This window comes from Pseudomonas sp. CFBP13528 (assembly GCF_005233615.1).
Classification (GTDB): Bacteria; Pseudomonadota; Gammaproteobacteria; order Pseudomonadales; family Pseudomonadaceae; genus Aquipseudomonas; species Aquipseudomonas fluorescens_AM.
Map to the genome: position 1 here is coordinate 1 of NZ_QGAJ01000011.1, position 112366 is coordinate 112366.

The window sequence follows — 112366 nt, forward strand, 5'->3', positions numbered from 1 at the left end:
CCGCCGACATCGCCCTGTGGAAAAACCCCGAAGGCCTGACCGACGACGAACGTCGCATCGTCATGCGCAACCTCGGCTTCTTCTCCACCGCCGACTCCCTGGTCGCCAACAACCTGGTGCTGGCCGTGTACCGCCTGATCACCAACCCCGAGTGCCGCCAGTACATCCTGCGCCAGGCCTTCGAAGAAGCGATCCACACCCACGCCTACCAGTACTGCATCGAATCGTTGGCCATGGATGAAGGCGAGATCTTCAACATGTACCACGAGATTCCATCGGTCGCCAAAAAGGCCGCCTGGGGTTTGAAGTACACCCGTTCGATCTCCGATCCGAAGTTCGAAACCGGCACGGTCGACACCGACAAAGAATTGCTGCGCAACCTGGTCGCCTACTACTGCGTCCTGGAAGGCATCTTCTTCTACTGCGGCTTCACCCAGATCCTGTCCATGGGCCGCCGCAACAAAATGACCGGCGTGGCGGAACAGTTCCAGTACATCCTGCGCGATGAGTCGATGCACCTGAACTTCGGTATCGATGTGATCAACCAGATCAAAATCGAAAACCCGCACTTGTGGGATGCCGAGATGAAGGAAGAAGCGACCCAGATGATCCTGCAGGGGACGCAGCTGGAAATTGAATATGCGCGCGACACCATGCCTCGCGGTGTTCTCGGCATGAATGCGGCGATGATGGAGGACTATCTGAAGTTCATCGCTAACCGTCGCCTGTCGCAGATTGGTCTTAAAGAAGAGTATCCAGGGACGACCAATCCGTTTCCTTGGATGAGCGAGATTATGGACTTGAAGAAAGAGAAGAACTTTTTTGAGACTCGGGTTATTGAGTATCAGACTGGTGGGGCGTTGAGCTGGGACTAGTGCGCCTCATGTAAAAAACGCCGTTTATTCTATAGAATAAACGGCATTTTTTTTCAGATCTATATTCACCCCAAGCACTTGCTACACGCAACCATTTAATTCAACTGCCCCCAACACAACCACTCACTGAAATTCAATACCTAAGTTACCACCTTTCAGAAAAATCGGCGCTCCAAAAAGATCTCTTTCTAACAAAGAAATTTCTTTCTGAAAAAAAATTATATCCGCTAAAGAAAAATATACCTTCCCAAACGCTTTTTTTTGTAAGACAAACAATTCATCCGGAGAAAATCTTTCAAATTCCGACTTTAAATAAGCCACCGCCCTAGGAAGTAGCACCTCTACCCGCTTATCAAAAATAAGTTTAAGCACACGCAAAAAAGCCCCTTGCCTATTAGGGTTTTCAACAAGAATCACATCTAACTCTTTTCTTGTAAGAGACTCAATATAATCATCTCGAGAAATCAACGCTCCATCCTTGAAAGAATAAGCTATAGCATCCCAGTTCGTTATCGTGGTTAAAAGCAAGCTACGCCTATCTACATACGGTACATACCCACTAGCAAACGCCCAGGTTTTTTTTATTGGCCAAACATCTATCGACCATCCTCCCACCTTTACTCTATACCCTCCAAAATTATTTTTCCTACCAAGCTGAGACATAGCTTCAAAAAAATCAAACAAAACAGCCGGAGAGCAATCAACAACTAAATCTATATCCGAATTAAAACTATCACCACCATACAGTGCAATATCCCTTAGCAGCCCTCCAAAAACCAAAACCTCTCCCTTACAAGATAGAACCCTGATAAAGTTTCGCACTTCTACTCTCTTAGGGGACTCAAAAAACCTAAGCACCCTTTTTTTAAGAGTCGTTAAATTATTTGCAGTGGCTATCATATAAAGGCTTCAACTCTGAATGCAGAGCGATGAGGTAACTATCTGTCATCCCAGATACCGCGTCGGCCAGAAGCTGAGCTTCCTTGTAACCAACGGGCAAATCGTTACTTTCATCCTCAAAAATTCGTCTGTAGCTTTCCGAGATACGAGAGTACGCATACTTCCCAAAAGGAGTGCTTGATTGCTGCCGCTGTGCAAGACGGCCATGCACTCCGACCCATAACATATCCATGACTTCAGTGATATACGTATTACCCTTTAACTCGAGCTCAAGAACACTTTTGTGTTTAAACCCATACTCAAAATCAAATCTTTTAAGAGCCTTACAGAGTTTTTTTGACTTCGACTCACTAATCAGCCCATTGTAAATCTGTGTACCTTTTAATAGACAATCAACCTTTTCCGAAAACGTATCCACCACAGATCCAACCATTTCTGTGATTGAATAAACTCTAAACATTTGCATAGAGCACTCGTTTAGTTCTTGAGGGCTCAACCCTTGACCTTCAAAACTTGAACTGCTTTCCTCAGATTTTTTAATAACTCTCGCGGCAACTTCATCACTACCACACTCACGTTTCAAAAACCTAAGCAAATCATAGTAAGAAGCAAAACTTTTTTTCACTGTGTCTTCAGCATCCAAAACCGAGTATGCAATATCATCACACGCCTCCATGACATAGGTGAGAGGATGCCTAATTCCTTGTTCAAGCCCAGTCTCCCTCCAAATATCATCTACTACATCTTGCTCCGACTTAAAATACCCTTGCTTTTTCCATTGCTTTTCATCAACGCCGCTGACTGGCACGGGATATTTAATCAACGCCGCCAGTGTTCCGTACGTCAAGTTCAAACCAAACCTGTCATTTAATATCTGCAGCTTTGTTACCAACCTGACAGTCTGAGCATTACCATCAAACCCAAAAAAATCTCTAGCATCGTCGAAACTCATTCCACGTAAAATAACCTCACAGTTACCTTTAAACCAATTTTGAATGGCGACCTCTCCTTGATGACCAAAAGGGGGATTTCCCAAATCATGGACCAGACCAATCGCAGCCAACATCGCTGGGACGCTCCGATGAAGAAATTGCCCGGGCTCAGCGCCGGCAAAGATATCTTCTTTCTCATAAACTAACCTCAAGCCAATGCTTCTAGCAAGAGTAGAAACTTCGTGTGAATGAGTAAGCCTAGTACGAACGCTATCATTCCTATCAAGTGGAAAAACTTGAGTTTTATCGGCTAACCGCCTAGTAGGCGCGGCAAATAAAATACGATCATAGTCTCGTTCAAACTGATATCTTCCACTTTCAACACCCGGCACTGCCACCTGCCCCTTACTTTTGCGCCGCGAATCATTTAATAAACCCTTCCAATTAAGCACTTTAATTCCTTTTTTTTAAAAATTATTTAGACAGCACCATCCAAGCAGCGCAAATATTACAAGATTTTTTGGCTTTTGATTTTATTTTCCCTCACAAGTCGACCCCGAATTGCCGGTCTTGCCTTTTTTGACTAGGAGCAATAGTCTTCGAGCCTGGTGCCTAAGAAACACCTCACACAGCGGACTGACCGCACCCGACAGTAGCGGCTTTTTTGTGCCTACGGTATCCCCGTGGGTATCGAAAATCTCTGTTATGCCGGGAGTGGGCTAATACAAGACCCGAAAGGGGAATATGTCCGGCCCTCTGTGTGGGGTTTCTTAACTCCCGGCACCCAGCCCTAAGAAAGCTGACATCACACAGAGGTAATGGAAATGCCTAGAATTTTCACCTTCCTCGCGAAGGCTACCCACCGCGTAAGAACCGTCCTCCAAGCACTTCTAGTCACGGAGGTGCGTCATGCATGATCCCCTCGCTCCCACCGTCTTCACCCGTCAAAGCCTTCCTCTGCACGCTGTCCTTCTGGAAAACCAACCATGGTTTTGCGCTCGCGATCTCGGGCGCTTGATGGGCTGGTATCTAGATGAACGAACAACTCGAAAGCTCGATGAAGACCAGCGAAGAACGGTAACGCTGCTGTTCCACGGTCAGCCGGAAGAAATGCTGATGATCAGCGAATCCGGTGCCTACGCGCTGCTGGTCTATCACTACACACCGGGGAATCGCCTGTTACGCAGCTGGCTCACTCACGAAGTGGTTCCAACATTGCGAGATGAGCGTCAGCCACGAACGGTAGAGAGACCGCTGTTGAGCATGCTGGATTGGCCGGAGATGTCTTTGAACTTGCTGCATTGGCAAGACGAAGGCTGGATTAGGCTGCGGGATATGCCTTACCTGTTGGTGAACCGGACCCATCGGCTACAGCTCTCAAAAACTCCGTGGTGGCGCAAGCTCATGCAGCCTTTCCGAATCAAGCAGCGAATTTGCTGACGAACACGACCGTCAACTCCGACCAATCCGTAGGAAATTTCGTAGACGTAATAATGGCTACTCAGTATCGTCCGAGGGTTTTCTACCCTCGGCGGCTGCATGGATATTACGAAAGACAAAACGGACTGGACCGACGCGGAACTGGCAGCGGCAGTCGAGGCTTACCTAAAGATGCTGGCCTGGGAAAAGAGCGGCCAACCTTTCAACAAAGCCCTCGAAAATCGACTTCTGCGCGAAGGCCCGGTGGCAGGCCGAGCGAAGGGCTCCATTGAGTTCCGCATGCAAAATATCTCCACCGTGCTAGACCGTATGGGCCTGGACCGCATCGAAGGCTATAAGCCTGCGAAGAACGTGGGCACAGGCGTAGAACAACGCATCCGCCAAGCGCTCGCCGCGCAGGGTGTGTTCGAATCCGAGGACGCAGCCCAAACAGCAGACGAGCAAACGCTTATCCGCCGCGCGTCCAAGCTGCAGCAACAAGCCTCCCTAAAAAGACCGGACGGCATTGTCCAACCACAGAAAGTACCCACCGTCAGCGCAGCCTTCGTTCGTGATCCAAAGGTACGCGCCTGGGTGTTGAAAGAAGCCAACGGCATCTGCGAAGGCTGCGGTTCTAACGCGCCGTTCGAGGTCGACGGTCTGCCATTTCTTGAAGTACATCACGTCAAGCACCTCGCCCAGAAGGGTTCGGATCGCATCAGCAATGCTGTAGCCTTGTGTCCCAATTGCCATCAGCGTTGTCACCGGTCGAGCGATCGGGAGGCTTTCACCGAAGGGCTTTACGCCAAGATCGGAAGATTGGCACGGGAGTAGACTCCTGCTGTCACACCTGATGCACATTCAAAAAATACTAGATAGGACCGAGGCCAACCCGTGAACCCAGACATGCTCGAAGCCGGCCCCGCTGACGCCAAAGTACTCTCCGTCTTTGACTTCGACGGCACCCTGACCCACCACGACAGTTTCGTGCCCTTCCTCAAGTTTGCCTTTGGCACTGGCGCGTTTTATGGCCGGATGGTGAAGCTGGCCGTGCCTGGGCTGCGCTTTTTGGTGCGGCAGATCAGCCGGGATGAGTTGAAGGCGCAGTTGATCCGCACCTTTATGACCGGTGTGGAAAAGACCTGGGTGCAGCAGAAGGCCGAGGAGTATTGCCAGCGCAATTGGGCGCGGTTGATGCGCCCGGCGGGGGTGTTGTCGGTGGAGCAGGAGTTGGGCTCGGGGGCGGTGGTGACGCTGTGTTCGGCGTCGCCGGCGTTGGTGTTGCAGCCGTTTGCCGATCGGCTCGGGATCCGCTTGATCGGGACTGAGCTTGAGGTGGTGGACGGGGTGCTGACCGGTAAGCTCACGGGGAACAATTGCCGCTGTGAGAACAAGGTGCTGCGGCTTGAGGCGGTGTATGGGGACCTGGGGGAGTATCGGCTCAGGGCCTGGGGCGATACGCGTGGGGATCGGGAGTTGCTGGCGGCGGCGCAGGATGCGCATTTTCGGCATTTTCATGCGAAGAAGAAAAGGCGGGCTCGGTTGCAGCGGTGATGCGGGTAATTGGGATCGGCTGGAGAACCGAGTCGATCCCATCGCTGCCTCGCTGGGGCTCGACACCTACCACATTTGATCTTTGACGGGGCTTAGAGGGGCGTCTTCAGGTCCACGCCCAGCGCCATGGCGAAGGCTTTGACCATCGGGCTTCTTGGCGCGTTGTGACGCAGGATCAGGTTGAACGCGGTGCTCAGGTGAACCTGCTCCCGGCACAGTGCACGCAGGCGCCCTTCCCTTACCAGCGGCGCGGCGTAGTGTTCCGGCAGAAAGCCCAGGAAGCGGCCGGTGAGGATCAGGATGGCGACGGCTTCCACTTGGGAGGCCGAGGCGGACTGGCTGTCGTGGTTGACGAAGTTGGGCTTGTCGCGGTGGATCGCGTAGCGGTGGTTGACCACTTCGTATTGGCGCAGTACCTCGGGCGGGATGTCGTTCGCGGTGAACAGCGGATGTCCTACGGCGCAGTAGGCGTGGGCCTTTTCTTCGTAGAGCGGGAAGTAATCGAATTCTTCGCGGCGTTGGTACACCGGGACGATGCCGGCGACCAGGCGTCCTTCCACTACGCCGCGTTCAACTTCATCCAATTGCGAAGCATGCAGGCGCAATCTGATCTTTGGCGATTCGCTGTGCAAAGTGCGCAAGGCGGCAATAAGCGGGGAGTTAACATCGGAGACGGTGTTATCAATAACGCCCACACTAAGGTCGCCAATCAGTTCGTTTTGCGCCGAACTAAGCTTGTCGCGAAAACTGTCCACCGAGGTAAATAACTCAATGGACGCTTGATACACCAACTTGCCTTCTTCGGTCAGCCCGAAGCCTTCCCGGCCCCGTGTGCACAGGCGCATGCCGATGCGAATCTCGAGGTCGGAAATCTGTTTGCTGATGGCCGCCAGGCCCACATTCAGCTCGTTTTGCGCGGCACTGAAACCACCGGCCTCGACCACGGCCATAAATACCCGCAGCAATTTGAAGTCCAGTCCGCTCAGTTGCAGCGGCGGTCTTGTGCCGGGTTTGGGGGGCAGGTTTCCAGAAGTGGAAAGTGGGGTTTCCATAATGCGCGTTGACCTCGAGTGCCATATTCAACAGGCTTGAACCCAATCCTTGAACATAGCCAGGCGGCGATAATGAACATAAACATCCGCCCTTGGCAACCTTGAATACGACGCGTCAGACGCCGGTTCTACCCCGTTGAAATCTTATTTTCACTGCCTCCGACTCTTCTAAAAACAAGCGTGAGGAATACCCATGTCCCAGCCCACCGACCGCCTTTGGGGCGCTCGTTTCAAGACCGGTCCGTCTGCAGCCTTGGCCGCGTTGTCGCGCTGCCCCGAGCGCTATTTTCGCCTCACGCCTTACGATCTGGCCGGCTCCCGTGCCCATGCTCGTGAGTTGCAGCGCGCCGGGTTGCTGGATGAGTCAGAGACCCTACGCACGCTGGAAGCCCTGGACCGTATCGGCGATGACTTCGCCGCCGGCCGCCTGCATCCGACCCTGGATGACGAAGACGTTCACACCTTTATCGAACGCGTATTGACCGAGCGCCTCGGCGCCCTGGGCGGCAAGCTGCGCGCCGGGCGTTCGCGCAATGACCAGACGGCCAACGACCTGCGCCTGTTCCTGCGTGACCATGCGCGCACCATCGCCACCGAGGTGCTGGGTTTGCAGCAGGCATTGGTCGAGCAGGCCGAGCAGCATGTTGAGAGCATCTGCCCCGGCTTCACCCATCTGCAGCAGGCGCAGCCGATTGTGTTCGCCCACCACTTGCTGGCCCATGCGCAGTCGATGCTGCGCGATGTGCAGCGCTTGGTGGATTGGGATGCGCGTACGGCGTTGTCGCCCCTCGGCGCGGCGGCGATGGCGGGTTCGGCGATTGCACGCCAGCCACAGTATTCGGCCAAGGAAATGGGTTACACCGGGCCGTGCGAAAACTCTATCGATGCCGTAGCCAGCCGTGACCATGTGGCGGAGTTTCTGTTTGTGGCGGGCATGCTCGGGGTGAATATTTCGCGACTGTCGGAGGAGTTCTGCCTGTGGTCGTCGCGTCAGTTTCGTTGGGTGGTGCTGGACGATGCCTACGCGACCGGCAGTTCGATAATGCCGCAGAAGAAGAACCCGGACATTGCCGAACTGGCGCGGGGCAAGGCCGGGCGTTTGATCGGCAACCTGACCGGGTTGATGTCGACGCTCAAGTCGTTGCCGCTGTCGTACAACCGTGACTTGAGCGAAGACAAGCACAGCGTGTTGGACAGTGTGGACACCCTGCTGCTGGTGTTGCCGGCGATGGCCGGGATGGTCGCGACCATGAAGGTGCAGGTCGACGAGCTACGGCGGCAGGCACCGATGGGTTTTACCCTGGCCACCGAGGTGGCGGATTGGTTGGCCACCCGGGGCGTGCCGTTCAAGGAAGCGCATGAGATTACCGGCGCGTTGGTGCAGGCCTGTGAGAAACATGAGATTGAGCTGTGGGAAGCCTCGCCGGCCATGTTGGCGCAGGTGGATGCTCGACTCACACCCGAGGTGCGCGACTGCCTGACCCTGGAAGCGGCGATTGCGGCGCGCAGTGGTTGGGGGGGGACCGCGCCGGAGCGGGTGAAGGAGCAGATGGCGCGGTTGAAGGTGGCGTTGGCTGAGCAGCGCAAGTGGGTCGAGGGTTATCAGGGGTTTCGGATTTAAGCCTGGGAATTTTCTGCTGTGTGGACGGGCGCTATCGCAGGCAAGCCCGTTCCCACAGTTGACCGTGCTTCAATAGATGGACCGAGTGCAACAGTAGTCGTTTTTTGGAGAATCACCATGAACCAGACCCCGGCCGAGCGCTTGGAGATAGAGCGCAAGTTGTCCGAAAACCAGTTCGATATCACCCAGTACGAGCACGTGCCGCGGCGTTATTACGGGCGGATGTTTTTTGCCACGTTGATCGTGATTGCGTTGGCGGCGCTGTTGCGTGCGTTTGCCAATGGTCAGATCGAATGGTCCTACATCGGGCAGTTCCTGACGTCCGAAGCCATTTTTTGGGGCCTGGCCAATACCATCATCATGTCGATCCTGGCGATGGCGCTGGGCGTGGTGATCGGGGTAATCACGGCGATCATGCGCATGTCGGCCAACCCGATCCTGCGCTACGTCGCGATTACGTACACCTGGTTATTTCGCGGTACGCCGTTGATTCTGCAACTGCTGTTGTGGTTCAACCTGGCGCTGATCTTCCCGGTGATCGCGATTCCGGGCCTGTTCAGCATCGACACCGTCGACCTGATGACCCCATTCGTCGCCGCCCTGCTCGGCTTGAGCATCAACCAGGGCGCGTACACCGCCGAAGTAGTGCGCGCCGGGCTGTTGTCGGTGGACACCGGCCAGTACGAAGCCGCCAAGTCGATCGGCATGCCGAGCCTGCAGGCGCTGCGCAGGATCATTCTGCCGCAGGCCATGCGCGTGATTATTCCGCCGGTAGGCAACGAGTTCATCAGCATGGTGAAAATGACCAGCCTGGCCAGTGTGATCCAGTACTCGGAGCTGCTGCACAACGCGCAAAACATCTACTACGCCAACGCGCGGGTCATGGAGCTGCTGATAGTGGCCGGCATCTGGTACCTGGCGGTGGTGACGGTTCTTTCATTTGGTCAAAGCCGCCTCGAGCGTCGTTTTGCCCGCGGCGCCGGCAAGCGTTCGTAAGTCTGGGTTGAGGAGATTTTCCCCATGAGAAGCATCGTCAAGGCCGTCAACCTGAACAAGTATTACGACCAGTATCACGCGCTGCGCGACATCAATATCGAGGTCGAGCAAGGCGAAGTGATGTGCATCATCGGCCCGTCCGGCTCGGGTAAAAGCACCCTGCTGCGTTGCGTCAACCAGTTGGAAAAAATCGACAAGGGCGGCCTGTGGGTCGACGGCGAACTGGTCGGTTACCGGGTGGTCGGCAACAAGCTGCACGAGATGAACGAAGTGCAGATCGCCCGGCAGCGCCTGGCCACCGGCATGGTGTTCCAGCGTTTCAATTTGTTCCCGCACATGACCGTGCTGCAAAACATCATCGAAGGCCCGTGCCAAGTGCTCAAGCGCTCGCCCAAGGAGGCCACCGAGGATGCGCTGGAGTTGCTGGCCCGCGTAGGCCTGGCGGACAAGCGCAATGCCTACCCGGTGGAGTTGTCCGGCGGCCAGCAGCAGCGTGTGGCGATTGCCCGCGCGTTGGCGATGCGCCCCAAGCTGATGTTATTCGACGAACCCACGTCAGCCCTCGACCCGGAGCTGGTAGGCGAAGTGCTGTCGGTGATGCGCGATTTGGCCACCACCGGCATGACCATGATCGTGGTCACCCATGAGTTGGGCTTTGCCCGCGAAGTCTCCAACCGCATGGTGTTTATGGATGCTGGCCAGATTGTGGAAGCCGGCAGCCCCGAAGACATTCTAATAAGCCCACAAAACCCGCGTACCCAAAGCTTCATTTCTGCCGTTCGCACTTAACTAAAAAACTAACGAGAACGCCCCCATGAAAAAGATGTTCATTCCTTCGTTGCTCGCCGGCCTGATGGCTTCCAGCGCGGTGTTCGCGGCCTTGCCCGCAGCCATCAAGGACAAGGGTGAGATCAGCGCGGCCATCGTGCCGAACTACCCGCCGATGGATTTCAAGGACCCGGCCACCAACAAGCTCACCGGCTTTGACTTCGACCTGGGCAACGCCCTGGCCGAACGTCTGGGCGTGAAGATCAAATGGCAGGAAACCGGCTTCGAGCAGATGCTCAGCGGCCTGACCACCAAGCGCGTCGACATCGTGCTGTCGGGCATGAGCGACACCGCCGAGCGTCAGAAATCGGTGACCTTTATCGACTACTTCACCAGCGGCCCGCAGCTGTACACCCTGGCCAAGCGTGAGGAGATCAAGGAATTGACTGACCTGTGCGGTAAAAAAGTCGGCACCAGCCGCCGTACCACCTGGCCGTCGGAAATTGCCGCGTGGAGTAAGGAACACTGCGAAGCGGCGGGTAAGCCGGCGATCGTGGTGATCGGTACCGAAGGCTCGGCCGATGCGCGCGCGCAGTTGCAGCAGAACCGCCTGGATGCGGCGATGCAGGGCAGCGAGACGATTCCTTATCTGATGTCGCTGGACAAGGGCAAGTACAAGCCCGTGGGGCTGGCGATTTCCAAGCAGTTCACCGGGTTGGGGATCGAGAAGAGCAATACCGAGTTGGTCGCCGCGATCAGTGAAGCGTTGCAGGGCATGATTGATGACGGGACATACGGCAAGATTTTGAAGAAGTGGGATCTGGAGCAAGGTGCGGTCGAGAAGATCAGCATCAATGCCGGCCAGTAGAAACAAGGTCTGAAAAGGTGGGAGGGGGCTTGCCCCCGATTGTGGTGGGTCAGCTCTACATCCGTTTAATGACACGCCCTCATCGGGGGCAAGCCCCCTCCCACATTGGATCTGTGTGTTCATAAGCAATAACAAGGATGCTCTCCCCAGCCGTGGCCACCTACTCCCTGGTAATTCGCCGCCTGTTGATTTGCTCGGTGACCATCGTGGTCAGCCGTTCCATGACCAGCCCACTGCTGGCCCTCTGGCTGAGTACCCGCCTGGGCCTCAACCAGCAGGACATCGGCCTGCTGATGGGCGTTGCCGTGTTTATCGCCACGTTGCTCGGTCTGTACGGCGGCTACATCATCGACCGCCTGGAAAAGCGCAAGCTGCTGATCCTGGCCATGCTCTCCAGCTCCATCGGTTTTCTGTTGCTGACGTTTGCCAGCAACCTCTACCTCACCACCCTGACCCTGATGATCACCGAAGCCGCGTCGGCACTGTTCCTGATCGGCTCCAAGGCGATCATCAGCGAAAACCTGGCGGTGGGCGAGCGTGCCAAAGTGTTTTCCCTGCGCTACACCCTGACCAACGTTGGCTATGCCACCGGCCCCATGGTCGGCGTGTTGATCGCCGGCCAACTGCCCTGGGCGCCGTTCCTGATCGCCAGCGCGATTGCTTTTGGCAGCCTGTTCCTGATGGTCGGCATTGCCCCGACCGCACGCACTACCCGTCATAAACCGCAAAGCTTTCTGGGCACCCTCAAGACCTTGCGCAGCGACCGCACGCTGATCCTCTTCACCAGCGGCAGTTTGTTGAGCACCATTGTCCACGGACGCTACACCCTGTACCTGTCGCAGTTTCTACTGGTTGCCTACAAGCCCGCAGCCGCCTTGAAGATTCTGTCCGCAGTGCTGGCCTGCAACGCCATCACGGTGATTTTGCTGCAGTACCAGATTGGCCGTTTTCTCAAGCGCGAGCAGTTACGCCACTGGATTGTGCTGGGCACCCTGCTGTTTATTCTCGGGTTGATGGGGTTCAGCCTGGCCGACAGTCTGGTCAGTTGGTGCCTGGCGATGTTCGTATTCACCTTGGGCGAGATGATTATCTACCCCGCAGAATTCCTGTTCATCGACACCATCGCTCCCGATCCACTGCGGGGCAGTTACTACGGCGCGCAGAACCTGGCGGCGTTTGGCGGAGCGATGAGCCCGCTGATGTGTGGGTATCTGCTGATCAATGCGGCGCCGGCCAGCATGTTTTATGCCCTGGCGGCCTTGACCGCAGCCGGGGGAACACTGTGCTTTGTAAGTGGGCGACGGGTTGCAAGTTCTTGCTGATATTTGCGCAGGTTCTCGCTATTAATAGCCAAACCTCTCACGGACCCGAGCCCCATGAAATTCGACACGGCCTACAGCCTGAGTCTCGATGACAAGCTGTCGATCTATGACGTACGAGACCTGAATTTCGACGAAACCGCCGATTTCGATTCCGACACGGACAACTTTCTCTGCCCCAACGATGTATGCCGCGCGACGTTCGATACCGGCAATACACTGAGTACGTTCAACGCAAAGAACGTCAACTACCGACGCACACCGCATTTCAAGAACAAGACCGCTACCCGGCATATCGAGGGTTGCCGCTACGCCAGCGCCCACAGGAACGCGGCCGGAGAAAGCGATGACGATCGCGAGGAACATTTCCCGTCGGAGTTTGTGCTCACACGGCGTCAGTACGAACGTAAGAATCCCCTGACAGGTACCGAGAACGTCGTCCTGCAAGAACCAACAAAGGCCCCTTCAAATCGCGTCGTCACATCCCATGGCAAGAACGACACCCCCCCAGACAAAACCAGCGTATTCGCCCACCCGGTGGAGTGTTACGTGTCGAATATCGATGACAAGGACAGGCTCAAATCAATGCCGTTGAAAATCGGCGAGCACACGGCGACGTACTGGACGTTCTTCAAAAAAATCGAATACCTGCAGGACAACACGGGCCTGATCTACTGGGGCAGGATCAAGGCGATCAAGGACTACACCAGCAGCTTTCGCATCGACTTCGAAAAGAAGGTATGGCTCGACAAAAAGCCCTACGCCGTCAACGTCTACCTGAGCAAAAAGCTCATCGAGAACTACCGCAAGCGCACGGCATTCCTGGAGCAGATCAAGGCCGCAGCAGCCAGCGAACGAGCGTTGTATTGCTTTTTCTATGGCGTCACGCCGCAGCTCAAGCAAGTGCCGAGCAAGAAGACCCCCGAGCAGACGTTCGCGGTATTCAGCGCCAATATTGAAAACCTGGATCATCTGATCATTCGCCAAGTGCCGGGAGTGGAATAGGCGCAAGCGGAAACGCCAGCCTTTGCCCTGAGTTGATGAGCGGTAGGAACAACTGTATAAAAACACAGTATAGTTGTGCCTCCCCTGTCGAACCTGGAGAAATCCCAATGTCCTCTCTGGCAATGAGCTCTTTCGTAGAACAGCAGATCGTCCTTCATCAATTCACCGCCAAACACAGCGCCCAGGCCCGCCTCATGTTGGGTTGGAGCCGCGAAGAACTGGCCCGTCAGGCTGGCGTGACGGTGCAGGCCGTTCAACAACTGGAGAGCCACGGCGACGTCGAGGATGAAACTCGACTGGCCCTGGCATTTTGTCTGGAGGCCCAAGGGTTGGTGTTTTTCCCTGGGTTTGCACCGGGATGGGGAATGAGCAAACGCCGGTTCGACACCGTAGCGGCCGACCCCGCGGCACCCGGCATCATCTCTCGGTTGCTGGGTTCACCCGCTGCATCAATTGACTCGTCAACGCCTCAACCGAATGGTGCGTAGAGTCCAGCCGGATTACCGGGCAACTCAATGGCTTCAACCAGCTTTCATGCCGACGCAAACTGCGCAGGCTGCGGTTGCCGTCGTCGTAACGCGCGGCACAGGCAAGAAATGTGGCGCTGTTTACATGGCGGCTGCCGCCTTCGAGTATCTGGTCGCCGTAGCGCTGTTGTTCTCGCACGCGCAGGCGGTGCAGGCGGACGTCGGGGTCCAGGCGCAGAAAGACCACATGGGTGAACAGCGGGATCAGGGTATCCCCCCATCCGCAGAGTGAGCCGGACAACACCCAACCTTCATGGCTTGCGGTGTGTTCCTGCAGCAGGCGGATGCGCTCATCTTTGGGTCGGGCAGCAGAGAACGGTTCCGGGGTTTGCTGCCAGTAATAGAAGTCCGAGTCGAAAAAGGCCACATTCAGGCAGTCGGCCAACGCCTTGCCCAGGGTGGACGTCCCGACGCCTGCAGCGCCAAGGATGTGAATTCTACAGGCCATGGTTTTCTCTCCATGACATTGAGTTCAAGCCACGCCGACATCGGGCCAGCAGTGGCGCAGCTCTACGCATTATTTGTCGGTTGGCCGCACAGGGACAACCTCTACCCTGCGCCGTTGAGCAGAGGTTGGATCACCTTCAGACGTTGCCTGCAGGTGCCTCGGCCGCGTTATCTGCCGTTACGGGTGCTGGCGTAAACGGAGTGCCCGGGAGGAATGCCGGCTCTTTGATCGCCTGTGTGGCCTGCTCATAAACATAGGCAGCGGACAGTAAGGTGGCCTCGCTGTTAGCCGCCCCGTAAAGGTAAAGTGCAGTTGGCATACCTTCATCATCCATGCCCGAGGGAACGGACATTGCGGGGTAACCTGCCGCAGCACTGAAGAAATAATTGTTTGAGAGGAAATTCGACACCATGGCGTCGAGCTTGTGCTCTTTCATCGGATCATCGATGGTCTTTTGAAAAACAGGGAGGACGGCGTCCCACAGCTTATCGCGCTGGTCCTGAGTCGTTTCCAGGCCATTGATAAGCTCAAGCAGCTTGTGATCAGGCTCACCAGGTTGCTGGTTACGCTTATTGAATGCGATCAGCTCGGTGAGCGATTTGACAGGCAAGCCTTCGCGTCCGGCAAGATACTCTTCCAAGTGATGCTTGACGTCTGAAAACAACGCTTCGTTGTAATCGGTGTAGGTTTGCTCCTCGACGCCATCCTCGAGGGTGCCAACGGGCACCAGGATCGCACCTTGAGCCCGCAACACCTCAAGCGCCTGTGCGTAATGCTTGCTGTCGGCCCGCTTCGCGGGGTCCCTGGCCTCCTCTGCAGACAATTCAGGCACAGGCGTGTAGCCAATGCGCTTGCCTTTCAACGCGTCGGGCCGCAATCCTTCGGTATAGACACGGGTTTCGGCCATGGCGTTGAGCGCTTCTGCCGCATCACAGACATTACGGGTGAATGTGCCAATCGTATCCATGCGTGAGCTGGTCATGACCCCCTCGTTGCTCAGCAAGCCTACGGAGGTTTTCAAGCCAAAAACGCCGTTATAAGCCGCTGGAGTAATGACCGACCCGCTGGTTTCCAGCCCCAACGCCAGCGGCACATGCCCCTGGGCAACTGCCACTGCTGAGCCTGAACTCGACCCTGCCACCGCCCCTCCGAGGCGATGTGGGTTCAGCGTTTGGCCGCCTCGCGAACTCCAGCCATCCACGGGCAGTTTGGAGCGGAAGTTAGACAGTTCGCTCATGTTGGTTTTACCAACCACCACTACCCCTGCCCCCAGCAAGTTGTCCACAACCCTGGCATTTTTAGTCGCGCTCTCTCCCACCAACGCCTTGGAACCAGCGCTTGTCTGCATACGGTCCCCGGTTTCGAACACATCCTTGAGTGCAATGGGAACGCCATGCAAATACCCGCGCAAATGGCCCTTTTTACGTTCCAGATCGCGAGCCCTGGCGTCCTTGAGGGCATCCGGGTTGGTTTCTACAAACGCGTTACCGCCCTGCAGTCCACGATCAACATTAGCGATTTGTCTGAGGGAGTCCTTCACCAGCGACTCTGAGGTGACCGCACCACGGCTGGACATCTCCCCTGCCATTTGACAGGCGCCCTTGAAGCCCTGCGGCGGATTTGAAAGTTCTTGCACCAGGCCTGACGCCCACCCACCTGCCGAAACGGGTCCGATCATAAAATACCCCTTTAAGTGACTGAATGAGGGCTATCGTCCGATAACCCGACAGCAGTCTAAGAGGTTGTTCCGGCAGCTCTATGCAGAGCTAATCCCACTGCCCGGTATGATCATTCCATAACTGCTGTAGGTACGCTGGATGCTATCAGTTGAGCATAAATTCGCAGCAGAACCTTCACCCGCTCACCCGCCCAGCGGGCCCCATAAAACCAGAGCCTGGCCCCCTCTTCCAGTGCCTGGCAGCCACTGGGGTAGCCGCTTCTGCAAGCGGCATGAAACGCCTGGCTTTGCTCGTCTGACATCAAGGCATCCAAACGATGACGGGTCACAAGCCCATCAATGGCAGTGCCGGATTCAAGCGGGTCGCTCGTACACTGCGCGTCCACTGCTACTAACTGCACGCCCGCCTGGCGCAGGATGACGAGCGCGCGCTGCAGGGTCGCACTGTGATCGGCGGGTTCGATCTGACCATCGCGTACATATCGGCTGGCATAACCGATACGCCATCCCTCCAGCACCAGGGATGCATCCGAAGCGCTGCTGTTTTGCACCAGGGGGACTTCAACCATCACGGGCTCAGTGGGGTCGACACCACTGATTGCGATCAGTGATAAAGCCGGGTCTCGCGTGGGCCTGATCATTGGCGCCAAAGCATTGTAGCCGGGTATGAGCACCGCTCCCTCAGCGCGCGTAGCACCGAAGACGATAGCACCGGAGTTGGCGTTGTCGGTTCGCGCCTGGATGGGGCTGGAAGAACCAGGATCAGCGCTCTCATGCGCAACGGCGTGCGTGCACGCCGGTAAGCAGGGTATGCCCAATCGCCACACTTTCTTGCAGTTATCGTTCATGACAACGTCTCCCCCTACATTAAATTTCCGAGGGATCATCGCACTCCCGTCCGACGTTTGTCGCAGCGTTGAAACACCCTGAAAACACCTTTTTCCCCACGCTCGTTAATCAGCCTGCAGCGTGTCCTTTTGCATCTTGAGTCTCTACTTCCAGCCACCACGCATGCCCTCGCTCGGGCTGGTTGAGCCTGAACGCCTGCCCCATGGCCGGTGTAGTGATCGACACATTGCGCTCCCAGGCCAGTGCCATGATGCGGTCGAACGGCTCGTGCCAGGCGTGGAACGCCAGGTCGAACGTGCCGTTGTGAATCGGTAGCAGCCAACGGCCCCTGAGGTCGATATGCGCCTGCAATGTTTGCTCCGGCTGCATATGCACGTGAGGCCAGTCGACGTTGTAGGCCCCGGTTTCCATGAGGGTCAGGTCAAACGGTCCGTATTGCTCGCCGATCCGCTTGAAGCCGTCGAAATACCCCGTATCGCCGCTGAAAAATATCCGCCGCGCGTCATCGATCATCACCCAGGAACACCATAGGGTCTGATTGCCGTCAAACAGGCCACGCCCGGAAAAATGCTGCGCCGGCGTGGCAACAAAACGGACGCCATCGACCTCGGTGCCCTGCCACCAGTCCAGTTGCCGCACTTTGCCGGCATCCACACCCCATTTGACCAGCGTGTCTCCCACCCCCAGAGGCGCCAGAAAGTAGCGCGTCTTGTCGGCTAATTGGACGACCGCCGCGCGGTCGAGGTGGTCGTAGTGATTGTGGGACAGGATCACCGCCTCCAAGGGCGGCAATGCTTCAAGGGTGATAGGCGGTGGGTGGAAACGCTTGGGGCCGGCCCAACTGAACGGCGAGGCGCGCTCGGCGAACACCGGGTCGGTGATCCAGAACTTGTCGCGCATTTTCAGCAGCACGGTTGAATGGCCCAGGCGGAACACACTGTGATTGGGGGCTGCCTCCAGGTGTTCACGGGTCAGGCTCTGTACCGGGATGTTGCCCACAGGCCTTGTAGTAAGCGGTTTGTTAAACAACATGTTCCAAAAGATGCGCAAGGTCTTGCCAAAGCCACCGTGCGGCACCGGCGCATCGTTATGGAAGTGGCCCTGCTCCCGCTCGGCAGGCTTGAGCGCAGTGGGTGCGGGATCGAGACGGGTTGAAAGGGTGCCCATTACACAGTGACTCCTACGTCTGCTCATGAATTACACTGCACAGTGTAGTTTCTACATTGCAACAAAATCCTGAACAAGTAAACTGCCGAGTGTAATTTCATTTTTGAGCCGAACGTCCTCCATGAATGCCTCCCCACGCCTCACCGACCGTAAACGCGAAGCTATCGTGACGGCGGCCATCGCCGAATTTCGCAAGAATGGCTTCGAGGTCACCAGCATGGACAGGATCGCCGCCACTGCCGGCGTTTCCAAGCGTACGGTCTATAACCACTTCCCCAGTAAAGAAGAGCTATTCGCCGAAATTCTCCATCAGTTGTGGGCCAGCAGTGCCGCGCAGCTGGATGTGGCATACAGCAGCGACCAACCGTTGCGCGATCAACTGCGCAAGTTGCTGGAAGCGAAAATGAAGATGATGTCGGACGCCAACTTCCTCGACCTGGCGCGCGTGGCCATTGCGGCCACCATTCATTCGCCGGAACGCGCCCAGGACATGGTCAGCCGCCTGAGCGCGCGTGAAGAAGGCTTTACCTTGTGGGTACGCGCCGCCCAGGAAGACGGACGACTGAGTGGCGACGATCCGGCGTTCGCCGCTCACCAGATACAAAGCCTGCTCAAGGCCTTTGCTTTCTGGCCGCAGATTACCCTTGGCCAACCCACCCTCGACGCAGCGTCCCAGGCCCATGTGATCGAATCGGCGATCGATCTGTTCCTCGCAGGTTATGAGGTCAATACCCTCCGTCGCCGGTAAGACGTCGGCCTGAGTCGTCTTACAACTCTTCGTCTGAATCTTCCTCCGAAAGCCTGCCGAGATAGCATACTGCCACCACTGGTCACCTAGTCAGAAAAAAGCTTCCCAGGAGGCGAACTTCCTGGCTGGCCAATCACTCTGAACCCGTTGTTCCACCCCCTCTGTCAGCACAAGGAAGCTGGCAATGAGCAAGTCAACCGTGAGGCCCAGATGCCCTACGGGGTCAGGCGCATCTACATGGAATCCTCATACGCATGCCTGCTCGAGCTCCCGAACATGCTATTCAACGCTTACAAAAAAACCATCACTGCCTTGCAACACACCACTGCGCAACAAGCCAGCCTGCTGGACGCGATCGAGCGTTCCATGGCGGTTATCGAATTCGACCTGCAGGGCACGGTGCTGCGCGCCAATGACAATTTCTTCAAGACCATGGGCTACCGCGCCGAACAGATCCTGGGCCAACCCCACCGCATGTTCTGCACACCGACGTTCGCCCGCAGCGCCGAGTACAACCAGCTGTGGACGCAGTTGCGTAACGGCCAATTCCAGTCAGGCACCTTTGAACGGGTAGGCGCCGATGGCCAATCGGTATGGCTGGAAGCCAGTTACAACCCGGTCAAGGATGAAGCCGGCCGCGTGATCAAAGTGGTGAAGTACGCGATGGACGTCACCCCACGCCTGCAGGCCGAAAGTGAAGCCAACGCCAAGCTGCAAGCCATCGACCGCGCCATGGCGATGATCGAGTTCAACCTCGATGGCACCATCATCACCGCCAATGCGAACTTCCTGCAGCGCACGGGCTACAGCCTGGCGCAGATCCAGGGCAAGCATCACCGTCTGTTCTGCACCCCGGCGCTTGCCGGCAGCGCTGCCTACAGCGAATTCTGGAAGCGTCTGAACCAGGGTGAACTGTTCAACGGCCAGTTCGAGCGCGTGGACAAGCACGGCAACGCGCTGTGGCTCGAAGCCAACTACAACCCGGTGTACGACGCCAGCGGGCGTCTGTGCAAAGTGGTGAAGTTTGCCTCGGATGTCACCGCCCGTGTGCAACAGCATGCCGCTGACGCGCAAAGCGCTGCGCAGGCGTATCACCTGTCGCTCAATACCCAGGACATGGCCGAAAAGGGCGCCGACGTGATTCAGAAAACCGCCACCGGCATGCGCGAAATCGCCGTCGATATTGACGCCTCCTCGCAACTGATCGCCAAGTTGGGTGAGCGGTCGCAGCAGATCACCACCATCGTCAACACCATTCGCGGTATCGCCGACCAGACCAACCTGCTGGCCCTCAACGCCGCCATCGAAGCGGCCCGCGCGGGGGAGCAAGGCCGTGGCTTTGCCGTGGTCGCCGATGAAGTCCGCCAATTGGCGGCGCGTACCAGCGGCTCCACGGCGGAAATTTCCGGCATGATCGCCATGATCCAGGACGAAACCCGCCAGGCCATCGACAGCATGGACGCCACCCGCGACCGCGCGGCTCAGGGCGTGGAGCTGGCCAACCAGGCCGGTACGGTGATCCTGCAGATTCGTGAAGGCACCAGCGAGGCGGTGCAGGCGGTGAGCGCGTTCGCCAATGAGCGGGGCAATCGCTGACGGCTTCTTCATGTGCCTGGCCGGGGCTCGGTCTATAGTGCGTAAGCCTTACGCCATCGACTCGAGCCTGCCATGACTTCAGATAAACCTGACCCAATCCCTGTCGACCACCTGCGTTTCCATCGCCACCACGCTCACCTGGCGCCGACCTTTGGCAACGACACCTTTGCCCTCAAGGCCGAAGCCTTCGCGCGCTTCTTTGGCACCCCAACGTTCCTTGGCGCGCAAACCGCCATTGTGGTGCTGTGGGTGGTGCTGAACATGACCGGCATCACCCACTTCGACGTCTACCCCTTCATCTTGCTCAACCTGGCCTTCAGTCTGCAATCGGCCTATGCCGCGCCGCTGATCCTGCTGGCCCAGACGCGCCAGGCGGCGCGCGACAAAGCCCAGTCCGACGCCGACGCACAACACCGCGAAGCCCTGGCCACCGCCAATACCGCACGCCAGGCCCAGGCGGAACAGACCACCCAACAGCTGCTGGAACTGTTGGAGCAGAACACGCGGCTGACGGAAATGACCAAACAGCTGACCGAGCGTATCGAAACCCTGACCTGTGAAATGCATCAGCACTTTGTGCGCAAAACCTAATGGCGCAGCCAGCGCACGTGTCGCCCCAGCTCATCAAACAGCGTCACCACCGAACGCAACGCCCGGCAATCAGGGCGCGTCAACAGCCACAGCGCCGTCTCATGCCCTGCCAACGCGGGTCCCAGGGGCTGCAGGCCATCGTTTATCAGGAAATCCGGCAACGCGGCCACCCCAAGCCCGGCGCGTACCAATTCCGTCACCGACTGCATGCTGTTGCAGCGATAACCGGGACGCACGCCCGGCAGATGCTCACGGCGCCAGGCCACGGTGGGGTGGTCGGGCAAAAAGTCGTCCGGCGCGATCCAGGCCAGGTCGGCCAGTTCCTGGCCTGCATGCCGACGGGCATAGTCGGCACTGGCGCACACCTGATAGGTCACCGTGCCCAGGCAACGTCCGACAAGATGCTCCGGCGGCTTGCGGGTCAGACGCAGCGCGATATCCGCATCGCGGCGGCTGAGGTTGGCGAAATCGTTGGAGGTGCTCAGTTCCAGGATCAACGCCGGATAGTCCGCCATGAACCTGGCCAGGGCGGGTAGCAGCAGACCTTGCAGCACCGAGTCGGTACAGGTCAGGCGCACCGTGCCGCTGATCACTTCACCGCCCTGCTCCACACCGATACGCGCAGCCTCCAGGGCAAGCTCCGCGCGCTCGGCCTGCTGCGCCAAGTGGTTGGCTAAACTGGTAGGCAGATAGCCAGCGCGGCTTTTTTCAAACAACGTCTGGCCCAGGGCTGCTTCCAGGCGCCGCACTGCCCGGAACACTGTGGACACATCCACCCGCAGCAACCCCGCCGCCCGCGCCAGCGTGCCGCCACGGACCAGAGCGAGGACCAGCGACAGGTCGGTGTAGTCGACCTGATAGTGCGCGGCTGCATTGACCATGTGGGAAAACGCCAATATCGATTGCGTGAGCGCCAATCTATAGTGCCCTTCAGGTCACCACAAGCCATGGGATGCACACGATGAACGACACCCCGCTTCACCTCGCTCTGATCGGCGATTACAACCCCGACGTGATTGCGCACCAAGCCATCCCGGTAGCGCTGCAACAAGCGGCCCAAGCCCTGAAGCTGAGCGTGAACCTGCACTGGCTCGGCACCGACACCCTCACCTCGACGGCCTCGCTGCACGGGTTCGACGGCTTTTGGTGCGTGCCTGCCAGCCCTTACCGCGATACCGAAGGCGCGCTGCGAGCCATCCGCTTTGCCCGCGAACAGCGGCGGCCGTTCCTCGGCACCTGCGGCGGTTTTCAGCACGCTGTGCTCGAATATGCCCGCAACGTGCTGGGATGGGCGGATGCCGAACACGGCGAGTTGGTACCGGGCGCCAGGCGCGCAGTCATTACGCCATTGAGCTGTGCGCTGGTGGAAGCAAGCGACACCGTGCGCCTGCTACCCAACACGCGTATCGCCCAAGCCTACGGCAGCCTGGATATCCACGAAGGTTATCGTTGCAGCTTCGGTATCAATCCAGAGTTCGCTCATGCACTGCTCGAGGGGGAGATGATTCCCGGCGGGCATGATGCTGCCGGCGAACTTCGTGCGATGGAACTGCTGAACCATCCTTTTTTCGTCGCCACGCTGTTCCAACCCGAACGTGCCGCCCTCAAAGGCACCACCCCACCGCTGGCAATTGCCCTGCTCAAGGCGTGCCGGGAGGCCTCGGCATGATCGCCAAGACACCGACACCCCCCTACTACGCGGTGATCTTCAGCTCACTGCGCACCGAGGGCGACCAGGGCTACGCTCAGGCCGCCACGCGCATGGTGGAGCTGGCGCGTGCACAGCCGGGATTTCTCGGCGTGGAGTCGGCGCGGGAAGAGGGATTGGGGATCACCGTGTCTTACTGGAGCAGCGAAGCGGCGATCCTGGCCTGGAAACAGCAGGCCGAACATCGACAGGTGCGAGAGCAAGGGCGTTCCCTCTGGTACACAGCGTTTCAAACCCGCGTATGCAAAGTAGAGCGGGACTACAGATTCCCGACGTGAACCTTCGGCCCGCCCCCACAGGTTGACCTTCACACAGGTGCAGGCCTAGCTGACCAGGCTACGCAACGCACTGATCTGCGGGATCTCGGCCCGGCGCATGTACACCCGCAACGGTTCGCTGATGTTGAGCCGATCGTCGATATTCTGCTCCAGCAGTAATTGAATGCGTGCGCGCGACAGGATCATGGTGTGGTCGGCAGCCGGTACCCAGACGAACTCGGCGGTGGGAATGATGCCGTCATCGGCCACGTCCATGCCGAAGGCATCTTCGCTGAAACGCACGATGTACTGACCCGTCTTGCGATTCAGGCCGACAAAACCGTGGAGTTGGTCGGCGGCCTGGCAGATAAGCTCGGAAGTGATGCGCATGGTAAACCTCACTGAAAAGTCCCACAGGGACTGGAAAGATGGTTTACACGCGTGGCAAAAAATACCGCCCTCTGACGGGGCAGCTGTGGCTAAGAGTACTGCAATACATCGCAGAAAAACCCACAAAATTGGCGCGTGCGCACGTTAATGTCAGTTTGGTGATAGCGCCTTTCGCAATCAATTGTTAAAAAGGACACCTTCTCAAAGCTACCTCCACGAAAGGACTTCGCATATGCCTGTCACGTTAACCAACGGCCCGGTGCGCACCACGATAGGGAGTGCCGTGCTGCTGGCGCTGATGCTCGGCCTTGCTCCCGCACAGGCTGCCGACCCGATCAGCCCGGCTGAACTGGCAACAAACGAAGGCATCCCCTACCCTGCCGTGATCGCCCACCGCGGCGCGTCCTATGACGCCCCCGAGTCCACCGCCGCCGCCTACAAGGTCGCGCGCGACCTGGGCGCCGACTACCTGGAACTGGACCTGCAGCGCAGCAAGGACGGCGTATTGTTCGCCCTGCACGACAACAACCTGCAACGCACCACCGACGTGGCGACCAAGTTCCCCGAGCGTAAAGACGCGCCAGCCAACGAATTCACCTGGAAAGAACTGCAAAGCCTGGACGCCGGCAGCTGGTTCAACGCCGCCTACCCGGACCGTGCACGCCCAGGTTTCGTCGGCCTGAAAATCCAGAGCCTGGATGACATCATCAAGATCGCCGAAGGCAATCCGCAACATAAGCCCGGCCTGTACATCGAGACCAAGGAGCCCAAGCAATTCCCGGGCATCGAGGCCGACCTGAAAAACAAGTTGCTGGACAAGGGCTGGTTGAGCTCTGCCGGCTCCAAGCTGGGCAAGAGCAACACCGGTGTCGGCCAGGGCAAGGGCCGTGTGGTGCTGCAAACCTTCGAGGTGGCCAGCCTGAAAGAACTGCAGAAAGAAATGCCCAACACGCCGAAGATCCTGCTGTTGTGGGTCGGTGAAGGCAGCATTGAACCCAAATCCAAAGTGACCTTCGCCGAGTCCGGCGAAGCGACCAAAGCTGCCTATTACGCCAAGCAGGAACCGAAAGACGCGGCCGAGTTCGAAAAATGGGTCGACCAGGCCAAAAGCCTCGGCGCCATCGGCACCGGCCCGTCGGCTGAACTGACCGACCATGGCGACCAGAGCTACACCGACCTGGTCAAGCCTGAGATGAACAAGCTGACCCACGACAGGGGCCTGTTGGTGCATGTGTACACCGTGGATGAGCCGGTTGATTTCGACAAAGTGATGAAGGCCGGTGTCGATGGCATCTTCACCAACCGTGCCGCCGAACTGTTGAAGTTCTACAAGCGCTGGCCGTCGTCCAGCGTGCAGGACCTGCTGAGCGATCATAAATACTGAGGCGTTGGTGTCAGTGAGCCATTAAGGATGAGTTAAGTTGCGCCGGTTAATCTGGCGCCACTTAAACAACTCAACCAGAAGGACACACACCATGAAAACCTTGACCGCTCTGTTCGCCGCCACCGCCCTGACGCTGACTGCCGGCCTGGCCCAGGCGGATGTTCGTCCGGATCAGATTGAAGGCCTGCTCAAGTCCGGTGCCGTGATGCCATTCGAAAAACTCAACGCTGCGGCCGTCGCCAAACATGCTGGCGCAACGATCAACGACACCGAGTTGGACCACAACAACAGCGGCGTACTCGTTTATGAAGTTGACCTGACCGACACCGCCGGCAAGAAATACGAAGTCAAGCTCGACGCCAAAACCGGCGCTGTGCTGGAAGACAAACTCGACACTTGAGTTACGCTTAAAGATAAAACGCCAACTGGTTGGCGTTTTATTCATTTAAGAAGCCACTCAATTGAAACCTTCACTTAATAAAAGTACAAGCGATCACACCCAATACTCACCCACGTCAGGGAAACCATCACTTCGGCACTCAGGTGTGAGTTCAATTGCTTTGCCCGCCCTCGTTGAGCACATACACTATATTGGATTGATCGCCGCCAAGCGGGCCAGATACTTCATATCGGATAGCTTGCCAACAGCACCGCACGGCAAATGGCGGGATATCAATTGAAATACAGGTTGGATTGCTGGCGTCCACAATACTCCCCGCTACTGGCGTCCCATCAACGTAGACCGTGATGGTAATGTACCCCCATGGAGGAAGGTTTGTTATTGGGGGCACTTCCACTGTCAAAGGGTCAAAGTGGCCGACATTTACAGTCACGCCAAATTCATTTGCACGGCTGCCAGGAATCTCAAGGTCTGGAAGTGTAGAGGCTATCATTGTAGTTGTCCTGTTGAGTGATAAAGTTAGTACTACAACCCCATTCAACATGAAGTTTTTATAATCATCTACTGTCAGAAACAACAGGTATAGACCAGTCATTCGCAACAGTCAGATTCACAACAGCGGACATTTGCCCTTCACGAAACTGCAATATAATTTCCCTCACAATGCTGGCAGTCTCCACCGCGCGAGCTCTCATGAACCATAGTATCGACCACGCCCATCAGGACCCCGACCTGTTTGGCCTGCTTTACGGTTTCCGCTTTCTCCCCGGCGAAAAAGGCCAGCAGATTGACTCCGCTGCCGCGCTGCAGTGGCTGCAACAACCCGGTGACCCGCAGGCATTTCTCTGGCTGCACCTGAACCTGGCCCATGCCGCCTGTGAGCGCTGGATGCAAGCGCACCTGGAACTGCCCGAGGAGTTCTTCGAAGCGCTGCACGAGGGCTCGCGCTCCACGCGCATCGAGCATGTCGATTCGGCCCTGCTGGCGGTGGTCAACGACGTGGTATTCAATTTCAGCAGCATGGTCTCCTCGGATATATCCACCTTGTGGGTGTGCGCGCGCAGTCGCTTGCTGATCAGTGCGCGCCTGCAACCGCTGCACTCGGTGGATAAGTTGCGCTCGTCGGTGAAGGCCGGTGAACGTTTTCGCTCGCCGCTGGAGTTGCTGGTGCATTTGCTGCGCGACCAGGGCGAAGTGCTGACGCAGATCGTGCGCAAGACCAGCCTCAGCGTCGATCATATCGAAGACCAGTTGCTGTCCTCGCGCCTGTCCACCAACCGCGCCGAACTCGGTGCCGCGCGCCGCGTGCTGGTGCGTTTGCAACGCCTGCTGGCACTGGAACCGGGCTCGCTGTTACGCCTGCTCAACCGGCCGCCGCACTGGCTGCAAAAGGAAGACGTGAAGGAGCTGCGCAAATCCACTGAAGAGTTCGCGCTGATCATCAACGACCTGACGGCCCTGGGCGAGCGCATCAAGCTGTTGCAGGAAGAGATCGCCGCCAACCTCAACGAGCAAAGCAACCGCACGCTGTTCACCCTCACGGTGGTGACAGTGCTGGCGCTGCCGATCAACATCATCGCCGGATTTTTCGGCATGAATGTGGGTGGGGTGCCGCTGTCACAGGACCCGGAAGGCTTTTGGATATTGGTCGCGCTGGTGGCGACCTTCACCCTGATTGCCGGGCGCTGGGCATTCAGAAAGCGTAAGGATTTAATGAACTGACAGGCACTCCCCACCTAAACACTGACCTGTCGCAGCATCTCTGTAACAATTTGCAATGATCATGAACGCCATCCTCCTCACACTGGATGCTCCGGCATGGCCACCCCTTCCCTGACTGCCTCACCCTCTGCCCCAACACCGCGCCTGGACACCAAGCCCGGCCTGGTCACGGTGATCATGTTCTTCGCCGTGCTCGCCATGGGCCTGCTGTTCACCGCCTACAGCCTGATGCATGACATGCACGAAATGGGCGCTCAGCTCACCACCTGGACCCCATTCCTGCTGCTCGGCGTGGCGCTGCTGATCGCCCTGGGCTTTGAGTTCGTCAATGGCTTTCACGACACCGCCAATGCGGTGGCCACGGTGATCTATACCAACTCGCTGCCGCCGCATTTTGCGGTGGTGTGGTCGGGCTTTTTCAATTTTCTCGGCGTGCTGCTATCCAGCGGCGCGGTGGCGTTCGGCATCATCGCCCTGCTGCCGGTGGAGCTGATCCTGCAGGTGGGCTCATCGGCCGGCTTCGCGATGATTTTCGCCCTGCTGATCGCCGCGATCCTGTGGAACCTCGGCACCTGGTGGCTGGGTTTGCCGGCGTCGTCGTCCCACACACTGATCGGCTCGATCATTGGCGTCGGCGTGGCGAATGCGTTGATGCATGGTCGCGATGGCACCAGTGGAGTGGATTGGAGCCAGGCGGCCAAGATCGGTTACGCGCTGCTGTTGTCGCCGCTGATCGGCTTTGCGTTTGCCGCCTTGCTGTTGCTGGCGCTGCGCGCCTTTGTGAAGAATCGCTCGCTGTACAAAGCGCCCAAGGGCGACACCCCGCCGCCGTGGTGGATTCGCGGCATGCTGATCGTCACCTGCACCGGTGTGTCGTTCGCCCACGGCTCCAACGATGGGCAAAAAGGCATGGGCCTGATCATGCTGATCCTGGTGGGCACCCTGCCGATGGCCTACGCCCTGAACCGCACCATGCCCGCCGACCAGTCGCTGCAATTCGCGGCGGTCGCCGAAGTTACCCAGGCTGCGTTGGTAAAAACAACACCGCAGCCGGCACCCGCCGATTCCCGTGCAACCTTGTCGACCTATGTGCGCACCCAGCAGGCCACGCCGGAACTGGTGCCCGCGCTCGCCGCCATCACCGGGCACATCGGCGCCGAAGTCAAAGGCTATGGCTCCCTGGCCGCAGTACCGGCTGAAGCGGTGGGCAACGTGCGTAACGACATGTACCTGACCAGCGAAACCATCCGCCTGATGGACAAGGGCAAGGTCGGCGATTTCGACGCCGACACCCAGGGCAAACTGCAGCTGTTCAAGCAACAGATCGACAGCGCCACGCGCTTTATCCCGCTGTGGGTCAAGATCGCAGTGGCCATCGCCCTGGGGCTCGGCACCATGGTCGGCTGGAAGCGCATCGTGGTGACGGTGGGCGAGAAGATCGGCAAGACCCACCTGACGTACGCCCAGGGCGCCTCGGCCGAGACCGTGGCGATGCTGACCATTGGCGCGGCGGACATGTTCGGTCTGCCGGTATCGACCACTCATGTGTTGTCATCGGGTGTGGCCGGGACCATGGTGGCCAACGGTGGCGGCTTGCAGATGCGCACCATCCGCAATTTGTTGATGGCCTGGGTCTTGACGTTGCCGGCGGCGATTGTGTTGTCGGGCAGCCTTTACTGGCTGTTCACCCAACTGTTCTGACCCTCCCTCAATCGAATGTAGGAGCGAGCTTGCTCGCGAAAAACGTCAACGATAACGCGTGCTTTCTGAATGAGCGCGGTGCCTGTGAGTTTTTCGCGAGCAAGAGCTAGGCGCCCCCCTCGCTCCTGCAAAAAGCGTTATTAGTGGTTGGCGGCGCAAGTCAAAGATGGGCTTGCAGGGTGGCGGCCAACCATTCCATGAACACCCGCACGCGCAACGGCAAATGCCGCTGGCCGGCGTAGAGCAACGACACGTCCAGCGGCGGCGCCGGGTAATCAGCCAGCACCGCGACCAATTCACCACTGGCCAGCAAGTCGCGAATGCCGAGCCGTGGCACTTGAATAATGCCAAAGCCGCCCAGGCACGCCGCCTGGTACGCATCGGTGCTGTTGACGGTCACCCGCCCGGCCATCGGCAACCGCTGCACCTTGTTGCCTTGCAGGTACTCGAACCCCGTTGACCGTGCGCCCAGCGGCCGTACGTAATGCACCAGCCGATGATGTTGCAGGTCAGCCAGGGTGTGCGGAATGCCGTAGCGCTGCACATACCCTGCGCTCACGCAGTTGACCATCGCCATGCTGCACACCCGCCGCGCCACCACGCTCTGGTCGGGCTGGGCCCCCACGCGCACCACGCAATCGAAGCCTTCGGCGATCAGGTCCACCTGGCGGTCCGAGCTGCCGATTTGCATCTCGATCAGGGGGTGGCGTTCCATGAACGGCGGCAGGTTGGGCACGATCAGCGTGCGCGCTATCACGTTGGGCATGTCCACCCGTATGCGCCCGGCCAACTGGGTTTCGTCCTGTCGAAACAGGCCCTCCAGTTCCTCCATGTGCGCCAGCAAATCCTTGCTGCGCTCATACAACACCTGGCCGTCCTGGGTGGCCTGCACCTTGCGCGTGGTGCGTTGCAACAGGCGTGCACCGAGCAGTTCTTCCAGGGCGCGTACCTGTTCGGACACGGTGGAGCGCGGCAGGCCGAGGCTTTCACCGGCCTGGGTAAAGCTCGACAGTTCGGTCACGCGCACAAAAGTGCGCAGCAGCTCAAGTTTATTCACGGGATTGTTCGCCATGTCCGACCAGTGATTCCGGTACAGCGTTGTTTATCACGTTATGGGCGGACAAATACACTCAGTCCCATCATCACTCAAGAGGACTGCACCATGACCCCACGTAAAATCGCACTGATCACCGGCGCCAGCCGCGGCTTGGGCAAAAGCGCTGCACTGCACCTTGCCGCCCAGGGCGTCGATATCCTCGGCACTTACCACAGCAAGGCCGATGAGGCGCAGGCGTTAGTGGCGCAAATCGAACAACTGGGCGGCCGTGCGGCGATGTTGCAACTGGATGTCAGCCAGAGCGCGACGTTCGAAGGTTTCGCCGATCAAGTAACTGACGCGCTCAAGGATGTGTTCGCACAGGATCACTTTGATTTTCTGGTCAACAACGCCGGTATCGGCATTCACGCAAGCTTTGCCGAAACCACCGAAGCCCAGTTCGACCAACTGGTCGCGATCCAATTCAAAGGGCCCTTTTTTCTGACACAGAAGCTGTTGCCGTTGATTCGCGACGGTGGTCGCATTCTCAATGTGTCCAGCGGCCTGGCGCGCTTCAGCCTGCCGGGCTACGCGGCCTACGCGGCGATGAAAGGCGCGATGGAAGTGCTGACCCGCTACCAGGCCAAGGAGCTCGGCGCGCGTGGCATCAGCGTAAATATCCTCGCCCCTGGCGCGATTGAAACCGACTTCGGCGGCGGTGCGGTACGCGATAACGCCAACCTCAATGCCATGGTCGCCAACAACACCGCCCTGGGCCGCGCCGGTCTGCCCGACGATATTGGCGGGGCCATCGCGCTGCTGCTGGCCGATGGCGGCCAATGGATCACCGGCCAGCGGATTGAGGCCTCGGGCGGCATGTTTCTGTAAGCGGCTGACGGCTACAGGGCGATGGGTGTTTTGCGGGTGACTCGTTCCCGAATCACGTCATACGCCCAGTGGTACACATAGGTGTACGGCAGGAAGAACAGCAGTACGCCGATGTCGAGCATGAACGCCTGCAGCAGGCTGATATTCAGCCATCCGGCTACCAACGGCACCACCACAATAATCAACCCGCCCTCGAACAGCAGCGCATGCACTATGCGGGTCCGGCCGTTGTTGCTCAGTTGCAGGCGCGCCTTGAGGCGGTCGAACAGGCTGTTGAAGAGGATGTTCCACGTCAGCGCGATCAGGCTGATCGCCAGGGCGACCATGCCCATCTCCAGCGCAGGCTTGTCCATGATCCACGCCAGCAACGGCGTGCAGATCAACAACGCCAGCGCTTCGAAACCGATGGCCTGGCAAACACGTTCAGTAATCGACTTGGTAGGGTTCATGACCCGGCTCCTTGAGTGACGATGGTTGCCATGATCACGCGTGGAGCCGATACTTCATAACCAATAACCATCGATCAAGGCGATAGTCATGGCCTCCCATGAAGTGCTCCAGGCGTTTGTCCAGGCCGCCACCCAGGGTTCGTTTTCCGCCGCCGCACGCAAGTTGGGCAAGAGCCAGTCGACCATCAGCGCAGCGGTGGCAAGCCTGGAAATCGATCTGGATGTGATGTTGTTCGATCGCAGCAGCCGCAAGCCGGCGCTGACCCCCGCCGGCCAGGTGCTGTTGCAGCGCGCCGAACAGGTGCTGGAGGCCAGCAGCCGACTGGACCTGGCGGCCAGTCAATTGGCCCAGGGGCTGGAGCCGAAGCTGAGTATCGCCATGTCCGATACCTACCAGTCCGACCGTTTCGAAGTCGCCCTCAGCGCCTTTGAACAACGCTACCCGGACCTTGAGTTGGAATGCCTGATCGCCGAGTGCGAAGACCTGATCGCCCTGGTGCAAAGCGGCCGGGCGCACATCGCGTTTATCGAGCAGCAGGAGGTTTATCCCCCTGACCTCAGTTGCTCGCCGGTTGAAGAACGCACCGAAATCGCCTTGTTCGTCTCGCCCAAACACCCGCTGGCGAGCCTGCCCGGTCTTGATCCGCACACCCTGCAACAGCATCGGGAGCTGCGCCTGGCAAGCATCATCAACCCTGACGAAAACCGTGGCGCCCAACGCGTGTGGTCGGCGCCGAGCTACCTGATGCTGATGGAGATGGCGCAACTGGGCTTTGGCTGGGCCCCCATACCGCGCTGGTTGGTGGAGCGCTTCGGCGGCAACCAGTTGGTCGAGCTCAAGGTGCGCGGTTGGCCGCGCTCGGTGGCGGTGGACGCGATGTGGTCGCGGCAGCAACCGCCGGGCCCGGCGGGGAGTTGGTTGTTGGCAAAGATGCTTGAGTAAGCAATCAAGACCGACGTATGCAAGAGGCAAAAGCGCCGTAAGCGAATGAGGTAGAATTCCCGCCCCTTCGTAGGATTTCAGCATATGCCGCTCATGCAAACCCGCCTCGCCCCCTACGAAACGCTGAACGTTGTGCAAAAACAGCAACTGGACGGCCTGACCGTGCATCCCGAGCAACTGGCTTACTCCGGTGATATCTACTGCGCGCTGAACAGCCTGCTGGTCAATCCCAACCCCGACAGCATCAAAGGCTTCGCCCTCCTCGCCGGCGACGTGCCGGTCGCCTTCCTGCTGCTCAAACGCCCACCGTGCCTGCCCCATTGGGCCCACGAGGACAGCGCCACATTGCACGCATTGCAGGTAGACAGGCGCCAGCAAGGGCACGGCTTCGGCAAGGCCTGTCTGCAGGCACTGCCCGAAGCCGCGCTACAGGCGTGGCCGCAGATCAAGGCGCTGGAATTGTCGGTGGATGCGGACAATGAGGCGGCGATGAGGCTGTATCTGGCTGCAGGTTGGGTGGACAGCGGTGAGGCGTACAAAGGGCGGATCGGGTATGAGCGCAGATTGAGTCTGCCGCTCATACGCCACTGACATCCGCTTCAGCCCTTCTCGCCCACCGGTAGCCAAATCTCCACCGTCCCGGTGCCCTTCCTTCCATCAAAATCCGCACTGTAGCGCTCGAAATCCGCCCCCATCACCTTGTAGCCCGAGTGCGGCAGCCACTCGAACATGATGCGCTCGTAGGTTTGCTCAAGCGCTTGCACCGGCCCGTGATGAGGGAAGACGGCATAGTTCAGTGGTGGAATTTCAATGCTCTGGAAATTGCTCGGCACATCGCTTTTGCTCGGGACTTCAACACCGGCCATGTAGTCGAATTCGCCATGCCTGGGATTATGGCAAACCCCATACGTCACGCCGCCGACGCGCTTCTTGATGTCCTTGACGCAGTCATCGAACAATTCCCATAGCCGTGGAATATCCCCCACGGTGGCCTTCGAATAACGCCCTTGGACGCCTGCGATCACCAGGGCCTTGCCGGCTTCCATGCGTGGCTCCAACGGTTGTCTTGTCTGCTGATCCATACGAACAGTCTCCTTCTTATGAGGGAACAAACCCGTAACGAGTATAGGGGCATATCCGCGCGGTACTCCATGTAGAAATTTTTCCAGCGCATCTGGACAACTTGCCATCATCGACCGTATTGTCTGCCCCGCAGGCCACCGCAGTGGCCGACGTCGCTCGGACGGTTCCGGGCGCTTACGTACTTCGAGGCCACAATGGCAAACCCAGGTTCGCCGCGCCGCTTTGCGCGCATAGATCGACTCCCCCCCTATGTTTTCAATATCACTGCCGAGCTGAAGATGGCTGCGCGTCGGCGCGGCGAAGACATCATCGACTTGAGCATGGGTAACCCCGACGGCGCCACGCCACCGCACATCGTGGAGAAAATGGTCACCGTCGCCCAGCGCGAGGACACCCACGGCTACTCCACCTCCAAAGGCATTCCGCGCCTGCGCCGCGCTATTTCGCGCTGGTACAAGGACCGTTATGAAGTGGACATCGACCCCGAAACCGAGGCCATCGTCACCATCGGTTCCAAGGAAGGCCTGGCGCACTTGATGCTGGCCACCCTGGACCAGGGCGACACGGTTCTGGTGCCGAACCCGAGCTATCCAATTCACATCTACGGTGCCGTGATTGCCGGCGCCCAGGTGCGGTCGGTACCGCTGGTGCCCGGCGTGGACTTCTTCGACGAACTGGAACGGGCGATTCGCGGCTCGATCCCCAAGCCAAAGATGATGATCCTCGGCTTTCCCTCCAACCCCACTGCACAGTGCGTGGAGCTGGATTTCTTCGAACGCGTGATCGCGCTGGCCAAGCAATACGATGTGCTGGTGGTGCACGACCTGGCCTACGCCGACATCGTCTATGACGGCTGGAAAGCGCCGTCGATCATGCAGGTGCCCGGCGCCAAGGACATCGCGGTGGAGTTTTTCACCCTGTCCAAGAGCTACAACATGGCCGGCTGGCGCATCGGCTTCATGGTGGGCAACCCGGAACTGGTCAACGCCCTGGCGCGCATCAAGAGCTACCACGACTACGGCACCTTCACCCCGTTGCAGGTGGCGGCGATTGCTGCGCTGGAAGGCGATCAACAGTGCGTCAAAGACATCGCCGAGCAGTATCGCCAGCGCCGTAACGTGTTGGTCAAAGGCCTGCATGAGCTGGGCTGGAAGGTGGAAAATCCGAAGGCGTCGATGTACGTCTGGGCCAAGATTCCCGAGCAGTATGCCGCCATGGGCTCGCTGGAGTTTGCCAAGAAACTGCTGCTGGAGGCCAAGGTGTGTGTATCGCCGGGGATCGGCTTTGGCGAGTATGGCGATGATCATGTGCGCTTTGCGCTGATCGAGAACCAGGACCGGATTCGCCAGGCGGTGCGCGGGATTCGCGGGATGTTCAGGGCCGATGGTCTAGCACCGAAAGCCAGCGTCTGACTCGGTCAAAATGTGGGAGGGGGCTTGCCCCCGATGGCGGTGTATCAGTCACCAAACACAGTGACTGACACTCTGCCATCGGGGGCAAGCCCCCTCCCACATTTGTCTTGCGGTGTGTCTGTCAGACCACCAACGACAGCAGCATGATGAAGATCAACGCCACCACCGACAGAATGGTCTCCATCGCCGTCCACGTCTTGAACGTCTCGGCCACGGTCATATTGAAGTACTGCTTGACCAGCCAGAACCCCGCATCGTTGACGTGAGACAGAATCAACGACCCCGCCCCCGTCGCCAGCACCAGCAGTTCACGGTTAACCCCGGGGATCATCCCCACCACCGGCACCACGATGCCCGCGCCGGTAATGGTCGCCACGGTGGCGGAACCTGTGGCCACACGAATCACCGCCGCCACCAGCCACGCCAGCAGGATCGGGTTGATCTGTGCGTTCACCGCCATGTGGCCGATCACGTCACCCACGCCGCTGGTCACCAGCATCTGCTTGAAGCCGCCACCGGCACCGATGATCAGGATGATCGCGGCGGTCGGCGCAAGGCTGGCGTCGAGCAGTTTGAGGATCTGCTTGGAATGGATGCCCTGGCGATGGCCGAAGGTGTACAGCGACAGCAGCAACGCCAGCAGCAGCGCGGTGATCGGGTGACCGATCATGTCCATCCAGTTGCGCACCACGTTGCCTTCGGCAAAGGCGATGTCGGCAAAGGTTTTGAGCAGCATCAGGAACACCGGCAGCAGCACGGTGACCAGAGTAATGGCGAAGCTGGGCAGCGCCTTGTTATCGGTCTCGCGGGCCAGTTGGTCGACCAGTTCCTGGGACGGGTTGCCCGGGATGTACTTGGCGATGAAGGTACCGAAGATCGGGCCGGCAATGATGGCGGTCGGCAAGGCGACGATCAGGCCGTACAGAATGGTCTTGCCGATGTCCGCGCCAAACACGCCGATGGCCAGCAGCGGGCCCGGGTGCGGTGGTACCAGGCCGTGTACGGCCGACAGGCCGGCGAGCAACGGGATGCCGATCTTGATCAGCGACACGCCGGTACGCCGCGCCACGATGAACACCAGCGGGATCAGCAGCACAAAGCCGATCTCGAAGAACAGCGGGATGCCCACCAGGAACGCGGCGAACATCATGGCCCACTGGACCTTTTCCTTGCCGAAGGCGCGGATCAGGGTCTGGGCGATCTGATCGGCACCGCCGGACTCGGCCATCATCTTGCCGAGCATGGTCCCCAGCGCGAGGATGATGCCGACAAAGCCGAGCACGCCGCCGAAGCCGTCCTGGAACGCCTTGATGATCTTCTCCACGGGCATGCCCGAGGTCAGGCCGAGAAAGCCCGCCGCGATGATCAGTGCGATGAACGGGTGCACCTTGAACTTGGTGATCAAAACGATCAAGCCGATGATAGTGACGACTGCATCCAGCAGCAGGTATGACTCGTGGGACATGCCAAACATGGGGGTCTCTCCTGTTTGTTGTTGTTATTAAAGCGGGTGTTGAACTTCCTGCCGGGGATAGCGCTATCTTTCCGGCAAAAAATCAATGAGTGGGTTCAAAGCCGTGCTCGCGCCACCAGGCATTGGTCTGCTCGGCCAATTGCTCGACGCTGTCTTCGCTGGCGTTGAGGGCCAGGGTCAGCGGCTCGCCCTTGGGCGACTCGAGGGTGGCGAACTGGCTGTCGATCAGGCTTGCCGGCATGAAATGGCCGGGGCGATGGGACACGCGGTCGGCGGCCACTTCACGGGTCAGCTCCAGGAATACAAAGCCCAGGCCCGGCGCGGCTTCGCGCAGGTGGTCACGGTATTTCCTTTTCAGGGCCGAACAGGTGAGCACCGGATGTTCACCGGCCTTGAGCGAGCGGCGCAATTCATCGCAGAGGATGTCGAGCCAGCCGGCACGGTCGTCGTCGTTGAGGGGGTGGCCGGCGCTCATCTTTTCAATGTTCGCGGCGGGGTGAAAGCTGTCGCCTTCAATGGCGGTGGCACCGTTCAGACGGCACAGGGCCTCGCTGACGCTGGTTTTGCCACAGCCGGCAACACCCATGATGACCAGGGCGGTAACAGGTTGACTCATAAACACCTCAGGACGCAGATAGCGCTACCTTTGCACAGCATAAGGCTAGTGCAAAAACAGGCTTTTCCCGCGCCGTCTTGTCTTTTTTTATGGAGTGACGCGTGCATCCGCTCCAATCATTTGAACGGGATCAGGCAACCCAACGTTCAAGCATTTGCAGCCGTTTGGAGACAGCGCTACCTTAGTGCCTCGATTTTTGTTTGGCAAGCCGCCTGATGACCTCCAAGAACGATAAAAATACCCGCACGACCGGTCGCCCTACATTGAATGAAGTTGCCCGTCTGGCCGGCGTCAGCCCGATTACCGCCTCCCGCGCCCTGCGTGGCATCAGCACGGTCGCCACCGAACTGGTGGAGAAAGTGCAGCAGGCCGCCGCCGAACTCAGCTACGTGGTCAACCCCGCCGCCCGCGCCCTGGCGTCGGCCCAGAGCCATTCGGTGGTGGTATTGGTGCCGTCATTGTCCAACCTGCTGTTTATCGAAACCCTCGAAGCCATCCACCAGGTGCTGCGGCCCAAGGGCTTTGAAGTGCTGATCGGCAACTTCCACTATTGCCGCGACGAAGAAGAAAACCTGCTGCGCAACTACATGGCTTACCAGCCTCGGGGCTTGCTGCTGACCGGGTTCGACCGCACCGAAAGCGCGCGACGGATGGTCGAGACCAGTAATGTGCCCTGCGTGTACATGATGGACCTGGACCCCAACGCCGGCGTCAACTGCGTGGGCTTTTCGCAACTGGCCGCGGGTGAAACGGCGGCGGCGCATCTGCTCGCGCGCGGGCGCAAGCGCCTGGCCTATATCGGCGCGCAATTGGACCAGCGCACCTTGCTGCGTGGCGAAGGCTTCCGCCGCGCTTTGCAGCAAGCGGGCCTGTACGACCCGGCGCTGGAATTGCTGACGCCCCGCCCTTCTTCCGTGGGCCTGGGTGGCGAACTGTTCCTGCAATTGCTGGCGACGCATCCGCACGTGGATGCCATTTTCTTCGGCAACGACGACCTGGCCCAGGGCGCCTTGCTGGAAGCCCTGCGCCACGGCATCAAAGTGCCGGAGCGCGTGGCCGTGCTGGGTTTCAACGACCTGCCCGCCTCGTCGTTCATGGTGCCGCGCCTGAGCAGCATCAGCACACCACGCGAAGCCATTGGCCGGCGTGCGGCGGAGCATTTGCTGACGATCATGGCGGGTAACAGGATCGCCAAGCCGGTGGTGGATATGGGGTTTGAGTTGCAGGTGCGGGAGAGTACGTAGGACAGCTGTAGGAAGTGGCTGACATTACGGCAAGCGCCTTGCTCCGTTACCTACGCTTACGTCAGAATCCGCCGGCTTGTGCGCCTGGGTGGCGGTCTTTAAGGTTTGCCGGTCACTGAATGTCTCGGTGATCGGGTTTAGTAGCCTGAGTTTGGTCACTCCAAGTGCATAAGTCTGCCCGCGTTAATGGCGGCTGTGCGTAGGGCACTTTCGAGTGCGCCGGCTTTGAGTGTCCACCGGTCTACTAACCTGCGTACAGTTGCCACCCTCGTTTAGTAGCGATACGGCGGCAGCCCATTCCAGGATGCTCTCATGATCAAAAAAATCGATACGCCGCCAACCACCCTCTTCACCCTCGTCCCCGATGTTTCCACCGAAACCCTGCTGATCAACAGCTACGAAACCGTATGCTCCGTCAGTACCTTGCTGCTCGACCTGTCCGACGACCTCACCGGCAAACACCGCGACGTGGCCCTGGCCATTCACCAACTGAGCGAGCTGAGCGTCTTGCTGGTGGGCAAAGCCATGGACCAACACACACCACGCGCTTAAGTCCCTACTCGATCAAAATGTGGGAGGGGGCAAGCCCCCTCCCACATTTTTTAACCGTGCCCACTTGGCCCCTGCTAGATTAACCACTCTCCAAGCCAGGGAAGCACCATGGGACACTCACTGAAAATCTTGGGTCGCGCATCTTCCATCAACGTGCGCAAAGTACTCTGGACCTGCCAGGAACTGGGCATCGACTATGTGCGCGAGGACTGGGGCATCGGCTTCAAGCCCACCCAATCTGACGAGTTTCTGGCCCTGAACCCCAACGCCCAGGTGCCGGTGCTGATCGACGACCACGGCGTGCTGTGGGAGTCCAATACCATCTGCCGCTACCTCGTCGGCCTGTATCAACGCACTGACCTGCTGCCCTTCGAGCCCGCGCCCCGCGCCCGCGTCGAGCAATGGATCGACTGGCAAGCCATCGAGCTCAACCGCGCCTGGGGCGACGCATTCACCGCGCTGGTGCGTAACAATCCCGATGGGCTGGACGCAACGCAAATTGCCGCCGCCGTGCAGGCGTGGAACGACAAGATGGGCATTCTCGAACAGCAGTTGGCCAGGACCGGCGCTTATGTGGCCGGCGATGAGTTCACCCTCGCCGATATCCTCATCGGCCTCTCGGTGCACCGCTGGCAGGCGACGCCCATGGCGCGTCCGCCCTACCCGGCCATTGCCGCCTACTACCAGCGGCTCAGCCAGCACGCCGGTTTCAGGACCTTCGCCCTCGACGGCCACAACTAAGCAAGGCACAACCTCTTGAACGGACTCAACGTACTCCTCACCGGCGCCTGCGGCAGAATCGGCAAGGCATTTTTCCAGGCGTCGAAAGATCGCTACCGTTTCACCCTCACTGACCGCATCGCGCCGGACTTCGACGTGGGCGGGCACCGCTTCGTACACGCCGATCTCAGTGCTAAATCCAGCCTCGCAACCCTGCTCGAAGGCATTGATGTGATCGTGCACCTGTCGGGCATCCCCCATGCCAGCGCCTCGTTCGACGAACTGTTGCCCAATAATATCCTCGCCACCACCTACCTGTTCGAAGCCGCCGTGAACGCCGGCGTGCAGCGCCTGGTATTCGCCAGCAGTGCGCAAACCATCGAAGGCTACCCGGTGGATCGCCAGATAACTCCGGGTATGCCGGTGATGCCCGCCAACCTGTATGGCGTGAGCAAATGCTACGGCGAGGCGCTGTGTGGCTACTATGCAGCCAAGACGCCACTGTCGACCATCGCCCTGCGCATCGGCGCGTTTGAATTCCCCGAAAGCCACGACCTGAACAACGCCCGCGACCTCAGCGCGTGGCTCAGCCCCCGCGATGCCGTGCAATTGCTGCAGCGTTCGGTAGAGGCGCAGGGCGTGAAACACTTGATCGCCCATGGCATTTCCAATAACCGCTTCAAGCGCCTGGACCTGAGCGAAACCACGCGGGTGCTGGGTTACGAGCCGGTGGATGATGCGTTCCAGATAGTTGAAATCCCGATCACTTACTGAGTTCTGTCACCATGCCTGCACCTACCGCCATCGATGGCATCGACCCGACCCGCGCTGCCCACATCAGTGCACGCATCGACCGTCTGCCCGCGGTCGCCAGCATCTGGCGCCTGGTGGCATTGCTGTCGATCGGCGGTTTTTTCGAGCTGTATGACCTGTTCCAGACGGCCTATATCAGCCCCGGCCTGATCAGCGACGGGCTCTTCCACACCGGCAGCGAAGGGGTGTTTGGCTTCTCCGACCAGGCTGCGTTCGCCTCCGCCACGTTCTTCGGCCTGTTCCTCGGCGCCAGCCTGCTCAGCCCCGTCGCCGACCGTTTCGGACGCCGGGCGATCTTCACCTTTGCCTTGATCTGGTACACCGTCGCCACGGTGTTGATGGGCCTCCAGACATCGGCGCTGGGCATTATCGGCATGCGCTTTCTGGTGGGTATTGGCCTGGGCATCGAGTTGGTGACCATCGACGCCTATCTGTCGGAACTGGTGCCCAAGCGCATGCGCAGTTCGGCGTTTGCCTTTGCGTTTTTCATCCAGTTCCTGTCGGTGCCGGCGGTGGCGCTGATGTCGTGGTGGCTGGTGCCCCAGGCGCCGTTCGGTATCTCCGGCTGGCGCTGGGTAGTGCTCAGCAGTGCGGTGTTTGCGCTGTTCATCTGGCAACTGCGCAAGCGCCTGCCGGAGTCACCGCGCTGGCTGGCGCAGAAAGGTCGTTTCGAGGAAGCCGGCGCGATCATGGACAACCTGGAGGCACGCTGCCTGAAGGATCACGGCCAGCCTCTGGATACACCGGAACCGGAGACTGTCAGCGTGCAGGGCAGCGGCCGTTTCGCCGATATCTGGCAGCCGCCCTACCGTCGCCGCGCTTTGATGCTGATTGTGTTTCACGTGTTCCAGGCCATCGGTTTCTTCGGCTTTGGCAACTGGTTGCCGGCCTTGCTGTCGGGCCAGGGCGTCAGTGTGACCCACAGCCTGCTCTACGCCTTCATCATCACCCTCGCCTACCCGCTGGGCCCGTTGCTGTTCGTCAAGGTCGCCAACCGTTTTGAAAACAAATGGCAGATCGTCGGCTCGGCCATGGGCGCGGTGATCTTCGGCAGCCTGTTCGCCCTGCAAACCACGGCGGTGGGGCTGATTTTCTGCGGGGTGATGATCACCTTCTGCAATGCCTGGCTGAGCTTCAGCTATCACTCGTATCAGAGCGAGTTGTTCCCCACCAATATCCGAGCGCGGGCGGTGGGGTTCTGTTACTCGTTCAGCCGCTTGTCCACGGTATTCAGCAGCCTGCTGATCGGCTTTATCCTTGAACACCTGGGCACGCCGGGCGTGCTGGCGTTTATTGCCAGCAGCATGTTGATCGTGATGATTACCATCAGTTGGTTCGGGCCGCGTACGCGTAACCTGGCGTTGGAGCATATCGCCCACTGACGGCAACGCTTGGCCGTCGATGGGACAGTGTTTGCCGCGACGGCGGCTTCTACCCCAGTAAAAGCACGTACACACTGCCCGGCATGCTAATTGCTCCAGCTGTCACACCGCATATTTGCACAGGTGACCGATCATGCTGGTTAACACCACCACCCAAGCCGTTTCGACGGTTCAACAGATCAAACGACCCGACATGGACCCGGCCAACGCGGCCGCCAGCGCGTTGTACAGCGGCGCCCTGCAGGGTGCGCAGCAAGGCGTGACGATGCCGGCCGCGCAGAAGGAGCTGGACAAGGCGAGCGATCGCATCGATGAGGCCTTCGCCAAGACTCGCGTGCAGTTGCAGGCCACCGCGTCGACCTCGGGGGCACGGGCTGAATTCACCGAGTACATGAGTAAAACCCCGGCCGAACGCATCCGCGAACAGTTGCTCAAGGAGCAGGGGATGACCGAGGAACAAGTGCAGGCCCTGCCGCAGGAAAGGCAAGACGCCATTGCCAGCCAGGTGGCTGAGCGTCTGAAGGAGCAGCAACAGCAGCAGGTAGCGGCGAAGACGGCTGCTCCACAAACCCAGGCACTGAAAGACACCTTGGCAGCTATCTAAGCTACACCGCAGAACAACTCACCCTGGGGTTATGGGCCTTTGAACACCACCTGCTGCACATCGATCTTTTTCGGGATCAGGCCATTGGCGAAAAACAGGTCGGCGGTGCCTTGCTGAGTGGCGATGTCGCCCCCCTGCAGCGGCCGGATCGGCGCCGGCGAGCGGTGCTCGAAGTAGCTTTTGACCACGGCCGGTTGCAGGCCCAGGGTCTTGGCCATCAGCGCGATGCTGGCCTCGGGCTGGTCCAGCGACAGACGCTGCGCCTTACCGAGGGTCTGGAGGATGGTGGCTATGGCCTGGGGGTTTTGCCGGGCAAACGCGCCGCTGGTCACGAAGAAACTGCCGGCAGGGTTCAGACCTTCGCCGGTGCCCAACACACGGGCGGCACCGTCGACCACGGCGGCCGAGTAATACGGGTCCCACACGACCCAGGCGTCCACCTTGCCTTGCTCGAATGCGGCACGCCCGTCGGACGGTGACAGGTACACCACGTTCACATCCTTCCACTGCAAGCCTTCGCGCAGCAGGCTCTTGAGGAACAGGTTGTGCGCGCTGGAACCCTTGAGCAGTGCCACGCGCTTGCCCTTGAGTTCGGCCACGCGTTGAATCGTACTGGCTTTGGGCACGAGCACGGCTTCGGTCTTGCCGTCATTGGGTTCGACGGCGATGTACTGCAACTCGATACCGGCGGCCTGGGCGAAAATGGGCGGGATGTCGCCGATATTGCCGATGTCCAGGCTGCCGGCGTTCAGCGCCTCGATCAGCGGTGGGCCACCGAGGAACTCGGTCCACTGCACCTGGGTGCCGGGCAGTGCGGCTTCGAAGAGCTTGTGCTCACGGGCGAGCACCATGCTCACCGAGCTTTTCTGATAGCCAATGCGCAGAGTGGACGGATCGGCGGCCAGCACGTTGGCAGCGACCAGCGAAAGAATGGCGACAACAATTATTTTCAGCATAAGAGCGCTTCCTTGGCCTTGGCGGGGGGTGCGGGTTGGGAGCGATCCTAACAAGCCCTCTTATTCTTTAATAATATTTAAAAGTCATTTTCTTATAACTTTATAAAAGGAAAGGGTAGCCGTTGTTTGCGCTTTGCCGGCACCGGTTACAATGCGCGCCTTGCCCTCTCCATTTGGTTTGACCATGCATATCGAACGGCTGGCAGCGCCGCTATGGCCGTTGCTGAACAAGTTTTACCGCAACCATAACTCGTCGATGAAGGCGCTCAAGGGCGGGCAGTTATGGGTGGCGAGAGACGGTGAGATCGTGGCCGGGTTGTGCCTGACACCCGTGGTCGGTGGGCAATGGCTGACGGGGGTGTTCGTTGACCCGGCCTATCGCGGCCAGGGGCTGGCGGCGCGATTGATCCACCAGGCGGTGGCGGGTGTGGACGGCACGGTCTGGCTGTTGTGCCATCCGGACCTTGAAGGGTTGTACCAGCGTATGGGGTTTTCACAGGACACCGTGTTGCCGCAATCGCTCAGCGAACGGCTGGTGCGCTACAAGCGGAATAAGCCGATGATCGCGATGGGACGTCAATGAACTGGATGGCGTGCGCCCGATAGCGGTGGGTAGGAGCGAGCTTGCTCGCGAAAAACTCACAGGCACCGCGTTCATTCAGCAAGCACGCGTTATCGTTGACGTTTTTCGCGAGCAAGCTCGCTCCTGCAGAGGGCCTGCAGGTCATTCGTCGGCGGTTGGGTCCATTTCCGGGAACATCACCTCGATAAACCCGAATTTGCTGAAGTCGGTAATCCGCGACGGGTACAAGCGACCGATCAGGTGGTCACATTCATGCTGCACCACCCGGGCATGGAAGCCCTCGGCGAAGCGTACGATCGGCTCGCCCTTGGGGTCGAAACCTTCATAGCGGATCTGCTGGTAACGGTCCACGGCGCCGCGCAGGCCGGGAACCGACAGGCAACCCTCATAACCCTCTTCCAGCACCGGGCTGAGCGGCGTGATCAGCGGGTTGATCAGGATAGTCTGCGGTACCGGTGGCGCCTCCGGGTAGCGTTCGCTGGCCTCGAAACCGAAGATCACCAGTTGCAGGTCCACGCCGATCTGCGGCGCAGCCAGGCCGACGCCGCCCACATGTTCCATGGTCTGGAACATGTCATCGATCAGTTGCCACAACTCGGGGCTGTCGAACATTTCCGGTGGTACGGGCGGGGCGATGCGCAGCAGGCGTTCATCGCCCATTTTGAGGATTTCACGGATCATTGATCAGGCTCGGCGAGGGGCTTGGAGTGGTCCCGGCCTAGGCCTGAGACATGCTGTTTTTCAGAGGTATGACCCGGTTCGTCGATTTCCTTCTCGCCGGGGTCCTTGCCCTCGGCGGACATGTGTTCGATCACGGCGTTCATCTCCGCACCGAGCAACAGCACGGCGGCGGAAATATAGAAGTACAGCAGCAGGACGATGATCGCACCGATACTGCCATACATGGCGTTGTAGTCGGCGAAGGTCTTGACGTAGTAGCCAAAGCCAAGGGAAGCGACGATCCACACCACCACCGCCAGTACGGAACCCGGTGTGATAAAGCGAAACTCCTGTTCGACGTCCGGCATCACGTAATACATGAGGGCCACGGCGAACATCAGCAGGATCACGATCAGCGGCCAGCGCAGGATGGTCCACAGCGTGACGACGAACTCCTGCATGCCGATCTGCCCCGCCAGCCACTCCATCACTTGCGGGCCGAGCACCATCAGCGCAGCGGCGGCCAGGAGCATGCCGGCGATGCCGACGGTGTAGAAAATCGACAGCGGAAAACGCTTCCAGATCGGGCGCCCTTCCACCACGTCATACGCCGCGTTCATCGCACTCATCATCAGGCGCACGCCGGCAGAGGCGGTCCACAGAGCGATCACGATACCCACCGACAGCAGCCCGCCCTTGGATTGCTGCAGTTGGTCGATCACCGGGTTGACCTGCTCCAGGGCCTGGGGCGGCAATACCAGCTCCGACTGCAGGCGCAGCCAGGTGAAAAAGTCCGGCAGATGCAGGAAACCGATCAGCGCAATCAGGAACAGCAGGAAGGGGAACAGCGAGAACAGCATCTGGTACGCCAGTGCCGAGGCATAGGTGGGCATCTCGTCGTCGACGAATTCGGTGACGGTGCGCACCAGCACCTTGTGCAGCTTGAGACCATCGAGTACCGGAAAAATCATTAGCGTCTCCTTTCGCCGCAAAGAGTTGAAGTCGTGGGCGACTCAGGGGCCGTTTTCTACATCAAAGTAGCCCATTTGGCGACTTTGAAACAATTTCTAAAGTTTAGTTGCGCCAGTACCCACAAAAACGGCCATCCGTGGATGGCCGTCGGGCTGCTGGAGGAGCCAGCCAAGCCGCTTTACTCGGTAGCTTTTTTCACCGCATCCTTGGTCTTGCCGACTGCCTGCTGTGCTTCGCCTTTCTTTTCCTGGACCACGCCTTCAGCACGCAGTTTGTCGTTATCCGTAGCCTTGCCGACGCCTTGCTTGACGTTACCGACGGCTTCGTTAGCCATGCCTTTTACCTTATCGGAAGTGCTGCCCATGGTATTACTCCTGATAACAATCAAATGGTTTTTGGTCACTACGCTGCGGTTGACTCAAAGCCAAGCGCCAGAGTTTCAATTATTTTCAGCGGCCATTTCATCGAAAGGGGCAGGTTTGCCTTTATGTTTTGCGGCCAACCCACGAGAATGCCCGGCACATTCAGGCTCACACGCTGAATAACAGATCCCCGTAGGAAGGTTATGAAACTCGATAAAGCACAGGCCATCGCCCGCAGAAACCAGGAACTGGGGGGTGCCGTACTCGGCGTCAACAATTGCCATTTCACCGACCTGGACCGCAAACGCAACATCTGGTGGTTCGACCTGCCAGTGGCGCGGATCGCCGTGGGCCAGTACGAGTGGATCCACCTGTTGATGCACAACGCCGAAACCGACCAGTTGCTGCACCTGAAGGTGCCGACTGTGTTCCTGCGCGAAAACCTCGAAGGGCTGGTGGTGCGCAATGCCGGCAAACGCAAGCCGGAGATCACCCTTGAACTGAGCGCCGACAAGGACTCGTTCCTCAAGGACGTGCGGCCGGCCGGTGCGGGAATCAGCTTCGCCCAGTTCGCTCTGTAAGAACGCGTGCAAAAAATGTGGGAGGGGCGGTGCGACGATTCGACTTGCCCCCCTCCCACCTTTGAATTGCGTTACTTTTTAAGACCGAGCTTCTTCAGTTCTTCATCGCGCAATTCACGCCGCAGGATCTTGCCCACGTTGGTGGTCGGCAATGCATCACGGAACTCAACGGCCCTGGGCACTTTGTAGCCGGTGACGTTGGCGCGCATGTGCTCCATCACCTGCTCCTTGGTCAGGGTGGCCCCTGGCTTGACCACGATGAACAGCTTGATGTGCTCCCCGGACTTTTCGTCCGGTACGCCGATGGCCGCGCATTGCAACACACCCGGCAGGCCTGCCAGCACGTCTTCCAGCTCGTTGGGATACACGTTGAAGCCCGAGACCAGGATCATGTCCTTCTTGCGGTCGACAATTCGCATGTAGCCATCGGGCTGGATGATCGCGATGTCACCGGTCTTCAGCCAGCCTTCGCTGTCGAGCATCTCGGCGGTGGCGTCTTCACGCTGCCAGTAGCCCTTCATCACTTGTGGGCCTTTGACGCACAGCTCGCCGGTTTCACCCAGCGCCAGCTCGGTGCCATCGTCAGCAATAACCTTGCACACGGTGGACGGCACCGGAATGCCAATGGTACCGATCTGGATATGCTGGATCGGGTTCACAGTGGCCACCGGGCTGGTTTCGGTCATGCCGTAGCCCTCGCAGATGGCACAACCGGTCACGGCCTTCCAGCGTTCGGCCGCCGCCAGTTGCAGCGCCATGCCGCCGGACAGGGTGACCTTCAGCGCGGAGAAATCCAGCTTGCGGAAACCTTCGTTATTGCACAGCGCCACAAACAGGGTATTAAGGCCGACAAAGCCGCTGAACTTCCACTTCGACAGTTCCTTGACCATCGCCGGCAGGTCGCGCGGGTTGCTGATCAGGATGTTGTGGTTGCCGATCAGCATCATCGCCATGCAGTGAAAGGTGAACGCATAGATGTGATAAAGCGGCAGCGGCGTGATCAGGATTTCGCACCCTTCATTGAGGTTGGAACCCATCAGCGCCTTGCATTGCAGCATGTTGGCGACCAGGTTGCGATGGGTGAGCATCGCGCCTTTGGCCACGCCGGTGGTGCCGCCGGTGTATTGCAGCACCGCCACATCGCCGCTGGCCGGGTTGGCATCGCTGACCGGTTGGCCGTGCCCCTTGGCCAGCACGTCATTGAACTTGATCGCTTGCGGCAAGTGGTACGCCGGGACCATTTTCTTCACGTACTTGATCACGCTGTTGATCAACAGGCGTTTGAACGGCGACAGCAGGTCGGCCACTTCGGTAACGATCACGTGTTTGACGGCGGTCTTGGGCACGACTTTTTCGGCCAGGTGCGCCATGTTGGCCAGGCAAACCAGGGCCTTGGCACCGGAGTCGTTGAATTGGTGTTCCATTTCCCGCGCGGTGTACAGCGGGTTGGTGTTGACCACGATCAGCCCGGCACGGATGGCGCCGAATACGGCGACCGGGTACTGCAGGACGTTGGGCAGTTGCACGGCGATTCGATCGCCGGGCTTCAAGTCGGTATGCTGTTGCAGGTAGGCGGCAAATGCGCCGGACAATTGGTACAACTCACCGTAGGTGATGGTCTTGCCCAGGTTGCTGAAAGCCGGTTTGTTGGCGAAGCGTTGGCAGGACTGCTTCAGTACCGCCTGAATATTCGGATACTCGTCTGGATTGATTTGTGCAGCAATCCCGGCGGGGTACTTATCCTTCCAAAAGTCTTCGTTCATGGAAGCCCACTCCTCAGCGACGCGAATTCATCATCGCATTTGATGCGATTATTATTGGTGTGTGTTTTAAGGTGAATCTGGCGCTTTCAAGCAGGCCTAGACGTCACAAAGCGCGCCGAGAGTAGCAGCTTTGCCAAGGCCCGCCTAGAGCCAAAAGAGGGCCCTACAGTCATAAACATGACTCAAGAATATCCAATGGTCATTTTTAGAGCAAAGATTCTATATCGCTGGAATCCGCTCTGGAATGGGCTTACTGGGCAACAAATACCCAATGTGGGAGGGGGCTTGCCCCCGATAGCGGTGTATCAGTCTCCCCATATGTCGACTGAACCACTGCTATCGGGGGCAAGCCCCCTCCCACATGTTGAGCCTGTTTCACATCAGGCGATGTCGCGTAGCTCCCGCCGCAGAATCTTGCCCACCGGCGTCATCGGCAGCGAATCCCTGAGCACAATATGCTTGGGCACCTTGTACCCGGTGAAATTGGTCTTGCAGTACGCCTTCAACTCCTCAAGGCTCACCCCCTGGGCACGCGCCACCACAAACAGTTTCACCGCCTCCCCGGTACGCTCGTCCGGCACGCCGATCACCGCACAGTTGGCCACGGCGGGATGCGCCATCACCACGTCCTCGATTTCGTTGGGGTACACATTGAAGCCCGACACGATAATCAGGTCTTTCTTGCGGTCCACAATACGGATAAAGCCATCGGCATCGATCACGGCGATATCGCCGGTCTTGAGCCAGCCTTCGGCGTCCAGCGCTTCGGCGGTGGCCTGCGGTTGCTGCCAATAGCCCTTCATCACCTGCGGGCCCTTGATGCACAGCTCACCGCGCTCGCCCAACGGCAGCTCGGCGCCCTCGTCATCGATCACTTTCATGGCCGTGGCCGGCACCGGAATACCGACGGTACCCAGTCGTGACTTATGGCCATACGGGTTGGTGCTGGCCACCGGCGAGGTTTCGGTCAGGCCGTAGCCCTCGCCGATCGCACAACCGGTGATGTGCTGCCAGCGCTCGGCGGTGGCCTTGATCAACGCCGTGCCGCCGGAGTTGGTCAGCTTGAGATGGGAAAAGTCCAGGTTCTTGAAGTCCGGATGGTCCATCAGCGCCACAAACAAGGTGTTGAGCCCCAGCAACCCGGTGAAACGCCACTTCTTCAGCTCCTTGATGAACCCGCCAATGTCCCGCGGGTTGGTGATCAGCACGTTGTGGTTGCCGGACACCATCATGCACATGCAGTTCGCGGTGAACGCATAGATGTGGTACAGCGGCAGCGGCGCAATCATCACCTCCTGCCCTTCCTTGATCAACGGGTGACCATCGTCGCCGGTCTGGGACATGCACGCCCGCACCTGCTGCATATTCGCCACCAGGTTGCCGTGGGTGAGCATCGCGCCCTTGGCCAGGCCCGTGGTGCCACCGGTGTATTGCAGCACAGCGATGTCGTCGAGCGTCACCGGATGGCGGGTCACGCCCAGGCCGGCGCCCATGCGCAGGGCGCGCTTGAACAACACCGCACGCGGCAGGTGATAGGCCGGGACCATCTTCTTCACTTTGTCGACCAGTGTGTTGACCAGCCAGCCCTTCGCGGCGGGCATGAAGTCGCCCATTCTGGCTTCGATCAGGTAGTCGATCTCGGTGTCGGCACACACCTCCTGAACCCGCGCACCGAACAGATTGAGGTAGACCAGCGCGCGCACGCCGGCATCCTTGAACTGGTGGCGCATTTCACGCGGGGTGTACAAGGGGTTGGTATTGACCACGATCAGCCCGGCGCGCAGTGCGCCAAAAACGGCAATCGGATAATGCAACACATTGGGCATCTGCACCGCGATGCGCTCGCCGGGCTTGAGGTCGGTGTGCTGTTGCAGGTAACCGGCGAACGCCGCGCTGTGGCGCTCAAGCTCGGCGTAGGTGAGGGTAATGCCCATGTTGCTGAACGCCGGACGGTCGGCAAAGGTCTTGCAGGAGCGCTCGAAGACTTCGATCACCGACGTGTAACTGGTGAGATCAATGTCATTGGGAACGCCCGCGGCGCGTTTGTCATTCCAGAAATCAGGTTGCATTATTCTTGTCCTCTTTACCTGAACAGGTCCGGCCGCTTTTCTATGCAGCTATAAAGAGCGGAGCTTTGAGGACGTTAGCAGTAATGGCCAAACAGGCAAATACGCTGAACTGTGTCATTGATTGTATGAATCTTGTTGCTGAGGCGTAGGCAGATACCCCGCCCTCGGGCAGATGAGCTATACACTGCAACGACCCTGAGCAAAGGAACCGCCATGAACCACAGCACTTTCTGGCTGACCGCGAACGACCACAGCCGCCTGTACGTCAATCAATGGATGCCTGACGTTCCGCCCAAGGCCCTGGTGATGCTGTCCCACGGCATGGCCGAGCACAGCGGCCGCTATGCGCGTCTGGCCCAGGCAGTGTGCGGCGCCGGCTACGGTGTATATGCGCTGGACCAACGCGGGCATGGCCGCACCGCCGACGAGGGCACCCTGGGGCTTTATGCCGATAACGATGGCTGGAACAAGGTCGTGGGCGACCTGGCCAGCCTCAACCAGCACATCGGCCAGCAGCATCCGGGGCTGTCGATCATCTTGCTGGGCCACAGCATGGGCAGCTATATCGCCCAGGCGTACATGCTGCATCACAGCGCCAGCTTGCACGGCGCGATTCTGAGCGGTTCGAATTTCCAGCCGGTGGCGCTGTATCGCGCAGCGCGGCTGATTGCACGCATCGAACGCGCACGCCAGGGCCTGCGTGGGCGCAGTGCGTTGATTGACTTCCTCTCGTTCGGTTCATTCAACAAAGCGTTCAAACCCAATCGCACCGCCTTCGACTGGCTCAGCCGCGACCCGGTTGAAGTCGACACGTACATCCATGACCCGCTCTGCGGTTTTCGCTGCACCAATCAACTGTGGGTCGACCTGCTCGGCGGCTTGCAGCACATCGGCAAAGCGTCCAACCTCGCGCAGATCGACCCGGGCCTGCCGATTCTGATAATCGGCGGTGAATGTGATCCGGTGAGTGAAGGCAAGCGTCTCAAGAGCCTGGCCCACGCCCTGCGTGAGGCCGGCTGCCAGCACCTGCAATTGACGATCTATCCGCAGGCGCGTCATGAAGTGTTCAACGAAACCAACCGCGACGACGTCACCGCGGATGTACTGACGTGGCTCGAGTACGCCCTGACATTGCGCAGGCCCACCCGCTGCGAATGACTTTGCGTTTAAAATCAGCCGATTAAATTCCCGATTAGCCACAGGATGCACGTTTAGATGACCCAGGTAACCAACACCCCCTATGAGGCCCTTGAAGTCGGCCAGACCGCCAGCTTCAGCAAGACTGTCGAAGAGCGCGATATCCAGTTGTTCGCCGCCATGTCCGGCGATCACAACCCGGTGCACCTGGACGCCGACTATGCCAAGGCAACCATGTTCAAGGAGCGTATCGCCCACGGCATGTTCAGCGGTGCGCTGATCAGTGCGGCCGTTGCCTGCGAACTGCCTGGGCCGGGCACGATTTATATCGGCCAGCAGATGAGCTTTCAGAAGCCGGTCAAAATCGGCGACACCCTGACGGTGCGCCTGGAAATCCTGGAGAAGCTGCCGAAGTTTCGCGTACGCATTGCCACTCGCGTGTTCAACCAGCGTGATGAACTGGTAGTGGATGGCGAAGCGGAGATCCTTGCGCCGCGTAAGCAGCAGGTTGTGACGCTGACCGAACTGCCGCCGATCAGCATTGGCTGAACCATGGCATCGGGTAAGGGACGGCCTTCCATTGGCCGTCCTGATCGATAACCCCGGACTTCACGTCCGGCACCTGCTTTACACCCGTCTTATTCATACCGTGCAACTAACCTAGTACACATACACTTGCCCGCGGGTAACTCCCACGCAACGACCCTCAGTGAACAGGGCGTTGTCCCACGTCCAGCGCCCGCAATACGGACTGGCCCGGTTCTGTACGTTCGATAAAAATCAACAGGCTTTCAATATGTATTGCCGGTTGCCTATTCAGTCGCCGTCTCCACTGTACGACTGACAACGTATCTAGAACACGCCAGGAAACTATACAATGAAGAACCCACTCGACAATGTGGTTTATGAAAACAACACGTTCAAGGAATCGGGAACTTGGTTCAGCGGTACACACCTGCCGGACAGGTCGTCGGCCAGTATCAGCGCGGTGGTCTTCAAAGGCGACCTGTATGTATTTATTCAACATTACGGCAGTATCGACAACGGCAAAGTGGATTACCTGATCTTCCAGCGTATGCCCTCGGGCCAACTGAAAAACACTGCCAAACACACCATCCCCCATATCTATGTCACCGGTACGCCTGCAGTAGCGGTGTACGACAATAAAATCTACTGCGCATTTCGGCCCGGTGGCGACTCGCAAAAGTTAACGTACACGACCTTTGACGGAGACACCTGGTCAAACGTCATTACCACGAAGAAAGGCATCTTGACCTCCCCCTCCCTGGCGGTTTATCAGGATAAATTATATTGCTTCCATCAAGGCTGGGAGGAAGACCGTGGCACCCTGTGGTATTCGACATTCAATGGCACCGACTGGGACCAGGATCAGCATATCCGCAACCTTGAGATAACTGAATCACCCACCCTTGCCGTGTACAAGGGCGAACTCTACTGCGCCTATCACAAGGCAAGTACCAAAACTGCCTGGTGCATTAAATTTGACGGTATACAGTGGTCTCACGAAATGAGCCTGTCTGCCAATGTTTCGGAAAGCCCTTCCCTTTATGTTTACAACGACAGCCTCTTCAGCGCACGTACCGTAAAGTCCGAACACACCAGTCTCTGTGTCAACTATCTGGACAATGGAACGTGGTGCCCTGACAAGATTATCGTGAAGGACGGCATCTCAAACAGTCCGTGCCTGGTAGAATACGAAGGGCTGCTTTATTGCTTCTATCGAAATAATGACCACTCCCTGTCGTACGCCTTCCAGCATTATCAAATTATTAACCGAACCGTGCCTCTACTCGATGTCTGGGGAGAAGGACGCATCCACGCAGGTACCTTGATATCCGGTTTCGACGCGGCCGTTAATCTGAATTTATACCGTCAGCCCGTTTCCAATGGCGTCAACCGCCACAGTGCAATCCCGAACATCATGCCGGTCGCTACTTACGATGATCCTGATTTTCCCATCGCCTGCGAGCAAGTTAAAATCATTACCTTGATGGGGGCGCCTATTACCGAACGCGTTGCGGATGAAATAGGCCGAGTACTCGACATTGAGGGCATGGTGTTTTTATTTGCACCGGATGATAAGGAGAGGGAAATGTTTCAAATCAGGAACAAGTTTCGGCTCAAACCCATCAGCACCGCCACGCTTCCCTCGCCAATCGACCAGATCTCCAAAGACTTCCATCCCGTGTACGCCTATAAAAAACACAGGAGCTGAGCTGCAAGCGCCGAGGTCACGCTTATCAAAACCTGACAACGTGGTATCTCTTGAGCCTTGAAGGCTGGCGGCGCTGCGTGCAGGCGAAAAAAAATCCGAGGCCCAAAGGGACCTCGGATTTTTCTACGCGTTAGCTATCAGTCAACGCGCATGCAACCGTACAGCGCTCAAATCAAGACTGAGCACGTGCCTGGTTACGCAGGGCTTTCACCTGATCGTGGTTACGCTGCACGCCGTGATACTGACGTTCAACCAGATCACGAATACCCAGCAGGTTGTGCTTGTTGATCTTCTCGATCGCTTCACGGTAAGCCTTCAGAGCGTGATCTTCACCGCGCTCGGCTTCGTTGAGCACGGACTCTTCGTCCTTGCCGGTCACCATAGACTTCACGTCAACCCAACCGCGATGCAGGGCACCGGCCATGCTGCCGGAATCTTCCGGATCGCCACCCAGGGCACGTACTGCAGTTTTCAGCTCGGCAGCAGCAGTAGCGCAGTCGGCGGAGCGCTTGGTGAACAGTGCTTTGAGTTCAGGATGCTTGATGTCTTCTGCGCACTCTTGGAAACCTTTCTGGCCATCGATGCTGGTTTCGATCAGGTCGTTGAGTACAGAGATCGATTCTTTGTTGATGTCAGTCATTTTTCAATTCCTTGTGTGGATTGAGGAAGGTTGCCTTAATGATTGCAGCCGCCGTGCCAGGTTTTAAAAAATTACTTTTGTCTTATAATTCAATACTTTAAGAATAATTGAACCATCTGTATGTATGTTATTTGCATGATCTGTCATTTGGCCTTCATGCAGAATGCCTGTATTTTCGAAGACCCCGCCTTCACGGCTCAACACCATGAACCCCGAAAAACTCGAATTGCTGATTACCCGCCAAATGCCTTTTGGCAAATACAAAGGCCGGATCATCGCCGACCTGCCCGGCCCTTATCTGAACTGGTTCGCTCGCGAGGGATTTCCCCACGGGGAACTGGGCGGCTTGCTGGCACTGATGCAGGAAATCGACCACAACGGCCTGGCCGAATTGCTCGAACCGTTGCGCGTCAAACACGGTAAACCCGCCCCTCGCCACTAATTTAACCGAGAGCCACGCCATGCCAAGGAATGCGAACAACGAACCTCACTGGCAGGCCATCGCCCAGCGCTACGAACTGGAGCCGGGCCCGATCAATCTGGAAAACGGCTACTTTGGGCGCATGAGCCGTGCAGTCCAGGCGCAGTACCTGGAACACGTGGCGTTTATCAACCGGAGCAACTCGGTGTATGTGCGTCAGCGCTTCGAACAAGGGGAAAATATCGAGATTCGCCGCCAACTGGCCGCGTTGATCAATGCAGACCCCGACTCGGTGGCCTTCACCCGCAACGCCACCGAAGCCTTGCAGTCGCTGATCCGCAACTACAACCGCCTGCAACCGGGCGATCAGGTGCTGATCAGTGATCTGGAGTACGACACGGTCAAAGGTGCGATGCGCTGGCTGGCCGGTGTGCGCGGTGTCGAAGTGATCGAAATCTCCCATACACACCCGGCCAGTTTCGACAGCCTGTTGCAGACTTATCGCGATACCTTCAATCAATACCCGCGCCTGAAGTTGATGGCGCTGACCCATGTCACCCACCGTACCGGCCTGGTCATGCCGGTGGCGGCGATTGCCAGGGCCGCGCGCGAACAAGGGGTCGACGTGATCCTCGACGGCGCCCACGCCCTGGGCCAGATCGATTTCAACCTTGCCGAGCTGGGCATTCAGTTCGCCGGTTTCAACCTGCACAAATGGATCGGCGCGCCGCTGACCCTGGGCTTTCTCTACATTGCCCCCGAACGCCTGCCGGATATCGACCCGGACATGGGCGAATTCCACTACCCCGCCACGGATGTGCGGGCACGTACGTCCTACAGCACACCGAACTTTCCGGCGTTGATGAGCTTGCCAATGGTGCTTGAAGAGCATCGGCAACTGGGTGGTGCGGCGGCCAAAGGCGCACGGGTCAACTATCTGCGGGACCTGTGGGTGAGCCAGGTGCGCGCGTTGCCGGGGATTGAGGTGCTGACGCCGGATGACCCGAGGCTGTATTGCGCGATTACTGCGTTCAAGTTCATTGGGCGCGATCAGCAGGTGATGGTCGACAGATTGCTCAAGGAGTATGACGTGTTCACCACGACCCGCTCAGGGGCGGCGTTTGGCACCTGTATTCGTGTGACGCCGGGGTTGGTGACTACCGCTGCGGACATCGATAGGTTGGTCCACGCAATTACCCGACTAAACGCAGATTAAAATGTGGGAGGGGGCTTGCCCCCGATAGCAGTGGTTCAGTCAATACACTGGGTGACTGATACACCGCCATCGGGGGCAAGCCCCCTCCCACATTGTTTTTGTGGTGATCTTGATTTCTACAGGCAAAAAAAAGCGGTACACCGACCAAGTGCACCGCAAAAATGCCGTTAAGCACAGCAACAACGATTCGATAAATCAGATCAATCCAGCAGCGCCAGCGCCTCAGCGGTGACTTCCTGGATGCGTGCCCAGTCGCCGTTCCTGACCCACTCGGGATCAAGCATCCAGCTACCGCCCACGCACATCACGTTTTTCAACGCCATGTAGCTTTTGATGTTAGCCGGGCCGACGCCACCGGTCGGGCAGAATTTCACTTCACCGAACGGGCCACCCAAGGCCTTGATCGCAGCCACACCGCCGCTGACCTCGGCTGGGAACAACTTGAAGCGGCGATAACCCAGGCCATAGCCTTCCATGATGCCGGAGGCATTGCTGATGCCGGGCAGCAGCGGGATCGGGCTGTGCACCGAGGCTTCCAGCAAGTCGCGGGTGATGCCGGGGGTGACGATAAATTGCGAGCCGGCCACTTCGGCCGCTTCGAGCATATGACGGTCCAGCACAGTGCCGGCACCGGTGCACAGTTCAGGGCGCTGCTCGCGCAGCACCTGAATGGCCTTGAGGCCGAACTCGGAACGCAGGGTCACTTCCAATGCGGTCAGGCCACCGGCTGCCAGGGCATCGGCCAGCGGCAGGATGTCCTGTTCGCGGGCGATGGTGATCACCGGCAGGATCCGCGCCTTGGCGCAGAGGCTGTCGATCAGGGCAACTTTATCCGCCATGGACACGGTCGGTTGAGGGCTTTTCATAGCGGCTGATCCTTGGCTCATGGGCACCAGTAAATCTCTAATGTAGGTTGCAAAAACGCGCGAATCGGCATGGCGGCGACGTCGTCACCCGCCAGCGCGGCGCTCAAGGTGGTCAATTTCGAGCTGCCGGAAATCGACAGCACGGTGTACTGGGCCGTCGCCAGCAATGCGCGACTCAGGGTCAGGCGCTGGTGCGGCACGGTCGGCGCCAGCATCGGCCAGCAACGGCGGGTACCGTCGGCCTGCAACGCTTGGGCAAGGTTCGGGCTGTTGGGAAACAGCGATGCGGTATGGCCGTCATCGCCCATGCCCAGCACCAGCACATCGATGGCCGGCAACTCGGCCAGCAGGCGATCGGCCTGCTCGGCGGCGTCTTCGAGGTTGGCGGCAGCGCTGTACAGGCTGAGAAACCTGGCCTCGGCCGCCGGGCCTTGCAACAGGTGCTGCTTGAGCAAGCCGGCATTGCTGTCGGCGTGCTCCACTGGCACCCAGCGCTCATCGGCCAGGGTGATGGTGACCTTGGACCAGTCCAGGACCTGCCTGGCCAGGTTCTGGAAGAACGCCACGGGGCTGCGGCCACCGGACACGACCAACGTCGCCTCACCACGGGCGCTGATGGCCGTGCGCAATTGTTCGGCCACGTCATTGGCCAGACCGTCCGCCAACAGCACGGGCGTGCGGTACTCATGGGCAGTGACGCCCTGAGGCAGTTTCAATTCAGATATCGCCATACCACGACCTCCCATCCCGCGTGATCAGTGCAATCGAGCTCATCGGCCCCCAGGAACCCGCCGCGTACGGCTTGGGCGCATCGCCGGATTTCTTCCACCCGGCGATCAACTGGTCACACCACTTCCACGCGGCTTCGATTTCATCTTTGCGAACAAACAGGTTCTGATTGCCGCGCATCACTTCCAACAGCAAGCGCTCGTAGGCATCGGGGATGCGTGCGCTGCGATAAGTGTCGGAAAAATTCAGTTGCAGCGGACCGCTGCGCAGTTGCATGCCCTTGTCCAGGCCCTGCTCCTTGGTCATCACGCGCAAGGAAATACCTTCGTCCGGCTGCAGGCGGATGATCAGCTTGTTGCTGATCTGCAAGCGCTGCTCGGGGGCGAAAATATAGTGGGACGGTTCCTTGAAGTGGATGACAATCTGCGACAGCTTTTGCGGCATGCGCTTGCCGGTACGCAGATAGAACGGCACCCCGGCCCAACGCCAGTTACGGATATCGGCGCGCAGGGCAACAAAGGTCTCGGTGTCGCTCTGGGTGTTGGAGTTCTCTTCTTCCAGGTAGCCCGGCACGGCTTTACCGGCGCTGTAGCCGGCGATGTACTGGCCGCGCACCACCTGGGTGGTCAGGCCTTCCGGGCTGATCGGCGCCAGGGCCTTGAGCACCTTGACCTTCTCGTCACGGATGCTGTCGGCGGACAGGTCGGCCGGCGGGTCCATGGCGATCAGGCACAGCAACTGCAGCAGGTGGTTCTGGATCATGTCGCGCAGTTGGCCGGCCTTGTCGAAGTAGCCCCAACGGCCTTCGATGCCGACCTGCTCGGCCACGGTGATTTCCACGTGGGAAATGTAGTTCTGGTTCCACTGGGTTTCGAACAGGCTGTTGGCGAAACGCAGGGCGATCAGGTTCTGCACCGTCTCTTTGCCCAGGTAGTGGTCAATGCGATAGGTGCGATTTTCCGGGAAAAACTGCGCCACGGCGTCGTTGACCTTGCGCGAGGATTCCAGGTCCGAACCAATCGGTTTTTCCAGCACCACGCGGGTGTTTTCCGCCAGGCCGACCTTGGACAGGTTCTCACAGATCGCGCCATACACGGCGGCCGGAGTGGCGAAGTAGGCGATCAGACGCTGTTCGCCACCGACCTTCTCGGCAAGGCCGACGTAGTCGTCGGCCTTCATGAAGTCGACATGCACATAAGCCAGGCGCGCCAGGAAACGCTGGGCCACGGCTTCGTCGAGTTCCTTGCCGACGTATTTGCGCAGTTCTTTTTCGATATGGGCCAGGTGCTGCTGCTCGGACCCGGCTTCGCGGGCCAAGGCCAGGATACGTGTGTCATCGTGCAGCAGGCCGGCACCATCGAGTTGATAGAGGGCAGGAAATAACTTGCGCAGCGCCAGATCACCCAAGGCGCCAAACAGGGCAAAGGTGCAGGGTTCTACGGTTATCGAAGGCATGATGTTTGTTCTTTTATCAAGTTAAGCTACAAATACCTTTTTTCAAGGCATCACTCAAGGAAAAATGTAGTAATAACCACAACATTTTCCGCCAATACGCATTGCGAGTGGTGGTGTTCGGCTACCCTCAGTAGGATAGGCCACCGCGAAATGCCACTCATCGATTGGTTACCGCCTTTTTATTTGCATCGTCGCCCGAAGGAAAGACTGAATGGACCGCGTGCGAAATCTTCTGGAACAGATCCGGAACCGCCTCGAAGAATTGAACAAGGCCGAGAAAAAAGTCGCCGAGGTCATCCTGCTCAACCCGCAGCAGGCCACCCGCTTCTCGATCGCCGCCCTTGCCCAGGCCGCCTCGGTCAGTGAACCGACGGTCAACCGTTTCTGCCGTTCGTTCGGTGTCAGCGGCTACCCTGAACTTAAATTGCAGCTGGCGCAAAGTCTGGCCAGTGGCGCAGCGTATGTCAGCCGCGCCGTGGAAGCCGATGATAACCCCGAGGCCTACACCCAGAAGATCTTTGGCAGCGCCATTGCATCCCTGGACAGCGCCTGCCAGGCCCTGGACCCGGCCCTGATCAGCAAGGCCGTGGATTTGTTGATCCAGGCGCGGCAGATCCACTTTTTCGGCCTGGGCGCCTCGGCGCCGGTGGCGATGGACGCGCTGCACAAATTCTTCCGTTTCAACCTGGCGGTGACCGCCCACGCCGACGTGCTGATGCAACGCATGATCGCCTCGGTCGCCCACACCGGTGAGTTGTTCGTGATCATTTCCTACACCGGGCGTACCCGTGAGTTGGTGGAAGTGGCGCGTATCGCGCGGGAAAACGGCGCGTCGGTGCTGGGGGTGACGGCCGAGAACTCACCGCTGGCCAAGGCCAGTACCGTGAGCCTGAACATTCCGCTGCCGGAAGACACCGATATCTACATGCCGATGACGTCGCGGATCATTCAGCTGACGGTCCTGGATGTGCTGGCGACCGGCATGACGTTGCGCCGTGGCGTGGATTTCCAGCCACACTTGCGCAAGATCAAAGAGAGCTTGAATGACAGCCGGTATCCGGTGGGGGATGAGTTCAACTAAGCCGGTAGGTGTGTGGGCTTCAACGGCCTCATCGGGGGCAAGCCCCCTCCCACGTTTTGATTTGTGAACCCATTCAAAAGTGGGAGGGGGCTTGCCCCCGATGAGGCCATCAGCCACACAGCTAGGCCCCAGCCCTGGCCTGCAAGCTCAAATGCGCCCGCTCCCCCGGCGCCAGGCTCGCACCGGCCATCGCCGACTCCACACACACAAACCCCGATGCCTCATTGAAACTGACACCCAGCAACGGCCGGCTGCCCGGATGCCACACCACCGTGTCGGCGCTGTCGCCGGTATCGATGCACAGTTCACGCTGCCAGGCATGGTCCTTGAGCTGCAATTCGCCCTCATGCTGGAACACCCGCTGGCATCCACCATCGACCCGCAACTCGCCTTCCTGCTGGCAAACCTGACGATTGAGCTGGTCATAACCCTGCGCGCCGTCAAGCCCAGACAGCGCTACCTCGTCAACGTGACCGATACGCCAATAAGCGTGCAACGCATGGCTCAACTGGCACGGCAGCTCGTCCTGATGCTCAGTGCTCAGGCGCAGTTCCAGGGTGTCGCCCAACTGCGCGTGCAGGTCCACCTGCCAGTCACACAACTGCAACTGCCAATGCAGACGCACGCCCTCGTCATCGGTACTGCTGTCGAGCAGTTTCCAGTCGATCAAGCGCGCCCAGCCGTGGGACGGCCACGCGTTTTCGCTGGGGTGACGGCCATACCAGGGCCAGCATACCGGCACGCCGCCGCGGATCGCGCCGACTTGCGGCCATTTGGCCGCACACCACAGCCAGGGTTTCTGGCCGGTGGGCTGAAAGTGCAGCAATTGCGCGCCTTGGCGACTGAATACCGCCTGGCACAGCGGGTGGTCGATCACCAACACATCGCGCATCTGAAAGCGCTCCCAGGCGAACACCGGACGCTCGCGCAGGGACTTGAAAAAGCGTTGCAGCGGTTGCTCATGCATGTGCACAGGTCCTGAATATCACGGTGCCACTCAAAAAAAAGCGGATAGCCATGGCTACCCGCAAAATGCGCACAGAGAGAAGGAGCTTATCGCAACAGCGTTAGAACGTAGACTGAATCTTCAGGCCCGCTACCAGCGCGTTGTCGACTTTGTCCACGCCACCTGGCTGGACAACGTATTGCAGGTTAGGACGCACGGTCAGCCAGTTGGTGACGTGGAAACCGTAGTTCAGTTCGACGTTGTACTCGGTCTCGCGAATCGGCGTGTACAGCGGATTGTCGTAGTCGCTGATGCCATTGGCGGCATTGAGCAGCTGCGAGTTCTTCTTCACGTCATCGTTGACGTGCAGGCGAGCGACGCCAATCCCGACGTCATCTTTTGGACGCGCGTCGAACGGGCCCTTGTACACCAGCATCAACGACTGGTAGTTGTCGACCAGGTTGGTTTCCTTGTCGTGGAAGGTCGCGTTGGCCGCGATGTTCAAGCCGCGCGAAGCGTCGCCGTTGTGGGTGGTGAGTTGCTGTTGGGCAACGAACCAGTAGCCTTTTTTGCTGCTGCGGGTACGCAAGTTTGCGCCAGTGAGGACCGCATCGTTGCCGTTGACGTCTTCACGTACATCCGGAGCATCGGCCGCGCTTTTGTAGTAACCCACGCGGTATTCGCCAGGCAGGTTGTTGACCTTCGGCGACCAGACCAATTCCACCGGAATCACGGTGCCTTTGGTACCACTGCCGCTGAGTTTGAAGCCGTTGCCGTGCTCCAGTTGCGACGGGTTCTGGTTATAGGCGCCGATTTGCGCATACAGCTCAGGCGTGATGTTGTACTTCACGCGGATGGCGGCCTGGGCGACCGGCCAGTTGTACCAGGTGTTTACGTAGTTACCGACCTGGGAGCCACAGAACGACAGGTTCTGGAAGTCGCACGGGAAGGTGTTGAAGTCTTCGCCTTCACCGAAGTAGCCGAGTTTCACGTCGAGTTTGTTGTCGAACATCTGGTGCTGAACCCAGAACTGGGTCAGGCGCACCATGTGGCCACGGCCATACACTTCCTGCGACGAGCTCAAGGTGCCGGCACGCGGGTCGCCAATACGGTCATTGGAGATGTTCTGGCCATTACGGTTGGTAAACTGGATCTTGGCCTGGGTGTTATCCCAGCCCCACAGCTTTTGCAGGTCCAGTGCCACACCCAGACCGAACTGGTCGGAGTAACGACCGGTCTTGTCGTCGTTGTAGCCACCGTGGGCGTTGTAGCCCATTTCCCCTACGTAATCGGCCTTGATGTCGATACCTTGCTCGATCAGCTTGGTACGCTCGCCGCCCCAATCGCCGGTCATCCACTTGGAATCGGCGCTGAACGCATCGGCCGCCATCGCATTGGCGGACAATACAAGGGCTGCTGCTGCTGACAGTTGGCAGAACAGCCGAGTGTTGTTGTGTTGCTTTTTCATCCCTACATCCTCGTCTTTATTGTTATTAAACTGTTTTTATCTAACGCGGGTTACATTTTTTAATTAAAACAATCAGTTATGTTGCTTAACGGCCCTTGAAGCGGGTTACGTTGCCGGCATGCCCCTGTGCCGGCGATGCAGCGGCGGTGCCCAATCGCTCACCGGTCTTGGCGTCGAACAGCAACACCTTGGCCGGGTCGAATTGCAGGGTCAGGGTCTCGCCTACCTGCGGTGCCACGTCCGGCGCCAAACGGCAGCAGACCTTGGTGTCGTTGAGCTGCACGAACACCAGGGTGTCCGGGCCGGTCGGCTCGGTCACCTGGACTTCGGCACGAATGCTCGACGCGCCGTTGCCCTCGCCCGCCGCCAGCACGATCTGCTCCGGCCGCAGGCCCAGGATCACGTCGCGGTCTTCCAGACCTGCGTCGTTCATGCCCAGCGCCAACTCGCAACGGGCCTGGCCGCTGTCGAGCACTGCCACCAGACCACCGTCCTGGCGTTTTAGGCGCATGGGAACGAAGTTCATCGGTGGTGAACCGATAAAGCTTGCCACAAATAGGTTGGCAGGGTCGTTGTAAATTTCTTTCGGCGTGCCGAATTGCTGGATGATCCCGTCCTTCATCACCGCCACTTTGTCGCCCAGGGTCATTGCTTCGATCTGGTCGTGGGTCACGTAGACGGTGGTGGTTTTCAGGCGCTGGTGCATCAGCTTCATTTCGGTGCGCATCTCGACGCGCAGCTTGGCGTCGAGGTTCGACAGCGGCTCGTCGAACAGGTAGATCTTCGGCCGACGCGCCAGCGCCCGGCCCATGGCCACGCGCTGTTGCTGGCCGCCGGACAGCTGGCCAGGCTTGCGGTTGAGCAGGTGCTCGATCTGCAGCAGCTTGGCCACGCGCGCCACTTCGGCGTCGATATCAGCCTGGGGCATCTTGCGAATCTTCAGGCCGAACTCGATGTTCTCGCGCACGCTCATGGTCGGGTACAGCGCGTAGGACTGGAACACCATGGCGATGTCACGGTCCTTGGGGCTCATGCCGCTCACATCCTGATCACCGATCATGATCGCGCCGCCGGAGATGGTCTCAAGGCCGGCGATGCAGTTCATCAAGGTGGACTTGCCGCAACCCGAAGGGCCGACCAGGATCAGGAACTCGCCTTCCTTGATCGACAGTTCGATGTTCTTCAAGGTGTCGGGCAGGCCGGCGCCATAGGTCTTGTTTACATTGCGAAGTTCAAGCGTAGCCATGATTACCCCTTGACCGCGCCGGCCGTGAGGCCGCGCACGAAATACTTGCCTGCGATCACATAGACCAGCAGGGTCGGCAGGCCGGCGATCATCGCCGCCGCCATATCCACGTTATATTCCTTGGCCCCGGTGCTGGTGTTGACCAGGTTGTTCAGCGCCACCGTGATGGGCTGGGAGTCGCCGCTGGAGAACACCACACCGAACAGGAAGTCGTTCCAGATCTGGGTGAACTGCCAGATCAGGCAGACCATGATGATCGGCGTCGACATCGGCAGAATGATCTGACGGAAGATGGTGAAGAACCCGGCGCCGTCCAGGCGGGCCGCCTTGATCAGCGCATCCGGAATGCTCACGTAGTAGTTACGGAAGAACAGTGTGGTGAACGCCAGGCCGTAGACCACATGCACAAATACGAGGCCGGTGGTGGTACTGGCCAGGCCCATCTTGCCGAGGGTAAACGAGGCCGGCAGCAGCACCGTCTGGAACGGCAGGAAGCAGCCGAACAGCAGCAGGCCGAAGAACAGCTGCGAACCACGGAAGCGCCAGAACGACAGCACGTAGCCGTTCAACGCGCCGATGGCCGTGGAGATCAGTACAGCCGGCACGGTGATCTTGATCGAGTTCCAGAAGTAGCCGTCCACGGTGTCCCAGGCCTTGACCCAGCCGATGCCGCTGACCACGGTCGGCCAGCTCAGCAGGTTGCCGGTGCTGATGTCTTCCGGGGTTTTGAAACTGGTGAGCAGCATCACCACCAGCGGCACCAGGTACAGCAGCACCGCGAGGATCAGCACCGCGTAGATCGCGATACGACTCAGGCTGATGGCAGGTTTAGCGGCGAGACTAGTCATTACGCTTGGTCCTCAGCTCGGAATACAGGTACGGCACAATGATCGCGAGGATCGCACCGAGCATCAGGATTGCACTGGCCGAGCCCATGCCCATCTGGCCGCGACTGAAGGTGAACGAGTACATGAACATTGCGGGCAGGTCGGACGAATAGCCCGGGCCGCCGGCCGTCATCGCCGCCACCAGGTCGAAGCTCTTGATCGCAATGTGCGCCAGGATCATCACCGCACTGAAGAACACCGGGCGCAGGCTTGGCAGCACCACGCTCCAGTAGATGCGCGGCAGGCTCGCGCCGTCGATCTGTGCGGCGCGGATGATCGACTGATCAACACCGCGCAAGCCGGCGAGGAACATCGCCATGATAAAGCCCGAGGCTTGCCACACAGCGGCGATTACCAGGCAGTACACCACGCGGTCGGGGTCGATCAGCCAGTCGAGACGGAAGCCTTCCCAGCCCCAGTCGCGCAATAATTTGTCCAGGCCCATGCCCGGGTTGAGCAGCCATTTCCACGCGGTACCGGTGACGATCATCGAGAGCGCCATCGGGTACAGGTAGATCGTGCGAATGAAACCTTCGCGGCGGATTTTCTGGTCGAGGAAAATCGCCAGCGTCACGCCGATCACCAAGGTGATACCGATGAACATGCCGCCGAACATTGCCAGGTTCTTGCTCGCCACCCACCAACGGTCGTTGTCGAACAACCGTTCGTATTGAGCCAGGCCCGCCCACTTGTAGCTGGGCAGGAACGTGGAGGTGGTGAACGACAGCACGAACGTCCACAGGATGTAGCCGTAAAAGCCCACCAGCACGATGAACATGCTCGGCGCCAGCACCAGTTTGGGGAGCCAGCGCTGCAGTGCATCGAACGGCGAGGCCTTGCTGAACACAGCAACAGAACTCATGGGAAAATCCAATAAAAGACTGAGGGCAGCTGCAAGCTGCAAGCGTCAAGACAACCGCGCCCGCTTGCAGCTTGCAGCTTGTAGCTTGCAGCTTGCAGCTTATTTGGCCGATTTGATCGCAGCGCCCAACTTCTTGGCGGTGTCGGCCGGGTCGGCTTTCGGGTCGTTGATGTAGTTGGTCACCACGTCAAAGAACGCACCTTGCACCGCCAGGGTGGTGGCCATGTTGTGCGCCATGCTTGGCTGCAGGCCACCGGTCTTGGCGTCGGCCAGGAAGTCCTTGGCGGCGGTCTGGGCGCAGGAGTCGAAGCCGAGCTTGTCCATTTCATTGAGCATGTCGGTACGAACCGGGATCGAGCCCTTGTTGATGCTGAAGACTTTCTGGAAGTTTTCACCCAGCACGACCTTGGCAATGTCCTGCTGACCGGCAGCGGTGCCTTTGTCTTTCTGCTTGAACACCGCCAGGGAGTCGATGTTGTAGGTGAAGGCCTTGTCGGTGCCCGGGAAGGCTACGCATTCGTAGTCCTTGCCAGCGACTTTCTTGGCGGCGGTCCATTCGGACTTGGCCCAGTCACCCATGATCTGCATGCCGGCCTTGCCGTTGATGACTTTACCGGCCTCCAGGTTCCAGTCCTGACCTTTGCCGTCAACGTCCATATAGGTCGCGACCTTTTTCAGCTCAGTCAGCGACTTGACCATTTCCGGGCCGGTCAGCGCAGCGTTATCCAGGTCGACCAGGGCTTTCTTGTAGCCATCGGCCCCCATCACCGAAAGCACCACCGCTTCGAACACGGTGCTGTCCTGCCAAGGCTGGCCGCCGTGAGCGAGCGCGATGAAACCCGCCGCTTTCAGCTTGTCGCCGGCGGCATAGAATTCTTCGAGGGTGGTCGGGTTCTTGGTGATGCCGGCTTTCTTGAAGACTTCCGGGTTGATCCACAGCCAGTTCACGCGATGGATGTTGACCGGAACGGCCACGTAGTCACCGTCGTACTTCACGGTGTCGGAGACTTTCTTGTCGAGCAGGGAGTCCCATTTTTCTTCTTTGGCGACGTCTTTGAGCACGTCGGTGTCGAGCAGGCCGGTGGACGCCCATTCCTGGATGTCGGGGCCTTTGATCTGGGCAACACCTGGCGGATTGCCGGCAACCGCGCGGCTTTTCAGTACGGTCATGGCAGTGGCGCCACCGCCACCTGCGACCGCACCGTCTTTCCAGGTGAAGCCGTCTTTCTCAACTTGGGCCTTCAGCACATCCACAGCCGCTTTTTCACCGCCCGAGGTCCACCAATGCACCACTTCAACCGTACCTTTGGAGTCGGCGGCAAATGCACTGAGGGGAAACAACGAGGCAATGGAAATAGCAACGGCGAGGCGATTAATCGCGTTCATCTGAGTACCTTTTCTTGTTGTTATGCATGCAAGTCTAGAGCTTGCGCTGCACGGAGTTTAAACAGGGATTTTCCCGACGCAGGTAACAAAGGGACGCACAAATGTCACCAGCTGGTGACATAACGTCCGCTGCCCAATGCGCTGGCCAGGCTGGGTGCCAAGGGTAACGCAGGCAGCAACACGGCTTGCCACGCATGGTACAGGTCCGGCTTGCCACCCCAGATCCTGTTGCTGGGTTGGTTATGCGGGCTGAGTTCGTGGTGCCAACTGCCGTGGCGTCGGTCGATGAAGTGGGTTTCGCAGAACTCCCAGAACCGCCGATACCAGGTTTCGTAATGCAACTGGCCGGTGCGCTTGAGCAGCGCCTGGGCAGCGGCGCTGGCTTCGGCATGGGTCCAGTGCAGGCGTTCGCGGACAACCGGGCGCTGGTTCCAGTCCAGGGTGTAGACAATGCCCAGCGCGCCATCCACGGCCCAGGCATAGTCACAGGCACTGGCAAACAGCCCTTGGGCATCGGTCACCAACCAGTCCGGTGTGACCAACCCGGCCTGCTCGCGCGCCGCTTCCAGGTGCAGTACCAGCCGTGCCCATTCGAAGCCATGGCCGGGGGTGATGCCATAGGGACGGAAACCGTCGGCCGGGTTGTCTTCGTTGTAACCGAGCAACGGATTCCACTGGGCGTCGAAGTGCTCGATCACCATGAAGCGGTTACCCGCGGCGTGGGCATGGATGACACGTTCGACGATACGCAATGCGCGATCCAGCCAGCGTGTGTCGCCCGTGACATCGGCGAGGGCGAGGAACGCTTCGGTGGCGTGCATGTTGCTGTTGGCACCGCGATAGGCTTCGACGCCGCTCCAGTCCCGGGCGAAGGATTCGAGCATCGCGCCCTCCTCCTCACTCCAGAAGAACTGGTCGATGATATGCACCGCATCGTTCAACAGGCTTTGCGCGCCGGGTACACCAGCCACCACGGCAGAGCTCGCGGCCAGGGCCACGAAGGCGTGCAGGTAAGCGGCCTTGCCGGTATTGCCATCGAGGGCATCAGGCGCGGCGAACCAGCCACCGTGTTCGCTATCGTGCAACGGGCCGCTCAGGGCCGCCACACCGTGCGCCACCCAATCAGCGTAGCCAGGCAAACCCATGGCGTGGGCCATGGCGAAGCTGTGAGTCATGCGGGCGGTGTTCATGGTTTCGGCGCGCGCGTCGGCCGGCAATTGGCCCTTGTCATCCAGATTGCCGAAGCCGTCCGGCAAGCGCGAAGCCTTGGCAAAGGTCAAAAGGCGCTGGCCTTCGGCCGCGAGCCAGGCGTGATGGGCAGGTGCGTTCAGCCAGCTGCTGGCAGGCAGCGGTTGCGTGGTCATGGGGGGCCCTTGTTGTTTTTTGTGGGGTGACCGGAGTCTAAACAAGGGCGTGGGAGTGGCAAGTAACGAAGGGGACAAGAAATGTCACCGGGCGGTGACAAAGCTGCGAGCAACCGCGATTTCCCTGACTGATACAGGTTCAAATGTGGGAGGGGGGCTTGCCCCCGATTGCGGTGTTTCAGTCACCACAATATTGACTGACTTACCGCTATCGGGGGCAAGCCCCCTCCCACATTTGGATCTCGTTCACAGCCCATAGCTCAGATCATTGACCCAGCGGTGTAGCCGTCGCCGGCGCATTGAGGCGCTGGTTCAGATTCTGCACCTGGCTCTGCAACGTCGTGATATTGCGCGTGGTCTGGATGCGGAATACGTCGAACTCCTTATTGGTCGGCGCATCCGTGGTGGCGGGCTGGTTTTCCTGCGCACTCTTGAGCACCAGCAGGTCCTGCTCGAGTCGGGCGATGGCGGCAGTCGGATTGCCCTGTTTCTTCAAGGCCGCCACATCAGCGGCCAGGTCCTTGATCTCGCCCTGTGCCGCCTTGAGCGTGGCGACGGCATCGGTCAGGGCCTGGACCTGGCCCTGTAAGCTGGCATTCGCACTCGTCAGTTCGGTGGTGCTGGCGCTCATCTGTGCCAGACGCTGGTCCAGCTCGGTGGCCTGGCCGGCTACGCCCACTTGTTGCTTGCCCTGCTCAAGCAACTGGGTTTCCAGCTGCTTGATCTGCACTTTCAGGGCTTCGCTGCCGTTGTTCACATTAGCCTCGCTGGCCACGACCTTGCCGGAAATATCCTGCAGGCGCCCCGCCGCTTCTTCGCTGATACGCGCAAAGCTTTCCTGGGTGGCGACCAATTGCTGGCCCATCAGGGAAATCTGCTGGAAGCTCCACCAGGCAAGGCCGGCAAAGGCGATCAGCAACGCGCCGACCATCGCCCACAACGGGCCGGTACTGGCCCTTTTAACCTGGACCACGGGCGTGGTGCGCGAGCGCACCGAAGTGGCGGCAGTCGGCACGAAATCATCATCGTCCCCCGGGTCTGCCCGCAGGCTCGGAACGTTGTCGAAATCGTCTTTAGCATCGTTACGCATGAATCTACCCTGAATCAATAAGATGGCTAGCTGGGAAGCCGAGCGGCGGGAGTATAAACCGTGCTCCCGGCGCATGGGTCGACATGAGGTCCGCCATTCGGTTCCCGATGTGTTGCGGGTTGTGAGCTTATGGGTGGCCCGGCGCCTGGGCCTTCCACCACAGGCAGAACTCGTCGAGGGCGCTCCACAGGCTGACCTTGGGCTCGTAATCGAGATAATGCCGCGCCCGGCTGATGTCGAGGGTGAAATCCTTGTTCATCACCTGCATGCCCAGGCGCGTCAACGACGGCTCCGGCCGCCCCGGCCAGAGCGCACAAAACGCTTCGTTCAATGCCGCCGCACTGTAGGACAAGCCATAGGAGCGATAGCGAGTCACCTGCGGCAGGTCCATTTGTCGCATCACATAGTTGACCACGTCCCACACCGGCACTGGCGTGCCGTTGCTGATGTTGTAGGCCCTGCCCAGTGCAGAACCGGGAGCCAGCAAGCTGCTGAGCAACGCCTCGTTGAGGTTGTGCACGCTGGTGAAGTCGACCTTGTTAAGGCCGTCACCCACGATGGCCAGGCGATTCTTGCGCTGCATCTTCAACAGGCGCGGGAAGATGCTCATGTCACCGGCGCCGGTGACGAAACGCGGGCGCAGGGCAAGTACTTGCAGACCGAATTCCTGGGCGCCGAACACCTTCTGCTCCGCCAGGTATTTGGTCGCGGCATAGGGATGCTTGAAGCGCTTGGGCACCTGCTCTTCGGTCAGCCCCAGGTGATCGCGCCCATCGAAATAGATGGAAGGCGACGACAGATGCACCAACCGCCCGACCCGCTGCTTGAGGCACGCTTCGACGACGTTCTCGGTGACCAGCACATTGCCTTGATGGAAATCCTGATACTTGCCCCACAGCCCGACCGCACCGGCACAGTGCACCACGGCCTCGACGTCACGGCACAGGTTGCGCACCAGGTCGGCATCGTTCAGATCACCCTGGATAAACTCGGCACCACGTCGTACCAGATGTTCGACACCCTCGGCCCGTCGTCCGTTGACCCGCACGTCCAGGCCCTGCTCCAGGGCGAAACGCGCAAAGCGCCCGCCGATGAAGCCGCTTGCGCCGGTGACCAGAATTTTCATGGTGTCTCCTACAGATACAGCTGCAAGCCTCAAGCTATAAGCTGCAAGTTAAATACGGGCGCAAGCTGTTCTCTTGCCGCTTGCAGCTTGACGCTTGTCACTGCTGATAGGGCACCAACCATTGCCCACAGACCCGGGCCAGATGCTCGGTCAACAGGCCCAACAGGCGCCCGCCACTGCGCCAATGATGCCAGTACAGCGGCACATCGATGGGCTTATCTGGCAGTAATTCGACCAGCAGGCCTTTTTCCAGCGGGTCGCGCACCTGCAATTCAGGCACCAGGCCCCAGCCGAGGCCGGCTTCCATCAGGCGGATGAAGCCTTCGGATGACGGGCATAAATGATGCTCGAAACCGCCGGTTACCCCGAGAGAAGCCAGGTAACGGTGTTGCAGGAAATCATCCGGCCCGAACACCAGCGCCGGCGTACCGGCCAATTGGTCGGCCTGTACCCCGGCCGGGAAGTGCCGCGCGATAAACGCGGGGCTGGCGAATGCGCGGTAACGCATGGCGCCAAGTGCCAGGCTGCGGGCGCCGGCAACCGGACGCTCGCTGGCGCAGATACAGGCTGCCACTTCACCGGCACGCATGCGTTTGAGGCCCACGGTCTGGTCTTCCACCACCAGGTCCAGCAGCAGGTGCTGTTCGCCGCAGAAATCGCTGACCGCCAACGCCCACCAGGTGGCGAGGCTGTCGGCATTCAGCGCAATGCGCAAGCGCTCGGGCATGCCCTCTTCGTCCAACGCCGGCACCTGGCTTTGCAGGTCGCGCTCCAGCAGACGCACCTGTTGCACATGGTTGAGCAAGCGTCGGCCAATATCGGTGGGGGTCGGCGGCGTCGCCCGTACCAATACCGGCTGGCCGACGCGTGCCTCCAGCAACTTGATGCGCTGGGACACAGCCGACTGCGACAGCCCGAGCACCTGTGCGCCGCGTTCGAAGCCGGCCTGCTCCACCACGACGGCCAACGCGGAAAGCAATTTATAGTCGAACATCAGTTTTCCTAATGAGCGATCAGCAATATTGGTTTTTCTTATACAGCCTGCACCCTGAGAATAGCCAGCATCGCAACTCTTTATAAAGGAACCTCCCATGGCTGGCGAAACCGCCCTGGCAACCCTGCTGCGCAGCATGAGCCCCCACCTCAATGAGGGTGACTACGTATTCTGCACCCTGCCCGATCATCGTATCCCTGCCGGTTGCGAAGTGATCGCCAGCGTGCGCGAGCAGGAAGGCCTGACCCTGATACTCGAACGCCAGCAGGCGCAACAGGCCGGGCTGGCCTTTGACTACGTCGCCGCGTGGATCACCTTGAATGTGCACTCGGCGCTCGAAGCCGTGGGCCTGACCGCCGCCTTCGCCAGTGCGCTGGGCCAGGCCGGTATCAGTTGCAACGTGATTGCCGGCTATTACCACGATCACCTGTTCGTCGGCCGTGCCGATGCCCAGCGTGCCATGCAGGTGTTGCAACAACTGGCAGCGAACGCGGAGTAACCCCTATGTGGCAAAGTTATGTGAACGGGCTGTTGGTAGCCCTCGGCCTGATCATGGCCATCGGTAGCCAGAATGCCTTTGTCCTGGCACAAAGCCTGCGCCGTGAACACCATCTGCCCGTGGCGGCGCTGTGTGTCGTGTGCGATGCCCTGCTGGTGGCTGCCGGGGTGTTCGGCCTGGCGACGGTGCTGGCGCAAAGCCCGGTGCTGCTGGCGGTTGCACGCTGGGGTGGAGCGGCTTTCCTGATCTGGTACGGGGCGTGCGCGCTGCGCCGGGCCTGTTCGACACAGAGCCTGGACCAGGCAGACAACCTCAAGGTGCGCTCACTGCGCGCGGTGCTGCTGAGCGCCTTGGCCGTCACACTGCTCAACCCTCACGTGTACCTGGACACTGTGTTGCTGATTGGCTCACTCGGTGCCCAGCAAACCGAGCCAGGTGCCTATGTGGCCGGTGCCGCCAGCGCATCGCTGCTGTGGTTCGCCACCCTGGCGCTCGGCGCGGCGTGGCTGGCACCCTGGCTGGCGCGCCCGGCCACCTGGCGCCTGCTGGACCTGTTGGTGGCCGTGATGATGTTCAGCGTGGCCTACCAATTGATCAGCGCGCCATGAACTTATTCCAAAAGGCTCTGGAACCTCTATCCCACACAGTTGTTGCGTGGTTTTGCCGCACCCCCGGTGCTATGATCCCGAACTTGCGCCGCAAAGAGTACAGACTCGCCGGCGCTTGTTTGGCCGCCCGTGATCGGCCTTGCGCTCACCGCAACTGACCTGATTAGGAGAATCATCATGGCTTTCGAATTGCCGCCGCTGCCCTACGCACACGATGCCCTGCAGCCGCACATCTCCAAGGAAACCCTGGAGTATCACCACGACAAGCACCACAACACCTATGTCGTGAACCTGAACAACCTGGTGCCAGGCACCGAGTTCGAAGGCAAGACCCTGGAAGAAATCGTCAAGTCTTCGTCGGGTGGCATCTTCAACAACGCCGCTCAGGTCTGGAACCACACCTTCTACTGGAACTGCCTGGCGCCAAACGCCGGCGGCCAACCCACCGGTGCATTGGCTGAAGCCATCAACGCTGCATTCGGTTCGTTCGACAAGTTCAAGGAAGAATTCAGCAAGACGTCCATCGGCACCTTCGGTTCCGGTTGGGGCTGGCTGGTGAAGAAGGCTGACGGTTCCCTGGCCCTGGCCAGTACCATCGGCGCCGGCAACCCGCTGACCAACGGCGACACCCCGCTGCTGACCTGCGATGTCTGGGAACACGCCTACTACATCGACTACCGCAACGTGCGCCCCAAGTATGTGGAAGCGTTCTGGAACCTGGTCAACTGGAAGTTCGTGGCTGAGCAGTTCGAAGGTAAAACCTTCACTGCCTAAGCAATGCTTGCAGTAGAAAAAGCCCGGCGATTGCCGGGCTTTTTCATGGGCGCTCACAAGCAGCACGCTAGCTGGAACCGTGGAACTCGCAGAAAGGAATGTGCCACGCAGTGAGTGAGAGGAATAACCCTTTCGCGCTCTTCTGGAGAAAAAAGATGGAAGCAATCGGACAAGCAGGTGGGCAGATGGCGATGCAACTCATCAGCGGCCTTATGAAAGGTCTCGCCGGTGGTGGGGGTGGCGGCGGTGGCGATGAGGGGGGCGCCGCAAGTGCGCCAAGCCGCCCCGGTGAGGACAACATGCCGCCACCGCCGCCAAAGGTTGATTTTTCAGTCAGCTGACCAATGCACTGATGCCAGACAACCGTTGGCATTCAGCACAATAATCGAACAGCCAGACGGCGGAGCGCATCCGCCGTCTTTATGTTTTTTGCTTCTGGCCAGGCTCGAAGACGCCCGCCGCTCCAATGTTCCTTTGACTGCCCTCCCCAGATTGCCAATACTCATGGCATATTGAAGGCCACCCGCATGAGACAAGGAATGCCCCTTTGAAGCTGGAACTCAAAAACAGCTTGTCGGTGAAGTTGCTACGGGTTGCCTTGCTCTCGGCATTGATCGTGGGCGTGGCACTGAGCGTGGCGCAGATCGTTTTCGATGCCTACAAGACGCGCCAGGCCGTAGCCGGTGACGCCCAACGTATCCTCGACATGTTTCGCGACCCTTCGACCCAGGCTGTCTACAGCCTGGACCGCGAAATGGGCATGCAGGTGATCGAAGGCCTGTTTCAGGATGACGCCGTACGCGTCGCCTCCATCGGTCACCCCAACGAAACCATGCTCGCGGAAAAAAGCCGCGCCTTGCAGCCGTCCGCCAGCCGCTGGTTGACCGACCTGATTCTTGGGCAGGAACGCACCTTTACCACCGCACTGGTGGGCAAGGGCCCCTACAGCGAGTATTACGGCGACCTGAGTATCACCCTCGACACCGCCACCTACGGCGAAGGCTTTCTGGTCAGTTCAGTGATCATCTTTATTTCCGGGGTGCTGCGCGCCCTGGCCATGGGGCTGGTGCTGTACCTGGTGTATCACTGGCTGCTGACCAAACCGCTGTCGCGCATTATCGAGCACCTGACCTCGATCAACCCGGACCGGCCCAGCGAGCACAAGATCCCGCAGCTCAAGGGTCATGAGCGCAACGAGTTGGGGCTGTGGATAAATACCGCCAACCAGTTGCTCGAATCCATCGAACGCAACACCCACCTGCGCCACGAGGCCGAGTCCAGCCTGTTGCGCATGGCCCAGTACGATTTTCTTACCGGCCTGCCGAACCGCCAGAAGTTGCAGGAGCAATTGGACAGGATCCTGACCGATGCCGGCCGGCGCCAGCGTCGCGTGGCGGTGTTGTGCGTGGGGCTGGACGACTTCAAGAGCGTCAACGAGCAGTTCACCTATCAGAATGGCGACAAACTGCTGCTGGCCCTGGCCGATCGTTTGCGCGCCCACAGCGGTCGCCTGGGCGCGCTCGCCCGCCTGGGTGGCGACCAGTTCGCCCTGGTGCAAGCCGATATCGAACAGCCCTACGAAGCCGCCGAGTTGGCGCAAAGTATCCTGGATGACCTGGAAGCGGAGTTTGCCCTCGATCAGGACCAGATTCGCCTGCGCGCCACCATCGGCATCACCCTGTTCCCGGAAGACGGCGACAGCACGGAGAAACTGCTGCAAAAAGCCGAACAGACCATGACCCTGGCCAAAAGCCGCTCGCGCAATCGCTATCAGTTCTACATCGCCAGCGTCGACAGCGAAATGCGTCGGCGCCGCGAGCTGGAGAAAGACCTGCGCGAGGCGTTGAGCCGCGACCAGTTTCACCTGGTGTATCAACCCCAGATCAGTTATCGCGACCACCGCGTGGTCGGTGTAGAAGCATTGATTCGCTGGCAGCACCCGGAACACGGCCTGGTGCCACCGGACCTGTTCATCCCGTTGGCGGAACAGAACGGCACCATCATTCCCATCGGCGAATGGGTACTGGATCAGGCGTGCCGCCAATTGCGCGAATGGCATGACCTGGGCTTCACCGAATTGCGCATGGCGGTCAACCTGTCCACGGTGCAACTGCACCACACCGAGTTGCCGCGGGTGGTCAACAACCTGATGCAGATCTACCGCCTGCCGCCGCGCAGCCTGGAACTGGAAGTCACCGAAACGGGCCTGATGGAAGACATCAGCACCGCCGCCCAGCACCTGTTGAGCCTGCGCCGCTCGGGCGCGCTGATCGCCATCGATGACTTCGGCACCGGTTACTCATCCCTCAGCTACCTTAAAAGCCTGCCGCTGGACAAGATCAAGATCGACAAGAGCTTCGTCCAGGATCTGCTGGACGACGACGACGATGCGACCATCGTCCGCGCGATTATCCAACTGGGCAAAAGCCTGGGCATGCAGGTGATTGCCGAGGGCGTGGAGACCGCCGAGCAAGAGGCCTACATCATCTCCGAGGGTTGCCATGAAGGCCAGGGTTACCACTACAGCAAACCGCTGCAGGCCCGGGAGTTGGCGGCTTACTTGAAGCAATCGGAACGCGATAACGCGGCGATTCTTTGAGCGGGCAGAACGATACCAAATATTTCCCGCGTATAAGCCTTTACACAAAATGCAAATCTTTCGCATTATGTCGCAGCTTTTGCGCCCCCGCGCGCGCCCTATCAACAACCGAAGCAGGATGTTCGCCATGATTCGTATGCCCCTGGCCACCGCCAGTCTGCTGGCCATTGCTATTTCTCTCGCCGGTTGCGGCGAAGGTAAAGACAAGGCCGCCGCGCCTCAGGCGCCTGCCGCTGCCAGCACTACCGCTCCAGCGGCTGCCGCGCCTGCAGGCCAGGTCGACGAGGCGGCCGCCAAGGCCGTGGTCGCGCATTACGCCGACATGGTGTTTGCGGTGTACAGCGACGCCGAGTCCACCGCAAAAACCCTGCAGACCGCTATCGACACCTTTTTGGCCAACCCGAACGACGACACGCTCAAGGCCGCCCGTACCGCCTGGATCGCCGCGCGCGTACCTTACCTGCAGAGTGAAGTGTTCCGCTTCGGCAACACCATCATCGACGATTGGGAAGGTCAGGTGAACGCCTGGCCCCTGGACGAGGGGCTGATCGACTACGTCGACAAATCCTATGAACACGCACTGGGCAATCCGGGCGCCAACGCCAATATCATCGCCAACAACGAAATCCAGGTCGGCGAAGATAAGGTCGACGTCAAGGAGATCACCCCGGAAAAACTCGCCAGCCTCAATGAGCTGGGCGGCTCCGAAGCGAACGTCGCCACCGGCTATCACGCCATCGAATTCCTGCTCTGGGGCCAGGACCTCAACGGCACCGGCCCAGGCGCGGGCAACCGTCCGGCCTCGGACTACATGACCGGTGACGGTGCAACCGGCGGCCATAACGAGCGTCGTCGTACCTACCTGCGCGCCGTGACCCAACTGCTGGTCAGCGACCTGCAGGAAATGGTCGGCAACTGGAAGCCCAACGTCGAAGACAACTACCGCGCCACCCTGGAGTCGGAGCCGGCTACCGACGGCCTGCGCAAGATGCTGTTCGGCATGGGCAGCCTGTCGCTTGGCGAGCTGGCCGGCGAACGCATGAAGGTGTCCCTGGAAGCCAACTCGCCGGAAGACGAGCAGGACTGCTTCAGCGACAACACCCACTACTCGCATTTCTATGACGCCAAAGGCATCCGCAACGTCTACCTGGGCGAGTACACCCGCGTCGACGGCAACAAGCTGACCGGCCCGAGCCTCTCGTCCCTGGTCGCCAAAGCCGACCCGGCAGCCGATGCAGCCCTCAAGGCTGACCTGGCGGCGACCGAAGCGAAGATCCAGGTGATGGTCGACCACGCCAATAAGGGCGAGCACTATGACCAGTTGATCGCAGCCGGTAACGATGCGGGTAACCAGATCGTACGTGACGCCATCGCTGCGCTGGTCAAGCAGACCGGTTCGATCGAAGCCGCGGCGGGCAAACTGGGCATCAGCGACCTGAACCCGGACAGCGCCGATCACGAGTTCTGATCCGTACTGTGCTGAAAAAGGCGACCTTCGGGTCGCCTTTTTCATACCTGCTTCAAGCACCGCAGACCCCCTGTGGGAGGGGGCTTGCCCCCGATAGCGGTGTATCAGATACGAATTGACCGACTGACACTCTGCTATCGGGGGGCAAGCCCCCTCCCACAGTTGATCGGCATCGTCTGGAGCTGCCAGGTTTACATGCCCTGCACCCCAGGTAGAATGGCGCCTCTGCCCAAATCACCCGAGCGAACTTCATGGCGTTGCCGACCCTACGCATCATCGGTTTCATCATCGGCATCTTCCTGATCACGCTTGCGATCGCCATGGTCGTGCCCATGGCCACCCTGGTGATCTTCGAACGCACCAGCGACCTGCCCTCCTTCCTGTGGGCCAGCATGATCACCTTTATCGCCGGCCTGGCCCTGGTCATTCCCGGGCGCCCGGAACACGTGCACCTGCGCCCCCGGGATATGTACCTGTTGACCGTCACCAGCTGGGTGGTGGTGTGCGTCTTCGCGGCGCTGCCGTTCTTGCTGACTCAGCACATCAGCTACACCGACTCGTTTTTTGAAAGCATGTCCGGCATCACGGCCACCGGGTCCACGGTGTTGAGTGGGCTGGACAGCATGTCGCCGGGCATCCTGATGTGGCGCTCGCTGTTGCACTGGCTCGGCGGTATCGGTTTTATCGGCATGGCGGTGGCGATCCTGCCGCTGCTGCGCATCGGTGGCATGCGCCTGTTCCAGACCGAGTCGTCGGATCGTTCGGAAAAAGTCATGCCGCGCTCCCATATGGTCGCGCGGCTGATCGTGGCGGCGTATGTGGGCATTACCATCCTCGGCAGCCTGGCATTCTGGTGGGCCGGGATGGGGCTGTTCGACGCGATCAACCACGCCATGTCGGCGATTTCCACCGGCGGGTTTTCCACCTCCGATGAATCCCTGGCGCACTGGAAGCAACCGGCGGTGCATTGGGTGGCGGTGGTGGTGATGATCCTGGGCAGCCTGCCGTTTACCCTGTACGTGGCGACCTTGCGCGGCAACCGCCGCGCGCTGATCAAGGACCAGCAGGTGCAGGGTTTGCTCGGCCTGCTGGTGGTGACCTGGCTGGTGCTCGGCACCTGGTATTGGTGGACCACCAACCTGCACTGGCTGGACGCCCTGCGCCACGTGGCGCTTAACGTCACGTCGGTGGTGACCACCACCGGTTTTGCGCTGGGCGACTACAGCCTCTGGGGCAACTTCTCACTGATGCTGTTCTTCTACCTGGGCTTCATCGGCGGCTGTTCGGGCTCTACCGCCGGCGGGATCAAGATCTTCCGCTTCCAGGTCGCCTATATCCTGCTCAAGGCCAACCTGAACCAGTTGATTCACCCGCGCGCGGTGATCAAACAGAAATACAACGGTCATCGTCTCGACGAGGAAATCGTGCGCTCGATCCTGACCTTTTCGTTTTTCTTCGCCATCACCATTTGCGCCATCGCGCTGGCCCTGTCACTGCTGGGTCTGGACTGGATGACCGCATTGACCGGCGCGGCCAGCACCGTATCCGGCGTCGGCCCGGGCCTGGGTGAAACCATTGGCCCGGCCGGCAACTTCGCCAGCCTGCCGGATGCGGCCAAGTGGATTCTGTCGCTGGGCATGCTGTTGGGGCGGCTGGAAATTATTACGGTGTTTGTGCTCTGTATTCCGGCATTCTGGCGTCACTGACGGTCGACGTCTGCTGCAATCGCGCCCGGTATTCGCCGGGCGTGGCGTCGAACCAGCGGCGAAACGCGCGAAAGAAGTTGCTGGGGTCGGCGAACCCCAACAGGTAGGCGATTTCCAGCAAGGTCATGCTCGGCTGCGCCAGGTATTGCTCGGCCAGCTCACGGCGGGTGTCGTCGAGCAGGGTCTGGAAGCTGGTGCCTTCCTCCTGCAAACGCCGCTGCAAGGTACGCTGGGACAGATGCAACGTCTGCGCCACCACTTCGCGCTTGGGTTCGCCCTGGGGCAGCAGGCGGCACAGCACCTGCCGTGCCTTGTGGGTCACACGGCTTTCGGAAAAGCGCGCCAGGTACTCACCGGCAAAACGATCGTGCAGCTGCGCCATGGCCTCGTTGGCCGTGGGCAATGGCGCCTCCATGTCGGCCTGCTCGAAAATCAGCGCGTCATACGGCGCATTGAATTCCAGCGGCGCATGGAACACTTCGTTGTAGGGCGCCAGATCGGCCGGTTGATCGCCCTGCAGCAACACCTTATGCGGTTGCAGGGTACGCCCTGTGAGCCAGCCGCACAGCGCCAACGCGCTGGCCAACGAGGCCTCGGCGCTTTGCCGGGTGGGCGGCAGGTGATCGCCGTGCACGGTCAGGATCAACGCGTAGCCTTCGGGTAACAGGCGGAAACTCAAGTCGGCACTTTCGGCGATGATGCGCTGGTAACGCACCAGGCGCCTGAAACCTTCGGCCAGGGTGTTGCTGGACATCAAGGCATAACCGGCGACATGAAACGATGCGGGACGCACCACTTTGCCCATGTTCAGGCCAATGGCCGGGTTGCCCGATAACTCCACTGCGCGCTGCCATAAACGGGTCATGGCATCCTGCGCAAAACGCGCGTCGGGGTCACTGAGATCGGCATAGTCCAACCCCAGTTGTTTGAACAGGGCCCGGCAATCCAGGCCGTCCATTTCCAGGGCCTTGACTATCCCCATCGCCCAGCTTGCTGACGTTGTTCGTTCGCTCATGGCATCTTCTTGATAATGCAGGCTTGAACGGCAGCCAGGAGGCCAAGGATACTAAAGTGGCATCTATTGTCACTGGCTGTTACCACTGATCACTCTAGACTCAAATAAGCTCCCCGCCGAACACCTGTTGGGCGGCACTACAATCAGAGGGCTTGCCACCGTGGAAAACGTCAAGCGATTCAACAGCTTCGCCGAGTTTTACCCGTATTACCTGGCTGAGCACGGCAACAGCACCTGCCGGCGCCTGCATTTTATCGGCACCACGCTGGTGATCGGCATTCTGGCCTACGCCATCGGCCGAGGCTCGCTGGGCCTGTTGCTGGCCGTGCCGATCGCCGGCTACAGCTTTGCCTGGATCGGTCATTTCTTCTTCGAGAAGAACCGCCCGGCCACCTTTGAGCACCCGTTTTACAGCCTGCTCGGTGATTTTGTGATGTACCGCGACATGATTCTGGGCAAGGTGCCGTTCTAGTCGCGATCGATATAAAAGTCTATTTGTCATTTACAGTGCTGTATCCTGCCAAGGCTTTTTGAGAGCGCGCAATCACCTGCGATTGAAAACAGACCTTGCGAGGAGCGACGACGATGCACGAGATACCTAATCTCCCCTTCCCAAGCCTGCACCCTACAGAGCAGCCAGCACCGCAGCAGGCCAGCGACACGCGGCCCGAGGCCAAAGACGCACAACCAGTCGACAGCGAAAGCCAGGACTGACGCCGTACCAGACCGTGTGGAAAGCGCAGCTTTGAGCGCTTTCCACACTGCCTGAATCATCCGAGACCCCTGCAAAAATGACCGATACCCCTGATACCGCCGTACTCGACGCCGCCCTGCAGATGGTCGAGGTCTGGAACCGCCTCAGCGCGGACAAACAAGCCGTGTTGCTCAAGCGCTTCGGCACCCAGGAAAACGCCCTGGCCGCCCTGGTCACCACCCAATTGCTGGCCCCCGCGCAAGCCTGAAGTGTTCCTGAGCTGAGGTTTTTGCGCTTTAACGCCCTGCACGAACCAAACCACCGGTATCATTAGCAGCCTATCTTTACCTGCTGCGACAGTGGACCTCTCCCCATGCCAGATACCCAGCGCCCCATGGCGGTCACGCTGCAAGTTGTTTCCATCGTGCTGTTCACCTTTATCGGCTACCTGAATATCGGCATCCCCCTGGCCGTATTGCCAGGCTATGTCCACAGCGAACTGGGCTATGGCGCGGTGGTTGCCGGTCTGGTGATCAGCGTGCAGTACCTGGCCACCCTGCTGAGTCGCCCATACGCGGGCAAAGTCATCGATAACCTGGGCAGCAAGCGTGCGGTGCTGATCGGCTTGGCGGGGTGTGGCTTGAGCGGTGTGTTCATGCTGCTGGCGGCGTGGTTTTCAAGCCTGCCGGCCGTGAGCCTGGGCAGCCTGCTGATCGGTCGCCTGGTATTGGGCAGCGCTGAAAGCCTGGTGGGCTCGGGCGCCATTGGTTGGGGCATTGGCCGGGTCGGTGCGGCGAATACCGCCAAGGTCATCTCCTGGAATGGCATCGCCAGCTACGGCGCCCTGGCGATCGGTGCGCCGCTGGGCGTAGTACTGGTCAGACATTTCGGACTGTGGAGCATGGGGGTCAGCATTGTTCTGCTGGCGGCAGTCGGCCTGTTGCTGGCCTGGAACAAGGTCGCCGCGCCAATCGTCAGCGGCGTGCGTCTGCCGTTCATGAATGTGCTGGGCCGGGTATTGCCCCATGGCTGCGCGCTGGCGTTGGGTTCCATCGGCTTTGGCACCATCGCGACCTTTATCACGCTGTATTACACCACCCAGCACTGGGACAACGCGGTGTGGGCCTTGAGCTTGTTTGGTGCCAGCTTTATCGGTGCGCGCCTGCTGTTCGGCAACCTGATCAACCGTATCGGCGGGTTTCGCGTGGCGATTGCCTGCCTGTCGGTGGAGATCCTCGGGCTGCTGTTGCTGTGGCTTGCGCCGGACGCCAACCTGGCCCTGGCGGGCGCGGCGTTGAGCGGGTTTGGCTTTTCCCTGGTATTTCCGGCGCTGGGGGTGGAAGCGGTCAACCTGGTGCCTGCCTCCAGCCGCGGTGCGGCGGTGGGGGCCTATTCGCTGTTTATCGATTTATCCCTGGGTATCACCGGACCATTGGCCGGGGCCGTGGCGGCAGGCTTCGGCTTTGGTTCGATCTTCCTGTTCGCCGCCCTCGCCGCCCTGGGTGGTTTGCTGCTCAGTGTGTACCTGTATCGCCAGGCGCCCAAGGCCCGCGAAGCACGCCAGGACTAAAAGTCGACCTTGCCGCGCCCGGCCTTGATGCTGCCACGCTTGGTCTTGGATTCGAGACGACGCTTTTTCGAGCCCAGGGTCGGCTTGGTCGGCCGGCGCTTCTTCTCCACCTTGGTGGCGCTGAGGATCAACTCCACCAGGCGCTCGAGCGCATCGGCGCGATTCTGTTCCTGGGTGCGATATTGCTGGGCCTTGAGCACCAGTACGCCATCACTGGTGATACGGCTGTCGCGTAATGCCAACAGCCGCTCCTTGTAGAATGGCGGCAATGACGACGCCGGAATATCAAATCGCAGGTGCACCGCACTCGATACCTTGTTGACGTTCTGCCCACCGGCGCCCTGGGCGCGAATGGCGGTCAGCTCGATTTCAGCATCGGGCAAGTGGACGTTGTTGGAAATCACCAGCATGGAGAACGGGGGCCTTGGCAGAGTGGGCGTTCAAGGATACGCGCCTTTAAGTCGAACGCGTTCCAATTGTGGGAGTAAGCCCGCTCCCACAACTTGGCACTGGATGCGGCTTTTACTTTGCCGTCAAGGCCGCCGTCGTCAAGCAATGCTGCGCCTTGCGCTTGTTCTTGATCCAGTAGCACACCGCCATGAACGCTACCCACACCGGAATCGCATACACCGACAGCTGAATTCCCGGAATCATCAGCATGATCACCAGGATAAACACCACGAACGCCAGGCAGATGCAGTTCCCATAGGGGTACCACAACGCCTTGAACAGCGGCACCTGGCCGGTACGGTTCATGTGCTGGCGAAACTTGAAGTGGGAGAAGCTGATCATCGCCCAGTTGATCACCAGCGTGGCCACCACCAGCGACATCAGCAATTGCAGCGCATGCTGCGGGATGAAGTAGTTCATCAACACCGCTACCAGCGTGACCACCGCCGACGCCAGGATCGCACGCACCGGTACACCGCGCTTGTCGATGCTGGCCAGCGCCTTCGGTGCATCGCCCTGTTCGGCCATGCCCAACAGCATGCGGCTGTTGCAGTAGGTGCCGCTGTTGTACACCGACAGCGCCGCCGTCAACACCACGAAATTGAGGATATGCGCGGCGGTGTTGCTGCCCAGCATCGAGAACACCTGCACGAACGGGCTGCCGCTGTAGGCATCGCCGGAGGCGTTCAGGGTGGCCAGCAAGCTGTCCCACGGCGTCAACGACAACAGCACCACCAACGCGCCGATGTAGAAAATCAGGATGCGGTAGATCACCTGATTGATCGCCTTGGGGATCACGGTGCGGGGCTGATCGGCTTCGGCAGCGGTAAATCCGAGCATTTCCAGGCCGCCGAAGGAGAACATGATGATCGCCATGGCCATCACCAACCCACCCACGCCATGGGGGAAGAAGCCGCCGTGCTCCCACAGGTTGCTCACCGAAGCCTGCGGCCCGCCGCTGCCGCTGACCAGCAGATAGCTGCCCAGGGCGATCATGCCGACGATTGCCACCACCTTGATGATTGCGAACCAGAACTCGGCCTCACCAAAGACTTTGACGTTGGCCAGGTTGATCAGGTTGATCAGCACGAAGAACGCCGCCGCCGAGACCCAGGTCGGAATCTCCGGCCACCAGTAATGCACGTATTTACCAACGGCCGTCAGCTCCGACATGCCCACCAGGATGTACAGAATCCAGCAGTTCCAGCCCGACAGGAAACCGGCGAAACCGCCCCAGTACTTGTGGGCAAAATGGCTGAAGGAGCCGGCAACCGGTTCTTCGACGATCATTTCGCCGAGCTGGCGCATGATCATGAAGGCGATAAAGCCGCAGATGGCATAGCCCAGGATCATCGACGGGCCGGCGGATTTGAGTACCCCGGCCGAACCGAGGAACAGACCGGTGCCGATGGCGCCACCCAGGGCGATCAACTGGATATGCCGATTTTTCAGGCCGCGTTTCAGCTCGCCTGAAGAGCAATGGGGTTCACTCATGAAAAGGGTCTCACGCAAGGTTTGAAGAGGTTGAATGCAGGTTGCTGCCTTGAATTACCGACTCAAGCAGCGCCGCTCAAACCCCAGCGCAGGCACCAGGAGTACAGCGTCTTTCTAGCGGTCATGCGTCACCTGTTTGTTTTTATCTGTGACGAAATCGAACCCGTCCGGCTCGTGACCGGGCGGAGTGATCAGGGCGATTGAACCCCTGAGGTCTTGGCCTTTGCGTGGATACGCAAGGGGGTCACAGTAAAACGCGGCGCATTGTACACCGCTCGACGGGTTCGGCACGCACCACGAGCGCGCACTCGACAATCTGTCAGGTATTCCTTACAGCGATTTTCCGACCCGATTTACCCGGTCAACTGCGTAAACCTAGCGTTACACACCGGAAAACTGGCTTTACGGTCAGGCTAAAATGAGGGTCTACGTAAAATTGTCAGTCAGACCTGACCGAACCATCGGTTCAGCCAATCAACTGTTTTCTCTCAATAAAAAATAACCTCGAAAAAACCGAAGAAAAAATCCAAATGAAACCGTGTCAATAAATATTTTGCATTTTGAAACACTCTCTCCTAGGTTCTCTGCACTTGCCTGCGAAGCCCGTTGGCAAGCCGTTCTCAAACAACGTCCTCTAGGAGATACACCATGCAAGCACTGGAAAAAGACCTGGAAACCGAACTGCAACTCGACGATTGGTTTGAAGCGCCGACCCATGAGGCCGCCGTTGAAATGATGCAAGCCGATGCCGTTGTGCCATTTGGCACCGCGATGTGGCCGTTCTAACACCCGGCAGGCATCCGGCAGGTGCCGTGCACGGCACCTGCCCCCTTACCCAAGGCATCGAAGGACACCCGTCATGGACAAGGCCCGCGCCGTTGAACACTTTCTCTATTACCTTGCTCACCACCCGGCCCTCCAGGGTCTGAGCCGCCCTACCGTGCTGCTGGGCCATACCGAGCGCTACGACGCCATCGCCCAGGCAATTACCCAAGGCAGCGCCGCCCGTTTCAATTTCCAGGTGCAGCGCCTGGACCTGAGCGCCAGCCAATCCCTGGCCCAGGCCATCGAAGCCTGCGACCTGTACCTGTTTCTCTACGACTCCTCGACCCTGCCCAACCCACGTGCCGAAGGCCCGGATTTTATCCGCGCGCTGCAGGGCGTGATGGCCGAACATTGGAAGAAGTCGCTGTTGTTCAAGGATTATGGCGACTACTTCTACGACACTTTCAGCGTCGAACCGCAGCGCATTGCCGACCTCAACGCCACCTTGATCCGGCGCATGACCGAGGCCACCGTGCTGAGCTTCACCGACAAGCACGGCTCGCGCCTCGAAGCTCCGATGAGCAGCATCAAGAAGTGGACCAATATCAACGGCGTCGGCAACCACGACCTGGCGCCTGGCGAGATCGCCACCCACAGCGAAGCCATCAACGGGCAAGTCAGGTTTGTCGGCACCTTCCTCAGCACCATCCCCTTTGCGCGTAAATACGGCGTGCTGGAGTCCCCCCTGGAACTGTGGATCGAGAACTCCACCATTTGCAGCGTGGCCAGCGACGTACCGGGGCTGGTGGATGACTTCAACAAGTACCTGAATGCCAACCCGTCGAACCGCCGCGTGGAAGAGCTGGGGATTGGCACCAATGAAGGGGTGAAGGATTTGTATGCGCGCAATGCGGGCTTTGAAGAGCGCCATTGCGGGTTGCATCTGGGCTTGGGTGGCGGGCAGAAAGGCAGTCATCACCTGGACCTGATCTTTGCCAGCGGGGTGTTGGCGCTGGATGACAAGCCGGTGTTTGATGGGACGTTTGCGTTCTGAGCAAAGGACTCGAAAACACTGGAGATCCAACTGTGGGAGGGGGCTTGCCCCCGATAGCGGTGAATCAGTGACAGATACTGAGGCTGACACACTGCAATCGGGGGCAAGCCCCCTCCCACAGTTGATTGCATTTCAAATTCAGAGAAAAAAAAGCCAACCCTGGGGTTGGCTTTTTTATGCAGCGGCTACGGCATCACTGCGGCTTCTTGCGACCAAAACCCGGACGCTGACCGGAGCCGGCCGGGGCGCCACGGCGCTTGCCCGACGGCTCGTCAGCTACCAGTTTCGGGCCAGGGCGCTTGTTCGCCGAAGGCTTGGCCGGACGCTTGGTGCTGGCGTTGTCGGCCGGACGATCCGCTTCACCACGGTTGCTGCGACCACCCGACGGGGCCGGACGCGGTGCGCGTGGAGCACGCTCGCCTTCCTGGCGCGATGGCGAGGTGGGACGGCGCTCACCTTCGATCTGCGGCTCACGGGAGATACGGCCGCCGGTGGCCGGTGCATTCAACGCCGGGCGCAGGGTGCGGGCAACGCGCTCGGTACGCGGCACGGGACGCGACGATTTACGCTGCATACGCTCAAGCTTGTCTTTGCTCTTGGCGTTCATCTGCGGCATCGCGACCGGCGTCAGGCCGACTTCGGCGCTGAGGATGTCGACTTCGTACTGGCTCATTTCGCGCCAGCGACCCATCGGCAAGTCGGAGTTGAGGAACACCGGGCCGAAACGCACACGCTTCAGGCGGCTGACCACCAGGCCCTGGGACTCCCACAGGCGACGGACTTCACGGTTACGGCCTTCCATCACCACGCAGTGGTACCAGTGGTTGAAGCCTTCACCACCCGGCGCCTGCTTGATGTCGGTGAACTTGGCCGGGCCGTCTTCAAGGACCACACCGGCTTTCAAGCGCTCGATCATCTCGTCATCGACTTCGCCACGCACACGCACGGCGTATTCGCGGTCCATCTCGTAGGAGGGGTGCATCAGGCGGTTGGCCAGCTCACCGTCGGTGGTGAACATCAGCAAGCCGGTGGTATTGATGTCCAGACGACCGATGTTGATCCAGCGGCCTTCTTTCGGCTTGGGCATCTTGTCGAACACGGTCGGACGGCCTTCCGGGTCGTCACGGGTGCAGATCTCGCCGTCGGGCTTGTTGTACATGATCACGCGGCGGACCGATTCAGCGGCCTCTTCGCGCTTGATGACCTTGCCATCGATGGTGATTGCATCGTGCAGGTCGACGCGCTGGCCGAGGGTGGCCTCGACGCCGTTGACCTTGATGCGCTTCTGGGTGATCCAGGCTTCGACGTCGCGGCGCGAACCCACGCCGATACGCGCCAGCACCTTTTGCAGTTTTTCGCCTGCTGGGCCGATTTCCTGGCTGTCGTTCTGGTCTTTGTCGTTCATCTTAAGCACCTCCCGGTGGGTCGATTCAGGCGTGGCCTGAAGAGTGTTGAAAGCGGGGCTTTGACCGAATAGGTCGGCAAAGGGTCGCGAATCATACGCGCATGGCGCGTGTTGCGCATCAGAGAGTAGTCGATAACACCCAAGTCATTTGCTTTTCCGCCGACCGGTGGCGCCGAGGGCCAGCAAGCGCAGTTCGGCTTCGGCCAGCACCGTGCGCTTATCGACTTTGTCGAGCTTCTTCCAGGCGCGGATTTCGCGCTTGCTGCGCCCGCAGCCGACACAGATGTCGTCGCTGAACTTGCAGATGCTGATGCAGGGGTCTTTGGTCGAAGTCATATTTGCTCTCGGACAACGGCGATCAAAATGTGGGAGGGGGCTTGCCCCCGATTGCGGTGTATCAGTGATGGTTGTGCTGACTGACACACTGCTATCGGGGGCAAGCCCCTTCACATATTGGACGGTGTCAGTCTTCGAGTTGGCGGCGTTCGTTTTCGATCGCCTCGGCCAACGCCCGGGCTTCATCTTCTTCATCGCTCAGCGGTGGCTGTTCGAGGGCGGCGACGGCGGCCAGCAGTTTTTCGCGGGCATCGGCCACGCCCAGCACGTCTTCTTCGACGTCGGGCTCGGGCTCAACGTTCACCTGGGTTTGCGGCTGCGACACGCCATCACGCAGCAAATCATCAAAGTCGGTCTTGATCCCCTGCTCCATGTCATCCAGTTCCAGCAACAAGGTATGGAAACTGGTTTCGTCCTTGGGTTCCTCCGGCTCGGCACTGGCATCGGCCAGTTCCTGCAGGCTCTGCGGCACCGGCGCATCGTCGAAATCCAGCACCGGCTCGGCTTCCATCTCGCGCAGCTCGGCCAACGGCGGCAGGTCGTCGAGGTTTTTCAGGTTGAAGTGGTCGAGGAACACTTTGGTGGTGGCGAACATCGCCGGTTTGCCGGGCACGTCACGGTAGCCGACGATGCGGATCCACTCGCGTTCCAGCAGCGTCTTGACGATATGACTGTTGACCGCCACACCACGCACATCTTCGATCTCGCCCCGGGTGATCGGCTGGCGATAGGCAATCAACGCCATGGTCTCCAGCATCGCCCGCGAATAACGCTGCGGGCGTTCCTCCCACAAGCGTCCCACCCACGGGGAAAATTTCTCGCGGATCTGCAGGCGATAACCCGACGCCACTTCACGCAACTCAAAGGCGCGACCGTCGCAGGACTTGCGCAGGATCTCCAGCGCCTTCTTGAACACAGGCGGTTCGGGGCGTTCGGCCTCTTCAAAGAGTTCGAACAGGCGCTCCAGGGATTGCGGCTTGCCCGAGGCCAGGAGGAAAGCTTCCAGCAAGGGCGCCAGTTCGCGGGGTTCAGTCAGATTCATCGATTCAGCTCGTTATTCGGCTCGCGCCCGCACATGGATAGCCGCAAACGGCTCATTCTGGACCAGTTCGACCAAGGACTCCTTGACCAGCTCCAGGATCGCCATGAAGGTCACCACCACACCCAGGCGCCCTTCTTCTGCGGTGAACAGCTCGACAAACGGCACAAACCCGCCGCCCTTGAGGCGCTCCAGCACATCGCTCATACGCTCGCGGGTGGACAGGGCTTCGCGACTGACCTGGTGGCTTTCGAACATGTCGCCACGGCGCAGCACCTCGGCCATGGACATCAGCAGCTCCTCCAGGCTGACGTCAGGCAGCAGCTTGCGCGCGCGCGCTTCGGGCGCGTCCAGCTTGGGCACCACCACATCGCGGCCGACACGACTCAAACCGTCGATACCTTCGGCAGCTGCCTTGAAGCGTTCGTATTCCTGCAAGCGGCGGATCAGTTCGGCGCGCGGGTCATCTTCTTCAGCCTCGACCGTCTCCGAGCGCGGCAGCAACATGCGCGACTTGATCTCGGCGAGCATCGCGGCCATCACCAGGTACTCGGCGGCCAGTTCCAGGCGCACCGACTGCATCAGTTCGACATAGCCCATGTACTGCCGGGTGATTTCCGCCACGGGAATATCGAGGATGTTGATGTTCTGTTTGCGAATCAGGTACAGCAGCAAGTCCAGCGGGCCTTCGAAGGCCTCAAGGAAGACTTCCAGGGCGTCGGGCGGGATGTACAGGTCCAGCGGCATTTCCATGACCGCCTGGCCATACACCATGGCAAATGGCAGTTCCTGCTGGGCGCCCGCCTGGGGATCGACGGTTTCCACGACCGACATTCAGGCCTCGACCATAAACGGCGTAGGGTCGCCGCATCCCACACGGATCACTTCAGGTTCGCCGTCGGCCAGGTTGATCACGGTGGACGCCTTGCCGCCGCCGAAGCCGCCGTCGATGATCAGATCGACTTGCTTCTCCAGCAACTGGCGCATTTCGTACGGGTCTTCCAGCGGTTCGGTATCGCCCGGCATGATCAACGACACGCTCATCAGCGGCTCACCCAGCTCGGCCAGCAGCGCCAGGGCAATCGGGTGTTCCGGCACGCGCAGGCCGATGGTGCGCTTCTTCGGGTGCAGCAACAGACGCGGCACTTCGCGGGTGGCGTTGAGAATGAAGGTATACGGCCCTGGGGTGTGCGCCTTGAGCAAGCGGAAGGTGCCCGTGTCGACCTTGGCGAACAGCCCCAGCTGCGACAAGTCGCTGCAGATCAGCGCAAAGTTATGATTTTTGTCCAGGTCACGCAGGCGTCTGACCCGCTCGACCGCGCCTTTGTCGCCGATCTGGCAACCGATGGCGTAGGACGAATCTGTTGGATAGATCACCACGCCGCCGGCGCGAATGATCTCGACGGCCTGTTTGATCAGGCGCGCCTGGGGGTTTTCCGGATGAATCTGGAAGAATTGACTCACGTGTTCTACCTGTTCAGACGGTGGCAATAATGGGGTCATGCTTGAATCGTCCCCACAACAGCGGCAGATCATCCGGTACCTGGCGATACTCGCCGATCTCGGACCAGCCGCCCGGGCCATGAAAATCACTGCCGGCACTGACCAGCAGACCAAATTCGCGGGCCAGGATCGCCAGGCTGCCGACCTGCTCGGCAGGTTGATGCCCGTTGACCACTTCGATCGCGTGGCCGCCCGCTCCAATATAGTCGCCTATCAGCTTGCGGCGCTTGCTGCGGGTGAAATCGTAATGCCAGGGGTGCGCCAGGCTGACCCAGGCCCCGGAGGCCCGCAGGGTGCCGACGGTGTCTTCCAGGGTTGGCCAGTGTTGCTTCACATCACCCAGCTTGCCCGCGCCCAACCATTTACGGAAAGCTTCGGCGCGGTCCTTGACGAAACCTTCACGCACCATCCAGTCGGCAAAGTGCGGACGGGCCGGTGCATTGCCGCTGTCGCCCAGCTCCTGCTGGATGGCGCGGGCGCCGTCCAGGGCGCCAGGCATGCCTTTGAGGCTGAGCTTGCGGCTTATTTCTTCGGACCGCAGCCAGCGGCCATCGTGCAATTGGGCGATGGCCGCCACCAGGGCCGGGGCGTTTTGCTCGAAACCGTAGCCGAGCACATGAATGGTGGCGCCGCCCCAGGTGCAGGACAATTCCACGCCGTTGACCAGTTGCATACCCAATGCGTTAGCCGCCGCGCGGGCCTCATCGAGGCCTTCGAGGGTGTCGTGGTCGGTCAGCGACAGGACTCGCACGCCTTTTTCAAACGCACGCGCAACCAGTACCGCAGGCGCCAGGGCGCCGTCGGAGGCCGTGCTGTGGCAGTGCAAATCAACATTCACGGGAGTGTGTAACCTCAAGTCAGCTGGCGCTATCGCAACCAAGGATGTTTGTTATTATGCCGCCACATCCAGCTTCTGGCTCTTACTGTGAAACAATTCATCGACTTCATCCCGCTGTTGCTGTTTTTCATCGTTACCAAACTCGACCCCAGGGTCATCGATATCGTCGGTCACGAACTGTCGTTCGGCGGCATCTACAGCGCCACCGCCGTGCTGATCATCAGCTCCATCGTGGTGTACGGCGCCATCTTCATCTCCCAGCGCAAGCTGGAAAAAAGCCAGTGGCTGACCCTCATCGCCTGCCTGGTGTTCGGCGGCCTTACCCTGGCCTTCCACAGCGAAACCTTCCTCAAGTGGAAGGCCCCGGTGGTCAACTGGCTGTTCGCCCTGGTCTTCATCGGCAGCCACTTCATTGGTGATCGCCTGCTGATCAAGCGGATCATGGGCCACGCGCTGACTTTGCCGGAGCCGATCTGGGTACGCTTGAACGTGGCCTGGATCGTGTTTTTCATCTTCTGCGGTGCCGCCAACCTGTTCGTGGCGTTTACCTTTCAAGACTACTGGGTCGACTTCAAGGTATTCGGCAGCCTGGCCATGACCCTGCTGTTCCTGGTCGGCCAGGGTATCTACCTGTCGCGCCACCTGCATGACACTGCCACCACGCCGAAAACCGAGGACTGACATGCTCTACGCCATCATTGCCACCGATGTTGCCAATTCGCTGGAAAAACGCCTGAGCGTGCGCCCGGCCCATGTCGAACGCCTCAAGCAGCTGCAAACCGAAGGCCGCATCGTACTCGCTGGCCCGCACCCGGCCGTCGACAGCAACGACCCGGGCGACGCGGGTTTCACCGGCAGCCTGATCGTTGCCGAGTTCGCGTCCCTGGCCGATGCCCAGGCGTGGGCCAAGGCTGATCCTTATGTGGCGGCGGGCGTCTACGCTGATGTCGTGATCAAGCCGTTCAAGCAAGTCCTGCCTTGAGCCCGGTGGCGCCGAACCAAAACGCTTGGGCGCCAGCCTGATGGCTCATTATTCCCGCTAACCTGCCGACAACGTTCTGAATATTCGTGTGGAATCAGGAGTTCCGATGCGCTTACGTCAGTTGTGTCTGTTGGCAATGTTAATGATCGGGGCGACGGCCCATGCTGAAGAACTTTCGAATGGTGGCAGCTCCACGCCGCTGTCCTTGAGTGCCGGCAGCCAGATCACCGAATTGCAGCAACGCTTGAAAGAAAGCGAAGGGCTACGCGAAGCGCTGAGCAAGCAACTGCAAGGCGCGCAATCGAACCCGGAAAGCGCGCAACTGAGTCGTTTGCGCCAGGAGAACCAACGCCTGGTCCAGCAACTCAAAGAAACACAGGCCGGTGCCTTGACTCGATGGCTGACCGAGCAGCAGCAATGGTTTGTCATCGGCGCGGGCGTCGCACTGATCGCCTTGCTGTGCGGTATCTTTGCCAGCGGTGGGCACCGTCGTCGTCGACAATGGCTAAATTGAGTGAGTCATGAGCGAGCTGTTACTGATAGATGATGACCAGGAGCTCTGTGAGCTGCTGACCAGTTGGCTGAGCCAGGAAGGTTTCCAGGTGCGCGCCTGCCATGACGGCTCCAGCGCCCGCAAGGCCTTGGCCGAAGCCGCTCCAGCAGCGGTGGTGCTCGACGTGATGCTGCCCGACGGCAGTGGCCTGGAGTTGCTCAAGCAATTGCGCAACGACCACCCGGAGTTGCCGGTGCTGATGCTCTCGGCCCGCGGCGAACCCCTGGACCGCATCCTCGGCCTGGAACTGGGCGCCGACGATTACCTGGCCAAGCCCTGCGACCCGCGCGAACTCACCGCGCGCTTGCGCGCCGTGCTGCGCCGCAGTCATCCGGCTGCCGTGTCGTCCCAACTGGAGTTGGGCGACCTGTGCTTCAGCCCGGTGCGCGGGGTGGTCAGCATCGACGAACAGGAATTTACCCTGACGGTCTCCGAAAGCCGCCTGCTCGAAGCCTTGCTGCGCCAACCCGGCGAACCCCTGGATAAACAGGAACTGGCGCAGATCGCCCTGGGCCGCAAGTTGACCCTCTACGATCGCAGCCTGGACATGCACGTGAGCAACCTGCGCAAGAAGATCGGCCCGCACCCGGACGGCCGGCCACGGATCGTGGCGCTGCGTAGTCGTGGTTACTATTATAGTTTTTAGGGGGCAGCTATAAGCTGCAAGCTACAAGCTGCAAGTAAGAGCTGTTCACTTGTAGCTTGTAGCTTGCAGCTTGCCCCTTACAGCTTGCAGCTTGTAGCTTGCAGCTTGCAGCTTGCAGTTTGCCCCTTACCAAACCTTTACGCTCCGCTGACGGCGGCTGACCTTGCTCTGGGTAACCTACTCACATCCGGACTCACCGGAACAGAGACAGGAGAATCACCATGCGCAAGACCCTTATCGCTTTGATGTTCGCCGCTGCACTGCCTACCGTCGCCATGGCCGCCATGCCGGAAGGCCCCGGCCCGATGGGCGGCCCGGAAGGCCACATGATGGGTGGCCCGGGTCACGGTGAACACGGTCCGCGTGGTAAAGGCGGCCCGTTCAGCCAGCTGGATTTGAGCAAGGAACAACGCGAGCAGATCCGCAAGCTGATGGGTGACCAATGGCACGCTCGCAAAGAGCTGACCCAGAAGTACCTGGACAAACTGCCGGCCGCTGACCAGAAAGCCATGCAGGACGAAATCGCCGCCGGCAAGCAGAAAACCCAGGCCGGTATCCGCGCCATCCTCAAGCCCGATCAGCAGAAGCAGTTCGACGAGATCGTCAAGCAACAAGAGCAGCGTCGTGCCGAATGGAAGGAATTCCAGGCCTGGAAAGCGCAACAGCCGCAAAAAGCGCAATAATGCCCTAGCGTTAATGCTCCCAGCCCAGTGGCCCCCCGCCACTGGGCTTTTCCTGTTTGAGGGTTTCCCGTGCGTTCATTGTTCTGGCGCATCCTGGCGAGTTTCTGGTTGGCCATCGCCCTGGTTGCCGGGTTGTCGATCCTGCTTGGGCATATGCTGAACCAGGACGCCTGGATTCTCAGCCGCCATCCCGGCCTCAACAATCTGGCGCAAGAGTGGACGCAACTCTACGAAGCCCAGGGCGAAGAGGCTGCGCAGGAGTTGCTGCAGCAGCGCAAGCGCCAGTACCACATTGACGTGCAAGTGCTCAACGAGGGCGGCGAGCCGGTGGTACGCGGCACCTTCCCGCGCCGTGCCGCCGCCTTCGAAGCCCGGCAGAATGACAGCCAGGACGGCCATCTGCCCTGGCGGCGCCTGACCGCCGAATACACCAGCGAAAAAACCGGCGACACCTACCTGCTGATCTATCGCATTCCTCATCCGGAGCTGGATGCCTGGCACCGCAGCAGCCTGTTATGGCCGTTCAGCGCCCTGGCCATTGCCCTGGTGGTGCTGACGCTGTTCAGCCTGTTGGTGACCCTGTCCATCACCCGACCGCTCAGCCGACTGCGCGGCGCGGTGCACGACCTGGGCCAAGCCACATACCAGCAGAACAGCCTGGCGCAATTGGCCAATCGCCGCGATGAATTTGGCGTACTGGCCACCGACTTCAACCGCATGGGCGCCCGCCTGCAAAGCCTGATCGGCAGCCAGCGCCAACTGTTGCGCGACGTCTCCCACGAACTGCGCTCGCCCCTGGCCCGCTTGCGTATCGCCCTGGCCCTGGCCGAGCGCGCCAGCCCCGAAGAACGGGAAAAACTCTGGCCGCGCCTGACACGCGAATGCGACCGCCTGGAAGCCCTGATCAGTGAAATTCTGGTACTGGCCCGGGTAGATGCCGACAACGCCAGCGCCGAAGAGATCGACCTCAACCCGCTGCTCAAGACGCTACAAAAGGACGCCCAGCTCGGCGCGCCGGAGCAAGAGGTGCAACTGACGACTGAACCCGACCTGCGCCTCAAGGGCTGGCCGACCATGATCGAACGCGCCGTGGATAACCTGCTGCGCAATGCCCAGCGCTTCAACCCGGCCGGCCAACCCATCGAGTTGCACGCGCAGCGGCACGGCGACCGGATCCTGATCAGCGTGCGCGATCACGGCCCCGGTGTCGACACCGAGCACCTGAGCCAATTGGGCGAGCCGTTCTACCGCGCCCCCGGCCAGACCGCGCAAGGCCACGGCCTGGGCCTGGCGATTGCACGTCGCGCCGCCGAACGCCATGGCGGCCACCTGATCCTGGCCAATCACCCAGGCGGCGGCTTTGTCGCCAGTATCGAACTGCCATTGGCACCTGGGGTTGTCACACCGGCCGGATGATCTTCTATAGTGGCCCTTCTCTTTAAGGAGGGCCTTCGATGACTGACCTGCTGACATCCATCCAAGCCGCACTCGATCTACCGCACACCCCGCTGACCCTGAGCGAGCCCGGCGCCCTGCCCTCGGCCTTCGCCGTGACTGACCTGGCCGCCGCCAGCATCGGCGCCGCCGGCCAGGCCGTTGCCGAGCTTATCCGCCAACAGACCGCACGTTTGCCGAGCATCAGCGTAGACCGTCGCCTCGCCTCGTTCTGGTTTTCCTCATCGATTCGCCCGCTGGGTTGGCAAGTGCCGCCGCTGTGGGACCCGGTAGCCGGTGACTACGCCAGCGCCGACGGCTGGATTCGCTTGCACACCAACGCCCCTCATCACCGCGCCGCCGCTGAGCGGGTGCTGGGCAACGTGACTGAACACGCGCAAATGGCGCGTAACGTCGCCAAGTGGAACGCCGCCGAACTGGAACAGGCGGTGGTCGACGCGGGCGGTTGCGCGGCGCAGATGCGTACGTGGCAAGCCTGGCAGGGCCACGCCCAAGGCATGGCGGTGAATGCCGAGCCCCTGATACAGCGGCAGGCCTTCGCCACCGTCGGCAACAAACCCTGGCTCGGCACCATGGCCCGACCGCTGGCCGGTATCAAGGTGCTGGATTTGACCCGCGTCCTGGCCGGCCCGGTCGCCAGTCGTTTTCTCGCGGGTCTGGGCGCGGACGTATTGCGCATCGACTCGCCCACCTGGGACGAGCCCGGCGTGGTGCCGGAAATGACCCTGGGCAAGCGCTGCGCGCGGCTTGACCTGAAAAGCGTCGAAGGCCGGCAGGTCTTCGAAGCGTTACTCGGGGACGCCGACATTCTGTTCCACGGTTACCGCGCCGATGCGTTAGAGCAACTGGGCTACGCGGGCGACGACCTGCAACGCATCGCGCCGGGCCTGATCGACGTCAGCCTCAACGCCTATGGCTGGAGCGGCCCATGGCGCAATCGGCGCGGGTTTGACAGCCTGGTGCAGATGAGCAGCGGGATTGCCGAAGCCGGCATGACTTGGAAGCAGGCGGACAAACCGTTGCCCCTGCCGGTGCAGGCGCTGGACCACGCGACCGGGTATTTGATGGCAGCGAGCGCGATCCGGGCGTTGGGCGAACGCTTGAAGTCCGGGCGTTGTGGTTCGGCGCGGTTGTCGCTGGCGCGCACGGCGAAGTTACTGGTGGATGCGGGGCAGGTGCCGGAGCAACCGGCGTTGCGGGCCGAAGAAGCGGGTGATCAAGGTCTGGTGGTGGAACAGACCGCCTGGGGCCAGGCGCATCGATTGCTGGCGCCGCTGACGATCAGCGGTACGCCGTTGCAATGGGAGGTGCCGGCTGGGGAATTGGGGTCGCATCGGCCTCAGTGGTGACCTCAAAACCGCTATCGGGGGCAAGCCCCCCTCCCACTTTTGACTGGGTTCACAAATCAAATGTGGGAGGGGGCTTGCCCCCGATGAGGCCAGTACAGCCACTATCAATCCCCCGACCGCTCACAAGGACAACACCCCACTGTACAGCCCATAGGCCGCCACTGCGGCGCCCGCCATTACACACCCGAAAATGCCTTTCTCCACCGGGGTAAACAAGGCCTGGCCCTGCTCGCGCTTGGCCTGGGCGAACAGAATCACACCCGGGGCATACAACAGCGCCGACAGCAGCAGGTATTTCAGGCCGCCGGCATACAAAAGCCATACGGCGTAAGCCAGGGCAATCAGGCCCACCAGCAAGTCCTTCATGCGTCGATGCCGGGCGCCCTCATAGGTTTCCCCACGCCCGCTCAACAGCACCGCATAGGCCGCCGACCACAGGTACGGCACCAGAATCATCGACGATGCCAGGTAGATCAGGGTGGTGTAGGTACTGGCTGAAAACAGCGTAATCACCAGGAATGCCTGGATCATCACATTGGTCAGCCACAGCGCGTTGACCGGCACCTGGTTGGCGTTTTCCTTCTTCAGGAACGCCGGCATGGTCTTGTCCTGGGCGGTGGCGTAAAGGATTTCCGCACACAGCAACGCCCATGACAACAGCGCCCCGAGCAGCGAAACCGCCAGGCCGATGCTGATCAATATCGCTCCCCAGGGCCCGACGATATGTTCCAGCACCCCGGCCAGAGAGGGGTTTTGCAATTGCGCCAGTTCCGGCTGGCTCATGATCCCCAGGGACAGCACATTCACCAGCATCAATAGCGCCAGCACGCCGAGAAACCCAATTACGGTGGCCCGGCCCACGTCCGCGCGTTTCTCGGCCCGTGCCGAGTAGACGCTGGCGCCTTCAATACCGATGAACACAAACACCGTGACCAGCATCATGTGGCGCACCTGCTCCGTCACACTGCCCATCTGTGGGTTGCCCAGGCCCCAGATATCGCGGCTGAAGATGTCGGCCTTGAACGCCACCGCGGCAATCACGATAAACATCAGCAGCGGCACAATTTTCGCCACCGTGGTGATCTGGTTGATGAACGCCGCCTCCTTGATCCCGCGCAGCACCAGGAAGTGCACGGCCCACAGCAACACGGATGCACAGCCGATGGCCAGCGGCGTATTACCCTGGCCGAACACCGGAAAAAAGTAGCCGAGGGTGCTGAACAGCAAGACGAAGTAACCGACGTTGCCCATCCACGCACTGATCCAGTAACCCCAGGCGGACGAGAACCCCATGTAGTCGCCAAACCCCGCCTTGGCGTAGGCATACACGCCGGAATCGAGTTCCGGCTTGCGGTTGGCCAGGGTCTGGAACACGAAGGCCAGGGTCAGCATACCGACCGCCGTGATCGCCCAGCCGATCAGCACCGCGCCCACGCCCGCGCGCGCGGCCATGTTCTGTGGCAAGGAAAAGATCCCACCGCCGATCATCGAACCCACCACCAGGGCGATCAGGGCACTGAGCCGAAGTTTCTGTGCGGGGTGGGGCATGAAGATTCCTCGAAGTCAATTTTTCAGCTGACATCCACGCGCTCATCTAATTCACTTTAATCGTGTAGATCTTCATAACATAAGGGCATGTAAAGACAGGACATTTAGGCTTATTTAGAATTTAAATAAGTGCATGATAAATCGAGCGTCAAACTTTAATAAAAAAGTTTGCACATTGGCCAATGCAAACTAGCGTCATACATCCACGTCCCACCAAATAATTAATCAGGCTGTAAGAACCGCTGTGCAACGCGTCTCTTCGGGATTTTCATCATCCCACGTACTTCCATCCTAAGTCATTAATTCACAATGGAATGTGCCAATGAAGTGATCTGAGTCAGTTGTTTGATTAGCGCACGGAATTATTCTGTGATCTCTCTCTCCTGCATTGGAGTCACGCAATGTCTGATTCACCCGCAAAACTTAGGCTTGGTGCGCTGGTTGCCCTCGTCGTCGGCTCGATGATTGGCGGTGGGATCTTCTCATTGCCGCAAAATATGGCCGCCAGTGCCGACGTAGGCGCGGTGTTGATTGGCTGGGTAATTACCGCCATCGGCATGTTGACCCTCGCATTCGTGTTCCAGACCCTCGCCAACCGCAAGCCAAACCTGGACGGCGGTGTCTACGCCTACGCCAAGGCCGGGTTCGGCGACTACATGGGGTTCTCGTCCGCCTGGGGTTACTGGATCAGTGCCTGGCTGGGCAACGTCGGGTATTTCGTACTGCTGTTCAGCACCCTCGGTTACTTTTTCCCGATCTTTGGCGAAGGCAACACCCCGGCGGCCGTGATTGGCGCGTCGGTGTTGCTGTGGGCCGTGCATTTCCTGGTGCTGCGCGGGATCAAGGAAGCGGCGTTCATCAACCTGGTGACCACCGTCGCCAAAGTGGTGCCGTTGGTGCTGTTCGTGTTGATCGCACTGTTCGCGTTCAAACTGGACATCTTCACCGCTGACATCTGGGGCATGAAAAATCCGGACCTGGGCAGCGTGATGAACCAGGTGCGCAACATGATGCTGGTCACCGTGTGGGTGTTCATCGGTATCGAGGGCGCGAGCATCTTCTCGTCCCGTGCGGAGAAACGCAGCGACGTCGGCAAGGCCACCGTGATCGGTTTTATCACCGTGCTGCTGTTCCTGATGCTGGTGAACGTGCTGTCCCTGGGCATCATGACCCAGCCGGAACTGGCCAAGCTGCAGAACCCATCGATGGCCGCCGTGCTGGAGCATGTGGTGGGCCACTGGGGCGCGGTGCTGATCAGCGTCGGCTTGATCATTTCGCTGCTGGGCGCGTTGCTGTCGTGGGTGCTGCTGTGCGCGGAGATCATGTTCGCCGCCGCCAAGGACCACACCATGCCGGCGTTTCTGCGCCGCGAAAACGCCAACCACGTGCCGGTCAACGCCCTGTGGCTGACCAACGCGATGGTCCAGCTGTTCCTGGTCATCACGCTGTTTTCCGCCAGCACTTACCTGTCGCTGATCTACCTCGCCACCTCGATGATCCTGGTGCCTTACCTGTGGTCGGCAGCTTATGCGCTGTTGCTGGCGGTGCGCGGCGAGACTTATGAAAACGCTCTTAAGGAACGCAAGAAAGACCTGTTCATCGGCGCCATCGCCCTGATCTATGCGATCTGGCTGCTCTACGCCGGCGGCACCAAATACCTGCTGCTTTCCGCCCTGCTCTACGCCCCCGGCGCGATCCTGTTCGCCAAGGCCAAGCATGAACTGGGCAAACCGATATTCACCCACGTCGAGAAGCTGATTTTCGCCGCAGTGGTCATTGGCGCCCTGGTGGCGGCTTATGGGCTCTACGACGGCTTCCTGACTCTGTAACTGTAGGTTCACTGGAGGATCTGTAATGACCACGGAAAAAGTTAAGTACGGCGTACATTCCGAAGCCGGCAAACTGCGCAAAGTCATGGTGTGCTCCCCAGGCTTGGCCCACCAGCGGCTGACCCCCAACAACTGCGACGAGCTGCTGTTCGATGACGTGCTCTGGGTGGCCCAGGCCAAGCGCGACCATTTCGATTTCGTCACCAAGATGCGCGAGCGGGACATTGATGTGCTGGAAATGCACAACCTGCTGACCGACATCGTCGCCATCCCTGAGGCTCTGGACTGGATCCTTGAACGCAAGATCACCGCCAATACGGTTGGCCTGGGCCTGGTCGAAGAAGTCGGTTCCTGGCTGCGCAGCCTGGAGCCACGCAAGATCACCGAGTTCCTGATCGGTGGCGTGTCGGCCGATGACTTGCCGAGCAGCTTCGGCGGCAGGACCATCGAGATGTTCCGCGACTTCCTCGGCCACGCCAGTTTCATTCTGCCGCCGCTGCCCAATACCCAGTTCACCCGCGACACCACCTGCTGGATCTACGGCGGCGTGACGCTCAACCCGATGTACTGGCCGGCGCGACGCCAGGAAACCCTGCTGACCAGCGCCATCTATAAATTCCACCCCGAATTCACCCAGGCTGACTTCCAGATCTGGTACGGCGACCCCGACCAGGACCACGGCGCCGCCACGCTGGAAGGCGGTGACGTGATGCCGATCGGCAACGGCGTGGTGTTGATCGGCATGGGCGAACGTTCCTCCCATCAGGCCATCGGCCAACTGGCGCGCAATCTGTTCAAGAACAAGGCAGTGGAACGCGTGATCGTCGCCGGCCTGCCCAAATCCCGCGCGGCCATGCACCTGGACACCGTGTTCAGCTTCTGTGACCGCGACCTGGTCACCGTCTTCCCCGAAGTGGTCAACCAGATCGTGCCCTTCACCCTGCGCCCTGACGAGAGCAAGCCCCACGGTATCGATATCCAACGGGAGACCACCAACTTCCTCGATACCGTCGCCGCTGCCCTCAACCTCAAGGCGCTGCGTGTCGTCGAGACCGGCGGCAACAGCTTCGCCGCTGAACGCGAGCAGTGGGATGACGGCAACAACGTGGTGGCCGTGGAACCGGGCGTGGTGATCGGCTACGACCGCAACACCTACACCAACACCCTGCTGCGCAAGGCCGGGGTGGAAGTCATCACCATCAGCGCCGGTGAACTGGGCCGAGGCCGTGGCGGCGGCCACTGCATGACCTGCCCGATCATCCGCGACCCAATCGACTATTAAGGAGATCCATCATGGCTTTCAATATGCGCAACCGCAGCCTGCTGTCGCTGATGCACCACACCACCCGCGAGCTGAACTACCTGCTGGACCTGTCCCGCGACCTCAAGCGCGCCAAATACACCGGCACCGAGCGTCCGCACCTGCAGGGCAAAAACATCGCGTTGATCTTTGAAAAAACCTCGACCCGCACCCGCTGCGCGTTCGAAGTGGCGGCCCACGACCAGGGCGCCCACGTCACCTATATCGACCCGGTGTCGTCGCAGATCGGCCACAAGGAAAGCATGAAAGACACTGCCCGCGTACTCGGGCGCATGTTCGATGCCATCGAGTACCGTGGCTTTGCGCAGGAAATCGTCGAAGAACTGGCCAAGTTCGCCGGCGTGCCAGTGTTCAACGGCCTCACCGCCGAATTCCACCCGACGCAAATGATCGCCGACACCCTGACCATGCGCGAACACAGCGACAAGCCGCTGCATGACATCAGCTACGCCTACCTTGGGGACGCGCGCTACAACATGGGCAACTCGCTGCTGATGATCGGCGCCAAACTCGGCATGGACGTGCGCATCGGCGCGCCAAAAGCACTGTGGCCACACGACGATTTCATCAAGCAGTGCCAGGCCTTCGCTGAAGAAAGCGGCGCACGCATCACCATCACCGAAGACCCGGCCGAGGCGGTCAAGGGTGTGGACTTCATCCACACCGATATCTGGGTGTCCATGGGTGAGCCGGTGGAAGCCTGGGACGAGCGTATCGAGCAACTGCTGCCTTACCAGGTCAACGCCAAGATGATGAAGGCCTCGGGCAACCCACGGGTGAAGTTCATGCATTGCCTGCCGGCGTTTCACAACAGTGAAACCAAGGTCGGCAAGGACATCGCCGCGCGCTACCCGCACTTGGCCAATGGCGTGGAAGTGACCGAGGAAGTCTTCGAATCGCCGGCCAACATTGCCTTTGAACAGGCGGAAAACCGCATGCATACCATCAAGGCGATCCTGGTGTCGGCGTTGGCGGATATCTGATTTCTACACAGCTTCTACTGTAGGAATAGGGTCAACATGTGGGAGGGGGCTTGCCCCCGATGGCGGTGCCTCACGGGCAGATTTTTCGACTGACACACTGCTATCGGGGGCAAGCCCCCTCCCACACGTGTCCTGTGTTCACAACGATGGATTTCAGAAGGACATTCTTTATGCGCATCGTCGTAGCCCTGGGCGGCAACGCCCTCTTGCGCCGTGGTGAACCCATGACCGCGGACAACCAACGCGCCAATATCCGCATCGCCACCGAACAGATCGCCAAGATCCATGCCGGCAACGAGCTGGTGATCGCCCACGGCAACGGCCCGCAGGTCGGCCTGCTGTCGCTGCAGGCGGCGGCCTACACCAGCGTTTCGCCTTATCCGCTGGACGTGCTGGGCGCCGAAACCGAAGGCATGATCGGCTACATCATCGAACAGGAGCTGGGCAACCTGCTGGACTTCGAAGTGCCTTTCGCCACCCTGCTCACCCAGGTTGAGGTGGACGCCAACGACCCGGCCTTCCAGACCCCCACCAAACCCATCGGCCCGGTGTACGCCAAGGCCGAAGCGGAAAAGCTCGCCGCTGAAAAAGGCTGGGTCATTGCCCCGGATGGCGACAAATACCGCCGTGTCGTGGCCAGCCCACGCCCGAAACGCATCTTCGAAATCCGCCCGATCAAATGGCTGCTGGAGAAAAAGGCCATTGTGATCTGCGCCGGCGGCGGCGGTATCCCGACGATGTATGGCGAAGATGGCAAGCTCAAAGGCATTGAAGCGGTGATCGACAAAGACCTGTGTTCATCCTTGTTGGCCGCGCAGTTGGACGCCGACCTGCTGGTAATCGCCACCGACGTCAACGCGGCATTCGTCGACTTCGGCAAGCCCACCCAGAAGGCCATCGGCCAGGCCCATCCGGACGCCATGGAACAACTGGGCTTCGCCGCCGGTTCCATGGGGCCCAAGGTCCAAGCGGCCTGCGAGTTCGCCCGCCAGACTGGCAAAACCGCAGTGATCGGTTCACTCTCGGACATCGAAGCCATCGTCCAGGGCCACGCCGGCACGCGCATCAGCACGGCGACACCTGGCATCACGTATCTGTGAAGTAGAGGAGATTTGCCTATGGCTACCTTTGAACCGGGACACTTGCACGTCGAACGTCACGCACTCAACGAGCATGACTACAGCTACAACCTGTGCATCGACTATGAAGTCAGCCAGGACCCCAAGGAAGGCAAGGGCATGTTGTTCAAGCTGCACGGTTCGGTGCAGGGCAAGGACCTCAAGGAAGAATTCTTCCTGCCCAAGGACCAGGCATTCGACTTTGCCCGGCATGCGATGAACATCGCGCAAAAATACGGCATGCCGAAAATGGCCGTGCTGAACGGGTCGATGCACAAGCAGTACGACTTGATGTTCGAAGATGTGCGCCATCAACTGGATGTGAAATCCGGCGATCCGGTCAAGCCCGAACACCTGGAGTAACCCAACTGCACTGACACAACACTGTGCAAAATGTGGGAGGGGCTTGCCCCCGATGGCGGTGGATCAGCCAACGAATCTGTAGCTGACACACCGCATCGGGGGCAAGCCCCCTCCCACATTTGATCTCCATCAGGTGTCAGATTTCACCTGCGCCCCGCTCCAAGGCATACTTGCCGCCTCTGCTCTCCAGAATTGCCAATCGCCCCATGCGTATCCACGTCAGCTTCATCGACCGCGTCGGCATCACCCAGGAAGTCCTGGCCCTGCTGGGTGGGCGCAATCTCAACCTGGATGCGGTGGAGATGGTGCCGCCCAACGTCTACATCGACGCACCGACCTTGAGCGCCGAGGTGCTCGAGGAACTGCGCGATGCGCTGTTCAGCGTGCACGGTGTACAGGCGGTGACGGTGGTCGACATCCTCCCCGGCCAGCGCCGCCACTTGCAACTCGACGCGCTGCTGGCGGCCATGACCGACCCGGTGCTGGCCCTGGACAGCGCGGGCACGATCCTGTTGGCCAACCCGGCGTTGATCGCCCTGTACGGCCGCGAACCGGCCGGGGAAAGCATCGCCCAGCTGTTCAACGACCCTGGGCTGCTGGACACCTTGCTGGAACAAGGCTTTCGCCTGCCGCTGCGCGAGATCAGCGTCAACGGCCAGACCCTGTTGCTGGACGCCACGCCGATCACCGATGCCGGCGCCCTGCTCACTCTCTACCCGCCCAACCGCATCGGCGAGCAACTGTCGGCGCTGCACCACGACCATGCCGAAGGTTTCGACGCGCTGTTGGGCGAGTCCCCGGTCATCCGCACCTTGAAGGCGCGCGCGCAACGAGTGGCCGCGCTGGACGCCCCGCTGTTGATCCAGGGCGAAACCGGCACCGGCAAAGAGCTGGTCGCACGCGCTTGTCATGCGAACAGCGCCCGTCACAGTGCACCGTTCCTGGCGCTGAACTGTGCCGCACTGCCGGAGAATCTGGCCGAGAGTGAATTGTTCGGATACGCCCCCGGTGCTTTTACCGGCGCCCAGCGCGGCGGCAAGCCGGGGTTGATGGAACTGGCCAACCAGGGCACGGTGTTCCTCGATGAGATCGGCGAAATGTCGCCGTACCTGCAGGCCAAGTTGCTGCGTTTTCTCAACGACGGCAGCTTTCGCCGGGTGGGCGGCGACCGCGAAGTGAAAGTCAATGTGCGCATCCTCAGCGCCACCCACCGCGACCTGGAAAAGATGGTCAGCGAAGGCACCTTTCGCGAAGACCTGTTCTACCGCCTCAACGTACTCAACGTTGAAGTACCGCCGTTGCGCGCGCGTGGCCAGGACATCCTGTTGCTGGCGCGCTACTTCATGCAGCAGGCCTGCGCGCAGATCCAGCGCCCCGTCTGCCGCCTGGCGCCCGGTACTTACCCGGCGCTGCTGAGCAACCGTTGGCCGGGCAACGTGCGTCAGTTGCAAAACGTGATCTTCCGCGCCGCCGCCATCTGTGAGAGCAGCCTGGTGGACATCGGCGACCTGGACATCGCCGGCACGTCCGTCGCCCGCCAGAGCGATGGCGAAATCGACAGCCTGGAACAAGCGGTGGAAGACTTCGAACGCGACCTGCTGGAAAAGCTCTACACCAGCTACCCTTCGACCCGCCAACTGGCCAGCCGGCTGCAAACCTCCCATACCGCGATCGCCCATCGCCTGCGCAAGTACGGCATTCCCAACAAGCTCTAGCTCAATGTGAAATACAAAACCAATGTGGGAGGGGGCTTGCCCCCGATTGCGCTGTGTCAGCCAACTTATCCCTCACTGACCCACCGCTATCGGGGGCAAGCCCCCTCCCACATTTGAAATGCATTTCCAGGTTTTGGTCTGAGAACGACATCCTGTGTACTGAAAGCGCTACAGTGTAACGATATCGCTACAACCCTGCTTTTTGCGCGCCATGCAAGGCTTTGATCCACATAGCCTTTTTTTCCAACGCTCAACTGTAGCGAAATCGCTACAGCTGAAAGACCTGGCCCGCTCGATAATTTCAATAACCCATTGTTTTGTAACACTTTAATAACATTGGCCGCGATATTGCTAAGTAACTCCCCATTATTCCAATCCCGTCCACCAGACGAATCTGGCCCTGAGGAGTTTCCATGAGCGAGTTGCGTTTCACTGAAGATCACGAATGGCTGCGCGCCGAAGCCGATGGCAGCGTCACCGTGGGCATCACCGCTTTTGCGCAGAACGCGCTGGGTGATGTGGTTTTCGTGCAACTGCCTGAGCTGCAGGCCTACGACAAGGGCGCTGAAGCGTCCACCGTGGAGTCGGTCAAGGCCGCCAGCGGCGTGTACATGCCGTTGGACGGTGAAGTTCTCGAAGTCAACGACAAGCTCGATGGCAGCCCCGAACTGGTCAACGAAGACCCGATGGGCGACGGCTGGTTCTTCCGTTTCAAACCGACCGATGCCAGTGCAGTGGCTAAGCTGTTGGATCAGGATGCGTACGACCGCCTGATCAAAGCCAACGCTGAAGCCTGAGGAGCGCGCCATGACCGTTAATCTGACCACCGCCAACGAATTCATCGCCCGCCACATCGGCCCGCGCCAGGAAGACGAGCAGCACATGCTCGCCAGCCTGGGTTTTGATTCCCTCGAAGCCCTGAGCGCCAGCGTGATCCCGGAAAGCATCAAGGGCACCAGCGTGCTCGGCCTGGAAGACGGCCTGAGCGAAGCCCAGGCCCTGGCCAGGATCAAGGCCATTGCCGGCCGCAACCAATTGTTCAAAACCTATATCGGCCAGGGCTACTACAACTGCCATACGCCGTCGCCGATCCTGCGTAACCTCCTGGAAAACCCGGCCTGGTACACCGCCTACACCCCTTACCAGCCCGAGATTTCCCAGGGTCGCCTGGAAGCGCTGCTGAACTTCCAGACCCTGATCAGCGACCTCACCGGCCTGCCGATCGCCAACGCCTCCCTGCTCGACGAAGCCACCGCCGCCGCCGAAGCCATGACCTTCTGCAAGCGCCTGAGCAAGAACAAAGGCAGCAACGCGTTCTTCGCCTCGGTACACAGCCACCCGCAAACCCTCGACGTCCTGCGCACCCGCGCCGAGCCACTGGGCATCGATGTGGTAGTGGGCGATGAGCGCGAACTGAGCGACGTCAGCGCATTTTTCGGCGCCCTGCTGCAATACCCGGCGAGCAACGGTGACGTGTTCGATTATCGCGAGCTGACCGAACGCTTCCACGCTGCCCATGCGCTGGTTGCCGTGGCCGCCGACCTGCTGGCCCTGACCCTGCTGACCCCGCCGGGCGAATTCGGCGCCGACGTGGCCATCGGCAGTGCGCAGCGCTTCGGTGTGCCGCTGGGCTTTGGCGGCCCGCATGCGGCGTACTTCTCTACCAGGGATGCGTTCAAGCGCGACATGCCGGGCCGTCTGGTCGGGGTGTCGGTGGACCGTTTCGGCAAGCCGGCCCTGCGCCTCGCCATGCAGACCCGCGAGCAACATATCCGCCGCGAGAAAGCCACCAGCAACATCTGCACCGCCCAGGTGCTGCTGGCCAACATCGCCAGCATGTACGCCGTTTACCACGGCCCTGAAGGCCTGACCCGCATCGCCCAGCGCGTGCACCAGTTGACCGCGATCCTGGCCAAGGGCCTGACCGCCCTGGGCCTGAAAGTCGAGCAGGAAAACTTCTTCGACACGATCACCCTCAACACCGGTGCCAACACCGCCGCCCTGCACGACAAGGCCCGTGCCCAGCGCATCAACCTGCGCGTAGTGGACGCCGAACGTGTCGGCCTGTCGGTCGACGAGACCACCACCCAGGCCGATATCGAAGCCCTGTGGAACATCTTCGCCGACGGCAAGGCCCTGCCCGCCTTCGCCGCGACCGAAAGTACCCTGCCGACCGCCCTGTTGCGCCAGTCGCCGATCCTCAGCCACCCGGTGTTCAACCGTTATCATTCGGAAACCGAGCTGATGCGCTACCTGCGCAAACTGGCCGACAAGGACCTGGCGCTGGACCGCACCATGATCCCGCTGGGTTCATGCACCATGAAGCTCAACGCCGCCAGCGAAATGATCCCGGTGACCTGGGCCGAATTCGGTGCCCTGCACCCGTTCGCCCCGGCCGCACAAAGCGCCGGCTATCAGCAACTGACCACCGAACTGGAGGCCATGCTCTGCGCGGCCACCGGTTACGACGCCATTTCCCTGCAACCGAACGCCGGTTCCCAAGGTGAATACGCCGGCCTCCTGGCGATCCGCGCCTACCACCAGAGCCGTGGCGAAGCGCGTCGCGACATCTGCCTGATCCCGTCGTCGGCCCACGGCACCAACCCCGCGACCGCCAACATGGCCGGTATGCGCGTGGTGGTCACCGCCTGCGACGCACGTGGCAACGTCGACATCGAGGACCTGCGCGCCAAGGCCATCGAGCACCGCGAGCACCTCGCCGCGCTGATGATCACCTACCCGTCCACCCACGGTGTGTTCGAGGAAGGCATCCGCGACATCTGCGCGATCATCCACGACAACGGCGGCCAGGTGTACATCGACGGCGCCAACATGAACGCGATGGTGGGCCTGTGCGCACCGGGCAAGTTCGGCGGCGATGTCTCCCACCTGAACCTGCACAAAACCTTCTGCATCCCCCACGGCGGTGGCGGCCCGGGCGTTGGCCCGATTGGCGTCAAGTCGCACCTCACGCCATTCCTGCCAGGCCACGCGGCCATGGAGCGCAAGGAAGGCGCGGTCTGCGCCGCACCGTTCGGCAGCGCCAGCATTTTGCCGATCACCTGGATGTACATCAGCATGATGGGCGGCGCGGGCCTCAAGCGCGCTTCGCAATTGGCAATCCTGAATGCCAACTACATCTCCCGTCGCCTGGAAGAGCATTACCCGGTGCTGTACACCGGCAGCAACGGCCTGGTCGCGCACGAGTGCATCCTCGATCTGCGCCCGCTCAAGGACAGCAGCGGCATCAGCGTAGACGACGTGGCCAAGCGCCTGATCGACTTCGGCTTCCATGCGCCGACCATGTCGTTCCCGGTGGCAGGCACCTTGATGATCGAGCCGACCGAAAGTGAATCCAGGGAAGAACTGGACCGCTTCTGCGATGCCATGATCGCCATTCGCGAAGAGATTCGCGCCGTGGAAAACGGCACCCTGGACAAGGACGACAACCCGCTCAAGAACGCCCCGCATACCGCAGCGGAACTGGTGGGCGAATGGAGCCACCCTTACAGTCGCGAACAGGCGGTCTACCCGGTTGCTTCGCTGATCGAAGGCAAGTACTGGCCGCCGGTGGGCCGGGTCGACAACGTGTTTGGCGATCGCAACCTGGTGTGTGCGTGCCCGTCTATCGAGAGCTACGCGTAACCTGTCTGGCTGAACGCGGTCAAAAATGTGGGAGGGGGCTTGCCCCCGATAGCGGTGTGTCAGCCACTCTATCTATCAACTGACACTCCGTCATCGGGGGCAAGCCCCCTCCCACCTTTTGACCCCCTCAATAATAAGAAACCGGAGAACAACTCATGTCTTTAAGCGTGTTCGACCTGTTCAAAATCGGCATCGGCCCCTCCAGCTCCCACACCGTCGGCCCGATGCGTGCCGCCGCGCGCTTCGTCGAAGGCCTCAAGCGTGATGCGCTGCTCAATGCCACCCACCGCATCAAGGTGGAACTCTATGGCTCCCTCGGCGCCACCGGCAAAGGCCACGGCAGCGACAAGGCCGTGTTGCTGGGCCTGGAAGGCGAGCACCCGGACACCGTGAACACCGAAACCGTGGCCTCACGCCTGGCGCAGATGCGCAGCGACGGCCGCCTCAACCTGCTCGGCGAACACAGCATTGCGTTCAACGAGAAAGAACACCTGGCGATGATTCGCAAACCCCTCGCCTACCATCCCAACGGCATGATCTTTCGTGCCTTCGATACGGCCGGTATCCAGGTCCGCAGCCGCGAGTACTACTCGGTCGGCGGCGGCTTTGTAGTGGATGAAGATGCCGCCGGAGCCGACCGCATTGTCGAAGACGCCACGCCCCTGACCTTCCCGTTCAAACATGCCAAGGACTTGCTCGGCCATTGCAGCACTTACGGGCTGTCCATCAGCCAGGTGATGCTGACCAATGAAAGCGCCTGGCGCCCGGAAGCGCAAACCCGCGCCGGCCTGCTGAATATCTGGCAGGTCATGCAGGACTGCGTGGATGCGGGTTGTCGCAACGAAGGGATTTTGCCGGGCGGCTTGAAGGTCAAGCGTCGTGCCGCGGCCCTGCATCGTCAACTGTGCAAGCACCCGGAATCCGCGCTGCGCGACCCACTGTCGGTACTTGACTGGGTCAACCTGTATGCGCTGGCGGTCAACGAAGAAAACGCCAACGGCGGGCGTGTCGTCACCGCGCCCACCAACGGTGCGGCCGGGATCATTCCGGCCGTGCTGCATTACTACATGCGCTTTATCCCCGGCGCCAACGAAGACGGCGTGGTGCGCTTCCTGCTCACCGCCGCTGCCATTGGCATTCTGTACAAGGAAAACGCCTCGATCTCCGGCGCCGAAGTCGGTTGCCAGGGCGAGGTCGGCGTGGCCTGTTCCATGGCCGCCGGCGCACTCTGCGAAGTGTTGGGCGGCAGCGTGTCACAAGTGGAAAACGCCGCCGAGATCGGCATGGAACACAACCTTGGCCTGACCTGCGACCCCATCGGCGGGCTGGTGCAGGTGCCGTGCATCGAGCGCAATGCGATGGGCTCGGTCAAGGCGATCAACGCTGTGCGCATGGCCTTGCGCGGCGACGGGCAGCACTTTGTTTCCCTCGACAAAGTGATCCGCACCATGCGCCAGACCGGCGCCGACATGAAAAGCAAATACAAGGAAACCGCCCGTGGCGGTTTGGCAGTCAACATTATCGAGTGCTGACGCCTACAAGCGCGCCAGCACGTTTTTTCAGGAGCTGAACATGTCCACCGAAACCCTGTTGAAAACCCCGTTGCACGCCCTGCACCTTGAACTGGGCGCGCGCATGGTGCCCTTCGCCGGCTACGACATGCCGGTGCAATACCCGCTGGGCGTGATGAAAGAGCACCTGCACACCCGTGAACAGGCCGGCTTGTTCGATGTGTCGCACATGGGCCAGATCCGCCTGACCGGCGCCAATGCCGCCAAGGCCCTGGAAACCCTGGTGCCGGTCGACATTATTGACCTGCCGGTGGGCATGCAGCGCTACGCAATGTTCACCAACGAGCAGGGCGGTATCCTCGACGACCTGATGGTGGCCAACCTGGGCAACGACGAACTGTTCCTGGTGGTCAACGCCGCCTGCAAAGACCAGGACCTGGCGCACCTGCGTCAACACATCGGCGACCAGTGCAGCATCGAGCCGCTGTTCGAAGAACGCGCGCTGCTGGCCCTGCAAGGCCCGGCGGCGGTGAAGGTGCTGGCGCGCCTGGCACCGCACGTCACCAAAATGACCTTCATGCAGTTTGCCTCCCTGCGCTTGCTGGGTGTGGACTGCTACGTCAGCCGCTCCGGCTACACCGGTGAAGACGGCTTCGAAATTTCCGTACCGGCCGAAAATGCCGAGCGCCTGGCCCGCAGCCTGCTGGCCGAAGTCGAAGTGCAGGCGATCGGCCTGGGCGCTCGCGACTCCCTGCGCCTGGAAGCCGGCCTGTGCCTGTACGGTCATGACATGAATACCGAGACCACGCCAATCGAAGCCAGCTTGCTATGGGCGGTCTCCAAGGCGCGCCGTGCCGATGGCGCGCGTGCCGGCGGCTTCCCCGGTGCAGACCGGATCTTCACCCAGCAGCAAACCGGCGTGAGCCGCAAACGCGTAGGCTTGTTGCCCCAGGAACGCACTCCGGTGCGTGAAGGCGCGGAAATCGTCGACGCACAGGGTACGGTGATCGGCAGCGTGTGCAGCGGTGGTTTTGGTCCAACCTTGGGCGGACCGCTGGCGATGGGTTACCTGGACAGCGCATTTGCCGCACTGGATACCGAAGTGTCTGCGCTGGTGCGTGGGAAAAAGGTGCCATTACGTGTAAGTAAAATGCCATTTGTCCCGCAACGTTACTTCCGTGGCTGATGGAGCGTTTCCATAAGTAACGCGGTTGCGTTACGTGCACTAAACTGTAACGCAGCCGCCATATAACAGTGCACAAGCGATAGTCATTGTTATAGGGCGTGCCCTATAACAAGTGAGCACGCCTATCGAATAAGCTGGCGCCACTTTATTCACCCAATTGTCATCAACCCGAGCAAAATCGGGCTTTCTGGCAGGGCTTGTTTTTTTCATATTAGTTGGCGTAGAGTTTGCCCACTGTGTTTGCATGGGTCGCTTGGAACCTGGACCTGGGCAGTAGCTGAAGTAGTTGTGCTACAACCCGTTCGACGTCTCTTACTTTCCTGCAACCCAGCCCAGTACTCTTTCATGTGAAAGAGGCTGTCATTAATTTTTAGCGTCAAAGGAAAGAAGAAATGTCGACACGTCAGAGCGGTACCGTCAAGTGGTTCAATGACGAAAAAGGCTTTGGTTTTATCACTCCAGAAAGCGGTCCGGATCTGTTCGTGCATTTCCGCGCTATCCAGGGCAACGGCTTCAAAAGCCTGAAGGAAGGCCAAAAGGTTACCTTCGTCTCAGTGCAGGGCCAAAAAGGCCTGCAGGCTGACGAAGTCCAAGCAGAAGGCTGATCCTTCCTGCGACAAAAAGCCCCTGATATGACATCAGGGGCTTTTTTATGGGCGCCATTGCGTAAACTGCACGTTTTCAGCCGAGAGCCCTGCCATGTCCACCCCCCTGTTGCGCCCCCAAGGCGAGTTCCCCGCTGTTGGCCTGGGCCGCCGCCTGGCAGCGATGTTCTATGATTTCCTGTTGTGCACCGCGCTGCTGATCGTCACCGCGTTTATCTACAAGCTGGTGTGGATCGCCTTTGTGGGTGAGGCGAAGATGCGCACACTTAC

113 protein-coding genes (1 of these 113 cut by a window edge) are annotated in these 112366 nt (G+C 59.8%); 68 read left to right on the top strand and 45 right to left on the bottom strand.

Annotated elements, in window-relative coordinates:
• Positions 1-875: ribonucleotide-diphosphate reductase subunit beta (locus PspCFBP13528_RS18950; protein ID WP_137201242.1), on the top strand; the 875-nt coding region annotated here is incomplete at its 5' end.
• A 123-nt stretch (positions 876-998) separates the two neighbouring features.
• Here PspCFBP13528_RS18950 and PspCFBP13528_RS18955 read toward each other — a convergent pair.
• Together PspCFBP13528_RS18955 and dgt are read right to left on the bottom strand one after the other, a co-directional pair.
• Positions 999-1775, bottom strand: a complete 777-nt coding sequence (locus PspCFBP13528_RS18955; RefSeq protein WP_137201243.1) for a hypothetical protein — start codon at positions 1773-1775, stop codon at positions 999-1001.
• The gene (dgt, locus tag PspCFBP13528_RS18960) at positions 1756-3159 is read right to left on the bottom strand and encodes a dGTP triphosphohydrolase (protein WP_065949445.1); all 1404 of its coding nucleotides are present in this window, start codon (positions 3157-3159) and stop codon (positions 1756-1758) included. The genes PspCFBP13528_RS18955 and dgt overlap by 20 nt, the downstream gene beginning before the upstream one ends.
• Positions 3160-3616: 457 nt before the next feature.
• Here dgt and PspCFBP13528_RS18965 point away from each other — a divergent pair, with 457 nt between their 5' ends.
• The 3 genes from PspCFBP13528_RS18965 (at position 3617) to PspCFBP13528_RS18975 (ending at position 5680) form a co-directional block, all read left to right on the top strand.
• Positions 3617-4147, top strand: coding sequence for a Bro-N domain-containing protein (locus tag PspCFBP13528_RS18965; protein WP_137201244.1), 531 nt, complete (start codon positions 3617-3619; stop codon positions 4145-4147).
• A 99-nt stretch (positions 4148-4246) separates the two neighbouring features.
• Complete coding sequence (locus tag PspCFBP13528_RS18970; protein WP_137201245.1) at positions 4247-4960, top strand: HNH endonuclease signature motif containing protein; 714 nt, start codon at positions 4247-4249, stop codon at positions 4958-4960.
• A 72-nt stretch (positions 4961-5032) separates the two neighbouring features.
• Positions 5033-5680 (top strand): HAD-IB family hydrolase, encoded by a 648-nt coding sequence (locus tag PspCFBP13528_RS18975; protein WP_065949442.1) that lies wholly within the window; start codon positions 5033-5035, stop codon positions 5678-5680.
• Between the two features lie 92 nt (positions 5681-5772).
• Here the strand turns inward: PspCFBP13528_RS18975 and PspCFBP13528_RS18980 are convergent, their stop codons facing one another.
• Entirely contained in the window at positions 5773-6732 is a 960-nt protein-coding gene (locus PspCFBP13528_RS18980) for a LysR family transcriptional regulator (RefSeq protein ID WP_137201246.1), read from the bottom strand.
• Between the two features lie 193 nt (positions 6733-6925).
• Here PspCFBP13528_RS18980 and argH point away from each other — a divergent pair, with 193 nt between their 5' ends.
• From argH to PspCFBP13528_RS19015, 7 genes are all read left to right on the top strand, one after another.
• Entirely contained in the window at positions 6926-8353 is a 1428-nt protein-coding gene (gene argH, locus PspCFBP13528_RS18985; RefSeq protein WP_101219988.1) for an argininosuccinate lyase, read from the top strand.
• A 117-nt stretch (positions 8354-8470) separates the two neighbouring features.
• Positions 8471-9349, top strand: coding sequence for an amino acid ABC transporter permease (locus PspCFBP13528_RS18990; protein WP_137201247.1), 879 nt, complete (start codon positions 8471-8473; stop codon positions 9347-9349).
• 24 nt (positions 9350-9373) lie between these two features.
• The gene (locus PspCFBP13528_RS18995) at positions 9374-10138 is read left to right on the top strand and encodes an amino acid ABC transporter ATP-binding protein (protein WP_065887758.1); all 765 of its coding nucleotides are present in this window, start codon (positions 9374-9376) and stop codon (positions 10136-10138) included.
• Positions 10139-10163: 25 nt separating this feature from the next.
• On the top strand, positions 10164-10985 hold the full coding sequence (locus tag PspCFBP13528_RS19000; protein WP_065949438.1) for an ABC transporter substrate-binding protein: 822 nt from the start codon (positions 10164-10166) through the stop codon (positions 10983-10985).
• Between the two features lie 152 nt (positions 10986-11137).
• On the top strand, positions 11138-12307 hold the full coding sequence (locus PspCFBP13528_RS19005; RefSeq protein ID WP_137201294.1) for an MFS transporter: 1170 nt from the start codon (positions 11138-11140) through the stop codon (positions 12305-12307).
• A gap of 54 nt (positions 12308-12361) precedes the next feature.
• A complete protein-coding gene (locus PspCFBP13528_RS19010) occupies positions 12362-13309 on the top strand; it encodes a hypothetical protein (RefSeq protein WP_137201248.1) in 948 nt (315 codons plus the stop codon).
• Between the two features lie 107 nt (positions 13310-13416).
• Positions 13417-13797 (top strand): helix-turn-helix transcriptional regulator, encoded by a 381-nt coding sequence (locus PspCFBP13528_RS19015; protein ID WP_083217906.1) that lies wholly within the window; start codon positions 13417-13419, stop codon positions 13795-13797.
• Here PspCFBP13528_RS19015 and PspCFBP13528_RS19020 read toward each other — a convergent pair.
• The 4 genes from PspCFBP13528_RS19020 to PspCFBP13528_RS19035 all read right to left on the bottom strand — a co-directional run bounded on the left by PspCFBP13528_RS19020 (position 13727) and on the right by PspCFBP13528_RS19035 (position 17978).
• Entirely contained in the window at positions 13727-14284 is a 558-nt protein-coding gene (locus PspCFBP13528_RS19020; protein WP_101219984.1) for an AAA family ATPase, read from the bottom strand. The two genes, PspCFBP13528_RS19015 and PspCFBP13528_RS19020, sit on opposite strands and share 71 nt — an antisense overlap.
• A gap of 136 nt (positions 14285-14420) precedes the next feature.
• Entirely contained in the window at positions 14421-15872 is a 1452-nt protein-coding gene (locus PspCFBP13528_RS19025; RefSeq protein ID WP_065949455.1) for an amidase family protein, read from the bottom strand.
• A gap of 200 nt (positions 15873-16072) precedes the next feature.
• Positions 16073-16810, bottom strand: coding sequence for a hypothetical protein (locus tag PspCFBP13528_RS19030; RefSeq protein ID WP_178084445.1), 738 nt, complete (start codon positions 16808-16810; stop codon positions 16073-16075).
• Between the two features lie 109 nt (positions 16811-16919).
• Positions 16920-17978, bottom strand: a complete 1059-nt coding sequence (locus PspCFBP13528_RS19035; protein ID WP_137201249.1) for an MBL fold metallo-hydrolase — start codon at positions 17976-17978, stop codon at positions 16920-16922.
• Positions 17979-18099: 121 nt separating this feature from the next.
• Between PspCFBP13528_RS19035 and PspCFBP13528_RS19040 the strand changes: the two genes are divergently transcribed.
• The 3 genes from PspCFBP13528_RS19040 to PspCFBP13528_RS19050 all read left to right on the top strand — a co-directional run bounded on the left by PspCFBP13528_RS19040 (position 18100) and on the right by PspCFBP13528_RS19050 (position 20913).
• Positions 18100-18726: a TetR/AcrR family transcriptional regulator gene (locus PspCFBP13528_RS19040; RefSeq protein WP_065949434.1), complete on the top strand. Its 627-nt coding sequence runs from the start codon at positions 18100-18102 to the stop codon at positions 18724-18726.
• A 276-nt stretch (positions 18727-19002) separates the two neighbouring features.
• Positions 19003-20322, top strand: a complete 1320-nt coding sequence (locus PspCFBP13528_RS19045; protein WP_065949433.1) for a PAS domain-containing methyl-accepting chemotaxis protein — start codon at positions 19003-19005, stop codon at positions 20320-20322.
• Positions 20323-20394: 72 nt separating this feature from the next.
• Positions 20395-20913: a DUF1003 domain-containing protein gene (locus PspCFBP13528_RS19050; protein ID WP_065949432.1), complete on the top strand. Its 519-nt coding sequence runs from the start codon at positions 20395-20397 to the stop codon at positions 20911-20913.
• On the opposite strand, the gene PspCFBP13528_RS19055 is transcribed toward PspCFBP13528_RS19050, so the two are convergent.
• The gene (locus PspCFBP13528_RS19055) at positions 20910-21794 is read right to left on the bottom strand and encodes a LysR family transcriptional regulator (protein ID WP_065949431.1); all 885 of its coding nucleotides are present in this window, start codon (positions 21792-21794) and stop codon (positions 20910-20912) included. The two genes, PspCFBP13528_RS19050 and PspCFBP13528_RS19055, sit on opposite strands and share 4 nt — an antisense overlap.
• Before the next feature lie 80 nt (positions 21795-21874).
• Here PspCFBP13528_RS19055 and PspCFBP13528_RS19060 point away from each other — a divergent pair, with 80 nt between their 5' ends.
• Both PspCFBP13528_RS19060 and PspCFBP13528_RS19065 read left to right on the top strand, forming a co-directional pair.
• A complete protein-coding gene (locus PspCFBP13528_RS19060) occupies positions 21875-22582 on the top strand; it encodes a CTP synthase (RefSeq protein ID WP_137201250.1) in 708 nt (235 codons plus the stop codon).
• Positions 22579-22899 (top strand): antibiotic biosynthesis monooxygenase, encoded by a 321-nt coding sequence (locus PspCFBP13528_RS19065; RefSeq protein ID WP_065949429.1) that lies wholly within the window; start codon positions 22579-22581, stop codon positions 22897-22899. The genes PspCFBP13528_RS19060 and PspCFBP13528_RS19065 overlap by 4 nt, the downstream gene beginning before the upstream one ends.
• 45 nt (positions 22900-22944) lie before the next feature.
• Here PspCFBP13528_RS19065 and PspCFBP13528_RS19070 read toward each other — a convergent pair whose 3' ends face one another.
• Positions 22945-23268, bottom strand: a complete 324-nt coding sequence (locus PspCFBP13528_RS19070; protein ID WP_065949428.1) for a DUF2025 family protein — start codon at positions 23266-23268, stop codon at positions 22945-22947.
• A 232-nt stretch (positions 23269-23500) separates the two neighbouring features.
• Here PspCFBP13528_RS19070 and PspCFBP13528_RS19075 point away from each other — a divergent pair, with 232 nt between their 5' ends.
• The gene (locus PspCFBP13528_RS19075; RefSeq protein ID WP_137201251.1) at positions 23501-24652 is read left to right on the top strand and encodes a glycerophosphodiester phosphodiesterase family protein; all 1152 of its coding nucleotides are present in this window, start codon (positions 23501-23503) and stop codon (positions 24650-24652) included.
• Between the two features lie 91 nt (positions 24653-24743).
• A complete protein-coding gene (locus PspCFBP13528_RS19080; RefSeq protein WP_101219979.1) occupies positions 24744-25052 on the top strand; it encodes a PepSY domain-containing protein in 309 nt (102 codons plus the stop codon).
• 151 nt (positions 25053-25203) lie between these two features.
• Here PspCFBP13528_RS19080 and PspCFBP13528_RS19085 read toward each other — a convergent pair whose 3' ends face one another.
• Entirely contained in the window at positions 25204-25647 is a 444-nt protein-coding gene (locus PspCFBP13528_RS19085; protein WP_137201252.1) for a hypothetical protein, read from the bottom strand.
• A gap of 98 nt (positions 25648-25745) precedes the next feature.
• On the opposite strand from PspCFBP13528_RS19085, the gene PspCFBP13528_RS19090 reads away from it, so the two are divergent.
• Complete coding sequence (locus PspCFBP13528_RS19090) at positions 25746-26774, top strand: transporter (protein ID WP_065949425.1); 1029 nt, start codon at positions 25746-25748, stop codon at positions 26772-26774.
• Positions 26775-26870: 96 nt separating this feature from the next.
• Complete coding sequence (locus PspCFBP13528_RS19095; protein WP_065949424.1) at positions 26871-28475, top strand: inorganic phosphate transporter; 1605 nt, start codon at positions 26871-26873, stop codon at positions 28473-28475.
• A 160-nt stretch (positions 28476-28635) separates the two neighbouring features.
• Here PspCFBP13528_RS19095 and PspCFBP13528_RS19105 read toward each other — a convergent pair whose 3' ends face one another.
• Positions 28636-29532, bottom strand: a complete 897-nt coding sequence (locus PspCFBP13528_RS19105; RefSeq protein ID WP_101219978.1) for a LysR family transcriptional regulator — start codon at positions 29530-29532, stop codon at positions 28636-28638.
• Between the two features lie 105 nt (positions 29533-29637).
• Between PspCFBP13528_RS19105 and PspCFBP13528_RS19110 the strand changes: the two genes are divergently transcribed.
• Positions 29638-30399, top strand: a complete 762-nt coding sequence (locus tag PspCFBP13528_RS19110; protein WP_065949423.1) for an SDR family oxidoreductase — start codon at positions 29638-29640, stop codon at positions 30397-30399.
• An 11-nt stretch (positions 30400-30410) separates the two neighbouring features.
• On the opposite strand, the gene PspCFBP13528_RS19115 is transcribed toward PspCFBP13528_RS19110, so the two are convergent.
• Positions 30411-30848: a multidrug/biocide efflux PACE transporter gene (locus PspCFBP13528_RS19115; RefSeq protein ID WP_137201253.1), complete on the bottom strand. Its 438-nt coding sequence runs from the start codon at positions 30846-30848 to the stop codon at positions 30411-30413.
• An 88-nt stretch (positions 30849-30936) separates the two neighbouring features.
• Here PspCFBP13528_RS19115 and PspCFBP13528_RS19120 point away from each other — a divergent pair, with 88 nt between their 5' ends.
• Both PspCFBP13528_RS19120 and PspCFBP13528_RS19125 read left to right on the top strand, forming a co-directional pair.
• A complete protein-coding gene (locus PspCFBP13528_RS19120) occupies positions 30937-31791 on the top strand; it encodes a LysR family transcriptional regulator (protein ID WP_137201254.1) in 855 nt (284 codons plus the stop codon).
• A 93-nt stretch (positions 31792-31884) separates the two neighbouring features.
• A complete protein-coding gene (locus PspCFBP13528_RS19125) occupies positions 31885-32382 on the top strand; it encodes a GNAT family N-acetyltransferase (protein WP_137201295.1) in 498 nt (165 codons plus the stop codon).
• Between the two features lie 8 nt (positions 32383-32390).
• Here PspCFBP13528_RS19125 and PspCFBP13528_RS19130 read toward each other — a convergent pair whose 3' ends face one another.
• Positions 32391-32873: a GyrI-like domain-containing protein gene (locus tag PspCFBP13528_RS19130; protein ID WP_065949420.1), complete on the bottom strand. Its 483-nt coding sequence runs from the start codon at positions 32871-32873 to the stop codon at positions 32391-32393.
• A 195-nt stretch (positions 32874-33068) separates the two neighbouring features.
• Between PspCFBP13528_RS19130 and alaC the strand changes: the two genes are divergently transcribed.
• Positions 33069-34286, top strand: a complete 1218-nt coding sequence (gene alaC / locus PspCFBP13528_RS19135) for an alanine transaminase (protein WP_101219975.1) — start codon at positions 33069-33071, stop codon at positions 34284-34286.
• Between the two features lie 121 nt (positions 34287-34407).
• On the opposite strand, the gene PspCFBP13528_RS19140 is transcribed toward alaC, so the two are convergent.
• Positions 34408-35760 carry a GntP family permease gene (locus PspCFBP13528_RS19140; protein WP_065887726.1) on the bottom strand — a complete coding sequence of 451 codons (1353 nt, stop codon included), beginning with the start codon at positions 35758-35760 and terminating at the stop codon, positions 34408-34410.
• An 82-nt stretch (positions 35761-35842) separates the two neighbouring features.
• Positions 35843-36376 (bottom strand): gluconokinase, encoded by a 534-nt coding sequence (locus PspCFBP13528_RS19145; RefSeq protein WP_101219974.1) that lies wholly within the window; start codon positions 36374-36376, stop codon positions 35843-35845.
• Between the two features lie 212 nt (positions 36377-36588).
• Here PspCFBP13528_RS19145 and PspCFBP13528_RS19150 point away from each other — a divergent pair, with 212 nt between their 5' ends.
• The 6 genes from PspCFBP13528_RS19150 (at position 36589) to PspCFBP13528_RS19175 (ending at position 41691) form a co-directional block, all read left to right on the top strand.
• Positions 36589-37620, top strand: a complete 1032-nt coding sequence (locus tag PspCFBP13528_RS19150) for a LacI family DNA-binding transcriptional regulator (RefSeq protein WP_162515434.1) — start codon at positions 36589-36591, stop codon at positions 37618-37620.
• 312 nt (positions 37621-37932) lie between these two features.
• Positions 37933-38172 carry a DUF6124 family protein gene (locus tag PspCFBP13528_RS19155; protein WP_065887722.1) on the top strand — a complete coding sequence of 80 codons (240 nt, stop codon included), beginning with the start codon at positions 37933-37935 and terminating at the stop codon, positions 38170-38172.
• Positions 38173-38280: 108 nt separating this feature from the next.
• A complete protein-coding gene (locus PspCFBP13528_RS19160) occupies positions 38281-38913 on the top strand; it encodes a glutathione S-transferase (RefSeq protein ID WP_137201256.1) in 633 nt (210 codons plus the stop codon).
• Positions 38914-38928: 15 nt separating this feature from the next.
• Positions 38929-39666: an NAD(P)-dependent oxidoreductase gene (locus PspCFBP13528_RS19165; protein ID WP_137201257.1), complete on the top strand. Its 738-nt coding sequence runs from the start codon at positions 38929-38931 to the stop codon at positions 39664-39666.
• Positions 39667-39677: 11 nt separating this feature from the next.
• On the top strand, positions 39678-41087 hold the full coding sequence (locus PspCFBP13528_RS19170; protein WP_137201258.1) for an MFS transporter: 1410 nt from the start codon (positions 39678-39680) through the stop codon (positions 41085-41087).
• A gap of 133 nt (positions 41088-41220) precedes the next feature.
• Positions 41221-41691, top strand: a complete 471-nt coding sequence (locus PspCFBP13528_RS19175) for a hypothetical protein (protein WP_137201259.1) — start codon at positions 41221-41223, stop codon at positions 41689-41691.
• Positions 41692-41720: 29 nt separating this feature from the next.
• Here the strand turns inward: PspCFBP13528_RS19175 and PspCFBP13528_RS19180 are convergent, their stop codons facing one another.
• Positions 41721-42647, bottom strand: a complete 927-nt coding sequence (locus PspCFBP13528_RS19180; protein WP_137201260.1) for an aliphatic sulfonate ABC transporter substrate-binding protein — start codon at positions 42645-42647, stop codon at positions 41721-41723.
• Positions 42648-42831: 184 nt separating this feature from the next.
• On the opposite strand from PspCFBP13528_RS19180, the gene PspCFBP13528_RS19185 reads away from it, so the two are divergent.
• Positions 42832-43230: a GNAT family N-acetyltransferase gene (locus PspCFBP13528_RS19185; protein WP_137201261.1), complete on the top strand. Its 399-nt coding sequence runs from the start codon at positions 42832-42834 to the stop codon at positions 43228-43230.
• Positions 43231-43371: 141 nt separating this feature from the next.
• Here the strand turns inward: PspCFBP13528_RS19185 and def are convergent, their stop codons facing one another.
• From def to PspCFBP13528_RS19200, 3 genes are all read right to left on the bottom strand, one after another.
• Positions 43372-43911: a peptide deformylase gene (def, locus tag PspCFBP13528_RS19190; protein WP_065949410.1), complete on the bottom strand. Its 540-nt coding sequence runs from the start codon at positions 43909-43911 to the stop codon at positions 43372-43374.
• Complete coding sequence (locus PspCFBP13528_RS19195) at positions 43908-44861, bottom strand: YihY/virulence factor BrkB family protein (protein WP_065949409.1); 954 nt, start codon at positions 44859-44861, stop codon at positions 43908-43910. Before PspCFBP13528_RS19195 ends, def begins: the two co-directional genes overlap by 4 nt.
• A 179-nt stretch (positions 44862-45040) precedes the next feature.
• On the bottom strand, positions 45041-45226 hold the full coding sequence (locus PspCFBP13528_RS19200) for a CsbD family protein (RefSeq protein WP_043051227.1): 186 nt from the start codon (positions 45224-45226) through the stop codon (positions 45041-45043).
• Between the two features lie 201 nt (positions 45227-45427).
• Here PspCFBP13528_RS19200 and PspCFBP13528_RS19205 point away from each other — a divergent pair, with 201 nt between their 5' ends.
• On the top strand, positions 45428-45805 hold the full coding sequence (locus PspCFBP13528_RS19205; RefSeq protein ID WP_065949407.1) for a hypothetical protein: 378 nt from the start codon (positions 45428-45430) through the stop codon (positions 45803-45805).
• Positions 45806-45876: 71 nt separating this feature from the next.
• Here the strand turns inward: PspCFBP13528_RS19205 and fadD1 are convergent, their stop codons facing one another.
• On the bottom strand, positions 45877-47568 hold the full coding sequence (gene fadD1, locus PspCFBP13528_RS19210; protein WP_065949406.1) for a long-chain-fatty-acid--CoA ligase FadD1: 1692 nt from the start codon (positions 47566-47568) through the stop codon (positions 45877-45879).
• Positions 47569-47948: 380 nt separating this feature from the next.
• Positions 47949-49637, bottom strand: a complete 1689-nt coding sequence (gene fadD2, locus PspCFBP13528_RS19215) for a long-chain-fatty-acid--CoA ligase FadD2 (RefSeq protein WP_137201262.1) — start codon at positions 49635-49637, stop codon at positions 47949-47951.
• A gap of 213 nt (positions 49638-49850) precedes the next feature.
• On the opposite strand from fadD2, the gene PspCFBP13528_RS19220 reads away from it, so the two are divergent.
• The 3 genes from PspCFBP13528_RS19220 (at position 49851) to PspCFBP13528_RS19230 (ending at position 53010) form a co-directional block, all read left to right on the top strand.
• A complete protein-coding gene (locus PspCFBP13528_RS19220; RefSeq protein ID WP_137201263.1) occupies positions 49851-50795 on the top strand; it encodes an alpha/beta hydrolase in 945 nt (314 codons plus the stop codon).
• Positions 50796-50852: 57 nt separating this feature from the next.
• Positions 50853-51323 carry a MaoC family dehydratase gene (locus PspCFBP13528_RS19225; RefSeq protein ID WP_065949403.1) on the top strand — a complete coding sequence of 157 codons (471 nt, stop codon included), beginning with the start codon at positions 50853-50855 and terminating at the stop codon, positions 51321-51323.
• 328 nt (positions 51324-51651) lie between these two features.
• Complete coding sequence (locus PspCFBP13528_RS19230; protein WP_137201264.1) at positions 51652-53010, top strand: sialidase family protein; 1359 nt, start codon at positions 51652-51654, stop codon at positions 53008-53010.
• 172 nt (positions 53011-53182) lie between these two features.
• Here PspCFBP13528_RS19230 and PspCFBP13528_RS19235 read toward each other — a convergent pair whose 3' ends face one another.
• Positions 53183-53650, bottom strand: coding sequence for a PA2169 family four-helix-bundle protein (locus PspCFBP13528_RS19235; RefSeq protein WP_065949401.1), 468 nt, complete (start codon positions 53648-53650; stop codon positions 53183-53185).
• Positions 53651-53855: 205 nt separating this feature from the next.
• Between PspCFBP13528_RS19235 and PspCFBP13528_RS19240 the strand changes: the two genes are divergently transcribed.
• Positions 53856-54092 (top strand): DUF3820 family protein, encoded by a 237-nt coding sequence (locus PspCFBP13528_RS19240; RefSeq protein ID WP_065887770.1) that lies wholly within the window; start codon positions 53856-53858, stop codon positions 54090-54092.
• 19 nt (positions 54093-54111) lie between these two features.
• Positions 54112-55287 carry an aminotransferase class V-fold PLP-dependent enzyme gene (locus PspCFBP13528_RS19245; protein ID WP_137201265.1) on the top strand — a complete coding sequence of 392 codons (1176 nt, stop codon included), beginning with the start codon at positions 54112-54114 and terminating at the stop codon, positions 55285-55287.
• A 200-nt stretch (positions 55288-55487) separates the two neighbouring features.
• Here PspCFBP13528_RS19245 and PspCFBP13528_RS19250 read toward each other — a convergent pair whose 3' ends face one another.
• The 3 genes from PspCFBP13528_RS19250 to zwf are packed head-to-tail and all read right to left on the bottom strand — an operon-like array spanning position 55488 to position 58337.
• Entirely contained in the window at positions 55488-56153 is a 666-nt protein-coding gene (locus PspCFBP13528_RS19250) for a bifunctional 4-hydroxy-2-oxoglutarate aldolase/2-dehydro-3-deoxy-phosphogluconate aldolase (RefSeq protein ID WP_065949399.1), read from the bottom strand.
• A gap of 17 nt (positions 56154-56170) precedes the next feature.
• Positions 56171-56884 carry a 6-phosphogluconolactonase gene (pgl, locus tag PspCFBP13528_RS19255; RefSeq protein WP_101219964.1) on the bottom strand — a complete coding sequence of 238 codons (714 nt, stop codon included), beginning with the start codon at positions 56882-56884 and terminating at the stop codon, positions 56171-56173.
• Positions 56871-58337: a glucose-6-phosphate dehydrogenase gene (zwf, locus tag PspCFBP13528_RS19260; RefSeq protein WP_065949397.1), complete on the bottom strand. Its 1467-nt coding sequence runs from the start codon at positions 58335-58337 to the stop codon at positions 56871-56873. Before zwf ends, pgl begins: the two co-directional genes overlap by 14 nt.
• Before the next feature lie 220 nt (positions 58338-58557).
• Between zwf and PspCFBP13528_RS19265 the strand changes: the two genes are divergently transcribed.
• Positions 58558-59418, top strand: coding sequence for a MurR/RpiR family transcriptional regulator (locus PspCFBP13528_RS19265; protein WP_170039859.1), 861 nt, complete (start codon positions 58558-58560; stop codon positions 59416-59418).
• Between the two features lie 121 nt (positions 59419-59539).
• On the opposite strand, the gene PspCFBP13528_RS19270 is transcribed toward PspCFBP13528_RS19265, so the two are convergent.
• The 10 genes from PspCFBP13528_RS19270 to PspCFBP13528_RS19315 all read right to left on the bottom strand — a co-directional run bounded on the left by PspCFBP13528_RS19270 (position 59540) and on the right by PspCFBP13528_RS19315 (position 70787).
• Positions 59540-60385 carry a D-hexose-6-phosphate mutarotase gene (locus tag PspCFBP13528_RS19270; protein ID WP_065949396.1) on the bottom strand — a complete coding sequence of 282 codons (846 nt, stop codon included), beginning with the start codon at positions 60383-60385 and terminating at the stop codon, positions 59540-59542.
• A 100-nt stretch (positions 60386-60485) separates the two neighbouring features.
• Positions 60486-61832, bottom strand: coding sequence for a carbohydrate porin (locus tag PspCFBP13528_RS19275; RefSeq protein WP_065949395.1), 1347 nt, complete (start codon positions 61830-61832; stop codon positions 60486-60488).
• An 85-nt stretch (positions 61833-61917) separates the two neighbouring features.
• Positions 61918-63078, bottom strand: a complete 1161-nt coding sequence (locus PspCFBP13528_RS19280) for an ABC transporter ATP-binding protein (protein WP_065949394.1) — start codon at positions 63076-63078, stop codon at positions 61918-61920.
• 2 nt (positions 63079-63080) lie between these two features.
• Positions 63081-63926, bottom strand: a complete 846-nt coding sequence (locus PspCFBP13528_RS19285) for a carbohydrate ABC transporter permease (protein WP_065949393.1) — start codon at positions 63924-63926, stop codon at positions 63081-63083.
• Positions 63919-64827, bottom strand: a complete 909-nt coding sequence (locus PspCFBP13528_RS19290; RefSeq protein ID WP_065949392.1) for a sugar ABC transporter permease — start codon at positions 64825-64827, stop codon at positions 63919-63921. The genes PspCFBP13528_RS19285 and PspCFBP13528_RS19290 overlap by 8 nt, the downstream gene beginning before the upstream one ends.
• 99 nt (positions 64828-64926) lie before the next feature.
• Positions 64927-66213 (bottom strand): ABC transporter substrate-binding protein, encoded by a 1287-nt coding sequence (locus PspCFBP13528_RS19295; protein WP_065949391.1) that lies wholly within the window; start codon positions 66211-66213, stop codon positions 64927-64929.
• Between the two features lie 104 nt (positions 66214-66317).
• Positions 66318-67577 carry an AGE family epimerase/isomerase gene (locus PspCFBP13528_RS19300; RefSeq protein WP_137201266.1) on the bottom strand — a complete coding sequence of 420 codons (1260 nt, stop codon included), beginning with the start codon at positions 67575-67577 and terminating at the stop codon, positions 66318-66320.
• A 265-nt stretch (positions 67578-67842) separates the two neighbouring features.
• A complete protein-coding gene (locus tag PspCFBP13528_RS19305; protein WP_137201267.1) occupies positions 67843-68667 on the bottom strand; it encodes an ATPase in 825 nt (274 codons plus the stop codon).
• A gap of 127 nt (positions 68668-68794) precedes the next feature.
• Positions 68795-69793: an NAD-dependent epimerase/dehydratase family protein gene (locus PspCFBP13528_RS19310; protein ID WP_065949388.1), complete on the bottom strand. Its 999-nt coding sequence runs from the start codon at positions 69791-69793 to the stop codon at positions 68795-68797.
• A gap of 97 nt (positions 69794-69890) precedes the next feature.
• Complete coding sequence (locus PspCFBP13528_RS19315) at positions 69891-70787, bottom strand: LysR family transcriptional regulator ArgP (protein ID WP_137201268.1); 897 nt, start codon at positions 70785-70787, stop codon at positions 69891-69893.
• Positions 70788-70884: 97 nt separating this feature from the next.
• Between PspCFBP13528_RS19315 and PspCFBP13528_RS19320 the strand changes: the two genes are divergently transcribed.
• From PspCFBP13528_RS19320 to PspCFBP13528_RS19345, 6 genes are all read left to right on the top strand, one after another.
• Positions 70885-71286, top strand: coding sequence for an ACT domain-containing protein (locus tag PspCFBP13528_RS19320; RefSeq protein WP_065949386.1), 402 nt, complete (start codon positions 70885-70887; stop codon positions 71284-71286).
• 5 nt (positions 71287-71291) lie between these two features.
• Positions 71292-71894 (top strand): LysE/ArgO family amino acid transporter, encoded by a 603-nt coding sequence (locus PspCFBP13528_RS19325; protein WP_065949385.1) that lies wholly within the window; start codon positions 71292-71294, stop codon positions 71892-71894.
• Positions 71895-72071: 177 nt separating this feature from the next.
• Positions 72072-72668: a Fe-Mn family superoxide dismutase gene (locus PspCFBP13528_RS19330; RefSeq protein WP_065949384.1), complete on the top strand. Its 597-nt coding sequence runs from the start codon at positions 72072-72074 to the stop codon at positions 72666-72668.
• A gap of 547 nt (positions 72669-73215) precedes the next feature.
• A complete protein-coding gene (locus PspCFBP13528_RS19335; RefSeq protein ID WP_065949382.1) occupies positions 73216-75267 on the top strand; it encodes a GGDEF domain-containing phosphodiesterase in 2052 nt (683 codons plus the stop codon).
• Positions 75268-75394: 127 nt separating this feature from the next.
• On the top strand, positions 75395-76735 hold the full coding sequence (locus tag PspCFBP13528_RS19340) for an imelysin family protein (RefSeq protein WP_101219960.1): 1341 nt from the start codon (positions 75395-75397) through the stop codon (positions 76733-76735).
• A 251-nt stretch (positions 76736-76986) separates the two neighbouring features.
• Positions 76987-78441: a TrkH family potassium uptake protein gene (locus PspCFBP13528_RS19345; protein ID WP_065949380.1), complete on the top strand. Its 1455-nt coding sequence runs from the start codon at positions 76987-76989 to the stop codon at positions 78439-78441.
• Here PspCFBP13528_RS19345 and PspCFBP13528_RS19350 read toward each other — a convergent pair.
• On the bottom strand, positions 78398-79456 hold the full coding sequence (locus tag PspCFBP13528_RS19350; RefSeq protein WP_101219959.1) for an AraC family transcriptional regulator: 1059 nt from the start codon (positions 79454-79456) through the stop codon (positions 78398-78400). The genes PspCFBP13528_RS19345 and PspCFBP13528_RS19350 overlap by 44 nt on opposite strands.
• Before the next feature lie 160 nt (positions 79457-79616).
• Here PspCFBP13528_RS19350 and PspCFBP13528_RS19355 point away from each other — a divergent pair, with 160 nt between their 5' ends.
• The 3 genes from PspCFBP13528_RS19355 to PspCFBP13528_RS19360 all read left to right on the top strand — a co-directional run bounded on the left by PspCFBP13528_RS19355 (position 79617) and on the right by PspCFBP13528_RS19360 (position 81720).
• Positions 79617-79928: a DUF962 domain-containing protein gene (locus PspCFBP13528_RS19355; RefSeq protein ID WP_065949378.1), complete on the top strand. Its 312-nt coding sequence runs from the start codon at positions 79617-79619 to the stop codon at positions 79926-79928.
• A gap of 319 nt (positions 79929-80247) precedes the next feature.
• Entirely contained in the window at positions 80248-80418 is a 171-nt protein-coding gene (locus tag PspCFBP13528_RS27640) for a hypothetical protein (RefSeq protein WP_164484665.1), read from the top strand.
• Between the two features lie 105 nt (positions 80419-80523).
• Positions 80524-81720 (top strand): MFS transporter, encoded by a 1197-nt coding sequence (locus tag PspCFBP13528_RS19360; protein WP_065949377.1) that lies wholly within the window; start codon positions 80524-80526, stop codon positions 81718-81720.
• Here the strand turns inward: PspCFBP13528_RS19360 and arfB are convergent.
• Both arfB and PspCFBP13528_RS19370 read right to left on the bottom strand, forming a co-directional pair.
• The gene (gene arfB / locus PspCFBP13528_RS19365) at positions 81717-82130 is read right to left on the bottom strand and encodes an alternative ribosome rescue aminoacyl-tRNA hydrolase ArfB (RefSeq protein ID WP_137201269.1); all 414 of its coding nucleotides are present in this window, start codon (positions 82128-82130) and stop codon (positions 81717-81719) included. The genes PspCFBP13528_RS19360 and arfB overlap by 4 nt on opposite strands.
• A 112-nt stretch (positions 82131-82242) precedes the next feature.
• Positions 82243-83664 (bottom strand): amino acid permease, encoded by a 1422-nt coding sequence (locus PspCFBP13528_RS19370; RefSeq protein WP_065949375.1) that lies wholly within the window; start codon positions 83662-83664, stop codon positions 82243-82245.
• Between the two features lie 648 nt (positions 83665-84312).
• On the opposite strand from PspCFBP13528_RS19370, the gene PspCFBP13528_RS27645 reads away from it, so the two are divergent.
• Positions 84313-84450 (top strand): hypothetical protein, encoded by a 138-nt coding sequence (locus tag PspCFBP13528_RS27645; protein WP_003237751.1) that lies wholly within the window; start codon positions 84313-84315, stop codon positions 84448-84450.
• Between the two features lie 73 nt (positions 84451-84523).
• A complete protein-coding gene (locus tag PspCFBP13528_RS19380; protein ID WP_065949373.1) occupies positions 84524-85483 on the top strand; it encodes a leucyl aminopeptidase in 960 nt (319 codons plus the stop codon).
• Between the two features lie 193 nt (positions 85484-85676).
• Here the strand turns inward: PspCFBP13528_RS19380 and rluB are convergent, their stop codons facing one another.
• The 6 genes from rluB to PspCFBP13528_RS19410 form a co-directional block, all read right to left on the bottom strand.
• Complete coding sequence (gene rluB, locus PspCFBP13528_RS19385; protein WP_065949372.1) at positions 85677-86888, bottom strand: 23S rRNA pseudouridine(2605) synthase RluB; 1212 nt, start codon at positions 86886-86888, stop codon at positions 85677-85679.
• 144 nt (positions 86889-87032) lie between these two features.
• Positions 87033-87224, bottom strand: coding sequence for a DUF1289 domain-containing protein (locus PspCFBP13528_RS19390; RefSeq protein ID WP_065887639.1), 192 nt, complete (start codon positions 87222-87224; stop codon positions 87033-87035).
• Positions 87225-87351: 127 nt separating this feature from the next.
• Complete coding sequence (gene scpB / locus PspCFBP13528_RS19395; RefSeq protein WP_065949371.1) at positions 87352-88266, bottom strand: SMC-Scp complex subunit ScpB; 915 nt, start codon at positions 88264-88266, stop codon at positions 87352-87354.
• A 12-nt stretch (positions 88267-88278) separates the two neighbouring features.
• On the bottom strand, positions 88279-88977 hold the full coding sequence (locus tag PspCFBP13528_RS19400; RefSeq protein ID WP_164365898.1) for a ScpA family protein: 699 nt from the start codon (positions 88975-88977) through the stop codon (positions 88279-88281).
• 120 nt (positions 88978-89097) lie between these two features.
• Positions 89098-89727 (bottom strand): L-threonylcarbamoyladenylate synthase, encoded by a 630-nt coding sequence (locus PspCFBP13528_RS19405; RefSeq protein ID WP_065949370.1) that lies wholly within the window; start codon positions 89725-89727, stop codon positions 89098-89100.
• Between the two features lie 13 nt (positions 89728-89740).
• Positions 89741-90604, bottom strand: a complete 864-nt coding sequence (locus PspCFBP13528_RS19410) for a PHP domain-containing protein (RefSeq protein ID WP_065949369.1) — start codon at positions 90602-90604, stop codon at positions 89741-89743.
• 87 nt (positions 90605-90691) lie between these two features.
• Between PspCFBP13528_RS19410 and PspCFBP13528_RS19415 the strand changes: the two genes are divergently transcribed.
• The 7 genes from PspCFBP13528_RS19415 to PspCFBP13528_RS19445 all read left to right on the top strand — a co-directional run bounded on the left by PspCFBP13528_RS19415 (position 90692) and on the right by PspCFBP13528_RS19445 (position 96272).
• Positions 90692-91285: a septation protein A gene (locus tag PspCFBP13528_RS19415; RefSeq protein ID WP_137201271.1), complete on the top strand. Its 594-nt coding sequence runs from the start codon at positions 90692-90694 to the stop codon at positions 91283-91285.
• 1 nt (position 91286) lies between these two features.
• Positions 91287-91586 (top strand): YciI family protein, encoded by a 300-nt coding sequence (locus PspCFBP13528_RS19420; protein WP_065887633.1) that lies wholly within the window; start codon positions 91287-91289, stop codon positions 91584-91586.
• A gap of 106 nt (positions 91587-91692) precedes the next feature.
• The gene (locus tag PspCFBP13528_RS19425) at positions 91693-92100 is read left to right on the top strand and encodes a translation initiation factor 2 (RefSeq protein ID WP_065949367.1); all 408 of its coding nucleotides are present in this window, start codon (positions 91693-91695) and stop codon (positions 92098-92100) included.
• 7 nt (positions 92101-92107) lie between these two features.
• Positions 92108-92785 carry a response regulator transcription factor gene (locus PspCFBP13528_RS19430; protein ID WP_065949366.1) on the top strand — a complete coding sequence of 226 codons (678 nt, stop codon included), beginning with the start codon at positions 92108-92110 and terminating at the stop codon, positions 92783-92785.
• A gap of 221 nt (positions 92786-93006) precedes the next feature.
• The gene (locus tag PspCFBP13528_RS19435; protein WP_065949365.1) at positions 93007-93468 is read left to right on the top strand and encodes an LTXXQ domain protein; all 462 of its coding nucleotides are present in this window, start codon (positions 93007-93009) and stop codon (positions 93466-93468) included.
• A gap of 69 nt (positions 93469-93537) precedes the next feature.
• Positions 93538-94884, top strand: coding sequence for a HAMP domain-containing sensor histidine kinase (locus PspCFBP13528_RS19440; RefSeq protein ID WP_137201272.1), 1347 nt, complete (start codon positions 93538-93540; stop codon positions 94882-94884).
• Positions 94885-94922: 38 nt separating this feature from the next.
• Positions 94923-96272: a CoA transferase gene (locus PspCFBP13528_RS19445; protein ID WP_137201273.1), complete on the top strand. Its 1350-nt coding sequence runs from the start codon at positions 94923-94925 to the stop codon at positions 96270-96272.
• Between the two features lie 120 nt (positions 96273-96392).
• Here PspCFBP13528_RS19445 and arcD (PspCFBP13528_RS19450) read toward each other — a convergent pair whose 3' ends face one another.
• Positions 96393-97820: an arginine-ornithine antiporter gene (gene arcD / locus PspCFBP13528_RS19450; protein WP_137201274.1), complete on the bottom strand. Its 1428-nt coding sequence runs from the start codon at positions 97818-97820 to the stop codon at positions 96393-96395.
• 401 nt (positions 97821-98221) lie between these two features.
• Between arcD (PspCFBP13528_RS19450) and arcD (PspCFBP13528_RS19455) the strand changes: the two genes are divergently transcribed.
• The 12 genes from arcD (PspCFBP13528_RS19455) to PspCFBP13528_RS19510 form a co-directional block, all read left to right on the top strand.
• Positions 98222-99649: an arginine-ornithine antiporter gene (gene arcD, locus PspCFBP13528_RS19455; RefSeq protein ID WP_065949361.1), complete on the top strand. Its 1428-nt coding sequence runs from the start codon at positions 98222-98224 to the stop codon at positions 99647-99649.
• Between the two features lie 25 nt (positions 99650-99674).
• On the top strand, positions 99675-100931 hold the full coding sequence (arcA, locus tag PspCFBP13528_RS19460; RefSeq protein WP_101219949.1) for an arginine deiminase: 1257 nt from the start codon (positions 99675-99677) through the stop codon (positions 100929-100931).
• A gap of 11 nt (positions 100932-100942) precedes the next feature.
• On the top strand, positions 100943-101953 hold the full coding sequence (locus PspCFBP13528_RS19465; protein WP_124359596.1) for an ornithine carbamoyltransferase: 1011 nt from the start codon (positions 100943-100945) through the stop codon (positions 101951-101953).
• Positions 101954-102123: 170 nt separating this feature from the next.
• On the top strand, positions 102124-103053 hold the full coding sequence (gene arcC, locus PspCFBP13528_RS19470) for a carbamate kinase (protein ID WP_137201275.1): 930 nt from the start codon (positions 102124-102126) through the stop codon (positions 103051-103053).
• Positions 103054-103071: 18 nt separating this feature from the next.
• On the top strand, positions 103072-103434 hold the full coding sequence (locus tag PspCFBP13528_RS19475) for a DUF5064 family protein (protein ID WP_065895065.1): 363 nt from the start codon (positions 103072-103074) through the stop codon (positions 103432-103434).
• Positions 103435-103640: 206 nt separating this feature from the next.
• The gene (locus PspCFBP13528_RS19480) at positions 103641-105149 is read left to right on the top strand and encodes a sigma-54-dependent transcriptional regulator (protein ID WP_065949357.1); all 1509 of its coding nucleotides are present in this window, start codon (positions 103641-103643) and stop codon (positions 105147-105149) included.
• Between the two features lie 413 nt (positions 105150-105562).
• Positions 105563-105946, top strand: a complete 384-nt coding sequence (gene gcvH / locus PspCFBP13528_RS19485; protein ID WP_065949356.1) for a glycine cleavage system protein GcvH — start codon at positions 105563-105565, stop codon at positions 105944-105946.
• 10 nt (positions 105947-105956) lie between these two features.
• Positions 105957-108794, top strand: a complete 2838-nt coding sequence (gene gcvP / locus PspCFBP13528_RS19490; protein WP_137201276.1) for an aminomethyl-transferring glycine dehydrogenase — start codon at positions 105957-105959, stop codon at positions 108792-108794.
• Positions 108795-108949: 155 nt separating this feature from the next.
• Positions 108950-110326, top strand: a complete 1377-nt coding sequence (locus PspCFBP13528_RS19495; RefSeq protein ID WP_137201277.1) for an L-serine ammonia-lyase — start codon at positions 108950-108952, stop codon at positions 110324-110326.
• A gap of 40 nt (positions 110327-110366) precedes the next feature.
• Complete coding sequence (gcvT, locus tag PspCFBP13528_RS19500) at positions 110367-111491, top strand: glycine cleavage system aminomethyltransferase GcvT (protein ID WP_137201278.1); 1125 nt, start codon at positions 110367-110369, stop codon at positions 111489-111491.
• A 392-nt stretch (positions 111492-111883) separates the two neighbouring features.
• Positions 111884-112096, top strand: a complete 213-nt coding sequence (locus PspCFBP13528_RS19505) for a cold-shock protein (RefSeq protein WP_065949352.1) — start codon at positions 111884-111886, stop codon at positions 112094-112096.
• A gap of 94 nt (positions 112097-112190) precedes the next feature.
• Positions 112191-112366 carry the start of an RDD family protein gene (locus PspCFBP13528_RS19510; protein WP_065949351.1) on the top strand. 313 nt of this gene lie beyond the right edge of the window, so the window shows 176 of its 489 coding nt (coding positions 1-176); the start codon lies at positions 112191-112193; its stop codon lies beyond the right edge, outside the window.

Bases quoted from the DNA above. Each gene is read 5' to 3' on its own strand.
- PspCFBP13528_RS18955 (WP_137201243.1), bottom strand. From the start codon at position 1,775: ATGATAGCCACTGCAAATAATTTAACGACTCTTAAAAAAAGGGTGCTT.
- PspCFBP13528_RS18965 (WP_137201244.1), top strand. From the start codon at position 3,617: ATGCATGATCCCCTCGCTCCCACCGTCTTCACCCGTCAAAGCCTTCCT.
- PspCFBP13528_RS18970 (WP_137201245.1), top strand. From the start codon at position 4,247: ATGGATATTACGAAAGACAAAACGGACTGGACCGACGCGGAACTGGCA.
- PspCFBP13528_RS18975 (WP_065949442.1), top strand. From the start codon at position 5,033: ATGCTCGAAGCCGGCCCCGCTGACGCCAAAGTACTCTCCGTCTTTGAC.
- PspCFBP13528_RS18980 (WP_137201246.1), bottom strand. From the start codon at position 6,732: ATGGAAACCCCACTTTCCACTTCTGGAAACCTGCCCCCCAAACCCGGC.
- argH (WP_101219988.1), top strand. From the start codon at position 6,926: ATGTCCCAGCCCACCGACCGCCTTTGGGGCGCTCGTTTCAAGACCGGT.
- PspCFBP13528_RS18990 (WP_137201247.1), top strand. From the start codon at position 8,471: ATGAACCAGACCCCGGCCGAGCGCTTGGAGATAGAGCGCAAGTTGTCC.
- PspCFBP13528_RS18995 (WP_065887758.1), top strand. From the start codon at position 9,374: ATGAGAAGCATCGTCAAGGCCGTCAACCTGAACAAGTATTACGACCAG.
- PspCFBP13528_RS19000 (WP_065949438.1), top strand. From the start codon at position 10,164: ATGAAAAAGATGTTCATTCCTTCGTTGCTCGCCGGCCTGATGGCTTCC.
- PspCFBP13528_RS19010 (WP_137201248.1), top strand. From the start codon at position 12,362: ATGAAATTCGACACGGCCTACAGCCTGAGTCTCGATGACAAGCTGTCG.
- PspCFBP13528_RS19015 (WP_083217906.1), top strand. From the start codon at position 13,417: ATGTCCTCTCTGGCAATGAGCTCTTTCGTAGAACAGCAGATCGTCCTT.
- PspCFBP13528_RS19020 (WP_101219984.1), bottom strand. From the start codon at position 14,284: ATGGCCTGTAGAATTCACATCCTTGGCGCTGCAGGCGTCGGGACGTCC.
- PspCFBP13528_RS19025 (WP_065949455.1), bottom strand. From the start codon at position 15,872: ATGGCAGGGGAGATGTCCAGCCGTGGTGCGGTCACCTCAGAGTCGCTG.
- PspCFBP13528_RS19030 (WP_178084445.1), bottom strand. From the start codon at position 16,810: ATGAACGATAACTGCAAGAAAGTGTGGCGATTGGGCATACCCTGCTTA.
- PspCFBP13528_RS19035 (WP_137201249.1), bottom strand. From the start codon at position 17,978: ATGGGCACCCTTTCAACCCGTCTCGATCCCGCACCCACTGCGCTCAAG.
- PspCFBP13528_RS19040 (WP_065949434.1), top strand. From the start codon at position 18,100: ATGAATGCCTCCCCACGCCTCACCGACCGTAAACGCGAAGCTATCGTG.
- PspCFBP13528_RS19045 (WP_065949433.1), top strand. From the start codon at position 19,003: ATGCTATTCAACGCTTACAAAAAAACCATCACTGCCTTGCAACACACC.
- PspCFBP13528_RS19050 (WP_065949432.1), top strand. From the start codon at position 20,395: ATGACTTCAGATAAACCTGACCCAATCCCTGTCGACCACCTGCGTTTC.
- PspCFBP13528_RS19055 (WP_065949431.1), bottom strand. From the start codon at position 21,794: ATGGTCAATGCAGCCGCGCACTATCAGGTCGACTACACCGACCTGTCG.
- PspCFBP13528_RS19060 (WP_137201250.1), top strand. From the start codon at position 21,875: ATGAACGACACCCCGCTTCACCTCGCTCTGATCGGCGATTACAACCCC.
- PspCFBP13528_RS19065 (WP_065949429.1), top strand. From the start codon at position 22,579: ATGATCGCCAAGACACCGACACCCCCCTACTACGCGGTGATCTTCAGC.
- PspCFBP13528_RS19070 (WP_065949428.1), bottom strand. From the start codon at position 23,268: ATGCGCATCACTTCCGAGCTTATCTGCCAGGCCGCCGACCAACTCCAC.
- PspCFBP13528_RS19075 (WP_137201251.1), top strand. From the start codon at position 23,501: ATGCCTGTCACGTTAACCAACGGCCCGGTGCGCACCACGATAGGGAGT.
- PspCFBP13528_RS19080 (WP_101219979.1), top strand. From the start codon at position 24,744: ATGAAAACCTTGACCGCTCTGTTCGCCGCCACCGCCCTGACGCTGACT.
- PspCFBP13528_RS19085 (WP_137201252.1), bottom strand. From the start codon at position 25,647: ATGACTGGTCTATACCTGTTGTTTCTGACAGTAGATGATTATAAAAAC.
- PspCFBP13528_RS19090 (WP_065949425.1), top strand. From the start codon at position 25,746: ATGAACCATAGTATCGACCACGCCCATCAGGACCCCGACCTGTTTGGC.
- PspCFBP13528_RS19095 (WP_065949424.1), top strand. From the start codon at position 26,871: ATGGCCACCCCTTCCCTGACTGCCTCACCCTCTGCCCCAACACCGCGC.
- PspCFBP13528_RS19110 (WP_065949423.1), top strand. From the start codon at position 29,638: ATGACCCCACGTAAAATCGCACTGATCACCGGCGCCAGCCGCGGCTTG.
- PspCFBP13528_RS19115 (WP_137201253.1), bottom strand. From the start codon at position 30,848: ATGAACCCTACCAAGTCGATTACTGAACGTGTTTGCCAGGCCATCGGT.
- PspCFBP13528_RS19120 (WP_137201254.1), top strand. From the start codon at position 30,937: ATGGCCTCCCATGAAGTGCTCCAGGCGTTTGTCCAGGCCGCCACCCAG.
- PspCFBP13528_RS19125 (WP_137201295.1), top strand. From the start codon at position 31,885: ATGCAAACCCGCCTCGCCCCCTACGAAACGCTGAACGTTGTGCAAAAA.
- PspCFBP13528_RS19130 (WP_065949420.1), bottom strand. From the start codon at position 32,873: ATGGATCAGCAGACAAGACAACCGTTGGAGCCACGCATGGAAGCCGGC.
- alaC (WP_101219975.1), top strand. From the start codon at position 33,069: ATGGCAAACCCAGGTTCGCCGCGCCGCTTTGCGCGCATAGATCGACTC.
- PspCFBP13528_RS19140 (WP_065887726.1), bottom strand. From the start codon at position 35,760: ATGTTTGGCATGTCCCACGAGTCATACCTGCTGCTGGATGCAGTCGTC.
- PspCFBP13528_RS19145 (WP_101219974.1), bottom strand. From the start codon at position 36,376: ATGAGTCAACCTGTTACCGCCCTGGTCATCATGGGTGTTGCCGGCTGT.
- PspCFBP13528_RS19155 (WP_065887722.1), top strand. From the start codon at position 37,933: ATGATCAAAAAAATCGATACGCCGCCAACCACCCTCTTCACCCTCGTC.
- PspCFBP13528_RS19160 (WP_137201256.1), top strand. From the start codon at position 38,281: ATGGGACACTCACTGAAAATCTTGGGTCGCGCATCTTCCATCAACGTG.
- PspCFBP13528_RS19170 (WP_137201258.1), top strand. From the start codon at position 39,678: ATGCCTGCACCTACCGCCATCGATGGCATCGACCCGACCCGCGCTGCC.
- PspCFBP13528_RS19175 (WP_137201259.1), top strand. From the start codon at position 41,221: ATGCTGGTTAACACCACCACCCAAGCCGTTTCGACGGTTCAACAGATC.
- PspCFBP13528_RS19180 (WP_137201260.1), bottom strand. From the start codon at position 42,647: ATGCTGAAAATAATTGTTGTCGCCATTCTTTCGCTGGTCGCTGCCAAC.
- PspCFBP13528_RS19185 (WP_137201261.1), top strand. From the start codon at position 42,832: ATGCATATCGAACGGCTGGCAGCGCCGCTATGGCCGTTGCTGAACAAG.
- def (WP_065949410.1), bottom strand. From the start codon at position 43,911: ATGATCCGTGAAATCCTCAAAATGGGCGATGAACGCCTGCTGCGCATC.
- PspCFBP13528_RS19195 (WP_065949409.1), bottom strand. From the start codon at position 44,861: ATGATTTTTCCGGTACTCGATGGTCTCAAGCTGCACAAGGTGCTGGTG.
- PspCFBP13528_RS19200 (WP_043051227.1), bottom strand. From the start codon at position 45,226: ATGGGCAGCACTTCCGATAAGGTAAAAGGCATGGCTAACGAAGCCGTC.
- PspCFBP13528_RS19205 (WP_065949407.1), top strand. From the start codon at position 45,428: ATGAAACTCGATAAAGCACAGGCCATCGCCCGCAGAAACCAGGAACTG.
- fadD1 (WP_065949406.1), bottom strand. From the start codon at position 47,568: ATGAACGAAGACTTTTGGAAGGATAAGTACCCCGCCGGGATTGCTGCA.
- fadD2 (WP_137201262.1), bottom strand. From the start codon at position 49,637: ATGCAACCTGATTTCTGGAATGACAAACGCGCCGCGGGCGTTCCCAAT.
- PspCFBP13528_RS19220 (WP_137201263.1), top strand. From the start codon at position 49,851: ATGAACCACAGCACTTTCTGGCTGACCGCGAACGACCACAGCCGCCTG.
- PspCFBP13528_RS19225 (WP_065949403.1), top strand. From the start codon at position 50,853: ATGACCCAGGTAACCAACACCCCCTATGAGGCCCTTGAAGTCGGCCAG.
- PspCFBP13528_RS19230 (WP_137201264.1), top strand. From the start codon at position 51,652: ATGAAGAACCCACTCGACAATGTGGTTTATGAAAACAACACGTTCAAG.
- PspCFBP13528_RS19235 (WP_065949401.1), bottom strand. From the start codon at position 53,650: ATGACTGACATCAACAAAGAATCGATCTCTGTACTCAACGACCTGATC.
- PspCFBP13528_RS19240 (WP_065887770.1), top strand. From the start codon at position 53,856: ATGAACCCCGAAAAACTCGAATTGCTGATTACCCGCCAAATGCCTTTT.
- PspCFBP13528_RS19245 (WP_137201265.1), top strand. From the start codon at position 54,112: ATGCCAAGGAATGCGAACAACGAACCTCACTGGCAGGCCATCGCCCAG.
- PspCFBP13528_RS19250 (WP_065949399.1), bottom strand. From the start codon at position 56,153: ATGAAAAGCCCTCAACCGACCGTGTCCATGGCGGATAAAGTTGCCCTG.
- pgl (WP_101219964.1), bottom strand. From the start codon at position 56,884: ATGGCGATATCTGAATTGAAACTGCCTCAGGGCGTCACTGCCCATGAG.
- zwf (WP_065949397.1), bottom strand. From the start codon at position 58,337: ATGCCTTCGATAACCGTAGAACCCTGCACCTTTGCCCTGTTTGGCGCC.
- PspCFBP13528_RS19270 (WP_065949396.1), bottom strand. From the start codon at position 60,385: ATGCATGAGCAACCGCTGCAACGCTTTTTCAAGTCCCTGCGCGAGCGT.
- PspCFBP13528_RS19275 (WP_065949395.1), bottom strand. From the start codon at position 61,832: ATGAAAAAGCAACACAACAACACTCGGCTGTTCTGCCAACTGTCAGCA.
- PspCFBP13528_RS19280 (WP_065949394.1), bottom strand. From the start codon at position 63,078: ATGGCTACGCTTGAACTTCGCAATGTAAACAAGACCTATGGCGCCGGC.
- PspCFBP13528_RS19285 (WP_065949393.1), bottom strand. From the start codon at position 63,926: ATGACTAGTCTCGCCGCTAAACCTGCCATCAGCCTGAGTCGTATCGCG.
- PspCFBP13528_RS19290 (WP_065949392.1), bottom strand. From the start codon at position 64,827: ATGAGTTCTGTTGCTGTGTTCAGCAAGGCCTCGCCGTTCGATGCACTG.
- PspCFBP13528_RS19295 (WP_065949391.1), bottom strand. From the start codon at position 66,213: ATGAACGCGATTAATCGCCTCGCCGTTGCTATTTCCATTGCCTCGTTG.
- PspCFBP13528_RS19300 (WP_137201266.1), bottom strand. From the start codon at position 67,577: ATGACCACGCAACCGCTGCCTGCCAGCAGCTGGCTGAACGCACCTGCC.
- PspCFBP13528_RS19305 (WP_137201267.1), bottom strand. From the start codon at position 68,667: ATGCGTAACGATGCTAAAGACGATTTCGACAACGTTCCGAGCCTGCGG.
- PspCFBP13528_RS19310 (WP_065949388.1), bottom strand. From the start codon at position 69,793: ATGAAAATTCTGGTCACCGGCGCAAGCGGCTTCATCGGCGGGCGCTTT.
- PspCFBP13528_RS19315 (WP_137201268.1), bottom strand. From the start codon at position 70,787: ATGTTCGACTATAAATTGCTTTCCGCGTTGGCCGTCGTGGTGGAGCAG.
- PspCFBP13528_RS19320 (WP_065949386.1), top strand. From the start codon at position 70,885: ATGGCTGGCGAAACCGCCCTGGCAACCCTGCTGCGCAGCATGAGCCCC.
- PspCFBP13528_RS19325 (WP_065949385.1), top strand. From the start codon at position 71,292: ATGTGGCAAAGTTATGTGAACGGGCTGTTGGTAGCCCTCGGCCTGATC.
- PspCFBP13528_RS19330 (WP_065949384.1), top strand. From the start codon at position 72,072: ATGGCTTTCGAATTGCCGCCGCTGCCCTACGCACACGATGCCCTGCAG.
- PspCFBP13528_RS19340 (WP_101219960.1), top strand. From the start codon at position 75,395: ATGATTCGTATGCCCCTGGCCACCGCCAGTCTGCTGGCCATTGCTATT.
- PspCFBP13528_RS19345 (WP_065949380.1), top strand. From the start codon at position 76,987: ATGGCGTTGCCGACCCTACGCATCATCGGTTTCATCATCGGCATCTTC.
- PspCFBP13528_RS19350 (WP_101219959.1), bottom strand. From the start codon at position 79,456: ATGAGCGAACGAACAACGTCAGCAAGCTGGGCGATGGGGATAGTCAAG.
- PspCFBP13528_RS27640 (WP_164484665.1), top strand. From the start codon at position 80,248: ATGACCGATACCCCTGATACCGCCGTACTCGACGCCGCCCTGCAGATG.
- PspCFBP13528_RS19360 (WP_065949377.1), top strand. From the start codon at position 80,524: ATGCCAGATACCCAGCGCCCCATGGCGGTCACGCTGCAAGTTGTTTCC.
- arfB (WP_137201269.1), bottom strand. From the start codon at position 82,130: ATGCTGGTGATTTCCAACAACGTCCACTTGCCCGATGCTGAAATCGAG.
- PspCFBP13528_RS19370 (WP_065949375.1), bottom strand. From the start codon at position 83,664: ATGAGTGAACCCCATTGCTCTTCAGGCGAGCTGAAACGCGGCCTGAAA.
- PspCFBP13528_RS27645 (WP_003237751.1), top strand. From the start codon at position 84,313: ATGCAAGCACTGGAAAAAGACCTGGAAACCGAACTGCAACTCGACGAT.
- PspCFBP13528_RS19380 (WP_065949373.1), top strand. From the start codon at position 84,524: ATGGACAAGGCCCGCGCCGTTGAACACTTTCTCTATTACCTTGCTCAC.
- rluB (WP_065949372.1), bottom strand. From the start codon at position 86,888: ATGAACGACAAAGACCAGAACGACAGCCAGGAAATCGGCCCAGCAGGC.
- PspCFBP13528_RS19390 (WP_065887639.1), bottom strand. From the start codon at position 87,224: ATGACTTCGACCAAAGACCCCTGCATCAGCATCTGCAAGTTCAGCGAC.
- scpB (WP_065949371.1), bottom strand. From the start codon at position 88,266: ATGAATCTGACTGAACCCCGCGAACTGGCGCCCTTGCTGGAAGCTTTC.
- PspCFBP13528_RS19420 (WP_065887633.1), top strand. From the start codon at position 91,287: ATGCTCTACGCCATCATTGCCACCGATGTTGCCAATTCGCTGGAAAAA.
- PspCFBP13528_RS19425 (WP_065949367.1), top strand. From the start codon at position 91,693: ATGCGCTTACGTCAGTTGTGTCTGTTGGCAATGTTAATGATCGGGGCG.
- PspCFBP13528_RS19430 (WP_065949366.1), top strand. From the start codon at position 92,108: ATGAGCGAGCTGTTACTGATAGATGATGACCAGGAGCTCTGTGAGCTG.
- PspCFBP13528_RS19435 (WP_065949365.1), top strand. From the start codon at position 93,007: ATGCGCAAGACCCTTATCGCTTTGATGTTCGCCGCTGCACTGCCTACC.
- PspCFBP13528_RS19445 (WP_137201273.1), top strand. From the start codon at position 94,923: ATGACTGACCTGCTGACATCCATCCAAGCCGCACTCGATCTACCGCAC.
- arcD (WP_137201274.1), bottom strand. From the start codon at position 97,820: ATGCCCCACCCCGCACAGAAACTTCGGCTCAGTGCCCTGATCGCCCTG.
- arcD (WP_065949361.1), top strand. From the start codon at position 98,222: ATGTCTGATTCACCCGCAAAACTTAGGCTTGGTGCGCTGGTTGCCCTC.
- arcA (WP_101219949.1), top strand. From the start codon at position 99,675: ATGACCACGGAAAAAGTTAAGTACGGCGTACATTCCGAAGCCGGCAAA.
- PspCFBP13528_RS19465 (WP_124359596.1), top strand. From the start codon at position 100,943: ATGGCTTTCAATATGCGCAACCGCAGCCTGCTGTCGCTGATGCACCAC.
- arcC (WP_137201275.1), top strand. From the start codon at position 102,124: ATGCGCATCGTCGTAGCCCTGGGCGGCAACGCCCTCTTGCGCCGTGGT.
- PspCFBP13528_RS19475 (WP_065895065.1), top strand. From the start codon at position 103,072: ATGGCTACCTTTGAACCGGGACACTTGCACGTCGAACGTCACGCACTC.
- PspCFBP13528_RS19480 (WP_065949357.1), top strand. From the start codon at position 103,641: ATGCGTATCCACGTCAGCTTCATCGACCGCGTCGGCATCACCCAGGAA.
- gcvH (WP_065949356.1), top strand. From the start codon at position 105,563: ATGAGCGAGTTGCGTTTCACTGAAGATCACGAATGGCTGCGCGCCGAA.
- gcvP (WP_137201276.1), top strand. From the start codon at position 105,957: ATGACCGTTAATCTGACCACCGCCAACGAATTCATCGCCCGCCACATC.
- PspCFBP13528_RS19495 (WP_137201277.1), top strand. From the start codon at position 108,950: ATGTCTTTAAGCGTGTTCGACCTGTTCAAAATCGGCATCGGCCCCTCC.
- gcvT (WP_137201278.1), top strand. From the start codon at position 110,367: ATGTCCACCGAAACCCTGTTGAAAACCCCGTTGCACGCCCTGCACCTT.
- PspCFBP13528_RS19505 (WP_065949352.1), top strand. From the start codon at position 111,884: ATGTCGACACGTCAGAGCGGTACCGTCAAGTGGTTCAATGACGAAAAA.